The organism is Polynucleobacter sp. QLW-P1DATA-2 (assembly GCF_001870365.1).
Classification (GTDB): Bacteria; Pseudomonadota; Gammaproteobacteria; order Burkholderiales; family Burkholderiaceae; genus Polynucleobacter.
In genome coordinates this window covers 343,586-446,726 of the sequence record NZ_LZMQ01000001.1, presented here as the reverse complement: position 1 = coordinate 446,726, position 103,141 = coordinate 343,586, and the positions used below count along the sequence as shown (strand labels likewise).

The following is a 103,141-nucleotide window of genomic DNA, read 5'->3' as shown; positions in this document are numbered from 1 at the left end:
ACTAGATCAGATGCAAACCAATCTAGAAGCCATGCCTGATGCCATGAAGATCCGAAGATGCACCATTGAGCATACCTTTGGAACCTTAAAGAGTTGGATGGGGGCCCACTCACTTCCTCACCAAAACCAAAGAGCATGTGAGTACAGAAATGAGTCTGCATATCCTGGCTTACAACCTCAAACGGGTCATGAAGATCATGGGCAGTAGCAATCTGATGAAGGCGATGGCGACATAAGGCGAAAGCCTTACTCAATCCGTAATAAACAGGCCTGAGTAACGCCTCTACGAGGCGTTACTAAAAAATCACAAATTACCAAAACAGAATTGTTGGCTCAACCAGAAGCGTTTGATTTAAGGCCAAAACCCGTGTACACGCTTTAAATCTAAATCAATGGAAGTATTTTGGGTTTTTACACAGCCTCGGCCGTAAGCAGGCCTTAAATATTGAATACCACAATCTACAAGTAGTTCATTGCTCCAATGGCAGACCTATATATCTATAGGGGTTGCAGTGGAAGAAGTATGGAGATTGCTTACACACTCAGTGGCACAAATAGAAAAACGACTTAGGAATTTCTCCCTAAGTCGTTGATTTCATTGGTGGGCCCACCAGGACTTGAACCTGGGACCAAAGGATTATGAGAGCAGACATCCAAAGAAAACCACTAGGATTTCAAGAGGTTACAGCGCCTGTTTATCGGTGTGTGAGCTTTTGTGTGACTAGATTAATAAGATCACAGCAAACACTATCTCACTCTTTGGTTTTCGAAACCACAGGAATTTTGGAACAACCATTTCACACTTCGTTGCTCCAAACTGTTTTTACTTATGGTTGGTGAGCGTTATAGACCCAAAGCAGATATCTACGAATTATGGTTATTGAATATGCGATATTTAGCTAGAAGTAATTTTTTATGATTTGATATTTACAGCCCTTACGGCCGTCCCAACCACTATTCAACCAACCAGATTCTTGCTCGGAAAACAAAAGGCATTTACAACTAATTTATCTCTAACCTTGCCACCGCTTAGCATATTTCCTACAAGGCCTCTCACTCTTTCAATCCAATCTCATTAAGATATAGACTAAAAGTTGTATTGACATAGCGATTTCGATATTCCACGATGTCATTCCCATAGGTATAGGCATAGCGACTAATTTGTAAAACGGGCTCATTCTTCTTGAGCTCCAATTCTTGCATGACAAATCCCGGAGTTTTAATCGCTTCAACCTGCTCATGAATTCTGACAATGGTCATCATAAATTGTGATTGATAGAGTGAATAGATGGATCCACTTCTGGTTTCAAAACCCTTCTGTGTAAGTTTTGAAAATTTCTTTTGCGGGAGCCAAATGCGGTCATACATAGCGGGATGACCATTGATGATGCGCAAGTTATCAATCATGATCAGTGGATCGCCTTCGCGCACCTTAAGAATAGTTGCTAAAGCACTATCCGCCAATACTTTCTGAAAAGATAGGAGCTTTTGCTCAATGACCATCTCACTATTTTTACGAGCTAAAAAATTAAAGAAAGTGCTGAATTGATTTTGTTGCTCATGGGTGGCAACTGTGGTTCCGATGCGAGCTCGCCTAATGAGTACTTTTTCTGAGACGAGATCTTCCACTGCTTTTCTTACGGTCCCAACGCTTACATCGAACAGCTTAGCCAATTCAGGTTCCGTTGGAATTTTGGTCCCAGGTAACCACTCTCTGGCTCTGAGTTTGGTCAAGATTAGGCTTCTGACAGAGTTATAGAGAGGTTGATCTATGCCGCTACGCTTACTCATAAATGACGATCCTTTGCGCGTTTTAGCCTATTTTACTTGAATTTGGGTCTATCCTTGACATTCATATTAATCATATATATGATTAATATGAATGAATCCAACAACCCAATTATCTATAGCGTCTCGCAACAAGCTTCTAACTACTGCCCAAAGGAAAATGTCATGTCCAATTTAATTAAACACATTGCAATGCGCGTTCTGAATATCGATGAATCTAGAAAGTTTCATGAGACTGTATTTGGATATAAGCATGTCAATACCGTTCTTCGAAAAGGCAAGCATGGCGATCACATTTCTTGCCACATGACTGATGGATATATGGATTTAACTTTAATTCACTATGAAACACAAAATGCAGATGAAGCTGATTTTGCTGGTCCAGCCCCATGTATTCACCACATTGGAATGGAAGTGGAAGATTTGGATGCTTTCATTAAAGAAATCAAGGCAAATGGTGGCGAGATCTTGACTGAGCCAGGACATTTGCCAGTGAAATTTCGCTCACCAGGAGGCCCAGTTGCTGAGGTCGTTCCTATGGAGCGCTGGGAAGCAAAAACACTAAGTGCTGGTGTACATGGAAAGGTATTAGCCTAATCCTTTCATCGTCCGACAAGAGCTCAAAATGAGGCTTATTTCTAAGACTCGTAGATCCTTATTGCAAGTGGGATTTGGCGGTGTTGGTCTGATGCTGGTCGGGCAAAGCGGCGTGCGGGCTAAAGAAGTTTGGCCTACGGGAAAGCCGGTAAAAATTATTATTCCAGCGCAACCTGGGGGTGGCTTAGACCTGATTGCTCGAACAATAGCTGATAAGCTATCTCAAGCAATGGGCACCCCCTTCATTGCAGAAAATATTGGTGGCGGGGGAGGAACCATCGCAAGCCTAACTACTGCGCGCGCTGCTCCTGATGGTCAGACATTCATGATTGTCAATATTAGTACGCACGGCACTAATCCCGCTGTTCGAAATCTTCCGTATGACACGATGAAAGATTTCACGCACATAGGAATGGTAGGCGGCTCTCCCAATGTTTTGGTGGTTGGTCCAGAACTCAGCAAAGTAACATCTCTAGATGCTTTGTTAACTGAGTTAAAGAAGCGAAATAAACCGGCAACTTATGGCTCTGCAGGTCCTGGCACTTCATCTCATCTGCTGGTTGAGCAGTTAAGTGTCGCTACCGGCATTCCATTTTTGCATGTACCTTATCGCGGCATTGGTCCAGCGATGGTTGATGTTATGGCTGGACGAACAGATATCGCCTTTCCGGGGCTGATAGCAGCCTTGCAGTTTATTAAGGCCGACCGCCTAAAGGCTTTGGCTGTTAGCTCTCATGCTCGTATGCCTCAAATACCTACTGTGCCCACCTTTACTGAACTTGGTATGCCAGAGTTTTCTAGTCTACAGTGGTATGGGATTTCTGGGCCTGCAGGCATCCCTGCTTATATTGTCAATACGATGAATGCCCAAATCAATCGTGTTCTTAGAGATCCTCAAGTGGTTGCCAAATTTGAGTCCGAGACATTAACAGTGCTACCCATGACGCCACAGCAATTTACCGCATTCATTGATAAGGACGCGGCTAAATGGAAAAAATTAGTCAAAGATCGCGGTATAGAGGTAGATGGCATTTGATGTCATGGACATTTTGTAGAAATAGTTTCAATACCTGCTTGTTGCCAGCAATGCATATCCCCAAACTTACCCAGACAGGCCCATTAAATTAATTGTGGGTTAGGCCCGGGCGTTGGCACAGAATATGACTATATTGTGAACTTGACGCATGTATGAACCCAGGCACTTTAGAAATAGGTTTTGGAGAAATTTAACCTGCCCAGCATGATTCGAACGTGCGAACTAGATCTTGGGGAAAATAATGTTCGAATTATGCAATAACTTTGGGTACTATCTGGCCCTCTCTTTTGCAGCCTTTAAGGCAGCTTGCTTTCTTTTTATACAAGCAAAGCAACACCATGAGTTAGTGCTCTTGCCACTGCTTCGAGACACTATCTTTTTCATTTGATTCATTGGAGTAAGCGCACGACAGCTTGGATAATCTCAGTCATAAGTCATTTTAATCTACTGAATACCTCCAGAGACAAGCGTTACTTAAAGTAACGCTACAAAAAAATACCAACCCGAAGGTTGGTATTTTCATTTCTGGTGGGCCCACCAGGACTTGAACCTGGGACCAAAGGATTATGAGGACAGAAGGCTAGGATAGAACTCCACAGAATGCGGCCTACGTATAGTCAGTAAGGTTGGCAATTAATAGTGCAGGGAGCAACCACCTCAATTTCCCTTGCACAATCCCACTCTAGCTGAATTAGCTTGCCACTCCTTAAAGCAATCGCCTTGCATATCTAAAGTTAAAGGGGTAGCAAGATCATAGCGCCTTCCAACCACTAAACTCTGCTGATTAATCCAGAATGTATTATTAGCATGCGTAGTAAACATGACCTGATGAGCAGTTTCTTTATTGGGCGCAATGTTTGGAGGATAGTAACCCTCCTCTGGTACTAATGAGTAGACAGCACTTCGTACAAACTCTTTATCCGAATCCTGTCGATAATTAGCCACCAAGGTATAGGCTTGAGAATACTTGGCCATATCAAACCAAATGTTCATGCCGCGATTACTGGCATCAGGCACCAAACCTTTAGGAATATTCACCGGACTGCCATACTGTTTTCCATCATATGCTGTTGGCACCAGAATCAAGTCTGCCCGATTTAATGCATACACCTCGGTCAACTCAGGAATTCGTACTTCATCGTCTAACACAACGGCAACCCTTCCTAACTCATTGGTAGCAAATACTGGAAGATTATTGCCGGCAGTTGCCCAAGACTGCTCTGCATCATTTAAATGGGTCTTACGATAGACGCCAGCCTGTTTTCCATTGAAATCAAACAGAATGGCGGTCTCGTAATATTTTCCATCGCTCACTTCAGGCATGGAGAACAAGAGATAAGTCTTATATTTTTTTGCCATGTCAGAAGCCAGGGCATAGCTTTTGCCATTCAACGGTTCTGCATATTGTTGAATATTAGTTTTATTCAACTTTACATTTCCCAAGAAGGAATTAAAAGGCAATACAGCTAGATTAAATACGTTTTGGTTCTTCTCAATTAATGAATCTACTTTCTTGGCATTTGCTTCAACATTACCATTACTAGGGTCATACTGAACTAAGAGTGCTGAAATCTGATTTTGAGTATTGTTAGCAGCTGGATCGACAGGCGCTTTATAGAGGTTATAGACTTGATATAACTCAGGACGACGATGTTTTAGCCAAAATGCTTTTTGTTCACTCTTTTTATCTGCATCAATCGTTGCATAAATCGTTTCGGGTGGCAGGGGCTTGGTCCATGTGGATACCTTTGATTGGCTAAGTTGCTTGCCATTGTTGTCCCAAATCGTAGAACCCCCAGTGAACTGATCCACTAAACCCATGGCAGGAAAGCTAATCAAACCTGTTTGATTGCTAGCAACCACATTCATTCCTGTCCAACCTGCCAAAACAGCAATATTGGAAATAGTCGAATGATTGCCATTACTCATTTTTTCGAATTTAGGCATCATGTCTGACCCAATCGGCATAGCCAATATGTCAGCTCCGCGCAGACTAGGAATGAGTAATGATTGCAGTCGGCTATCATCAAAACAGATGAGGATGGCTATCTTGCCAATATCAGTATTGAATACTGGAAAGCCGAGATTTCCTGGTGCAGCAGTGTCATAGTCACCTTCGGGTAGCTGATTTTTTCGATACTTTCCAACAAGTCCTTTGGGTCCCACCAAAGCAGCTGAGTTATGAATAACTCCGGTTATCGTATCGCGCTCATACATTCCAACCACCACATAGTTGTTGTATTTGCGTGTCACCCTCTCAAGTGCTGCAGTAGCTCTTCCAGGAATCGTATCTAAATCATTTGGGTTAGTAGGCGAAAATCCAAATCCCGTGACTGAGAATTCCGGCAACACCATTAGTTTTGCGCCATTGACCGAAGCATCAGTAACCGCCTTTACTATCCTCTGAACATTGCCATCCACATCTTTTGGAGTTGGGTTAAATTCAACAGCAGCAACCTTAATTTCTGCTGCATAAATCACGCTTGAAGAAACGACTAAAAATGCGATGAGAAATGCTGTGGTTTTTTTCATGAGCTCTATGTGTTTGATTGGCTTCAAAAACTATAGCAGATGCCAATGAAATTAATTTGGAAATATCACAAAGGCTAAAAAAATACCAACCCGAAGGCTGGTATTTTCATTTCTGGTGGGCCCACCAGGACTTGAACCTGGGACCAAAGGATTCCGGTTTGTGTAATTTTCATTACTCCCTGGACTATGCCTTCATCATATTGATTGCTCAACTTAGATGGGTGCCGTCTAGTCTCTACACCTTCAACAGCACTTTCATACTGAAGCTTGGCTCGGCGTTAGCTTGGATATTTCTACCTTTAGCTTTCTCCGAATTTGACACCATCCCTTATGCAGTTTCCCGACATAAGGCACAACTTTCGCTATGAGTCCTCTGCTCTAACCAACTGAGCTATGGGCCCTAAAACTTTACATTTACTACACACCTTACTGCTGGTGTTTACCACTTCAAAACCACACTAAAACCGCATTTACTACACACCTCGGTTTTTGCTTTGGTGTGTAAGCGGTGTGTAGTGAATTTATACCCTCTAATTCACTACTAACCTCTTGAATCTATTGAGGTCTTTGTTACAAGACCCCTAGGGCTTCTTTCTTATGAGAGCAGATATCCAAAGAAAACCATTAGGATTTCAAGAGCTTACGTCGCTTGGTTATCGGTGTGCGAGTATTTGTGTGACTAGATTAACTAGACTACAAGAAATGCTAGCGCACTCTTTGGTTTTCAAAACCAAAGGATTTTGGAAAAACCATCTAACACTTCGTTGCTCCAAAGTAGTTTTTGGATGAATTTAGTAGGTGTTACTTTAGATAAGGCTTAAGAGGTTCGCCCCACCATAGGCAAACTTTGTGCGCAGAACTTTCCTGGGTGTCTGTATGGGGTTGATTTGGTTGAGTTATTTTGACCCACCCAAGGAGTACATTTGAGTTTGGCGGCCTAGCGAGGATTTGACTGACACAAGGATGACGACTCCTTATGGTGATTGGGGCACCCTATGCATGAAACGTCCTTTTAAAGGACGTTTCATTCCTCCAACACTAAGCGCATCCCCTGCAATATATATCTTGAGTCTGGTGTATTCACATTTCTAAAAGAGGACCTGCAGTACAAAGGCCATGTGTGCCATGATCCGCCACGCCTGACTTTTGCTTCGCCGTCTTTGGGCCCTTGTGGATCAATCGTTGGTGATTCTTGATAATAATTTTCTGCATACCAATCAGAGCACCACTCCCATACGTTACCAATCATGTCATATAGGCCAAATGGGTTAGGAAGAAATCTACCAACAGGCGCCGCAAATTCATAATGACTGTAATGGTCAAGAGCATATTGTTGCCATTGCGACCAAATCCTTGCGGTATCCAAATCAAATACTTTTGCATGTGAGAAAAGTGAACTTGGATTGTCACCAGTAAAGTATCTACTACTCGTTCTAGCTCTACAGGCATATTCCCACTCAGCTTCTGTTGGCAATCGATACCTCTTGTCCTCTTTTTCACTTAACCACCCAGCCATAGCATTAGCGTCATTCCAAGTAATGTTCACTACCGGAAAATCATCCTCTTGAGTAAATCCAGTTTTATCCCACGCATAACAGCTATTGCGGCCTTCAAAAACTTCGTCGTTTATGGTTTTTGTGTTGACATCAAGTGGATTAAATCCATAACCCCCAGTACCATCTCGGATCGATTCAGGCATATATCCTGAATTGACTAAAAATAACTCAAACTGACCAACGGTAACTGGATACTGGCCCATCCAAAATCGCTTGGAAATTATGACCTTATGTAAGGGGCTCTCATCATCAAATGCTGAGAGTCGCGCAGAATCATACTGAGGGAAATCTTTTCTCAGAGAATCCTCCGACTCGTTACTACCCATCAAAAAACTTCCAGCAGGAATACGAGCAAAGCTCATTCCAATATGATTATTTTTCAGTTCAACTGAGTCTATATTCATAATCGACCTCTACGCCCAAAACCAAAATCCTCGTCTGACTTTTTAGCATCGACATCAGCGCCTATGGCCCGCATCGGTTTTTGGCATTGCGGGCACGTAATTCCATCCCACTCATCTAAATACTCGCTAGAGTGACAGACCCTACAAGAGAGATCACCGAGATAGGAACTTGATAGACTCAAAGGATCGGTGACCTTATATTCCGCAACATCCTTACATTGGCGACAAATCATGGGTACGCTTAAATAGCTACCAGTTCTTTCTCTACCAATTGAGCAGATACAGTCAAACTTACAAGAGGGGCAAACAAATCTATATCTAGCGCCCATGAGTTAACCTCCCTGGTAAGTCTTCATGGCTTGAGCCCACTTGTCGTTGGTATAGTGCAATCGCATTTGCCTCTCTTGATTAGCAACACCAATCGTGATTCTTTTATTAACTAGATCGTTATAAACATCATCTACTTTAGAGTTGTAATACTCATAAACTGCCACCAATTCTGGCTTTGGCAGCTCTTTAGCAATTGGACGGCATTGCATAGTTGCTTCCTTGAATTTTTTCAGCTCAACAGCCTGCTCATCGCTGATGAAGTCGGCTGAATTGAATAACTTGTTCGCATTTGGGTTGTTAGTCGAAATAACAATAATGTTGGCATCAACATATTTCGTATCATCTGTTTTATTAACCCCCGCTACACAGGCAGACATTTTTTTCTGAACGGTCTTAACTTGCTCTTGAATCTCAGCCTTGTTCTCTGGTGTTAACTCAGTGCTGGTAGGCTTGTTATTTGCACAGCCTGCCAACACCAAAGTTGAAAGACAAACTACTCTAAAAAAGTTTTTCATAATGTTTTCCAAATAATGGATCGTGTGAATATTTAGTGATAAACGATGTCAGCTCGACGGTTTTCTTCATAAGCCGCTTCGGTTTGTGCTGGATTTTCAGGTTTCTCTTTGCCAAAGCTCACGGCCTCTAATTGAGATTCGCTAACGCCTTGACTCACTAAAGCCCTTTTAATGGCTTCAGATCGTCGTTGCCCAAGTGCCAAGTTATATTCAGCAGTTCCGCGGTCATCGGTATTCCCCTGAATAATTACCGAGGCTTTTTGCTTTTGAAATGCCTTCAAGTAAGAGGCATGCGCTGAAATTGTGGATGCATATTTTGGATCAATAGCATAGCTATCAAACACAAAATAGATTGAACGTTTGCCATAAACACTAGACTTTGGATCGCCAATTGGATCGTAGGTCATGGAGCCACCAGCATTTACAGTGGCGACGCTATTGACATCATCTAATTTGACGCTACTACAGGCAGAAATGAGCCCGATAAGGGAAATGGCGAATAATAATTTGTATAACTTTGACATTGCAGAAATTCCCAAAATATCTGAAAGCAGGTTCAGATAAAAACAATTTCGATGGGGAATAATCAAAGCCCCACCCCCTATAGAAATTAGAGGGTGTGTTTTGGGGGTTTAAATGCAGAGTCTGGGATATTGTCGAAATACAGTCTATCGCCTCGCATGCCGTAAGCAATAACTGACTCAGCTTGAGCTGGTATGAGAATTTGAGTATCACTCACGTTGGCGGTAACATGGTACATCACATACATGGCGCTTACAGGCTGCTTGTCGTCAGTAGAATCTTGTTGGGTCAAGGCATGCTCAGCACCCAAACTCGAACAACTATTAACCTGGAGGTGGGCTCTTTCCACCGCACTCTGAATAAAAATGTTCCCAGCTGCCGCCCTGAATGCGATCAGTAAAAGGCATAAGCCAATAATGAGGGTCTTTTTACTTAAAACCATGTACGCGATTCTATACCCGCAAGGAATATGGATAATGCTTCATATATTACCCTCTCACCTCAATTTTGGATGAAATGAAACCGATTTGGCAATTCTTCAATAAAAATCAAATACCTGTGCCATCTTCCGAACACTGGCGATCTGCAATTGGAGGAGTGATTGGCGGGGCATTTGTGGCCTTTCTCGGTAAATTTATTGGTGAATTTACCCAAGTTAATGATTGGGCTATGGCCTCGCTTGGGGCCAGCGCACTACTTATCTTTGTGCTCCCCTCAAGCCCTATGGCTCAGCCCAAAGCAGTAATAGGTGGCAATTTAGTTGCTGCGATTGTTGGTGTGACATGCGCCAGTTGGATTCCAGATCCTAGAATTGGTGTTCCCGTAGCGATTGGCGTCTCAATACTAGGAATGCTTTTTCTTAACTGCCTCCATGCCCCGGCTGCAGCAACTGCCTTAAGCGCTGTTCTCGGTCATATTATTAGCTACAGATTCGCATTATTTCCAGTTTTTATAGACTCCTTATTGCTAGTCTTAGCAGGTGTTGCCTACAACAGGGCCACTGGAAAGACATACCCACATCAGGTGCCAATCACCACAAAATTATCTGCGGGTGATGACGGAAATAGCAAAGAAATTAATGAAGTCTTAGCAAGGTACAAAGAATTCATCGACATCAATCCAGGGGACTTAGCAAATATTATTCGCGATGTTGAATTACATGCATACCAACGAAAATTAAGATCTATTCTTTGCCCTACTATTATGAGCTCTCCTGCTATCTATGTTGAATTGGCAACGCCTTTGGAAGAAGCCTGGACAAAGCTAAGAAAAAACCATATTAAATTACTACCAGTGGTTGATAAAAATCATCAAGTGGTTGGAATTATCACCTTAGAAGATTTTTTAAAGTATGCCGCAGTTAATTTTGACAAAACTTTTGGACAGCGCCTTATAGGATTAATGCGTCACAGCTTTAACAGGGCATCAGTTAAGCCATCCGGCGCCTACCCAAATGCAGTTCAGCAAATCATGCAAAAAAATATTCAGGTGATTAGCGCAAACTGTAATGCACTTGATTTAGTTGCGATTTTTGAAGGTGCTGGTCATCATCACCTTCCAGTTACTAACGAACATCACGAATTAGTGGGCGTGATAACCCAGGCAGATTTTGTCAGGGCAATTCATGGTTCTATCAAATAAATCATGAATAAATTTAAAGGCTGGTGCTCCAAAATTTATGAGGCGCTCAAGCCGCCGCCGTCTCAGCTCTCTATTGCGCAGCAATTAGTCATTACCTTGGGTAGCACGATTACGATCTGCCTTTTATACCTACTGAATCATTTGTTAGGTAAAGAAAATTTGCTATTGCTAGTACCGTTCGTCGTTAGCGCATTGATGATATTTACAATGCCTACTAAATCTATGACTTCAGCCGGTGTTATTCTTCAATCATATCTTTTATGCTCTCTTATAGGCTTTGCATTTGTATATGTATTTGATTACGCCCAATGGGTTATGATCGCTGCGTTTGCAACTTGCTTTTCCCTAATGCTTCTACTCGAATGCTTGCATCCTCCTGCAATAATCTTACCAATTCTGATTATTAGCGAGAGGCTTAGAGATTACACTTTAGCCTTCAATCCAATTGCTCTGGATGTTCTTGTATTGCTGATCACAACTTATTTATTCAATAAAGTTTTAATGAAATTCCTATTGGTGAAAAAATGATTTACGCTAGATTTCTAGTTACACTAAAGAAAGAATTTCTAAATTGGAAACTATGGGCTGGTCGCTCGATTGTTTTAAGCTATGCAGCTGTCGCAGGCCTCACTATCGTAGGATTTACCAAGTTAGCAGAATTTTCTTTTGATTGGTTTTTAGCACTTCAAGGTCGCAATAGATGGGCTCCATTATTTTGGACTCCAATAGTCACCATAGTCATTGTTTACCTTACCCGAAAATTTGCTCCAGGATCTGCAGGGTCAGGGATTCCTCAAGTGATCGCAGCATTAGACTCTAAATGCAAACCTGAAGATAGAGGCTTATTTGTCTCACTAAAGCTAAGTATCGTTAAAATTTTTCTTACCTCAGCAGGACTTCTAGCTGGCCTATCCCTTGGACGAGAAGGCCCCTCAGTACAGATTGCTGCAGGGATCATGAGAAATGCAAAACGCTGGTTACCCTCTGCAGCCAATATTTCTGAAGCATCTTTGATTATGGCTGGTGGTGCAGCAGGAATTGCTGCAGCCTTTAATACCCCGCTGGGTGGGGTTATGTTTGCCATTGAGGAGCTATCTAAATCTTTAGAACAGCGTAGTAATGGCTTAATGATTGCGTCAATAGTATTAGCTGGTTTAGTGGGCATCTCAATCGATGGAAATTACACATACTTTGGCGTGATACAGCCAGGTGGATTTAGTCTCAACATTATCGTACCCTGCATATTAGTGATTTTAGTAAGTGGCATCCTAGGTGGATTGTTTTCGAAAGTATTGATTATTTCCCTTAGAGTAAACAGAGGTTTACTAGGAAAATTTCGAACAAACTCCCCCTTGATATTTGCTGGAGCATGCGGACTCATTGTGGCGCTCATAGGAATAGCCAGCAATGGTGAGACCTATGGAACTGGCTATTCCCACACACAGTCAATCATTGCGGGATCAGAGAGCACCTCTTATCTATTTGTACCCCTTAAATTCATAGCTACCTGGCTTAGCACCTGGTCTGGAGTGCCTGCTGGAATTTTTGCGCCATCTCTTGCTATTGGTGCGGGAATTGGCAACACCATCTCTACCGCTCTAACTCTGCCTAGCGCTCAAATTCTTATCGCAATTGGAATGGCGGGATTTTTAGCTGCTGTCACGCAAGCACCTATGACTTCTTTCATTATCGTAATGGAGATGGTTGATGGGCATGGATTGGTACTCAGTCTAATGGCAAGTGCACTTGTTGCTGGCGGTATATCAAAAATGATTAGCAGGCCACTCTACCCAAGCCTAGCAAAGATTCAGCTGTTTCGATTGACCAAAGCCTTTCAACCATACCCAGTCACCACAATCCACAAGTAGTTTATTGCTCCAACTGCAGATCTATATGTTTATTGGGGTTACCATGAAAGATATGTGGAGATTGCTTACACACCTAGTGGCGCAGAAAGAAAAACGACTTAGGAATTTCTCCCTAAGTCGTTGATTTCATTGGTGGGCCCACCAGGACTTGAACCTGGGACCAAAGGATTCCGGTTTGTGTAATTTTCATTACTCCCTGGACTATGCCTTCATCATATTGATTGCTCAACTTAGATGGGTGCCGTCTAGTCTCTACACCTTCAACAGCACTTTCATACTGAAGCTTGGCTCGGCGTTAGCTTGGATATTTCTACCTTTAGCTTTCTCCGAATTTGACACCATCCCTTATGCAGTTTCCACGCATAAGGCACAACTTTCGCTATGAGTCCTCTGCTCTAACCAACTGAGCTATGGGCCCTAAAACTTTACATTTACTACACACCTTACTGCTGGTGTTTTTTTACTGCAAAACCACATAAAAACCGCATTTACTACACGCCTCGGTTTTTGCTTCGGTGTGTAAGCGGTGTGTAGTGAATTTATACCCTCTAATTCACTACTAACCTCTTGAATCTATTGAGGTCTTAACTACAAGACCCCTAGGGCTTCTTTCTTATGAGAAGAATAACTCTTATTATGGCTATATAGAATATAGCTTAGACGTTAATTTAGCAAAGTGTAGAAGAGAATGTAGAAGCAGTTTGTGAAATTATTAGATTAATATTTAATAGTTTTAAAGCTGCACTTAAACAGCATCTCTTTCATTGTGTTGCTTTAAATTTTCAGCAATTCATTTAAACGATTTGCACCCATCACATATTTGAATTCGCGTTCGTTAGAGTTGTCTGCGCTTGAATTCCAAAATACATAGCAATACGTTTAAAACGATTTACCGCCTGCTATGAGCTGCTTCTTGCTGGCTTTAGACATACTGCTCTAATAAAGAGCTTTGACTGCTGCCGACCCAAAGCAGCCATAAAAAGAAAAACCACCCGAAGGTGGTTTGAACTTTTGAATGATGGACTTATTATTTTTAACTTGAAAACAGTGGTTGCACAAAAGCAAACCAACCCCCGGTTAAATAAAGCAATAAGCTCAGGCTATAAACGATTAATGAAGCCTTAAGAGTTCTCATACAGGCATCTCTTAATACGGGATCGGTTGGACATGGAGCAAATCTACCGCGCCATTGCATATAACCACTAATAGAGAGCATCACTCCCGCAAAAATAAACACTTCTACCTTGTGCTCACTAATCCATACGATCTTTGGAAAGATAGAGATAAATGTGGATAAAGTAGCACCCGCTCCTAAAGCGACCAATAAGGCTGGTATTGCACAACAGATTAAAGTGCTTGAACTGGCAAAGAGCGTAGCAACGCTGGTAAGGAGATTGCTTTTGGGTGCAATCATTTTTTCAGGAATCATTTGTTGGCCACCAGTTCTGCTTTGAGTTCTGCAACACTTTTAGGTACTGACTCTACTTTGACGATGTCATACCCTGCGTCCTTGACTTCCTCAATTATGGCTTTTTGATCTAAAGCCATACCCTCTTTTGGCTCCACAACAACGGTCTTTTGTTTGAGATCCACATAGACGGCCTTGGTTGATGGCATTTTAGAAATCCGTTTTTCAATGCCTTGAGCACAAAAAGCGCAGACCATGCCATTAACTGTTGCTTTCATGCTAGTCACAGCAAATGCTGGGGATAAAGTGAGGGCTAAGAGCGTTGCTATAAAAATCTTTTTCATTTTGTAATCCTTGTTAGTTCATTTAGTAGACATACATAAAGCTCAGGCGGGGTTGGCCATGAAGGTTCGCCCCTGCCTCTACAAAAATACGGTTATGGATCAGCCGAAGCATAGGCGTGACTTCATACTGGGTTGATACCATCGACATTCTTCTAGCTTCCACGATCAACCATGGTTGGGTCTCATCGTAGTTCGCTTCATAGAAAGAAAAGCCAGCTCTTGCCGAAACTACATTATTGGTAATGCCATCAGCCACATAGATGCGAGCATTAGCTGAAGCATACAAACGAGTAGTCTCATAATCAGCCTGAATGCCAGGGGATACCGTAGCTTTAGTGCCGCTAAAGTAGTTACCTGTAGTCTCACCAACGCCGCCGATAAACCAAATATTGGCTTGTGCTTCTGGCATATTCCAACGCTTAACTAATCGAGTGTAGGTGAGCTCATTATTAAGCTGAGTTTGCGAATAGTTATTCGTTTGCATATAGGTCGAAGTCACACCAATAGCATCTCTAGGAGTCAAGGCGTAGTTGGCTGTTTGCTCTCGAAAGGTTTTACTAAAATCACCCATCGTCATCCAGCTATCCTTAAATCCCATTGGCGCGGCTTGAGCGCTAAGGCTGAGCAAAAGACTGCCTATGAATACAAGCCATACCCTCATGGCGCCTTCTCCAGGGCAACTACTTCTAGCGCCCCATCACTGATTTTGACCTGAAAGCGTACCTGATCACCTGCTTTATAGCCCTTAAGATTTAACTTGGGCGCAGTATCAAAAAGCATAGTCATAGCATCCATATCAATGCTTTGAATCCGCTCATGCTTAAGCACAATACGATGACGCTCAGGCTCTACTTTGACTATTTGCGCTTTGGTCCAATCAGGCGCCGCCCAAGACAGTGAAGTGATGAGAAATAAAATACCAAATACAAATTTTTTCATGTTTCCCCCAAAGGAAAGTTAATTAGATAAACAACTCCATCCAAATTTTGGACGGACTACTGCTAGGGGGATTACAAAATGGGTGGCTTGATGGGTAGAGCTAAGAGTGCGCCATATACGAATAATGGCTCTTGCTGTGCAAATTGATACGAGAGTTGCTTAAAATTCATTGCTATGGATGGCAACGCAAATGCAAATGCCATACACAAGGAGCAGGCATTACAAGTGGGTTTGTCATGTTGCTCAGATTGAGGGTCTTGCTTGCTAGAGCTTTGCATCATCTCGCAATGACTGGCATCGCTATCAGCCATCATTTCCATGGAATGCGTTGGCTGAGCCATACTAAATCCCATACTCTCAGACGCAAAAGAGCGAATGGGTAATAGGACAACTAACAGGATAAGTAGGCAAACGCGAAGCATGTTGTGATTCTAGCTACATTTGGGATATTCTGCTTTTCCCACCAAAAAACCACGAAATACGGTTGGAAATCTTTTAACAGCTGCCATGTCGCTTTAAACGACATGGCATTAGCCTTTGCTAATGGGCTACAAAGCGATAACTGCCACCCCCCATTCTCGAGCCAGTTGCTACCTTGACCGATCCATCCACATATAGTTCTGCTGCATCATTTGGTTCATCATGTTCTGCTGCATACCCATGTATTGATCCATCATGTATTGGCGTTGCTTTAACTGCTCAGGTGTTAATTTAGAGTAATAAGGGCCCATACCATTCCAGCCCATCATTGGACCCATCATGTGTCCACCCATCATGCCGCCGTTACCACCACAACAACCCATCATTCCCGAACCCCACATGCCTTGCATCATATTCATGTTGCCCTGCATTGTGCTCCAGTGAGCCTGCATCAGCTTTTGCCTTTCTTGCGGATCTTGAGTTGCACGGATCTGATCCATCTGCTGTTGCATCTTTTTAAAGTTCTCTTGAATTTGAGCGGCTTGCTTATCAAACTCCGCTACATCAACATTTTTTTGTTGTGTCTGTGAGGCTTTAGTGCCCGCCCCTGCTGTTTGCGCCAAAACGGGCGCACTTAGTAAAACACCTAAACTTAAAATCGCAACCCATCCTAGCTTTTTCATTTTAGTGCTCCTTGAGTTAACTGCTTGATATGAACTAACACCTAGCTTCTTAATAACCGCAATCCATTTGCCACCACTAGCAAGCTCGCACCCATATCCGCAAATACCGCCATCCACATCGTGGCTTGCCCTGTAAAGGTAAGCACAAGGAAGATAGCCTTAATGCCTAGAGCAAGAACAATGTTTTGAGTCAGAATTAGAGCGGTTGATTTGGATAGCCGAATAAAGGTAGCAATCTTGCGTAAATCATCATCCATTAGCGCAACATCAGCAGTCTCTATCGCAGTATCGGTTCCAGCCGCCCCCATCGCAAATCCAATACTTGCTCTTGCTAAAGCAGGGGCATCATTAATGCCATCTCCAACCATGCCTACCTTTACATTGGGATCCTTTTTTAGGCGACTGTCAATTATTTTAAGCTTATCTTCAGGCAATAAATTACCCATAATCTCATCGACACCCACCTGTTTACCTATTGCCTTAGCGGTGTGCTGATTGTCACCAGTGAGCATGATGGTAGTCACGCCTAATTGGTGAAGCTCATCAATAGCCTGCTTGCTTGTTTCTCTAACAGTATCGGCTACCGCAATAATGGCTAAAACCTCTGTTTGGTTGGTAAGCAATACGGCCGTTTTGCCTTGCTGCTCTAATGGTAATAAACGATTCTCAATATCATCAGAGCACAAACCCAATTCTTCAATCAGTCGATGATTGCCAAGGTAATACAAATTACCTTCAATAACGCCTTTGACTCCGCGACCCAGAATCGCCTCAAAGCTATCCACAGTCTTTAAATCATTCTTTTGCTCTTGATTAGCATGGGCAATTGCTAGAGATACGGGATGATCAGATCGTGCCGCAAGACTGATAGCAATTTCGTGAATATACTTGTCATTGCCACTTAATACAAAAAAGTCCGTTTGTGCAGGCTTCCCGTAGGTGAGCGTCCCCGTCTTATCGAGCGCTAAGACCTTCATGCTCCGTCCTGCTTCTAAAAAAGCACCTCCTTTAATTAAGATGCCTTTTCTTGCAGCGGCTGCTAAGCCACTCACAATCGTTACAGGTGTTGAGATCACCAAAGCACAAGGGCAGGCAATCACTAACATGACTAATGCTTTATAGATCCATTCCTGCCATGACTGCGCCATTAACAATGGAGGCAAAACAGCGACTAACACCGCAAGCAAAAAAATAGCTGGCGCATAGATCTTGGCGAATTGATCAACAAAACGCTGGGTGGGCGCACGACTTCCTTGCGCTGCTTCAACTGCATGAATAATTCGAGCTAGCGTTGAATGAGTCGCTTCTGCAGTAACTTTGTATTCGAATGATCCCGTCTGATTGATCGTTCCTGCAAATACCTCATCGCCAACTATCTTATCGACGGGTAGGCTCTCACCCGTGATTGGCGCTTGATTTACTGCCGAGTTACCACTTATTAATATGCCGTCTAAAGCTATTCGCTCTCCAGGACGCACTCGAACTAAAGCACCTAAAGCGATAGCCTTTACATCCGTTAGCACCCAAGAGCCATCGGCTTGCTGAACGGTTGCGGTTTCAGGGGTGAGGTCTAATAAGCCACGAATCGCATTACGAGCACGATCTAATGACTTGGCTTCAATTACTTCAGCTAGAGTAAATAAGAACATCACCATGGCGGCTTCTGGCCAACTTCCAATCGCCATCGCGCCTGTGACTGCAATTGACATTAAGGCATTGATATTGAGATTGCTATTCTTTAATGCAATCCAGCCCTTTTTATAAGTGGTCAGGCCCCCCGAAGCAATTGAGGCGATTACTAGAGTGATGACAATCCACTGATTACCAAGTTGCAGCAATTCCATGATTTCAGCCAAGGTTGCAGTGATACCTGCAACAGCTAATGGCCACCAATTGGTTTTAGGCATAGGCTCAATCGAGCCGCCCTTTGTAGAAGTCTCACCACTTTGTAGCACCGCCTGCATTCCAATTGAACCCAAAGCGGACTCGATAGCGTCAAGTGAGTTGAGATTGTGACCAACCGTGAGCATCCTTTGCATTAAGTTAAAGTCCAGCGACTCAATGCCGCTTACACTCGCTAGCTTTTTGCGAATAAGCGCCTCTTCAGTTGGACAGTCCATATTTTCAATGCGATAGATGGCCTTATTCTTGCTCGGCATCTCAGAAGCCTTTGTCACAGGAGTTGATGCAGAACAACTACAGGAGGTATTGCATTCGCTCATAGCGGAAACCTAAATGATGAAGACATAGAACATTTAACACCCTATAGTAACTATAGAGTCAAGGGATTAGAATAAAAATGTAAAAACTTGGAGGTCAAATGAGAATTGGTGAACTAGCAACAGCCACAGGCATTCAAGTGGAAACTATTCGATTTTATGAGCAAGAGGGTTTGTTAGCAAAACCGGCTCGATCTGAGGGTAACTTCCGAATCTACGGGGATCAGCACCTGCAACGCCTTACATTTATTCGCCACTGCCGCTCGCTAGATATGACCTTAAGTGAAGTTCGTCAATTACTTCGCTTAAAAGATTTACCAGATGAAAACTGTGGTGCAGTAAATGAATTGCTTGATGCTCATATTGAAGGTGTAAGCAATCGAATTAATGAGCTACGCCAACTTGAACGACAATTAAAGCTGCTCAGAAAACAATGTCATGCGAATCAGGACTCAGCACACTGCGGGATCTTAAATAAATTATCGCTACCCGTGAAGTAAAAAAGAGGTGACACTACCGCCTCTTATTGGCCGAGTTGAGACATCCGGGTCCGTTCATCCCATTGGACAGCTTCCGACCCACAGCAGACATCTAAAGATACCTCATTAATCATGAGTAACTCTAGGCTAGTCTCTAAAAGTATTGCCAAAAGAATATCAATCAAAGTCCCAAATCTCGTGCAAATCCAAACGCATACGATAGTAAGATTCCAGTGCATCTAGCCGCATAAGGTCAGCCGATAACTGATTCTCATTGGCGGCTTTTCTTGCAGCAATCAAATCTGAGATAGTGCCCTCGCCCAGCACATAGGCTTTTTCAGCCGCCTGCGCAGCATCATTCTGGCTTTTTGCGGAATTTAGCAATGTTTCAGCCGCCGTTTTTCTACTCATCATCTGCGACCATAAGCGTTCAAACTCAACGCTAATGCGTTGCTCAGTTTCTATAACTCTTTGGCGACTCATTTCTGCTTCAGATGCTGCCGCAGAAGCATTAGAAAAACGAGCGCTACCGGATATTGGGAACGATAAACTAACACCATTAATTCTCTCGGCGCCACCAAACTCATTGGCGGTATATAGGCCAACGGTTGGATCCGGAAACCTGTCCAAGCCACTGCGTTTAGCTTGCAAATCAAATCGATCAGCATCTGATTTAGCTAGCTTTAATTCATGACTTCGCTCAAGAAATTGTTGACGTAGTAATTCCTTCCTAGTTTGAAGATTAGGAATTACATCCCATTTAAAGTTCTTAATTAATGCGATGCCTTGGTATCTCTGCGTGACTGATTCACCGCTTACGCTTTCTTGTGCTTTAGCAAGCTCTAAGAAGGCCTTTAGCCTACCTTGCTCCGCTGTTGCTAATTGAGCATCCAATCTAGCTACATCCCCAACCTTGTAGCGCACTTGAGCAATCCGGCCAATTTGATCGCCTAGCTGGCTATTTTTCTCGGCAACAATTCTTGACTGAAGCGCTTTAAGATAAGTAAACCAGGTTGCTAATAGATCCTTGCTGGTTTCATGCATAGTATCGGCATACTCAATTCCGGCAAATGACTTGGTGGCATCGGAAATCTTCTCATCAACACCGCCTTTACCCCAAAAACGGATTGGACGCTCAATACCCGCCCAGTATTCTTGATAATTTGTGGCTCCCGGTATATTGGTTACTCTTCGATTTTGTCTAGAGCCCCTGACAACAAACTCTTGCGAACCCGAGGCGATGGCATCAGCCCTGTAATTTAAAGAGTCCTTTCTCGCATCCGCAGCTCCAATCTTAGGGTTGGAATACAGAGCATTTTTTACCTGTTCATCAGTTGGCAATAAATTATTAGCTAATGCTGAAGAACAAACTCCAATAAATGTAGCAAATAGAATCAATTTTTTCATTTTTTGATCCTCTTAATAGATTCAATTAAACGATCAAAGTGGATTTCTTCTTTAAGCTCACTCCAATTTTTTAATGCCCCAAAGCGCTGATAGAGCTTTGGTAAAAGTAGCAAGGTTAATAAAGTTGACGTGATCAAACCACCAATCACCACAATCGCTAAGGGACGCTGAATTTCAGAACCTGGCCCCGTAGCAAAAAGAAGTGGAATCATTCCAAGGGCGGTAATAACTGCCGTCATCAGTACGGGGCGTAAACGCCTTCCAGTACCAAAGTGAATGACATCAGACATAGAGTCGCCCTTAACCAGGCGCTCGTTAAAGTGAGTGACCATCACCACGCCATTTAGGACGGCAATACCAAGTAATGCAATAAATCCGACCGACGCTGGCACGGAAAGATATTGACCGGTGATGGTTAAAGCAACAACTCCACCAACTAGTGCAAAAGGGATATTGAGGAATATGATCCCAGCCTGTATTGCCGAGCCAAAGGTCACCATCAGTATTGCAAAGATTAACCCCAATGCAATCGGGATCACAATAGCTAGCCTTGCAGCAGCCCTTTGTTGATTTTCAAACTGCCCTCCCCAAACCACATTGATCGTTTTAGGCAAGCTCAACGCAATCACTGCCGCCTGAGCATCCTTCACAAATCCTGCTAGATCCCTGCCATCGACAGACACTTGAATGCTAGCAAAGCGACTTGATTGCTCATGGTCAATCCGAATGGGCCCATCTACTTGCTTAATTTCAGCTAGTGATGCTAGTGGCCATGATTTTCCATCAGGTGCGGATATCATTAAGTCGCCAAATGCTTCTGGGCTTGTACGTATATAGTCATTTCCACGTAGTACCAATGGTGTTCTAATGACCCCATCTAATACCACCCCAAGGTTCTCACCTTCAATTTGATTGCGTAATCGCTGCTGCAAGTCCTCAATCGAGAATCCAGCTTGCCCCGCTACGGTACGGTTAATCTTTAGGCTTAAGTACTGCATTCCTTCAGCACGAGGTGCAATTACCTCAGCTGCACCCTTAACATTCCGAACTGAGCCAGCTATAGCTTGTGCCGCCTTATTGATTTCAGCTAAATCACTGCCAAAGATTTTGATTGCCACATCACCGCGGGTTCCCGTAAGCATCTCGGAGACACGCATTTCAATCGGTTGAGTAAAACCATAAACTAATCCAGGAAAGTTATCTAAAGCAATCCTGAGCTTATTGGCAATATCATCCTTATTGCCAGACCATTCACTTTTAGGCTTGAGCACTAAAAACATATCCGTTTCATTTAAGCCCATGGGATCTAGACCTAAATCATCTGAACCTGCTCTGGCAACAATGGATTTAATCTCAGGAACTTCTTTTAAAAATAACTGCTCCACCTGAGAATCAATGATGAGTGACTCATTTAAGGATATTGATGGGAGCTTTTGCAGCTGAACCAAGATGTCTCCTTCATCTAGAGTAGGCATAAAGGTTTTTCCCACAATCATATAAAGAATTACCATCACACCCAACCCAATGCCAGAAGCCCTGTAAAGCCACTTGGTATTGCCCCATACCTGATTGCGCCACTCAACGTATTTCTCTGAAATCTTGCGCATAAACTTTGTTTCTTCATCAGCCTTGCGCTCTAAAACAAACGAAGCTAAGGCGGGAATGACAGTAAATGCAATTAATAAGGATGAGGCGAGCGCCATCACAATAGTTAGCGCTACCGGTGAAAATAGTTTGCCCTCCAAACCTTCAAGACTGAGCAACGGAAGAAAAACTACAGCAATAATAAATACACCAGCTACCATAGGCTTAACAACCTCATGAGTAGCAATAGAAATGATTTCCGTCTTGCTTAATGCTTTTGATGTATTGGGATCAGCAAAGGCTGTTTCCACATTTTCAACTACCACCACTGCGGCATCTACCAACATACCGATAGCAATTGCCAATCCACCCAAGCTCATCAAGTTAGCCGTTAGGCCAAATGCCTTCATTAATATGAACGTAGAGAGTATTGAGAGCGGAAGTACAGCCGCAACCACCAGAGCGGCACGATACCCACCTAAAAATAGATATAAGGTGATGCAAACCAACACGGTAGCTTCAAGTAAAGCCTTTGTAACGGTACCTGCTGCGCGGGATACTAATTCACCGCGGTTATAGAAAGTATTTACGGTCATGCCTTTTGGCAATCTTGGAGCAATCTCAACTAGTTTTTGCTCAACCGAATCAACCAGAAGGCGGGCATTAGCGCCGCGTAAACCCAAGACCAAACCTTCTACTGCCTCTCCTTTTCCATCTTTAGTCACGGCGCCATATCGAGTGGCCGACCCCAAGTGAACTGTAGCAACTTCGTCAAGCATGACTGAGCCACCGTTTGTTTTTGGGATCTGGATCTTTTTTACATCGTCCAGCTTTTTAACGGCCCCCTCAACACGAACTACTAGCGTCTCCTCACCTTGATCAATACGCCCAGCCCCATCATTACTATTGTTCGTCATTACCGCCTTACGAAGATCTGCCATCGTAATTCCACGAGCAGCCAATCGAGATGGGTCAGGAATTACTTCGTAAGTCAAAATCTCCCCACCCAAGACGTTGACTTCAGCCACACCAGGAATGGTTCGAAGCTCAGGTCGAATGGTCCAGTCCAACACGGTGCGTTTATCTCTTAAGCTAAAGCCCTCACCCTCAAGAGTGAACATATAAATTTCACTTAAAGGAGTGGTAATTGGTGCCAGCCCACCAGTTGCGCCGGGTGGGAGGTCTTTTGTAAATGCATTTAAACGTTCTGAGATTTGCTGACGTGCCCAATAAATATCAGTGCCATCATCAAAATCAATCGTGATATCGGCAATGCCATATTTAGATACCGATCTTACAATCCGCTTCTTGGGAATGCTAAGCATTTCAATTTCAATTGGGCGAACTACTCTCTGCTCAACCTCTTCAGGTGTCATCCCCGGAATCTTCAGAATAATTTTGACTTGGGTTGGCGAGATATCAGGAAAGGCATCAATTGGCAACGTCATCCACGCATGAATACCAAAGAGCACTAATGCAATAGCCATTGCCAATACGAGCTTGCGAAAATGCAAACTTGCATCAATTAATTTAGTAAACATTACTCGTCCTTCTGCGCAAGCGCTTTCAGAGAGGCAATGCCAGTTACCGCAACCTTAGCGCCACTAGATAGCGGCGCCTGAATTGAGGCTAAGTCATCATCGCTTGAGATGACTGATACGGGTTGAAGCACTACACCAGTGCCTGAAAGAATGAATATCGCGCTTTGCCCTTTCCAGCTCGTAAGCGCTCTTGAGGGTACCTGCCATAACGTTTTATCCTGAACTTTTGGTTTCAGCCTTGCCTGAATAGTTGCAGTAACCACTTCACCCATCTGCAGAGTGCCGCGTTCCTCAACAACAGCTCTTATTCTTGCTGACTGTGAGGCGCTAACTGCCTGTGATACTCCGGTTACCTTGGCTTTGGCGTTACGGGAGGCAATCACAATCTCATCTCCAGGCTGAATTCCGAGAGCTTTAAATCCAGATGTATTGATCTCGAGATTCAAAGTGGAGATGTCAGCAATTCTAAAAAGCAAGGTTCCAGTATCAACGCGCTGACCGATCAGGTTATGAGCCTCAACCACCGTTCCCTGGATTGGCGACTTCAATGCGCCTGTGGCATAAGATTTAAACGCCTCTTTATTTTTAGGATCATCAAAGTTAATCCCCGCGGCCTTTAGCTCCGACTGTCTTGCCATTAACATGGCATTGGCATTTTCAGCTTTTGCTTTAGTAATATTGAGGCGAGATTGAGGAATAATTCCTTCTTTAAACAATTCGTTATCACGAATCAAGGCTTCTTTAGCCAAACGAGCATCAGATGTGGCTTCTAATAATTTCTGCCTTGAATCGCCCATCTGGGGACTAGTGAAATAAGCCAACGGTGATCCTACTTTTACTGGATCACCAACACCCACAACCATTTGACTGAGCTGTCCAGGATAAGGCGCGGATAGAATCGCCTGCTTTTCCGGCGGGACTGTGACTGAAGCGCTAATTAATACAGAGCCCGAATCAACAGAAATTGCTTGGGCAAAATTCACGCCCATTGCTGCCTGTTGATTTGCAGTCAGTTTTAATGACTTAGGTGCAAATTCTTGTGCTTGAAGACTGCCGCTCAAAATCAGCGAGAAAAGGGAAAGTCTAACTATATGGGAACGAAACATAAAAACCTCTAGAAACACTGCTAACTAAATCCAAGAAACGTGAGCAAGTCACGCCAGAGAAATTTAGAGGGCTAGAGGTGGAGCCAAAGAAAGGGGTGGTGAACTTTGGGCGTACCTTTGATAGGCGAATCTATCTACACTAAAAAAATAAATCTGTCGCCCACTAGATGCCGAATAAACAAGGATAAAGAAGGCTAACGCATAAAAACATAAGGCGATGAGGTCAAATTTTTCATTTTGAAGTGAAGTAGGTACGCCTACCTCAGGAGATTCTTCCGTGGCGCTCGTGAGATAGACTTTGCCGACCTCAGGGGCATTAGCAGACTCAAATCCGGTGCTTGCAACATGCAGATGAAGGCCAAACTGACTTGATCGTCCTGTATGTGCATGTAGGAATGGTGTCAGTACCTGCAATATGATTGCCAGGAGCAAAGCAGCTAAAAGAAGAGGTTTTGATCTCAAAAATTGCATAGATTGATTCTACACCTGAGATATTTCATCTAATTGACCATTATTTGAGCAATCACAACCTAAAATGAGAATCCCTCTCGTTTGGGAGGCAACTGTCCCTAATTGGCCGATTTGAGACCTTCAAATTAATAAAAAACCCTACTTTGAGAGTCGCTTGTACACTTAAAAACAGCCACTTAACCACCATCCCAATTGATTTGGAATGTTTACAGCATTAATTTTTGACAAAAAAATGCCGGCAATCCCTGAGAATTACCGGCAAATCGTTTAAAACGAATTAGTGATCTCGTCGCAGTACTGGAATCCCACCGATCAGATCAGGTCCCCTCATCCACAATGGATCCAGAGAGTTACTTGCTATACCGTTCATATAGCTATCTGGATGCAGCAAGAAAATGGGCTTGCCAAAAAAGTACTGATCTAGCGTTGCTAACTCAATGCAATCGTCACAAAACTTATCCCACCGTTTATTGCCACTCACGGCCTGATCTAAATGCTGGTTGAAGTACGCATCTTCCTTTAATAACAGCGCCTTTACCCGCTCAAATACATATTGCTTGCGCAATTCAGGCCACTGATTCAATCCATCCTCCTCATAACCGCTGATATATAAGCCAAATTTTTCATGGCTTGTTAAAACCGCTGTTTTGATACCATAGTTGCCCATGTATAAGGCACTCATTGCTGTATTTTTCAATTTTTATTCCCTTTAGTCATATAAAAACGTCTGCAATGTTTAATTGCAGACGCAAATCGTTTGAAACGATTTAAAAGTGGGCCGTCTCAACCACGCTGCCATCAAGCGCATTAATAGATTTCCAAAAGCAATAGCCATAGTCTAGTTTTGAATATTGATATTCAGATTCGCACCTGCCCATCAATGCAGCCGCCTCTAACAAAGCAAGCCCGCTATCATCATGAACAGGAATCCCCATGCGAACTGTCTTGTGGTCTTTGTCATTCATAAACGCGACTTCCTCACAATCAGCCTCCCAAGCTGCTTCAGCAAGAAATTCTTGTAGCTTTTGCACAACCTCTTTATTTGCATGTTGCTGACGTAGTTGGATATTCCAAGTTACAAATTTTGTTGCCATGATATTTCTCCTTTTTTTGAATTAGATGGTTACTGCTATAGGCTGCGTTGGTATAAGCGTTGCTGGATTAGGGATATTTGCGTAGTAATGCTTAACAATTTGTTTACTGGCATTCAGTACGCCTCGACCACTCCCCTTGCAAGCTTTAGCTATATCAATTAGCACTTGATCTGGAATACCCAATACCCCGTAATAACTCAGCACCCTGCTCATAACAGGAAGCCAATTACTACTAGGTGCCGCCGTGAAATCCACCACATGACAGCGATCAATTACCGCCCGGTCAATTTTTGACAAATTATTAGTTGTCAAAATAAACACTGCATGTTGACCGCCCCCATTCATCGCGGTTTTAAGCGATGGCATATAAGCACCAGTTAAGTTATCCACCTCATCTAATACAAAATAGTGAAATGCATCGATGGGTGTGAAGTTACAGCGATTAGCAATACTTACCATCATTTGTGCGTGATTTGACGTAGCAGCAATGTCAAAATACTGCGGCAACTGTGCCTCTTGTCCACTATGCGCTTGCTCAATCAAATCGGGCAATATTTTTGCCAAAGCACTTTTGCCAGTCCCCACATCCCCATATAACAAAATGCCGTTTTTTCCCGATCCAGGAAAGCCGCCATTTTTAGCAATGCAGCCCTCAATCATCTGCTTCGCTTTTGCATCTTTAAAAACTACATCGCCCAATACTTTAGGCTGAAACTGCTCATCAAAATTACTAAAATCAGGTTGCATAAAACCTCCAGTGAATGATTACTGCAGGGCAACTAACCCCGCAGCAATCTGTTTAGTTAAAAATTACTCAGCCATTGCCGCTGCTTGCGCTGCCAACTGATCTACTTGGTCAACATCGCTTGCCTGCGCCTGCTCTTCTTGTTCGTTAGCAATAGCATCTTTGCTAACCTTGTAAAACGCTAACAACGCTGCGTTTACTACCGCTTTATCGCTAAGCCCAGCACGTACTGCGTACTTGCCGCCCGATAAAGGTGTAGCAATGAGCACGATTTGCCCTGCTGTAGCGTCCACTTTTTGCGCTAAGACTGCACTGTCAAACACGGCCAGCTCACGTGCATTTGCCCATTGCTGCGCTTGCACCAGTTTTTCGTCACGTGTTAGTAATGCAGAACCTGCGCCATTTGATTTTTTGCTTTCTGCATTAGCCAAGCGCATTGCAGTTAAGCCCCCTTCAAAATTTTGCACGTATTGTGCAAAATCAGCAGGTTCGCAGCCTTTCTTTTTTGCGTAAGCAATAGCTGAGTAGTAGCTATTAATTTTTCTAGCATCTGCACCAATAAATACGCACATTAAAAACTTGCTGAGCACATACGTTTTTGGTGTCACATTAATGTTGCGATCCAGCATGTATGCATCCAAGCGATTTAAAATACGCTTTTGCTCCTTCTCACTCTGCTGCAAGAACAAGTCATACTTTGCGTAGCACTTGCCCACAATGCTATTTAAAAATGCATTGCTACGGGCCTCTGCAACATTTAGCTCTCGCTGATATTTCCCGTACTCTGCCGCAAGATCATCTAACTCTGTTATCAGATCACCCATTGCAGCCGCCCCTATAAGCGTTTCAAAGTCAATAGACTTAGCAGCACCGCTGCCATCGCTCATAAATTGCGCTCGCACGTCGTACCATTCTTGCTTTTGTCCAATGCTTGCCTTCTCTAGCTCACGCAAAGCCTGCTGCGCTTGCTCTTCAGAAGTACCGCTAACCGTTACCTCCGCCCCTGTGTCTTGCATAAACTTTTCAATGTCTATTGCCTGTGCTGCTGTGTTTACTGCTTGTGTGTTTACTAAAGTTGCTTCCATTTTTACTTCTCCTTGTTTTTTTAATTAATGTGTTACTGCTACTGCGTCGTCTTGCAATGTTGCTAGTGCTGCATTAACTAGCGCATCCGTTAAGCTTGTACATTTGCGTGTTAAAAACAGTGCAACAATGCATTCGTCCGTTACTTCCCCATCACCATCTACCGCAAACTCCAACTCCCCATCTAACTCCGCCAACATCATCAGCAGCAACTCTTCTTTATCGCTGCGCTGTTTAATGCTGTCGTAATACTCTTTAACTTCTTGCATCTGTCTGCAAAACAATATTTCAGCTTCAGCTTCAAAACTTTGCTGCTTGCTTGCAACAATGTTTGCTAAAGCCAGTGCCGCCGCTGTATTGCCGCTTGTTGCTGCGTTTGTGTTTAATCGTGCTGTTTTCATTTGCTACCTTTCAATATGTGTTTAAAAAAATTACTGAGTGCTGCTTTACTGTTTGTTAATAAGTTTGTTGCGCTATTAGCAGTGCGCTGTGCTGCCAATCCCTGCATTCGCTTTGAATCGAGCAAATAACAGCTCTGTGTTGTTAATGCCTTTTGCATGTAGCACCCCCGCGCTAGTTAGCAACTGCGTTAATAAATGCTGCACAGCAACTACATACAAGTAGTGCTGTACTGCGTGAAATTGCGTGTTTAAAGCGACTGATTTGTTAAAGAGCGGCAGCAGTGCTGCGATATGTAGCTATTACAGCAAAATATTTTTAATGTTAAAATTAAAAGTTGATTATTAATATCAACGTTTAACATTTATGAGAAAAAACAGTCGCATTAAAGAGCCCTTAACGCAGCTTTCGGCTGAGTTCAATGCGGATGAAGTGGAAGTGGAGGCCGACTGGAGATACCACCTTGTTGTGCCCTATATAAGACACAGCAGCAGTTATTTGGCCGTTAGGGACAAATACAGGGGCATGAAGGTTAAAAAGGGTGATTTACCCAAAGACGAGGCGGCCGTATATAAGGTTGCCGACTGGTTTGATATCTTGAGTATCGAAGCGGACGACGATGGAGGGGATCAAACAGACTGGTGGGAACGAGCAGGAAAATCCTTATATGGTTTTGATATGCCAATTCCAGCAGTGTCGGGGATCTATATGGAGGCTGGTGAAGTAAGAACATTACACAAAGGCGGCCGATTGGTTCCAACCTTCCTCATTGAAGTGCCTTTAAATCTAACTATGACAGAAGCTCAAAAAGGTATTAAAAATTTAATTCAGTTCTATATGCAACATTGGAAGCCGCCCATTCAGTTTGGCGTACCACTTCCCGAAGCCTATAAGGCACATTACAAGCTAGAGAAAAGCAAGCTACAGGAAGATACCCTAGTTAATGGTCTTGAAGCCTTAACAATGTACAAGGCGGGAACCCCCCTTTGGAAGATCGCCAATCAATTGGATTTATCTCCTGCTCATAGGGTTGATGAAAAGACATCTAAGCCAGGGGAGAAAGACAGCGAATACAAGAGAGTGCTAAGCGTTAAAGCACGGCAACTGGTAAAAATAGCATCTTTAGTAGCCGAAAATGCTGCCCGCGGAAGATTTCCCAGTAAAAAGATGTTCCCAGAGGCGATGCTAGGTAGTTATGAGCGTGACGCTGGAAGACCCGTGGGATCCAAGAGCCCCAAAACAATGAACGTAACCAAGTACAAGACCAAGTTCAATTCGTTTTAGACGATTAGCTCAATAGCTTAGATCAGCTCTACTGCTTTACGCTTTTGATCGTCGTTGCAGTCTATATAGTGCTGCACACTAGATAGCTGTCTGTGTCCACTCAATCCCATGATTACCCTCACCCCAACACCCTTGGCCGCTAAGTTGGTAATGAAGCTCCTTCTACCCGAATGACTACTAGCCCCTGGAATAGCTGCTCGCTGATATAGATAGTGAAAGAACTGGGTAGCTGTATTGGCGTTGAAGCCATCACTGCTTTTCTTCTGGGAATAAAACAGTTTTTCTTGGGGATCATTGGGGGTATAGATCTTGATATAGGCAGACAGCTCCTTTTTAAGCTTCTCACTAATGAAGACTGTACGGGCGTCACCGCCTTTCGCTTGCTCTGGACGCAGCATGATCTCGTTTTTAATAGCACCTTCTGCATCAACAACGTCTGCAAAGCGCAGCGAAGCCATTTCCGCAACACGCAATCCTGCGTAATGCGTAATCAGTAGCATCGCCCTATTTCTAGCGCAATGCTTGCGTGTCGCTATGTGATCTAAAACTCTGCGTAATTCTTGCGCTGTTAGTGTTTTCGCTTGTTTCATCTTGTAATCTCCCTAAATCAAATAAAAGTCACACATTCAATGTAATTTCTTATGTGCGTGAAGTCGACCTAAAAAGGTCTGCTTGTATTTAGTGAGATTTCTTCAATGATCACAATGGTTTAGAGACGATCAGCTGAAAAATATAAGGTTTTGCTTATTTGCTTACATTTATACATCTCAAAGCCAGTTACGCCCAAATGAAGAAAACAGCCGAATTGCGTTTTATCTATGCAATCGGCTGCCTTACTACTAAATCCAAATATAAACGGCTCTAAGCAGCGATCCTTTGTTTAAGGTCTGCATCGTAGTTTGATGAAAAGTAATCTGGGCTGTTGCCAGTTTTTTCCCGGCATGGACGCATGGGGAACTTCTCACTTAACGCCAATCCATGTCTGTCATCCACAAGGGCCACAGTTAATTGGCAGGTGCGTAAATCCACCGTAACAAACCCCATGACCTTGGGCTTTGACATCGCACTATCAAATCGCTTGATCCAGCTGCATAGGATGTGTTCGCTGTGATTGGCGAACTGGACATCTATATTGATTTTTTGGTAATGGGAAATGACCATGCCCAGTGCCTCCATATCGATATCGGTAGTAGCTGTATGTTGCCATTGGGTAAATGGCACTAGATCGATTAAATACTTTAAGTGTTGCTGTGGAAGGTCTAAAGTTCCATTAAATACTGCGTTGTAATACATGCCCTTGCCAAAAGTTTTTCCGAACTTTGTGTTGTTATATAAACGCACTGCTATTTTTGTTTCTTGTTTTGTTACTTGTTTTGTCTCCATCTCTTTCTCCTGATATGGTCTAGTTGCGGGTTGCTTTGTTGCCTCTAGTCACAAACCCAGAAAAGAAGTCACTTGTCTGGGTTACTAGTCGCTTCATGCCTTAAGCAGTAACTGGTAACTAGTTACTTGTAACTTTGTTTCTTCTTGTTACCTAGTAACCCATAGCAACTCAAAGCAACTCGCATTTTTATTTATGCCTTCTAGATAAGATATGAAATTTATTCTTTGGTTTTCGCTGGGTTTCACAAGATTTCGATCCCATTGCTTATTGATCTAGCTATTGCTTCATTGATCTGTTGTTTTTCTATGCCAGATCAGGTCGACCCTTTTGTAGGCCGACACTATCGTTAAGACTCTACTAACAACAAGGAGTTTTTAATGTCCGTCCTAACAAGTCTTAAATTAATAACAGGTAAGCGCCCGGTATCAGCTAGCCCAATCGTACTGCGCAGAAACAAGATGGCTAACAAGATTGCTGAGCAATTGGCACTTTGTGAAGCCCAAAAATCTGGCGAACAATATCAACCCAAAGTCACCCGCACTTACACAAACAAGCAAACGGGCGAACGCATGACGGTGGACACAGTAAAGCGTGTACGTCAGTGGTTCTACATCAGCCCCGAGGGCAAGATTAACCTAACCCTTAAGTACGGCAGCAAAGTATTACCCCTGAATAAAAAAGGGGCTAATGCCATTGAACTAGCTTCAGGCGATGAACTCATAGCCACACTGAAGAATCTACAGACTGCCGTACTAAACGGTGATTTAGATGAAGCAATTAATGAAGTAAGCGAGATGACTCGCAATTCGTTTAAGAAATGATGATCCAGGGCTAGTTTGCAATCGTGCAGCTAGCCCATTTTTAACTTTAGGAGAATCACATGAACACTTATTCAGCTTACGTCCGTGCCAATGGATTTGTAGTCCAAACCAGAATCTGTGCAAACAGCGTTTCAGATGCAATCTTTTTACTTAAAGGCCAGTATGGTGCAGATAATTTGGTTCACTTGCCCGTGCAGGTTAACTAAGCATGTCAAATTCTGAATTTGACGCTGCAATGCTTGGCCAATTTACCGGTACTGAGCACTATTACCGCATTAGCCCCAGCACAGTCATTACAGATGGCTGCAAATATCTAGCTGATGAAGCTGGGGCATATTGGCTAATGGATGCAATAGCTAGTTATCTACCCCAATTTACAGGACGTGAGGAATTTATATCTGCCAAGCTCAACGTGACAAGAGGTAGTGCTGAGCTAGCGTTAGATAACGGCAATGGGAAAGTACTTGATCGCCAGCACATTCCATTTACTGACTTCCCTTTACCTGCCATTACCCTCTATGCCTGCTGGAGTGGTGACTTCTGGTTTCTGCTATTGCCTAGCGAATACTAAAACTCATTTAGCTCTCCTAACTAAATATAAGAAATGGAGAGTCCAAATGAGATTGAATGAATTTTTGAGTGATGATGAGTGGATTCGTTTGCAACAAATTATGTACGCCAGCACCTTGGAGGCGTTAAACACTTATCAAAAACAACGTGCAGCGCAGTATGCCCCTAAGCCCCTGGCTACAAAGCTAAAACCCGAGGTAGCTAAAAAGGCACGTACCCTAGCTCGTAAAGCAAAACAGCCCACCCAAGTTGCAGCACCCAAGCCATTACCAAAACCCAAGCCACTACCCCTGCCTGCCGCAAGTGGCACCCCAGCGTATCAACCTGTAAAAGCACCCACTCTACTACCCGCAGGCACTAAAGTTGTAGCTGCACGCGGCCAACCCAAGTCCCCTCCCCAAAGCGCCAAATTACCACCCAGTATGCGCGAATTACCAAGCGGTCAAGTAGCCATGATCCATGCCAAAACCGATCCGATAGTGCAGAAGAGTATGGACAAAGAACGAGGCTAGAGAGCCGGCAGAGCGGTGGTCCTGGGGATCTATATAACGCAAAAAAGTGCGCTACCGGCACGACAGAGACTATGCGAAATTAGATGCTCAAGATTTCTTCTTCTTGAGAGCTTCTTGCTGCTGCTTAAGTTTTTTAGATTGATATACCTCGGGCACTTCAATCTTATTAAACAGCGCCCCTCGTGCTTTAGGTGCCCGTACATTTTCAGCAATCGCCTCACCCGTAGCCCTGTCATAGTGCTTGGCAATAATCCCAGGTGAATTACCCAACTGCAAAGCAATGTCTCGTAGCGGCACCCCATCCATATTAAGTACTGTGGTGGTATGGGCACTACGGAAGCTATAGAAGACCCTCTTCTTACCGCTATTGGGATCACGCAGCAAATTATGTTCATCCAAAAAGCGATCAAACATATGGTGCGATGTACCCAGCTTGCCACCACTGCGGGTTCTAAAGACATAACCGGGATCATTGCTCTCAGTCAGCTTCTTCAAGGTGGTTTTACCATCTGGGTAATTACGAGCCACGATCTCTTTTAGCACCTTGAAGGTTTCATCAAAGCCATTGGCGTCCCGATCCTTGGTCTTGCCATATACCGATAAGGTCACCGTAGGCTGCCACTCAATTTGCTCAATGAGATTGCCCTCTTCGTCATATTCTTCAATGGGCTTTTGGGATGATTCATCTTCAGCCAAGAAACCTTCTGCATTGGTCTCTTGGGGCTGCATATCCACAATCTTGGTCTTGTACTTGATGTTTTTCCATTGCAAATTCAGCAGCTCTTTACCTGGCCTAGCCCCTGTATCAATCAAGATGCGGACATAGTCATAAAGGAGTTCACGCTGCTCACGCTTGGCTTCAGATCTACCTCGCAAAATCCACGCTGGGAAGTTGGCCAAAATGGCATTAACCTCTTTAATGCTAAAGGTTGCGTAGTTTTCACCCTTGCGCCCTGTGGTCTCTAGCTCGGGCTTCATGGCTCTGGTCATAAAGCCACGAATAATGGCCTCTTCAAAGATGTAGTTCAGGGTAACGTTATGTTTTCGTACTGTGCTGTAGGCAGGCTCTTTACCCATTAGCTCAGCACGATCAAGCTCATATTGCTTGAGTGCTGCGTAATCAATCTTGTCGATGTTCTTGTTGCCCAAGCAAGGGATTAAGAAATCATCAATGATGCGTTTGTATACATTGTAGGAAACGGGAGCCTCACCCTTTTTAGCTTTGTCATCCATGCGCTGCTTAGTTAAGCGAGCGATATCTCTAAATTTCTTGGTGACAACAGGAAGATTGGCTTCTTTTTTAAGCTCAGCGATGCGCTTGAGATCTTTTGCTTTTTCAATCGCTTTGGCTTGATCACGCAATTTAGTAGAGGCGATTAGCCACTTGCCATCTACCTTATAACGACACTGCCAAACAGTACTTGATGGGCGCTTGTATAGAATCAGTTCGCGCGGGTAGATTTCGTAAGTGCTGTCGAGCTTTTCAGGCATCACAACACTTTAAATTTTTATAACGTTTACGTCAACGGATTTTGTAGAAGCAAATCAATTGATATTTAAAACTAAATGGGCATTAGGGATTAATTTCTGAAACCATGCCAGGTTGTCGGCACAAACCATAAGCGATATGATCTCCGCCCCCATATACCTAGCCACCGTCAACCTATGCTTGCCGTCGCATACAAGGGCAAGGCCATTTTCATGGGGGCACAAAAAAATAGGTGACAACTTGATTTCTTGCACCCAGCATTCAATTACTTTTGCAATATTTGCGGGGTTATGTCCTTGCGCCCCAGACTTCCATAAAGTAGTAGCTTCGTAAACCTCGGGTCTATGTAAAGCACTCCAGACATCACTAAAGTTCGCACTCAAAATCACTAGTCCAGCACTCAAAACTTCCTTGGATAAATCGTTATAACTTATTGACTCATGAGAATGATCCCAAATAGGATTTACTTTTGGAGTAGATTTCTTATACCCTTTAACAAGCTTACGAATGCGAGAATTTTCTTGGGCAATGGCCGACTGTCTATCAATAAAATCTTTGATTTCGTCCTGATTCATTCGCTTGTCTATTTCAAGAAATTTTTGACTTAATAAAATCTACGACGTTTTTGTACTTTTCAGAAATATTTTTCAACTCACAATCATTAACGAGTTTTAATTTATATGAATCAATGAAAGGGTTGATGAGATCCCTTTCAATGCCCTGTTTGTGCAATATGCTCTTAAGAAAATTTAATTTACCGACCTCAGGAAAGGTTATATCCGCTAGATTCACCTTTATGCCAAGCTCAACGGCATTTTCAGAAATTTTTTGAAGAAAATATTCATCAGAATAAAAATCTTCAATAGTTTCAGGGATCTGATATTCAGGATTACCAAAAATATCGGCATAAGTTATCCACTCGCCATGCCCATGAAACTTATTATGTTCATCTCTGTATTGCAGGGCAGTCTTATCTGAGTCACTAAGGATCAGGAGCTCTCTATTTGCAACCTGGAACATAGGAGTCAAATTCTTTATCAACTTAACGCCCTGTGAAAAACAAGATCCAACACGACTAAATTTGTCTCGAATGGCTTTACTTTGGCCGCTTATGTATAGATCAAATATTCTTTTATCCTGCCAACCCTCAAATAGAATATTTTTTTCGGAAATTACTTCAAAAATAGAAGCTCCTAGTGCGCTATATAAAACTTCATCCTCATAAAGCCTAGACTCCTCACTCCCTTGATACACCTTTGTAATTTCCGATGCTTTCTTCACAACAAAATTTGCATCGTAATCTTTTTTATTAATCATATAAGGAGAATGCGTCGCTATAAAAACAGCATTTGTTTGAGCCATCCTAAGAAGCTCATCTCTTAGATTTTTAATACCACTTGGATGAAGGCTAATTTCTGGCTCATCAAATAGGAGAACCATGTCTTTCATTTCACCATTTTTTACTTTTGCAGAAATCAAAAGCAATAGTGAAACAAATCGCTTAAATCCATCGCTCCTATCCTGAAAACTGAAGTCGGTTACATCATCAACAACCGATATAGTCATTAAAGATCCATTCGGAGTAATTTCCAATCTCACATCTTTGTAATCACGCCATATATTCTTAAGATATTGAGTGGCCGCCGATGATACTTTTTTTAACACAGCTTTAAATTGATGTTGACCAAGAATTTTTTCTCCAAGAAGATCTTTCTCTAAATCAGAAATTCCTGCCAACATGAAAATACTCTTTAATGGCGCACAACTGTCAGGGTTTTTAGAAAATGCATCAATATCGATTTCACTTGGCAATATGTTAGTTGGGTCGAAGTTCCACAACAATGATTCTGGCAACAAATCTTTAGCCAAAGCAATGATTGCCCCACCAACAATTATGTTTAACTTCTCTGGAGTTAAAGGCTTAATCCAGGCATCGGATCTATTTTCTATCGAATTTAATTCAACAAGGTCAACGGTACTTGCCTGAACTTCAACGCCATCGTCTATTTTTTTGAGCTTGGACTCCCCATTAATTTCACTTTTTTCTATATACCCCCACTCCCCTATTATTTTTGCTGTTTTAGGGAGCTGAAAATACTGCAGAGTCTTCTCCTCGGAAATGATATTTGCCTTATATTGCAGTCTACCTTTTGCATTAAAAAAGTCTTGCAAAGACAATTCTTGCTTATCTCCCAGCGAAACTATCAACTTCCCCGAAGTCGGCTCAATAACATTTAATTTTAATTTTTTATATGCTTCATTAATTTCATCTTCATTCATTTGAAATATAAATTTGACGAATGATTCATCTATTATTTGGTCTGGATCTGCGCTCATTCGACAATCTTTTCTAGATATTTTCGAATTGCTTGCCAGCAAATTGATGGCCTTCAATATATTTGATTTTCCAGACTCATTCATGCCAACAAATACACTTGTCACGCCGTCCCTCACTGAGAGAGACAATGTATCAATACTTCTATAGTTTTTTATGTCAATATTAGTAAGTTTCATTTTTATATTTCCACTCTTTGTGACTTAAGTTTATTCTAATTTCCATAAAAAATATGCTCGACATCAAATCCGTACCAACTTCAAATGCACAGCCCATTAGATCAAGCAAATGGGCTGTCAACCCCTAAATTAAGTTCAATTTTTCAAAAATGGAAATGAAGTAGCAGCCCTAATATATAAACTCTCTGTAGACTCATGCATTTTGTAAATTACGCCAGCAAATTTATAGTATTGGATATTTTCTGGGGTTCTACAGATTAAAAAAGCGGGGCCTCCACTAATCCCGCCTAAACAGTTTGGTTCTAGCTCATAAGAGCTTGATATCCAGTGCTCTCTTTCAAACTCACAGCAAATGTAATCTGAATAGATATCAGACACGCGGCACGCCCCACTGCTATAAGACCCAAAATTAATTTCCGCATAAGAATCAAGTCTACGTAAATCACCAGGGAATCCACTGTATGCAACAAAATCATTATTTTTGACAATTGCTAAATCACCGTCATGGATGCGGAAAAATGCTTCACCAATACCAATACTCCCCTCTGAAACCATGGAGGCCTGCTCTTCGGTCAATTCAAAAGCAACCACATCCAAGGCCTCATCTTCATATATCAACTGCTTTTCAGGATCAAAATGGACATTTGATATTGAGAAAAATATTTCCCTCTCCTCTCTCAATCTCTTCCTATAGTGCTTAAAAACATGATGACACGTCAAAGCTAAAAATTTATTTTGATATTGCAATAAAGTAGACGTGCCATTATTAATCGATACTCCTGCATCTTTTCCGGGGGTCAACCCAAAATAAATTGGCTTACAAAATCTCAATGGAAATCTTTCCATTTGCTGAAGAAGGTCTGTCTGCATATTCATTTTTTTATTATCCAATTAAAAAACAAAACCCCCACCATTGCTGATGAGGGTTTGCTTTTCTGGTGGGCCCACCAGGACTTGAACCTGGGACCAAAGGATTCCGGTTTGTGTTGCTTTCACAACTCCCTGGACTATGCCTTCATCATATGCTCTCGCACTTAGATGGGTGCCGTCTAGTCTCTACACGTTCAACAATACTTTCGCATTGAAGCTTCGCTCGGCGTTGCCATATTCGTTTAAAACGATTTGTGTATTCGACTACAAATACAACAATTCGTTTAAACGTCTTTAGGTTTCTCCGAATTTGACACCATCCCTTATGCAGTTTCCACGCATAAGGCACAACTTTCGCTATGAGTCCTCTGCTCTAACCAACTGAGCTATAGGCCCTAAAACTTCACATTACTTGCCGCACTACTTCTGCACTCACTAGGCCAGTAATTAGGTCTAAAAAGTGTAGAAGCACTGTAGAAGCAATTTTTACTACTTTTACTACACTTAACTGCTTGATTTAATTAAGTAATTTTAATAAATCAAAAAACTTAATTAGATTATGAGTGCAGACACCCAAAGTAGACCCATATAAACAGAGGGTCTGCGGGCGGTCAGTGTCAGTGTGTATGCAAATGTGTAAGCAAATTCGTGGATTTAGAAGAACCGTTCTATCGGTCTTTGGTTACAAGATCTAAAGGATTTTTGGAGCAACCACCTAACACTTCGTTGCTTCAAACAGTATTTTCTTAGGTTTGATAAGCGTTACTTTAAGTAACGCTTATTTGTAAGGTAATTTTCTTTTAATATTTGAAGTAGTAGCAAAGCTAATCTTTGTCACCCCGTTGGTTTGGGCCAAAGCCATGATTTCAGCTACCCGCCCATAAGGCACTGCTTGATCCGCCTGAATCTGTACCTGAAAATTAGGGCCTGCCTTTGCCTTGAATATCTCTACTAGTTCAGAATCATTGATAGCTTTGTCATCAAACTGAATATGTCCATTTGAATCCACTGCCAATACAGAATTCTTTGTTGGCACTGCCTTATTGAGCTCTACTGTTTTGGGTAAATTAACTTTCATTGATTGCGGCACGAGTAATGGCGCAGTCACAATAAAGATCACCAGCAATACCAACATCACATCAACTAGTGGCGTGACATTGATTTCTGCCATTGTTTGCATGCTACCGCGATCTAATTTCATAGCCATTGCATTTCCCCAATCAATGATGTATTTTTTTCACCTGAGCAACAGCCAAGCGCAAAAAATCATTGATAAAGCCATCCATATTGGTACTAGTTAGCCTTAATTGACGTACAAAGTAATTGTAGAAAAACACTGCTGGCAAAGCCACTGCAATACCAATTGCTGTAGAAATGAGTGCCTCACCAATCGGCCCAGCCACCATATCAATACTAGCCTGCCCTGAATCACCAATGGCTTTGAGGGCATCCATAATCCCCCAAACCGTACCAAATAAACCAATAAATGGTGAGAGCGAACCAATCGACGCCAACTCGTTTAAACCCTTTTCACGCTGTCGCATGATTTCTTCCGCTTTTTGCTGTAGAGGGCGCTCTAACACTTCATTGACCTCACCGGCATGCCTTAATGAGTGTGGGTTACTTAAGTACTCGTCATAGACAATAAAGCCAGCATTAGCTATTTGTCCCAAATCAGTCTTGTTATCTACCACAGCAGATCTTGCTCCTTCCCAGCTAGTGCAATTCCAGAAAGACTTAGAAAATGCTCGGTCATTTTGACTTACTTTTCGACTTTGCAAGAGCTTATATAGCGCCAAAACCCAGGTAAAGATGGAGAGTAAGACGAGTAAGCCCAACACGATACTAATAACATTTGCATTCACATTCATAATGACTTTCTTCATCTGCTATTTAAACTAAAGGTGACCGGGATGCGCAGTCTTTGTACATAAGGCATACCATCTCTTTTAGCGGGTATAAAACGCCACTGCCTAACAGTCTCAAGCGCCGCTTCATCTAACAACTTAATGCCACTACTAGCGGCCATTCGCACATCTGTTGCGCTGCCATCGGTCAATACCTCTGCGGTAATGATGACTACACCCTCTTGGCGCATCTTACGAGAATAGATTGGGTAACGCGGCTGGGCATTTCGCAAACTTTCTGACTTGTAGTCTGCATCAGCTGTTCCGCTAGATGAGCCTGCTGATTGCGCTTTGCCACCGGATAACTGGGCTTGCATTTCATTACTGGAAGATGCAGCTTGAGTGCTGGGTTGATTGCTTGACTGATTGTTTGACTGAGCGCTCGATTGACCTCCTGATTGTGGCCCACCGGAGGCACTGCCTGAGGCGCTACTAGGGGCACTACTGGCAGCTGGTGTTCCGCCTGATTTTGCAACTTCATCAGAAGCGCTTGATGTACCAGCGCCTTTACTAGGTGGCGCAACTTCAGGCGCATCTTTATCTTTATTCTTTTTATCTACCATTGCAGGCAAAGTCGGGGCAATCACGTCCGCTGACTTTGGCTCAGCTTGTTTTAGATCGACTTTATTTACCACTACCTCTTGCTGAGCCTCGCTTTGAGGCTGAACCTTTTTTTCTTCTGGATTTTGTACTTCGATTGCTGGCAGTAGCTTTTCCGGTATCGGCTCAACCTTAATGGGTTTAATAGCCTGTATAGGCTTAATGATCCCCTCGTTAAACTTCACCACCGGTGTGTTGTCCGTATTTTGTGGAGCTTCGATTGGCAAGGATTGTGTAGCAGGCTTGATGCTATCTGCTCTAGAAGCAGCCGCTTGCTTTTGCTCTGATTGAGGCGAGATGGTCTTCTCAACAATACTTTTAGGAATAACTACTGGATTACTTAAATCGATTTGCAGCTCATCATTGAGCTCATTCTTGCCTGTTTGCTTGATAGACAACAGAGAAAAAATGACAGCATGAAGTGCTAATACCAACAGCAATATACGCCAGTATTTTTCTAAAAACTCCTTAGATGTTGGCTCTTGACGCGCATAGCTGGGGATATAAATACTGGCAAAACGCATCTAGTGATCTTGTGATGACTTATTGTAAAAGCGCAGCAAAGCCACTAAAAGTCTGCATTTTTTACTGCACACAACTTAAATAACTCGCCTCATAGCGCATGACGCACGCTTCACTAGGAGATCCAACGGTAACTGATCCACCAGATTGATCGTACATAATTTCAGAGGCTAGCTGAGTGAATTCATTATTAAATGAATTTTGTAATGCTCCACCACTACTATATTGAGCAAATGTTAAATTACTCATACTTGTCGTACTACTAGATGACGCACTAGCCGTTGTATCGGTCACGCTGTAATTCAGCCCTGATCCAGATAATCCAGACACTGTACCGCCACTATTAAAGATACTTACGATGAGGCCGCTACCTGCTGGAGTAAAGCCGCTACCACTAGAGATGCCAGCATTAAAAGCAATATTGCCTGTTTGAGTCGTCAAGCTTAAGGTTTGATTTGCAGTGCCATCACCCAAGGTAAAGCCTTTGGCGGTATAAGTTTGATCACCTGTAGTGGAGACATTTTCCTTAATGGTTACTGTGCCCACCAAATTGGCTGGAGTTGTATCAATGGCGCTATACAGCGCACCAGTCGCAGCATCTTGAGCGCCGGTAGAAGCAGTTAGACTCTTCAGAGCAGCAACTCCACCTACAACATCATTAAAGACGATGCTTGGAGCCTCATTGGCGATGGTCACCGCTTTGACAAATAAGTTGTGTGTACCAGCGACAGTATCATTAATCGTTCCATTGAAGATAATCGCTGGATCTTCTGATAATAAAACGCGGGTTGGGCCATTACTACCGTTATCCCCCACCAATAGACTGCCGTTATAGATTTGAGTTAAGCGAGTAGTAATATCCGCATTTAAATTAATCGTATTGGCACTGACTGTTAAGTTAGCCAAATTGTTACTTGATTGCGATTGATAGCTAGCATAGGTAGTTGGGCTATAGCTTTGTATGCCTGTGTTGTATGTCTGGGTAGCAACTCCCACTTGGCCATTGAACGTTACTTGACCAGCTGCAGCGCTGAGTACTAAGGATTGATTAGTGGCACCAGCATTTAGCGTGCTAGCAAATGTAATGTTGCCTGCGGAGGAGCTTAAGGTCGTACTGTTAACAGAGTTGTTAATTGTCACAGCGCCGTTATAGGCCTGGTTACCAGAGCTTGCAATATTGCTAGCTAAAACCACTGCACCATTTACCGTCAGGTTAGGGAGAGTTACACCTGAAGTGCTAAAGGTTCCTCCAGAAGAATTGAGCACGCCAGTGCCCAATGCGGAGCTACTCCCAGCAATTAAACTAGAACCCGCGGCTAAGGTAGTGCCGCCGCTATAGCTATTACTGCCAGTAAGCGTCAATGCACCAGCACCAGATTGGGCAATGGAACCCGTACCAGAGACGTTATTAGCAAAAGTGGTTGGTAAGCCACTGGTAAAGCTCAGGGTTCCGTTATCGGTGATTGCAGAGGTTGGAGTTAGAGCGCTCAGGTTGGCAGCGTCATACACAACTGTTGTTGCTGTTGGAATCACTACCGTGGCCACATTACCCAGTGTAGGAATGGCCCCGCCTGCCCAGTTGCTCGCATTTGACCAATTGCCGCCCGAAGTGCCCGTATAGGTTACCGATGCTAATTGGGTGATCGTGCCGATATTGGCAGTTATCTGATTGCTTGAAAGGACATAGTTACCAGCATCATTACCAGTCAAGCCGACCGATACAGTCACTGATTTGCTAGTGCCTACATTGGCATCAGCATAGGTACCTGTTCCTGCGATAACGACTGCATCACCAGTCTTAATAGATGAACTCGCTGCAGTAGTGTTTAAGCTTAATCCAGAAATCGCAGTGCTGCCGTTATATACCTTGCTGATACCAGATACGCCCAATTGATTTGCAGCCAGCGTTAAAGGCGTTACGGTTAAAGCGCCTGTGAGCACAAGGGTATTACTAAAGTTAGTACTCGAACCCGTCATAGCACCGTTTGATAACTGATAAGAACCCACATTGGTATTACCAGAACCACTGCTAGTTGCCCCTGTTGGTGAAATCGTAAAGCCTGCTGTTCCACCAGCGCCATCATTCACGCTAAACGCATTACCGATAATGACAGGGCTCAGCGTATGGATGGTATTAACTGAACCACTCGACGGGCAACCAGAGACTGAACAGCTGAGATATTGCGCAGTAGCGGTATACGTTGGCGCGGTACCGTATGTGGTGGTTACTGGCGTAACCTGAACTAAAAGTTGATTGGCAGCAACGATGGTGAAATTACCAGCAACCGGAGTAATAGTGTAGTTGCCATTATTAGCAGCGACACCACCTGGAGTTAAAACACCTGTGTAAGAGCCAGCGCCATTAGTAGAGGCATTACTGCGAGTAACCGTCAGGGTGCCACTAAGCGCAGAGCTAGCAGTTTCACCGTTCACAAAGCCTGAGTACGCCACACCGTTAAATCCTACTGTATCGGACTGCGTCACAAACTTAGACGCATTATTCGCAGTAATCGTTAAGGCTGCGGGCGTAACCTGACTTGTACTGGAATTAGCTAAAGTGACCGCATAATTTGAGCCGCCATTGCCATCGCTAATGGTGGCACTGTTTAAGCTGACTGATTTATTGGTTCCAACGTTTGGATTATTACCAGTAAAGACAACAGATGCAGCACTCACCGTATCCCCACCAGCTAACTGAGAAGACATTGTTGCTAAATTAGCAGCCGTCATATTGTAGGTATATCCACCGTCATACACTTTGGTGATAGATGGTGCACTTAAGGTGATAGCAAGCGGTGTAATCGACACGCTCGTGTTGGCTACGTTAATCGTGTTGTAGTTAGATACCAAGAAACTACCGTTTGGCGTTAATACCAAACCATTAACGCTAGCTAATTGCTGATTGCTTTGGACATTCTTGGTAGTTAAGTCAGCCGTACCGCTGCCCGTAAAAGTTTGGCCAGCGACACCTGAAATTGTCAAACTAGATCCAGCAATTGTCGCAGTACCGTTATAGACCTGTGTACCGGTAACGCTTAAGTTAGCCTTGCCTATCGTCAAACTACCATTGGTATAGCTAATGCTGTAGTTACTTGAAATCGCACCACTTGCAGCATTGGGGGTGATGCTCAAGTTATCAGCAATAGCCGTGGTGCTTGCATTTAATCCACTAGCCAATCCACTTAAAGTGAATGTCTGAGCACCGATACCAGTAGAAACGGTTGTTCCACTAATAGCGCTTGCAGCCCCCCCATTCAGGCTCACAGTTACGCCTGTATTGGTTTGGGTAGAACCGTTATAAGTCGGGGTGTTATTTGCCCCAGTGATCGCTAAAGTTGCCGGACTAATCACCAAGTTTCCAATCCCATTGCCTGTAGAAGCGATTTGATAATTTCCATTGGTAATTGCTACTTGCTGGGCATACGTTCCTGCATTGGTCGTGGTCGATAGGGATACAGGTGTGGTGCCGCTGTAGAGACTTACGCTCGCACCGGGATTATCGCTGCCAACTAAACCAACAAAAACTGGCGTGCTTAAAGTTGCCAAGGTTCCGTAAACACTTGTTGCGTCTGATGTTGTGTAAGTAATTGTCTTGGGGCTAATGGTGGCAGACACAGTGCCACCCGTTAAGGTGTAATTCGCATTACTCAGCGTCAAACCATTGCTAGCAAAACCAGTATAGGTTGTTGCATTAGGGCTTGAAACCGATGCAGCCCCACTAGCAATCGATGGCAAACTATCGCCGTTATAAGTAGTGCCACTCAAGCTATAGGTGTTGGCACTCGTAAATCCTGTGCTACCGTTGTAGGCTTTTGAAATAGCAATGCTTAAAGGAGCTTGATTGACTGTATAAGGAACGGAACTAGCCGCAGGATTAAATGCATAGTTCGTTGAACTGAGGCCACTGGCATAAGTCAGGTTATAAGTACCGGCATTCGATGAAGACGTCGGTGCATTGGTAATGCTCGCTGTACCAGATAGCCCAGTAGGTGACGCAGAGATGACTGATCCTGTACCAGCGCTATTGGTATTAAAGGTGTAATTGATGGTCGGCGTTGACCCATAAATACTTGTCTGACTTGGGGTGACGATGACGTAGGCTTGAGCCTGATTGACTGTATATGGAACAGAACTAGCCGCTGCATTAAAAGCATAGTTCGTTGAACTGAGGCCACCGGCATAAGTCAGGTTATAAGTACCGGCATTCGATGAAGACGTCGGTGCATTGGTAATGCTCGCTGTACCAGATAGCCCAGTAGGTGACGCAGAGATGACTGATCCTGTACCAGCACTATTGCTATTAAAGGTGTAGTTAACGGTTGGTGTTGCACCATAAATACTGGACTGACTTGGAGTAATGATTACATAAGCCTGGATTTGGTTAATCGTCAACGTACCTGCGGTAGTTCCTGCTGAAATTGCATAAACAGGCGAACTGAGACCACTTAAATAAAAGACATTAGAATAGGTACCAGCATTTGCAGATGAATTTAACGAAACATTCATTGCACTTGTTGTTGTGTTGTTTCCTTTAAATAAGGCTGCACCACTTACATTGATGGTCGAGTAATCAGATGACAGGTATGAGGTACCAGTTCCATTGGCTAGCGTATTCAACGTGTAGGTAATTGTTGGCGCAGAACCATAAGTTGGAGTATCAGATGACCCAAAAATTACATAAAGGTTGGGTTGCGTGCCACGATACATCGCATAATATCCAGCGCCCGAAGATGGCAAATTACTGGTAGTGACGCCGTAGTTTAGATAATCAGAAGTTTGTGCAGCAACAAATGCACTTAAATTACTACTCGAGACAGGTGATCCAGAGTACAAGGCAATAATGGCACCACTTCCAGCAGTAATTAAGCTTGAAGAACTGCTACCTAAAATAATATTGTTGGTAGTGCTAGAAGTCGCATCGTTAAAGCCCGCTGCCAATTTAATCGCTGGGGTTGATGTATTTGAAGACGTGCTAGTTGTTGTAATTGCATTGTTAACTGCTAAGTTACCGGTAATCGCCTTTACTAAAATCGTTCCAGTTGATGAGAGCCCTGAGTAAGTTGTACCGCCAATAGTCATCGATCCAATAGTTAGAGCTTGATTATTGCTGATAGATAAAGCGCCAAGGCTTGAAGCAGAGGCAATCGTTGAAAGCGTATTAGTTGCGCTGCTAAGTGTGATTGCTTGATTGCCAACGAGTGCTAGGTTATAGGCACTTCCACCGGAGGCTATGGCACCAGTGACTGTAATGGCGCCAGACGTACTACCAATTAATGAATCTGAACCCAAAGTAATGGCACCAGCATAAGTACCACCTGTAATAGAACTATTAGTTAGCGCACCACCATTAGAAATACCGGTACCGTTTAAGTTGAGGGTATTAGCGTTGGCTAATGTTTTGCCATTCAGATCAAGCGCTGTCCCGCTATTAACGGTAATAACACTAGCAGCTCCACCAAAGGCAGTAACACTTCCTGCTTGTAGGGTACCGCCAGATACTGTAGTACCACCAGTGTACGTATTGATACCAGCTAAATTGAGAATACCTGCCGCACCATTGGACCCCGTATATCCAGTAGCTGTGTTGTAAGCCACTGCAGTAGATCCGCTAATTGCACCACTTACTACACTATTAGCGGCAGTAGAGTTAACGGTTAGCGTCGTGACATTAGAGACGGAACCACCAATAGAGGCTTTACCTGAGCCAGAGTTGATGGTGAGGGTTGGCGCAGTAATAGTTAAAACTCCACCGTAGCCGAATACAGCTATACCTGCGGCACCATTTCCTGCGCCATAATGAGCTGTATTAGGCGGCGAAGAACCACCGTTACCAGAATTTGCGAGCAATGTTTGACCGGCAACACCCCCACCCACCCCATAAATTGCAGTACTTCCAGTAATTACCGAGGTGTAACCTGCACCACCAGAAGTGCTCACATTTCCAGACTGACCGGCTGAGCTTGCACCACCACCAGTTCCAGGGGCAGTATTATTGTTACTAACCGCGAGTGATCCGGCATTACCCATGTAAGTTAAAGTACCAAGGCCTTTAGTAGCAGATCCCGCAGAGTAGCTTCCACCAGAATTAGTTCCCTGGCCACCACCCGAACCACCATTTGAGCCAGAAATCGAGCCACAACATTGCGAACTAGCTACGCCGCCACCGCCACCGCCATATGCAGTTTCACTGACCAACCCACCGGCAATAGACGAACTTGATCCATTTGAACCGGCGGTGGAACTAGATCCAACATTATCTCCACCGACACCACCAGCACCAACTGCAATTGAAAAGTTGGTTGACGCTACAAGTTGAAGTGATCCAATACCAACAGCACCAGCTCCACCGCCTCCGCCAGTTCCCCCACCCAAAGTCTCACCACTACCGCCACCACCAGCAACCAATAGAACTTGATAATTTTGAGTTGATGCCGGGATCCAATGGAAAGTGGACGAAGAATACGAAAGAGAGCCGCCAGCAATTGAAATAGCTGAAGATACAGAACCAACGGTGTATGAGGCCGCTGCATTTGTACTTAAAGCGTAACAGCCGAGACTAGCTGTGCCGGAACAAGAGCCCGAATAAATACCTGATCCAGTGTATGAGCCATTAAACAGAATCAAAACATCTTGATAATTACTCGATGTTGCAGGTGCAGTTATGTTTCCTGCAATCGTTACATTTCCATTATTGGTTGAAGTTAGAGCAGTATCAGCACCTAATGTGAGATTGCCCCCATAGGTCTGATTACCACTAGTTGTCACATTGCCTGCAAGCGCAGTGGTACCATTACCTGTAGAGGTGCCTACAGCAGATGCAGAACATCCACTAGAGTTAATACATAAGTAACCCAGTGCACTGGTAGCACTATTTGCGCCGACGATTCCACCAAAAGCTGTCGTACCAGTACCGTTACTAGTAAAGAGACCATAGTAGCTGCCGGCAGCGCTGTCTACTGAAGAACCAAAGGTAATCGTGCCATTGGTATTGGCACTGCTGGTATTAAGAGTAGTCAGTGTGGTGTTAGCTCCCAAGGTGACTGCACCGGTATAGGTTTGGTTGCCAGCAGTATTGATATTGCCACTTAAGGTGCTGGTACCTGCAACAGATAAGCTAGAGGTATTGGCGCTATTGGTAATCGCTGCGCCTGTGCTCATCGATAAGGTAGAGCCTAATGCAACAGTGCCTGCATAAGTAAGATCCAGTGTTCCAGAGGAACCAATTGATACAGCACCAGCTCCTAGTGCAGTAGCGCTTGCAGCTTTAAGAGTGCCTGCAGAAATCGTTGTACCGCCGGTGAATGTGTTAGCTCCAGAAAGCGTCCAAGTGCCCGCAGCTAATTTAGTAAGTGCGCCTGATGAAGTACCGATGATTGAGGCAATGCTGCTGGCTGTGTTTGTACCAGTCAGTGTTAATCCATAGGCAGCACCAGTAATTGTGCCTACATTACTAATAACGATATTGCCACTAGAGGCATTAATCGATGAAGCGCTACCTAAGGTGATGAGACCAGCATAAGTACCAGCAGTACCTGAGCTATTTGTTAATGCACCAGCACTAAAGATACCTGTGCCATTTAAAGTAAGCGCATTTGTATTGGTGAGTGTTTGACCATTTAAATCAAGAGCAGCACCTGCAGCAACAGTGACAGCACCAGCTGATCCACCTAAGGCAGTTGCACTACCAGCTTTTAATGTTCCCCCAGAAACAGTTGTGCCGCCGGTGTAAGTGTTAGCGCCGGATAAAGTAACCGCACCGGCAAATCCGCTAGCCGTATTTACAGAGCCAGCCCCGGAAATTAAACTTGATATAGCGGAAGAGTTTGAGGATGCGCCACTATTAATAAATGAAAGTGATGCTCCACTCGAAATAGAAATCGGGAGTGCATACGAGCTAATACTATCAATATCAAATGAAACTGCCCCCGAGCCTATAGCTGCAGAAGTAATTGCATAAGCGCTAATATTTTCAGCTGTTGGAGCAAACCCAAGAGACCAGCCTGAGTTACTTGAAAATGCTCCCGTTACACCGTTAAAGGTATCGGTAACGATAGATGTTGTGTAACTGGTGCAACTTTGAATTGAGCAGAGAATTGGGGTTGACCGAATACTGCCGTTGTATCCCCATACAGAAGAGCTAAACGTAAATCCGGTGACGTTGCTTGCTGTACCCAAATTGGTCGTTGAAATAGCGGAAACACCATTTCCATTACCACCTGTGCCAAAGGTCGTATTACCGCTACTTTTTGTGATGGCCCCAACACCAGCAGTTATTGTGTTTTTACTTGAATCCCAATATAAATTCGTATACGTTTGACCATTCGTTGGGGTGGTGGTGTTAGGGCCATTTCCTGACCAACCGATTATTCCCCCCGTTGCGAAGCTGCTTCCCAATACTGCTGGTCCAGTAACAGTATTGGAGGCATATGAATTAGATACTGTACCTCCAAAGACGTTAGTGTAGTAAGCAATCAACCCTCCCACATAGCCACCATTGGTTGCAGCTTGAACATTGCCCGTAGCGTATGCATTTGAAATCGTTGACCAATTAGAAGAATCTCCTACCAAGCCACCCGTATTGCCACTAGTTGCATTTGTTACATTACCAGTCGCGTATGCATAAGTTAAACTTCCCCCACCACTACCATCTAGTTTTCCAATTAGCCCGCCAACGGAACTACCCCCAGCGCCATTTGCATTCACTGCCCCTGTTGCATAGGAATAGGAAATAGTGGTCTGATTTACATATCCGACTAGTCCACCAGTAGAAGAGTTGCCTACGGCAGTACCAGTTGACGTTACCGCGCCTGAAGCACCTGCATAGGATAATGTGCCATAATTATCTGCACCTATTAACCCACCAACGCCATTTATGGCCGTTACTGCCCCAGTAGCATAAGCATTGGTAATAGTAGCGTTTTTAACATACCCAATTAAACCCCCGACATAATAATTATTTGCGTTACTGGCATTGATATCAACTGTTGAATAAATATTGGCAAAGGTTCCGCCGTTACCGCCATTTGTACCAAACAAGCCGCCAGTGTGCGAGTTTGTGTTTGCGCTGGTTGTTGTAATATTTCCATTAACGCCAAGATTACTAATTGAGCCGTATGTATTTCCAAACAATCCAGTATTTGAAGATGCTGTTGAGTTGGTAATAGCTAGATTGCTAATTTGATGGCCAAAGCCATTCAAAGTACCCGAAAAATAAGCGCTATTACCAGCCGCAACTACTGCCTGGGTGTAGCTTGTTGCAAAGCTTAAGTTGCTTCCTAAGATATAGAGCGCAGTAGTACTACCAGTTGTTATTTGCGTAAATGCCGCCTCAGTATTGATCACAGTATAGGCATTCCCAGAGATGGCTATCACACCCGAGGTAGAGGCATTAATTTGACCGTTAAACCCTGTCGCTGCACCCGAATTTAAGATTGCTCCAGATGAAAATAAAGAGCCGCCAACTAAATAGCCGGTCGTTAAGCCTCCAGTTGGAGTGCTTGCTAGCCCCATCAAAATTTTACCGCCTGAGGTGTATCCAGAAATTGTGCTATCGCTTGGAGTTAGCGTGAGCGAGCCGCTACCAGTAACGGTTAATGAGCCTTGGGTTGACGAGGTTCCTATATAAATATCGAAACCCGACTTCAATGCAAGGGTATTAACAGACCACATTACATTGTCATTCACGTAAATACTTCCCTTTGTGCCGGATGAAGTTGCCGTGCAAGTTGCGTTGGCGCAAGTATTAGGGGCGGTAATGGTGACGCTGTTTGATGCCAATGCAGTTGTTAAGGCTGCGCCAGTAATATTGCCACCGGATGGAGCAATATAAAAATCATAGGGATCTAGTAACCAAGTACCGGCAGATCCACCGATGCTTGCTGATGAAATATTTGCAGTATTAGCAACATTCAAGATCTCGCCCGATGTCTCAATAAAGCCGCCATTACCAGTAGCGCCCATTGCTTTTGCAGACAAAGTGCCTGCTATCGAATTGCTATCACCCCACACCAATACATTGCCGCCATTGCCACTAGAGATCGCATTTGCTGAGAGGATGCTATTAGCATCCACTGTAGTTAACTGGGAAGTTGGAACAGTGATTACTGAAGAGAGGCTTGGTAGAAGCGCATCTTGCGCCGCGCTACCTGGAAGAGGACTTGCTTGGAAGTCGCGACCAGTGACGATGTTACCGCCACCTTGCTGGCCATTAGATTCTAATGTGGCGCCAATGAGGCTGGTGCTAATAAGGCCTGACTGAGCAATCGTGCCGCCTAGCCCTGCTCCACCGTTTGTCTGAATGTAACCAGAATTTTGGTAAGTACCCGCTGGGGAGCTCAGAATGATCAAACCGCCGTTATCGGCATTAGATTGGATGGTTGCTGCGGTGTTTAGAGAATTATTGCCAGCGATATAAATCTGGCCTGCTTGAGAATTGAGAACTACTTGAGGGGTGGAACTTGAATTACTACTTACTGCATTTGCTGTGATAACAGTAGCGTTATTTAAAGAAGTATTATTTGAGAGGATATTGCTTGATGGTGTGAAATTAACTGCTGCCAACAATGTAGCAACTTGGGAGTTAATAGAAGGGGGAGCTAAGGTAGAACCTGAACCAATGCTATTAGCCACACCAATCTGAATAATGCCACCCTGGGTATATCCATCAGCAGCAATGAGTGCACCATTAAAGGTATTGGCATTTTGAGCTGCTAATGTAATAGCGCCGCCAAGATTATTTTTACCAACTGCATCTACGATACCGTAGTTATTAATATTGCCGTTTACGGAAATAATATTGATCGAGCCACCGTTTTGACCATTAGCAGAAATATAACTAGTCGAATTTGTGTTGCTGCCAATATTAATATCACCGCTGGCAATGATATTAATAGAACCGCCATTTGAAGCATAAATTGTGCTATCAGAAGTTAAGCCATTTTGACCATTTTGACCATTCATACTATTGCGTCGATTATTCGCTGTGGCAGTATTTGCAGAATTCAAATTACCTGAATTTGTATTGTTATTACTGTTACCGTTCGAATTAATATTGCCCAGAATATTAATCATCGCTCCCGCTAAATAGATGCTCGAATTAGATCCGCCATTGGTATTGAGTGAACCAATGATGTTGATCGTTTGCGCTACTGCATAGACAGATCCTGCAGTGACATTGCTGTCCAAATTGATAGACCCACCTTGGGCATTGAGGTACAGACTAGTCAATGGATTAGCAGAATATACATCGGCCAAGAAAGTAATCACAGGGGTGCCACTCTGTGTGCATGCACCTACGCCGCAAGTTGCTGCAGTGGCATCTAAAGTAACGTTCGTTGTGCTTAATGCATTAGACAATACCGTTGCCGCATTGCTATCAATGATGATGGCCAAAGGATCAGTAATCCAATTGCCTGTTTTGCCATGTGGCGCAGTGGTATCAACCATTAATGAACTGCCGTAAGTGACTGTTTTTGCTGAGCTGGTATCAATGTTGCCACCATTACCGCTGATCGCTCCGCCCATTGCCTTAAGTGTGCCGGCAACTGTAGTTTGAACTTGTGACCAAATGGAGATGGAGCCGCCATTACCATTTTGGGTCGCTGAAGCATCAACGATTGCGCCTTTCGCAACGGTTACAACATCAGCATTTACTTGGCTTTGCGCAGTATTTGCGCTTGTTTTACCGATGAGAATTTGACCACCTGATGTAGCGCCAGTTGCAGTCGTTTTAGAGCTCTCATTGAGCTTAATTTGATTACCAGAAATAACGACTTGGCCGGCATTTTGAGTCTCTGAATTTGCACTTACTGTACCATTTTGATTTACCGTACCAGCGGTTAAAAATACTTTACCGCCTGATGTAGTAATCGAATCGGAGTTAATCGTACCGGTGTTATTAATGACGGATGCTTTTAAATTCGATGCAGCATTAGCAGCAATAATAATTTGACCACCGTTAGCAATAATCGCATGCTTGTTACTAATTAAACTATTAATCGCAGAAGCGTCAACGCTAATGTCGGTTAACTGACTGCCATTAAAAGATAATGTAACTTTAGTGCCAGAAACTAATGCAATGGTATTTGAATTGGAAATATTGGCAATTAATACACCTTGATTTTTTACTTCTGGTGCCATTAATGCAATATAGCCATTAATACCATTAGCAGTAATTGTGCCTTTATTAATCACTTTGCCAGATTCACCACCGGAAAAATGCATTTTTCCAGACATGTAATCCGAGTCTTTAATATCCATCGTAGTGGCAACTAAACCACCGGTGTTCACTTCAGCACCTTTACCAAACACGACGCCATTGGGATTAACAAAAATCACTTGGCCATTAGAGCGAACAGCTCCGTCGATCATCGATTTGCTTGCGCCATTGACACGATTGAGTGTTGAGCTGTTGGCATTGGGTTGATTAAAGTTCACCGTAGCATTTTTGCCAACGTTAAAGCTATCCCAATTAATCACAGCACGTTGTGTGCTCTGATTAATATTCATGACATTGCCAGCTTGGCTAATGCTTGCTTGCCCTGCGGCGACTTGGCCATTGGTAGGCAAGGCATTAGCGGCGGGGCCGGCAAAAGCACTGGGTATCACAAAGAGTGTTGCGCTTAGCGCAACACTAGCCATCATTGTTTTGCGCACACGAACACCATGCCCATCATGATGATGTGCATGCTTCTTACTTAACCAGAAAGAAATCCCCAAATTGCGGGAGGTGTTAGACAAAAGCAATAGCCCCAAATAAATTTGATAGAACTGAATTATTAATAACTTAGTGGTAAGCCTCAACCCTTCGTTCGGAGGGGTTTGATAAATATTTTTACTTCGATATCTTCAAATACAGCTCACACCGCCCTTATCAGAAAGGGATCGACGCCCTCACCCAAGCTTGTACAGTCTTGTAGGCGTTATCGACGTTGAGCTGTTGGCCACTTGAGTTATGCAAGGGGTTGTTACCGATGCGCGCTGCGAGCGAGGCACTGACCAGTAATTTTTCATAAGCAAACTTCGCTGTCATCCCAGCATCTCCGAGTTGATACTGGTTATTAGCATTGGTTAAACCTTGCCACCCAGAATAGAGATTGACATACTGCTGCACTAAACCGAGATCGCCAAAGGCGCCTACTTGCCAGCTCTCATTAATGCGGTGCATCAACTCAGTAGACAAAATAGCGCCTTGAGATCCGCCGCCCTGTGATGTTGGGTAGGCTCGCACACCATATGCGCCACCCAGATAAATCTGCTCAGATGAGTTCAAGTTCTTGTTGGCAAACTGCCCATAAATCGAATTGGTCCAAGTGGTATCCCCCAGAAAAGAGAGGTCCTGGGCGTAGGTCAAACTAAAGGTCCATTTGGAATACGCTCCAGCTGTTCCCACCCCATTTTGGTCGGCTTGCGCCTCACTCAAATCACGAATCCCCAAATGGCCAAAGACATAACCGGCCGAGTAATTAAAGATTGAGCCATTGGCAGTTGCCCAGTCACCACTAATACTCAAATTTGATGCAGTAATTTGGTAGCTACTCAAAGTAGTGATTGAAGGCGCTGTTTGTACGTTGTTATACGAGCGGTTCTCAATACTCAGTTTTGCTGTGGAGTTTGCACTTTGACTCCGTTGCACAGCGTAAGTAGTATTTGCTTGAAAAGTTGCCGCAGAGCCTGCTGATGGGGTTGAGGTCCAATTAGGAACGGTCATATATTGAAGGTAAGAGCTTTGGACTCCAGCTTTCCAGCCATCATATCCAACTGGAGCGATGTAGTTGCCCACCACATATCCTGACCCTTCGGATTGAATCGCGTTCAAATTGACTTGATCGCCAATTCCTGAAAGATTATTCAAACTCAAGTTAGCAATTGCCTGCGCAGCCCCGGTACTGGCAGATCCGTAGTTACTCAGTGCAGCTTGGCCACTAAACCGAGGGGTATCTGATAACTTCACCTTAAAGTTACTCAGACCCGCACCGTCTCCTGGCTCAAATGCACCGGTTGCAGATATTCCGGGCACCTCATTGAGCAACAACATGGAACGCTCGGTGGTTTGGGTATTGATATACACCTCACCATGAGCGCCATTGGTGATGTAAGCCTGAGCACGCTCTAATGAAAAACGAGTCTTTGCTTCGGGTGAGATATCGGCAGGCTCGACAATGACTGAACCCATCTTGCCTTCCAATATCTTGATGAGTACAACACCATCTTTAATTTCTTGAGGGGGGAGCGTTGCTTGAGCAATGCGCTGATGGGCAGAGTAAAAATCCTGAATTGCTACTGCTGCATCCTGCAATTCACTAATTTGCAGTGTTTTATTGACCCATGGTGCCACGACTTGGTCTAACTCTTTACCACTAAAAAGTGTATTCCCCTCAAAGGTGAAGTGTGAGACGGTGATCTTGGCACCCCGATTCTCGTTAGGAGCCTTTTTTTCTGATTTAGGCGGTTGAACTAAAGGCGCCTGTGATTCACGTTGGAGCTGCAGATCTAAGTTGCGCTGTAACGCACCAGCATCAGGTGCTGACTGAGACCATGCGCCCGCCGACACTCCTGCCAATATCACCGCAATGTGTGAATATAGTAGTGAACGCATTTTCGGGCGAGCTGGCTTCATGTATCTTGATTGCTTCATATAGTAATAGTCATATTGAATGCCTTGTGCACCAATAGATTGGATTGTTACAGCGTGGAAGTAGTCTGATAACCCTACGAAAGTAGGGTTCAAAGTTAAATCAAGCGATAGTGAGCGTTGTATTTAATGAAATTAGTTCAGCGAGAGAGCGTAAACGCAATTTGTACATTACTTCTGACTTATATTCCTTAACCGTTGGCAGTGAAATGCCCAAGGCATTGACCAACTCTTTATTGCCATAGCCCTTCGCTAAAAGTTCAAATACTTGTCGCTCGCGAGGGGACAAGGTTTTAAGAGCTTCAGATAGTTGAGCTTTGCGTATCAGGTCTTGCATAGCGATAGCATCTTGCTCTATCGCTTTAGCTACTGCACCTAAGAGAGCCTCACGGCTAAACGGCTTTAGCAAAAAATCGACTGCGCCACTCTTTAGCGCCGCAATAATTTGCTCATCCGAGCTTTCACCACTAATGAAGATGATGGGAATTTTGTGGCCTTTGGAAATTAACTCCGATTGCAACTCAACACCGGATTGCTTTGGCATTCGCATATCGGTAATGAGGACTGCTGGCGCTAGAGGCTTGAATTCTTGTAAAAATTGCTCAGGATTGGCAAAGGAGAAAATGGTATAGCCGCAAAACTGCAAAGCCCGCTCTAGGTCAGAGCGCAACTCATCATCGTCCTCCACCAAAAAAATGTATTTTTTTGAATTCATTGTTTACTTAAATAATTCATATTCACCTATTGAAATACATTATGACCAATGAACAAAATTGAACATACCCTGCGAACGAAGGGAATGTATAGCGTTAGACCGCCATCACACTTCCATCACCCCCAACTGATTTTTTACCAGGAGGGATATCCAGAGAAAAAGTGACGCCCCCATGATTTGGCAGATTTTGAAATGTCAAAGAGCCTTGATGACGCTCGGCAATGTAGTGAGACAACCAAAGTCCAATTCCCGTTCCAGAAGATTTAGAACTAGCAAATAAACTAAATAACTTGTTTGCTTGTGCTGGCCTGATTCCCGCTCCATTATCCGTAACGGAAAGTTGATACCACCCCTTCTCGTTATATCTACTCTTAATACGAATTATTTTATTGTTTCGATCTAGCGAATCGAGCGCTTCAATTGCGTTCGAGATTAGGTTGGCCACTACTTGGCGCACCAAGGAATCCCAGACAATGATCGGCTCTTTAGCCTGCAAATCTAATTCGATCAGAATGGTCGATTTTCGAGCTCGATCGGCATAAAGAGATGCTACTTCTTCAATCAGCTTGTCTAGATTGATGGATACAGCAGCATCTTTTCCAGACTGAAATAACTTTTTTAAGCTGATAATGAGCTTAGCTGCGGAGTGATTGGCTTTTAAAATGTTGCCCATAGAAGACTTAAGATCTTCCAGATTCACCTCGGGGCGATTGATTTTATCGAGTACCTCATCGCTATTGAGTTCGATCCTAGCTAAAAATTGATTGAATTCATGGGCCAAGCCTGCAGATAATGCGCCCGTCTCTACTAAAGCGTTCTTATTTGATAAATTTTCAATCAAGATATCCTTTTCTAGCAGTAGGCCTTGAATCTGCTCATCCCTCATCTTGACCTTGATAGCATTGTGAGAAAAATACTCCGCCCAGTTCATCAGGATTAATAGTTGGAGAAATACAAAAAGAGCCGCTCTTAAAAAGCGAAAAGAAAAATCAAACTGTGCAATATCAGAATACGTGAATCCTAAAATATAGATTTGATGATTGGCAAGAAATACAACCGTCATCCAGATCACAATAACTCCAATGAATATCAAACAAGTAGAACGAATCAAATTGAACCAGACTGTTGGGAGCTGCTTGTTACTAGTAATAGCTTCGGCAAGCAGCCAACCCAAAAGACATATAGAGAAAATATGAACAGCAAATGATCGATCTAGATAATTTCCTCTTTTACCAATCTCTAAAAAAATTAGGCAAAAAAGGGATACGCACCCCAAGCTAGAAAGAATAAAATTTGTTGTCAATCTTTTTCGCAAAGCTCTAAAGTAAAGAGGCTGACCCAATAGTGATAGGGTAAAAATAAGATAGCCCAAAAATAGTAATTTCTTGAATAGGGAAGGGGGAAGCTCTTCAAAAAAACGATACTGCTCTAAATTATTACCAAAGAATAAATAGGCTACAACCACTAAACTGGCTCCTGCAAAAGCAGCCAAACCAGCATAAGACATGAGATAAAAACTTTGGTTTCGCTCAATGCCCTTGGAAAGCTGGATACCTGATATGAGCATTGATAGCACGATCAATGCAATTGAAGCGTAATAGAAGGCTAGGTACCGAGACATTGCGTAGTATTTTAAGACTTATCTTTATTAAACATCACAGTAAGAATCAAAATTGATAGCCTAACCCCAAGAGTACTCTAGTGGTTTGTGGCGATGTAATAACAGAGGCGTTGATTGTGCGCCCAGATGAAACGATAGTTCTTGACGTAGTCTGAGATTCATAGAGCGAGTAGTTGGCTTCACCAAATAAATAAATTGAGCCGTAAACGAACTGCTTATAACCAAGACCCAATAGGTAACCATTAAAGTTAGGACCTGAATTTGAGTCATTTACTTGCGTCTGCTTGCCTACCTTTAAATAGACTAAGCCATCCTCCGTTTTAAAGCCAGGGGAAAGAAAAAATCCATAGTTGTAAAGAGACTTAATGCCACTCACTGTTGTTGTTTTATTGAGAGCCTGGATTTGGAGTTGTTGCGTTAGTCCATTAGCAGGAGAAATATTGGCGCCAATCGCTAGCAAATAATTCTGCGTGACATGAAAGTTATATCCTGCAGTCAGCACCGCCAAACTATGACTAGATCCGCTTGAGTTCACACTCGAGGGAATCACTGACCCATTGAGTGTCAAAACAGAATTAGTGGATGTATTGATATCGCGATATCCAAGACCCAAGTCGGTATAGAAACCCTCAAATTTAGGGTGTGTTTGATCGATTCCTTGGGCGTCAGCCGATAGGCAAGTTACTGCCATTGATAAAAAGAGTAGAACAAACCAAATTCTGAGCATTCTCGAATATAAACAATAAATGAATGATTCCCAGTGTGGTGAAGATAGCCTCTATTTCATACCCTATGATCGTAGGGTATGAAATAGAAGCTTTTGATTGGTCTTGGGGCCAATTAATGAACCATAGTCCACCAAGAAGCCACCAAAAAAATATGATTAAGTGCCCCACTTAAATCCCTGCACTCTTTAGCTCTAAAGATGCAACCATCACAAACCCTTTCACCAGAAATACAAAACCCCCACCATTACTGATGAGGGTTTGCATTTCTGGTGGGCCCACCAGGACTTGAACCTGGGACCAAAGGATTCCGGTTTGTGTAGCTTTCACTACTCCCTGGACTATGCCTTCATCATATTCAAACTTAACATCTGAACTTAGATGGGTGCCGTCTAGTCTCTACACGTTCAACAATACTTTCGCATTGAAGCTTCGCTCGGCGTTGCCATATTCGTTTAAAACGATTTGTGTATTCGACTACAAATACAACAATTCGTTTAAACGTCTTTAGGTTTCTCCGAATTTGACACCATCCCTTATGCAGTTTCCACGCATAAGGCACAACTTTCGCTATGAGTCCTCTGCTCTAACCAACTGAGCTATAGGCCCTAAAACTTCACATTACTTGCCGCACTACTTCTGCACTCACTAGGCCAGTAATTAGGTCTAAAAAGTGTAGAAGCACTGTAGAAGCAATTTTTACTACTTTTACTACACTTAACTGCTTGATTTAATTAAGTAATTTTAATAAATCAAAAAACTTAATTAGATTATGAGTCCTCTGCTCTAACCAACTGAGCTATAGGCCCGTTAGTCTTTGGTTCAATCTTCTTCGAGGAAGGTCTTGAGTTTATCGCTGCGGCTTGGATGACGCATTTTTCTTAGAGCCTTCGCTTCAATTTGACGAATACGCTCACGAGTCACATCAAACTGCTTGCCTACTTCTTCAAGAGTGTGGTCAGTGCTCATCTCAACACCAAAACGCATACGCAATACTTTTGCTTCACGTGGTGTCAATGAATCTAGAACATCTTTCACTACATCACGCATAGAGTCATGCAATGCAGCTTCAGCTGGAGCCAGGGTGTTTCCGTCTTCAATGAAATCACCCAAATGAGAATCTTCGTCGTCACCAATTGGTGTTTCCATAGAGATTGGCTCTTTAGCAATCTTCATGATCTTACGAATCTTGTCTTCAGGAATCTCCATCTTCAGCGCCAAGGTTGCAGCATCTGGCTCATGACCAGTTTCTTGCAAGATCTGACGACTGATACGGTTCATCTTGTTGATCGTCTCAATCATGTGAACAGGGATACGGATCGTACGTGCCTGGTCAGCAATAGAGCGAGTGATCGCCTGACGAATCCACCAAGTTGCATAGGTGGAGAACTTATAGCCACGACGGTATTCAAACTTATCTACCGCCTTCATCAAGCCGATATTGCCTTCTTGGATCAAATCCAAGAACTGTAAGCCACGGTTGGTGTATTTCTTCGCAATCGAGATTACCAAACGGAGGTTGGCTACTGTCATCTCACGCTTTGCCTCACGTGCACGCTTCTCACCCGCGATCATTTGCTTGTTAACTTCTTTCAACTCAGGAAGTGGAATAACTACGTTCTTCTGAATATCGATCAACTTCTGTTGAAGTTCTTGAATAGCGGGAACGTTACGTTGCAAAAGTGCGGTGTAGGGCTTGTTCTCTTTAAGCAACTTCTCTGTCCAAGTGAGGTTCATGGACATCTTAGGGAAATCTTTGAGAACTTCGCCGCGGTTAACACCAACTTTATCTACCAACAAGCTCACGATGCCACGCTCAAGCTTCCAGACCTGGTCCACTTGTGAGCGCATGGTGTCACATAACTTCTCAACACTCTTTGCTGTTAAACGGAAACCGAGTAACTCTGCACGAATACCTTCTTGTGCCTTGAGGTACGCAAGGCAGTTGTAACCATCTTTATCAAATGCACGGCGCATCTTATCGGCCTGTGTGCGAACAATTGCAAACTTCTCCAAGGAAATCTGCTTTAACTCTTCTAATTGCTTGGCATTAGCTGTTGCAGCACCACCGCCACCACCGCCGCCTTCATCTTCGCCGCCGTCTTCTTCACCTTCTTCAGCATCTGGGTCTACTTCAGGCTCTTCAGGTCCAAGCTTAATATCTTCTGCATTTGGATCTACCAAGCCATCAACGAATTGATCGATTTCCATTTCACCGGAGGCGATCTTATCAACGTTGCTCAAGATTTCACCAATCGTTACTGGGCATGCAGCCAATGCCATCACCATGTCTTTGAGGCCAGCCTCAATCTTCTTGGCAATCACAATCTCGCCTTCGCGAGTCAACAAATCTACTGTGCCCATCTCACGCATGTACATACGGACTGGGTCAGTTGTACGACCAAACTCTGAATCCACTGTAGAGAGTGCTGCTTCAGCCTTTTCTTCAGCCTCCTCTTCGGAAGATGCAGCTTCCGTGTTGTCAGACAGAATTAAAGTTTCAGCATCAGGCGCTTGCTCATAAACAGTGATGCCAATGTCGTTCAACAGACTAATCAAAGTTTCTAATGCATCGGCATCGGATAACTCGTCAGACATCACATCATTCATCTCACCATGGGTTAAGTAACCCTTGGACATACCCATCTTGATCAAAGTTTTCAAGCGGGCACGACGTAACTCTTGTTGCTCTTCGCTACCTAGCTGTTGTGCTGCGAATTCTTTTAGGAGCGCTTTTTCTTTTGCCTTACGCTCGCGTGCTTTTTGACGATCTGTCAAAACTGGCTCTGCAGCTTCTGCAGGAGCATCCGCCTTCGCTTTGCGGCCGCGCTTTTTCTCTTCCTCAACTACCTCTACCGCTACTTCAGCAGTCTTGGCTTTTTTACCTTTAGTTTCTTTAGTCCCCGTTACTTCCTCAACCTTAGCGAGAACAGCCTTCTCTTTTTTAGCTGGCTCTACTTTGACTTCTGTTTTAGCGGCTTTTGCAGGTGCCTTTACAGGAGCCACAGCTTTTACTGGTTTAGCAGGCGCTTTCACTGGCGCTTTAGGTGCTGGCTTAGCAGCAGCCTTCACTGGTTTGACTGGCGCCTTAGCAACAACTTTTGCTTTCGGTGCTGGTTTAGCGGCGGCCTTGACTGGCTTAGCGGGCGCTTTTGCTACAGGCTTAGATTTAGGCGCTGGTTTGGCTGGCGCTTTAGCAACAACTTTTGCTTTCGGTGCTGGTTTAGCAGCGGCCTTGACTGGCTTAGCGGGCGCTTTTGCTACAGGCTTAGATTTAGGCGCTGGTTTAGCGGCTGCTTTTACTGGTTTAGCTGGTTTTTTTGTCTTGGTATTAGGCATTTATTAGCACTTACTCACATTACTGTTATAGGTCACGACTGATTAAGTACAGCCCCGTTGTCCACTTACCCCAAATTTCATGAAAATAAAGCGCAAGTGGCTGAATTAATTCGTTTTTTTCTTGGGAACAGAGGATTATAGTCGATTACGACTTTTTTACCCCCTGCCTACCCAAAAATATGGGGCATTTTTCGAGTATTTCTAGGGGTAGTTCAGTAAATTCTTAGACAGACTTCAGCTTTTCGCCTAATTCGCGATAACGCGCCCGATCTAGGTCGTTGGCAGTGCCTCCGGCGATCTTTTGGGCAATATCCGTCATCTCTTGTTTGAGACTCGTGAGTTCTAGCTTTTTAAAACTTCCATCGAGATCTGCTGTGGCTCCATCTAACTCCAAATCAGACCCCATCACACGCTTTCTGAGCACTTCATACATTGGCGCAAGCTCGCTACGAGAGAGCTGATCTTGAAACATGGCAAATGCTCCGGCACCCACAGACCCAGGTTTGCCATTCTCACCAGGAATCAATTCCACTTGGTCACATTGCGTCAATAAATCCTTCATCAAGGCCAATGCATTCGCCGATCTTTGTTCGGCAGCTTTGAGTGCGAGTGCACGCTTATTGCCATCAAGCGCTTTTCCTAAATGCGGAAACTGAATCAAGACACGCAACATTTGCTCGGCTAGATCCATTGGTGCTTTTGGTGGCTCAATATTCTGAATAGCCACTCTCTTGGCAGAACCCTTGGAAGCCTGCCAAGGCGCGCCCTGTCGATTGCCATTATTGGCATAGTTGCTTTGATTATTTGGATAGTTTTGCTGTCTTGGCTGAGCTGGCTGATACGAAGTTTGTTGCACAGGCGCTGGCACCACAGTTAGTCCACAGAACGCTTCTAACTCTGCTGGAGTCGTATTTGTACGAATCGCCAGCTCACGCAAAATCTGAGTGCGCAAAGCAATCGGCGGCATGGAAAGGAGTAGGGGCTTGGCCGCATGATGCGTATGGGCTCTACCTTCCGGGGTAGTAAGCTCATGGCCTTCACTAGCAAGCTTGAAGAAGAAGCTGGAGATGGACATGGCTTCTTTAATGACTTTCTCAAACGCAGCAGCGCCATAAGCACGCACATAACTATCGGGGTCATGCTCGGTTGGCAAAAATAAGAAACGAATTTCTTTATCGTCAGACATGAGTGGTAAGCATGCCTCTAACGCACGTTGCGCGGCACGTTGGCCCGCGGAGTCACCATCAAATGAGAAAACCACTTTGTCAGTTTGGCGCAATAGCATGCGGACATGGTTTGCGGTACAAGCGGTACCCAATGTAGCTACTGCATTTGGGAAGCCCAATTGCGCGAGCGCCACCACATCCATATAGCCTTCACACACCAAGACATATTCTTGGGAGCGAATCGCTTGCCTTGCTTCAAACAAACCGTAGAGTGTGTTGCCTTTAGAAAAGAGTGGTGTCTCGGGTGAATTTAAATACTTAGGTTCACCTTGATCCAGAATGCGGCCACCAAAACCAATTGTTTGCCCCTTGGGATTACGAATCGGGAACATCACGCGATCCCGAAAGCGGTCGTAACGCTTAACAGGAGCCCCCTCAGACTGCTCACCTTGAATGATTAAACCGCCCTCAACCAAGGTCTTTGCAATTTCGTCATTGGAATAGGGTCCAAATACTGCTTCCAGACCTTGCCAACCATCAGGGGCATAACCCAGGCCATAGCGTTTCGCAATCTCACCCGTCAGGCCGCGACCCTTGAGGTATTCCACCGCGCGAGTGCTGCCTTTGAGTTGTTGGCGATACCAATCCGCTGCAGAACTCATCACTTCACTCAGCGCCATTGCTTGTTGCTGTCTTGCTACGTCGTTTGCAGTCCGCTCTTCACGCGGCACATCTAAACCAGCGGAACGAGCGAGCTCCTCAATCGCATCAACATAACCTAGCCCGGAATATTCCATCATGAAGCTGATAGCGGAACCATGCGCACCACAACCAAAGCAGTGGTAGAACTGCTTGGTTGGTGAGACTGAAAATGAGGGGGATTTCTCTGAATGAAAGGGGCACAAACCTTGATAATTTGCGCCAGCCTTTTTTAATTTCACGTGCTGCCCAACCACATCAACGATGTCGACCCGATTTAAAAGATCGGCAATGAAGGATTGAGGAATAAGCGCCATAAGGCTCAGAGTATGGGGTGAGTTCTCTTATTTTGCGAGTGCGGCTTTTACTAAGCCAGAGACCTTACCCATATCAGCCTTACCAGCTAACTGACCTTTGAGAACGCCAATGACTTTACCCATATCTTGTGGGCCGGCAGCGTCTGTAGAGGCGACGGCTGCAGCAACAGCCGCTTCTACTTCAGCATCCGACATTTGTGCAGGCAAGTAGGCTTGCAAGATGACCATCTCAGCTGCCTCAATAGCAACCAAATCATGACGCTGTGCTTTTTCAAACTGAGAGATCGAGTCTTTGCGTTGCTTAATCATTTTTTCGATAGTCGAAATGATCGCTGCATCATCGAGCACAATGCGATCGTCAACTTCGCGCTGCTTGATAGCAGCCAACAAAAGACGGATCGTACCAAGACGTGCAGTCTCTTTGGCACGCATAGCGTTTTTCATATCTTCGGTAATTTGATCTTTCAAACTCATTTGATTCTTTCTGATGTTGAATATATCTAGATGTAATGAACAATTCAAAAAGCAAAAACCCGCTGCGTTTCACCGTCAGCGGGTTTCAAAGCTTCTCGGTGAAGAGAGCTTTTAAATTCTATTAGTAAAGCTTCTTAGGCAACATTTGGCTGCGAATACGCTTGTAATGGCGTTTAGCAGCAGCAGCCTTTTTACGCTTACGTTCAGCTGTTGGCTTCTCGTAAAACTCGCGAGCACGCAAGTCGGTTAAAAGACCATTTTTTTCAATGGTGCGCTTGAAACGGCGCAATGCCACTTCAAATGGTTCGTTTTCACGGAGGCGGACTGTAGTCATACTTATTTAACTCGTATATGCTCGATAAATATCGAAAAATTAACTGAATTGCGATTCTAGCACGGCCAAGCAAAAAAATGATTGTTTTAGGAATAGAAACTTCTTGTGATGAAACTGGGGTGGCTTTATACAACACAGCCCCCTGGGAAAGCGGCAATCCTGCGTTCCAGGGCATTTTGGGGCAGGGTTTGCACTCCCAGATCGCCATGCACCGGGATTATGGGGGAGTAGTCCCCGAGCTGGCCTCAAGAGACCATATTCGTCGTGTTTTACCCCTTTTAGACCAATCTTTAGCCCAGTCTGGCCTCACTTTAGCTGATATTGATGCTGTGGCATTTACCCAAGGCCCCGGTCTAGCCGGCGCCCTCCTGGTTGGCAGCGCTTTTGCCAAATCCTTAGCCCAAGGCCTGAATTTGCCTTCCATTGGGGTTCATCACCTTGAGGGACACCTGCTTTCCCCGCTTTTGGGACAAACCGCCCCTCAATTTCCCTTTATTGCCCTTTTGGTCTCCGGGGGCCATACCCAGCTCATGAAAGTCTCTGGCATTGGCCAATATGAACTGCTGGGAGAATCTTTGGATGATGCTGCTGGCGAAGCCTTCGACAAAACAGCCAAATTATTAGGTCTCGACTACCCGGGTGGAGCCGCAATTTCTAAATTGGCAGAACAAGGTCGCGTTGGAATATTTGCTCTCCCCAAGCCCATGCTGCACTCTGGTGATTTGGATTTCTCTTTCTCGGGATTGAAGACTGCCGTTCTTAATCAAGTCAAAAAGTTTGCAGAGAAAAATATGGTTGACCCTTCTGAAGTGGCCCAGTTTCATGCAGACCTAGCCAGAAGTTTTGTCGATGCGATTGTTGCGGTCTTGGTCAGCAAATCTGAAAAAGCCCTGAAGCAAACGGGCTGTAAACATTTGGTGCTTGCTGGTGGAGTTGGGGCCAATTTGCAATTGCGTAATGCTCTTAATGACAAGGCGCAGAAGCATGGCTTTGAAGTGCATTACCCACCGCTCGAGTTATGCACAGATAACGGTGTGATGATTGCATTTGCTGGAGCACTCAGAATGCTTGCCAAAAATAATGGCTCCACAACCTCTGGAGCCTTTGATATCAAACCCCGCTGGGATTTGCAAAGCAATAATCTGAAATAGCTTTATTTCTGGTGGCTGATGCGCGCAAATGCGCTATGGTTATGGATAGACTCAAAGTTCTCAGCCTCGACCACAAATGACTGGATACGCTGATCTGCTTTAAGGTTGCCAGCGACATCGCGCACCAAGTCTTCAACAAACTTCGGATTGCTGTAAGAATGCTCTGTGACCCATTTCTCATCTGGGCGCTTGAGTAAACCCCACAACTCACAAGAAGCTTCACTCTCAGCAGCAGTTACCAAGTCTTCAACCGTCATTTGTGTTTTGTCATCAAGAGTCGCTGTCATCGTGACATGTGAACGCTGATTGTGCGCACCAAACTCAGAGATCTCTTTTGAGCAAGGGCATAAACTCATCACCGGAACTTGCGCACGCAAATGAAGTTCAATATCAGTAGCACCATGTGCGTTTTGCTTGCCCGTTGCCATCCAAGTCACTTCGTAATCCATTAAGCTTTCTACACCAGATACTGGTGCTGCTTTTTTAACGAAGTGTGTATAAGTAAATTGCACATGACCTTCTTTAGCATCGAGCAAAGGCAACATTTCGCGCACTAAGGCAACGACAGTTGTGCTATCAACAGCCTCATCTTGCTTTTGCAAGAGTGCCATAAAACGAGACATGTGGGTACCCTTGATATGCGCAGGTAATGCCACATCCATCTCGAAAGTGCCAACGGATGGAAAGTTGCCCGTACGGCTGCGAATCGTCAGTGGATGACGTACGCCACGAATCCCCACTTGCTCAATTGGCAATGCGCGCTCATCCAAAGTGGACTGCACGTCAGGCATTGCGCTGGCTTTGAGAAAGGCGGGGTTCATGTCATTCATAACGCTATTTTCAAGCAAAACGGGCTTATTTGCCTGAAATCACCGAATTTGCCATCAATACTGCTGGAAAACGCTGCTGAATAGAGTTTGCAATGCCTTCTACATCAAGGCCACACTGGGTCATGAGCAGTTGGTAATCACCATGCTCGATAAATTGATCTGGAAGACCTAACTGCAATAGGGGTTTATTAATTCCTAGATTGGAGAGCGCCTCAAGACAGGCGCTACCAGCGCCACCCGCAATAGCGCCATCTTCAATCGTGACGAAATAATCGTGAGTCTCTGCCAATGATTTGATGAGATCAATATCGAGTGGTTTTACAAAGCGCATATTGGCAACAGTCGCATCCATTCCCTCGGCAACTTCTAGGGCGGGATACAACAACGTACCAAACGCCAAAATAGCTACACGCTGTCTAGTAGGTGCGTTAGATTTACGACGAATCTCACCTTTGCCCAATGGCACTGTACGCAACTCTGCCGATGGCGTGGAACCAACACCAGAACCCCGTGGGTAGCGTACTGCACTGGGATGTGGCTGATGAAATGCCGTTGTCAATAAATCACGTAACTCTGCCTCATCCGCTGGCGTCATCACCAACATATTTGGAATGCATCGTAAGAAGGGGATGTCATACGCACCCGCATGGGTTGCGCCATCAGCACCAACCAAACCGGCGCGATCCAGGGCAAACAAGACTGGTAAGTCTTGTAAGGCCACATCGTGAATGAGTTGATCGTAAGCACGTTGCAGGAAAGTAGAGTAAATCGCCACAACGGGCTTCATACCCTCACACGCCATACCCGCAGCAAATGTCACTGCATGTTGTTCAGCAATACCGACGTCGTAATACCGCTTCGGAAAATTCTTTTCAAACTCCACCAAGCCTGAGCCTTCGCGCATCGCTGGAGTAATGCCTACCAGCAAAGGGTCGGCGTGGGCCATATCGCATAGCCATTCACCAAACACTTGCGTGAAGGTTTTCTTGCTAGCGGTAACTTTCTTAACGCCCTCTTCTGGATTGAATTTACTAGGTCCGTGGTAGAGCACTGGATCTGCCTCAGCCAACTCATAGCCTTGACCTTTCTTTGTCACCACATGCAAGAACTGCGGGCCGCGCCCTTCTATAGCTAGGCGACGTACGTTCTGCAACATCGGAATCAAAGCATCTAAATCATGGCCGTCAATCGGACCGAAGTAATTAAAGCCAAACTCTTGAAAAATGGTGGATGGAGAAACCATCCCTTTGGCATGATCTTCCAAGCGTTTTGCAAATTCCCTTAAGGGGGGCGCAATCGATAGAACGCTATCAATACCCTTTTTTGTCGCAGAATAAATATTGCCACTGAGCAATCTTGCAAGGTGGCGATTGAGCGCGCCTACTGCTGGAGAGATAGACATATCGTTGTCGTTCAATATGACTACTAACGGTAGGTCGTCATAGACGCCGGCGTTATTCATTGCCTCAAATGCCATACCACCTGTCATCGCACTATCACCAATCACTGCAACCGCAACTTGACGTTCACCCTTAGTTTGAAATGCGCGCGCCATACCCATCGCCGCAGAAATACTCGTAGATGAATGTCCTGTACCAAAGGCATCAAACTCACTCTCACCCCGATGTGGAAATCCTGATAAACCCTTGAACTGGCGCAGTGTATGCATACGCTCACGGCGACCAGTCAGAATTTTGTGAGGATAGCTTTGGTGACCCACATCCCACACAATGCGATCACGCGGTGTATCAAAGACATAATGCAAAGCAATCGATAACTCAACAGTCCCCAGATTGGAAGATAAGTGCCCCCCGGTCTTCGATACCGAATCCAAAACAAATTGACGTAGCTCATCGGCAAGCGCGGGCAGCTCTTCGCGAGAAAGTTTTTTGAGGTCGTCTGGAGAGTTAACGGAATGTAAAGTCATTGCATCTAATTTTCTTTATTTACCCCTACTGACTACCAATAGAGCTAAATCTTTTAAGGCCTGTGCTTTGCTACCAAAACCATCCAAGCTACTAATGGCAGTTTCTTGCAACTCTTTAGCCTGCTTCTGTGCATAGTCTAAACCCATCAAGGTGACATAGGTTGGCTTATTGGCTGCAGCGTCTTTACCGGCGGTTTTTCCAAGGGTTTGGCTATCCGCAGTGACATCCAACACATCATCAACAATCTGAAAAGCGAGACCGATTGCTTGGGAATAATTTGCAAGCTGGGTCATTTGGGTGAGATCAAGTTGCGCGGCAATACCACCCATTGCTACCGCACAAGAAAGCAATGCACCCGTCTTCATGGCGTGCATTTGCTTTAAGCCATCAAGATCCAGTGTCTTGCCAACACTTTCCAAGTCAATGGCTTGACCGCCCGCCATGCCCCGCGAGCCAGAGGCTGCAGCTAAGGCACTAATCATACGTAAGCGTATTTCGGCATCACACGGTGAGTTCGCTAGAACTTCAAAAGCGCGGGTTTGTAATGCATCACCAACGAGCAAAGCGGTTGCTTCATCAAATGCTTTGTGAACCGTAGGTCTGCCACGGCGCAAGTCATCATCATCCATGCAAGGTAAATCATCGTGTACCAATGAATATGCATGAATAGATTCAATCGCTACTGCAGCAGCATCCAATGCCTCGTGATTGTCTTTGTTATTACCCAATTGACCTGCGGCATAAACTAATAGCGGACGAATACGTTTACCGCCACCCTGGGCTGCATAGCGCATCGCTTCATGCAGGCGATGGGGCGTTGTGTGTGCAGAATCGAGTAAGCGATCTAACGCGGATTCAGTTCGCTCAGAGTGAACGGTAAGCCACTCCTGAAATTGAAAAGCGGTGGTCAATTAAGCCTCGAACACCCGAACTTGTTGCTCTACTTGCGCAAGGACACCCTGGCAATGTTTGAGCAAAGCTGCCCCACGTTGATAGGCCAATAAGGTCTCTTCCAAGGAAAATTTGCCAGATTCCATGTCAGAAATGAGCTTTTCAAGCTCTTTGACTGCTTGCTCATAGCGAAGATCTGGGTCGATTTGGACCTCAAGGCCTGGTTTTGGACTCTCTGACTTCTTGGCTGGCATAGGGAATTTCCTTCGTATTTCTCGGACGGATAGCCCTATATATTAAAGCGAGAAGCCCTTTGGATGGGTATAATTCACCCCTTCCTTTCCAATATCGATCCGTCGATGGTTGGATTGGTTATTCCGCTTAGCTTCGGCTGACGTTTTCGGGGGTGGGGAGAATGACTAATCTGGCTACCGCGCAGAAGCTTGCGCCGTCCAATTTACAACTGCCGGTTTCGGCATATTTTGACGCTGACCTATATCAGCGAGAAATTGAACTGCTTTTTAAGCAGGGTCCTGGCTATGTTGGTCACGAACTCATGGTGCCTGAAATTGGCTCCTATCAAACTCTCAGCGCAGAAAATGAAGGTCGCATCCTAGTTCGCAATAACGAGGGTGTTGAACTACTCTCTAATGTATGCCGTCATCGCCAAGCGCTGATGCTCAATGGCAAAGGCAAGGCGGACAATATTGTTTGCCCTTTACATCGCTGGACTTATGACTTGGGTGGCAACTTATTAGGTGCACCCCACTTTGAAGACAAACCCTGTCTCAATCTCGGTAAATCGCCTTTACAAAATTGGCAAGGCCTCTTATTCGAAGGTCCACGCGATGTGCGTAGCGATCTCGCCAAACTCGGCGTAGCAGACGATCTCAAATTTGACGGCTACGTTCTGGATCATGTTGAAGTACATGATTGCAACTACAACTGGAAAACTTTCATTGAGGTTTATCTCGAGGACTACCACGTTGTGCCATTTCATCCAGGCTTAGGCAAGTTTGTTTCTTGTGAAGACTTGCATTGGGAATTTGGTGATTGGCATAGCGTTCAAACTGTTGGTATTCACAAAGATTTACGAACACCAGGCTCACCAACCTATCGCAATTGGCACGAAGCAGTTCTGCGTCAATTTGACGGCAAAGCCCCACGCCACGGTGCTATCTGGCTTACTTACTACCCCAATGTGATGGTGGAGTGGTATCCAGGCGTTCTCTGCGTATCGACTTTGCACCCCATGGGGGTAAACAAGACTCGTAATATTGTCGAGTTCTACTACCCGGAAGAAATTGCTCTATTCGAGCGTGAATTCGTAGAAGCAGAACGTGCTGCTTATATGGAAACCTGCATCGAAGATGATGAGATCGGTGAACGTATGGATCAAGGCAGAGCAGCTCTATATGCACGCGGTATTAATGAAGTTGGCCCCTACCAGAGTCCGATGGAAGATGGTATGCAACATTTCCACGAATGGTACCGTCGTGTTATGCACTTTCAGGGCGCATAATCTAGAAAGCAGTACGCCTCACCCAACTCTCCTCGCCACCAAAGATAGGAAGCATCATGACTCCTCTAATTTCCGCAAACCAGTTAGAAGAAATCATTAATAGTGGCGAGAATGTATTGCTCTGTGATTGCCGCTTTGATTTAGTTGATCCGCAGGCGGGCAAAAAAGCATACGAAGAGAATCATCTTCCAGGCGCTATTTATATCGACCTGGATCACGATATGTCAGGTGAAAAAACAGGTGCAAACGGCAGACACCCTTTACCTACTCCAGAAGCTTGGGCACAAACCAAAACTCGCCTAGGCATGAGCCCAAATACGTTGGTAGTTGCCTATGACAAGCAGGGCTCAGTCTATGCAAGTCGCCTCTGGTGGATGCTTAAAGCCACGGGTCATGCCAATGTGCAGGTCTTAGATGGCGGCCTTGATGCCTGGAACGGTCCGATGGGCAACGTAGCACGCAAACCAGCACCCGCATCTCAAGCTATTGAACCTAGGCCTTATGTTGGATTGGTTTTGGTAAATGAAATCGTTAGCAATTTGCAAACCCCTAAAAATACGGTCATCGATGCACGCGCTAATGATCGCTTTCATGGTCAGAATGAAACCTTAGACCCCGTTGGCGGACATATCCCCGGCGCAATCAACCGCTTCTTTAAAGCGAATTTATCTGCGACTGCTTTTAAACCAGCAGAACAACTCTTTAAAGACTTTGTTGAATTGCTTGGGCCTATTAAGCCTTCAGAAGTGATTCATCAGTGCGGCTCAGGCGTAACAGCCTGTCACAATCTTTTAGCAATGGAAGTTGCCGGACTCAAAGGATCCCGCTTGTATGCAGGCAGCTGGAGTGAGTGGTGTGCTGACTCCAGTAGACCAATCGAACTCTAATGCAGCAGCGATAACAGCAGTACAAATCCAACGCCACAAGCAATCAACACTGTTTGACGCAAAGACTCTGCCCAATGGGGACGGCGATGCATTTGCGGAATCAGATCACTCACTGCAATATAGATAAAACTACTTGAAGCAATCACGAGCAAGTAAGGCATTGCTGCATGCGCTCTCTCCAAGAAGAAGTACGCCAATACCCCGCCAACCACAGCAGATAAGCCGCAAATCAAGTTGTAGAGCAAGGCGCGGGTACGGGAAAAGCCAGCGTTGAGCAAAACAATAAAATCTCCAATCTCTTGTGGAATTTCATGTGCAATGATCGCAATCGCAGTAAAGATGCCCACCTGGTAGTCAGCCATAAAGGCGGCCGCAATCAAGATGCCATCCACAAAGTTATGTATGCCATCACCCACCAAAATCATCCAACCACTACGTCCTGCATTTTCGGCATCATGACCGTGATGGTGGTGATGACCATCCCCTTCGTGATGATGGTCGTGACGCAATAAAGCAATCTTCTCTAGCAAGAAGAATCCAAGTAAGCCAGCTAACAATGTCGCAAACAAGTACTGAGGATTAATGCCCTGAATATTGAACGCTTCTGGAAGTGAGTGCAACAACGCAGTGGCTAGCAAAATGCCAACGGATAGACTCACCATATTGTTAATCATGCGAGATAGCAGTGTCACAGAGCAACTGGCAGCAATTAAGACGCTAGTGACTCCTGCAGCTGCAGTAATTAATACGATGCTTTCTAAGGCAGTCACTATTTAGACCACTCCGTTTTTCTTAAACCAAGCAAGACACTTTTCCCAACCGTCTTTGGCGGGTCCCGCGCGATAGCTGGCGCGATAGTCTGCATGGAATGCATGGGGTGTATCTGGATAGACCTCAATCATTGAATCCCTGGCTGCAGGATCTTGAGGGGCCGCTTGTGCAAGCGCTGCACGCATTTGCTCAACGCTCTCTAAAGAAATACCCGTATCGGCACCACCATATAAACCCAAGACCGGGGCTTTTAAATCTGCCGCGATCTCAACCGGATGGCGCGGATTACCTTCAGTTTTTTCACCAATCAAGCGACCGTACCAAGCTACACCCGCTTTGACTTGAGGCAAGGTCGCAGCTAACCAGGTGATGCGACCACCCCAACAAAAACCAGTTACGCCTACCCGCTTCAAATCACCGCCATTCTTACCAGCCCACACCAACGCAGCCTGCAAATCATTGATCACTTGGGTGTCTGGGGTCTTGGCAATGATATTAGACTGAATTTCAGCGATAGTGCCATAGGCATTCGGATCGCCTGCGCGAGTAAAAAATTCTGGGGCTATCGCGAGATATCCCAGCTTTGCGAAACGTCGTGTGACATCAGCAATGTACTCATGTACACCAAAGATTTCACTCACCACAATAATGATGGGCAAATTACCTTTGGCATTTTCTGGACGAGAAACATACGCCGGCAATTGAAAACTGCCCACCGGAATCATTTGCTCGCCCGCCTTAAGACCCTTAAAGTCAGTCTCGATAGCAGCGGCCACGACTGGGTCGGAGGCGGCGACAAAGCCAACGCCTATCCCAGCAACTCCCATAACTGAAGTCTTCATAAAGCTTCTTCTGCCGTTCTGTGTCGTATCGTTCATATTGCATGTCTCCTAGCTAATTTCTAGTGTGCCTCTTCCCAATTATCGCCAATACCAATACTCACCACTAAAGGCACCTTGAGCTGGGCAACATTGCACATTAAATCGGGTAATCTTGCTTGTACTAGCTCAAGCTCATCAAGGGGCACATCCAATACCAATTCATCGTGTACTTGCAAGAGAAGCTTGGTCTTGAGCTGCTCCTTCTCAAGCCAATTTTCTACTGCGATCATCGCTAACTTAATGAGGTCGGCTGCAGTCCCTTGCATTGGTGCATTAATCGCCGCCCGCTCAGCACCCTGGCGACGCGGGCCATTAGAGCCCTTGATCTCCGGCAACCATAAGCGTCTACCAAAAACAGTTTCAACATAGCCATTCTCTCTCGCCTCTAAGCGAGTGTGTTCCATATATTGCGCAACACCAGGATAGCGATCAAAGTACTTGGCAATGTAGTTTTGCGCAGCTGCGCGCTCAATCCCTAAATTTCCCGCTAAGCCAAAAGCACTCATGCCGTAAATCAGACCAAAGTTAATGACCTTGGCATAACGACGTTGCTCTGAGCTGACTTCATCTAGCGCAATACCAAAAATCTCTGCAGCAGTCGCTTGGTGCACGTCCTTACCATCTCTAAAGGCCATCAGGAGATTCTCATCTTCAGCAATATGCGCCATGATGCGTAACTCAATTTGCGAGTAGTCAGCTGACAATAATTTACAACCATCTGCTGGCACAAATGCCTCACGAATACGACGACCCTCTTCAGTGCGTACGGGTATATTTTGCAAGTTCGGATCACTAGAGGCCAGGCGCCCCGTCACTGCAGTAGCTTGAGAGAAGTTCGTGTGGACCCGACCCGTCTTCGGATCGGCCATGCGTGGCAACTTCTCAATATAAGTTGACATCAACTTCGCGAGACTGCGATAGTCCAAAATACGAGCAGGCAATGGATAGTCTTCAGCTAACTTCTGCAGCACTTCTTCATCGGTAGATGGCGCGCCCGATGGAGTCTTCTTGATTACTGGCAACTCTTGCTGAACAAATAGGATTTCTGCAATTTGTTTAGGCGATTGGATATTGAATGGTTGACCTGCTAATTGATGAATCTCGCTCTCAAGTTCCAGGAGGCGCTTACCTACCTGCTGACCCTGCTTAGCCAAAAGCGCTAAATCAATCCGAATACCGTTGCGCTCCATGATTCCAAGCACTCGCATTGCCGGCATTTCGATCTTTTCATAGACATACAGTAGGCCAGGGCTTTCCTGAATCTGCGGCCAAAGGGCTAAATGCAGGCGCAAGGTAATGTCCGCATCTTCCGCTGCATAGTCAGTTGCAATTTGGAGGTCAACTTGATCAAAACCAATTTGATGAACGCCCTTGCCACAGACTTCTTCGTAACGAATGGTTTTCATTCCCAGATGGCGCTCAGCCAAGCTGTCCATATTGTGTGGCATGTGTGACTCTAGTACGTATGATTCCAGCAAAGTATCAAATGCAATGCCGCCTAGAGTGATGCCGTAGTTTGCAAAGATATGTGCATCGTACTTTAAGTTTTGTCCTACTTTTAAATGACTTGCACTTTCTAACCAGGGTTTTAATTTTGCAAGCACTGTATCACGATTTAGCTGCACTTCACCATTGCGATGCGCCACTGGAATGTAACAAGCCTCACCTGGTTTTACCGATAAAGAAATACCCACCAACTCTGCAGCCAATGCATCTAAGCTCGTTGTTTCAGTATCGACTGCAGTCAGATCTGCGGCTGCAATTTTTTTTAACCACTGTTCTAATTTTGCTTCATCAGTGACACATTCGTAATGGCGTTCAATCGCATCTTGCAAATCAGTGGTGTCTTGCGATAAAGCTTTCGTCGGAGCACCAGCAATCACGCGCGCTTTTTTAGGCTCATCTTCATCGCCAGCAGCCTGCATTGGTGTTCCTACCAGATCAAAAGAAACCTCCTCAGAGCCTTTATTTTCTGGGCTTATGAGCTGTTTCTCTACATCACGTAACCAAGTCTTAAATGCATAGCGCTCAAATAACTCTCGAAGCAAAGCGGCATCTTCAGGTTTAGCATGCAAATCATCTAAACCTGGTAAATGGGGCGATAAATCACAGTCAGTTTTTACGGTGATCAATTGTCGAGCTTGCGGCAACCAATCTAAAGTGGCGCGGAGATTCTCTCCAACTACGCCCTTCACTTGATCAGCGTTCGCCATTAAATTATCAAGATCACCAAACTCAGCTAACCACTTGTTGGCAGTTTTAGGTCCAGCCTTGGGAACACCTGGAACGTTATCAACCGCATCACCAATAATGGATAAATAATCAACGATACGTTCTGGTGGCACGCCAAACTTTTCTATCACACCATTAATATCTAATTTCTCATTAGTCATCGTATTGATGAGCGTCACCGATGGGTTGACTAACTGCGCTAAATCTTTATCGCCAGTTGAGATAATGGTTTCCCAACCTGCTTCAGTCGCCTGGCAAGCTAAGGTACCAATCACATCATCCGCCTCAACTCCCGAGACCATCAGTACTGGCCATCCTAGAGCCTTGACCATCGCATGAATTGGCTCAATCTGCTTCACCAAATCCTCAGGCATCGGGGAGCGATGAGCCTTGTACTCGGAATACATTTCATCTCGGAAAGTCTTGCCTTTGGCATCAAAGACGCAGGCTATATGGTCAGCCTTGAGCTCGGACCTAGCCCGTCGCATCATATTGACCATGCCGTATATGGCTCCCGTGGGGTCACCAACCCCATTTCTGAGGTCTGGCATAGCATGAAAGGCACGGTAGAGGTAGCTAGAGCCGTCTACCAACAAGAGTCTATGTTTAGTCATACCGCAATCGTACAATCTAGTTGTGAACTGCCTACAGGTCTGGTTAAGGAACCACCCGAGAGTAGGCCTAAAAAGGTGAAAAATGATGCATGCACTAACAAACTTAATTAGCCACACCCTAAGCCAAAGCCTCACTCTAATGAGCTTTTTGGTAGCTTTTGGCCTATTTGGAGTGGGCCCAGCACAGGCTCAGAATAACAGCCAAGCCTTGAGTCAATCAGAACTCAATCGCATTAATAACCAGCCGCTGGCACCCACAGTGAGTCCTGCCGGTGTTTTAGAAGGCCCACAAAAGCGTCAGCCGAGTTTTCAGCACAAGGAAGTCACTGGGACTGAAATCACTGAATACAAAGACGCCAATAGCCCCACTCAGGTCCAAGTGAAAACTAAGTACACCACTTATGAGATGTCTCCTCCGGACTCTGTCAAACCAGGTGTTCAGTCTGGCGAAGGTAGCCTCTTGAGCGTGCCTAGTATCAGCATTCCGATTCAATAAATCCCAAGACGAATCGTTACTGCTTTATGGCTGTATTTACCCCCATTGAACTAGGCGAGATCTCGTCATGGATCTCCCAAGATTTCAATATTGGAGAGGCTGCTGAAATTCGCGGCATCCATGGCGGAATTGAGAACTCCAATTTTTTCCTGGATACCATCAAGGATGGCAAGCAGCATGAATACGTGCTCACTATCTTTGAAAGATTGTCTGCGCAGCAGTTGCCTTACTACCTTGAGTTAATGCGCCACTTAGCGAACCAAGGTATCCCCGTTCCTAAGCCGATTGAAAATAAGCAAGGTGCCATTTTGTTCTCTCTCAAGGGCAAGCCAGCGGCCATTGTGAGTAAGCTACCCGGTCTCTCTCGAATGCAACCAGAGGCAAAACACTGTGCCTTGGTTGGCGAGATGCTGGCGAAGATGCACTTAGCCGGAAAAGACTTTCCAAAGTCACAAGAAAACCTTCGCAGCCTAGGCTGGTGGCAACAAACGATTCCTTTAGTGCTGCCACATTTAAATTCCTCGCAAAAAGATTTACTCACTCACGAGCTGGCTACCCAGGAAGCATTTTTCTCTTCAAGTAATTATGATGCCCTACCTCAGGGTGCAAGCCATTGCGATCTGTTTCGCGATAACGTCCTATTCGACCCTCAAGGGGCTTCCGATACTAGCAACGATCGATTGGGCGGCTTCTTTGATTTTTATTTCGCTGGAACCGATAAGTGGTTGTTTGATCTTGCGGTTACTGTCAATGATTGGTGCCTCACCGAGAACAAGCAAGACCTTGATCCAGAGCGCTTTGATGCTCTTATGAAGGCCTATCAATCTGTGCGCCCTCTGACAAAAGAAGAGCAAGCTAGCTGGCCCCTCATGGTGCGGGCAGCGGCACTCCGGTTCTGGGTATCTCGTCTTTGGGATTTCTATTTGCCGCGTGATGCGCAAATGCTGACGCCTCATGACCCCACTCATTTCGAACGCATTCTGCTGAGCCGTCGCACCCTATGAAACTCAACTCAGTCACTCCAAAAGAAGGCTTGACCTGGATTAGACAAGGTATTTGGTTATTTAAACAAAATCCCTTGGGCTTTTTGATGCTGGTCTTTATGTATGTTTTTGTAGCTCAGCTAGCTGTCATCATTCCAGTAGTCGGCGTATTTGCTGTCCTGCTTCTGACGCCAACCCTATCCGTCGGTTTTATGACTGCCTGTCGACAAGCTATACAAAAAGAACGTATTCGACCAATGGTCTACCTTGTGGCATTGCAATCAGGAGCGCTGATTCGCAAACGGATGATGCAATTGGGTTTGGTATATGCCGCCTTAATATTGCTGATGAGTTTTGCCTTAAGTCTCTTAGTAGACTTTGAAACACTACTGCCGATCATGACGAGTGATAAGCCCATTACTCCAGAGGCACTACGCCAAATCTATCTAATTCTGCTCTTTGGCGCCATCCTCTATATTCCAGTAGCCATGCTGATGTGGTTCTCACCAATCTTGGTAGCTTGGGCAAACATGCCCGTTCCACAAGCACTCTTTTCTAGCTGGCTGGCCTGCTGGACCAATAAAACTGCCTTCTTTTTCTATCTTACTATTTGGAGCGCAGTTCTGATTGCAGTTCCCTTAAGCATTGGCATGGTGTTTGACGCATTGGATTTTGGTCAGGCCGCCTCATATATTGTTGCGCCCCTCTCGATGGCAGGCTTAACTATCATGCATTGCTCTTTCTACGCAACTTGGAAAGCCTGCTTTACTGAAGACGAAGTCATTCTGTAAGAATCTGAAACTACGTTTGCTGCTTAATCAATCGCAGCAAGCTTTGCAATACTGAGCTGTAACCACTTCACACCATGGCGCTTGAAATTCACCTGCGCACGTGCGTCGGCATCCACACCCTCTAAGCCAGTAACGCGCCCTTCACCAAACTTGGTATGAAATACATTCTGACCAATCTTGAACGGGTAGTCGCCGCGCGGCGGTGAAGCCAATCGCTTCACTTCCATAGAAGCAGAGCCAACTCGTTTCACTGGTCTCTGACGATCACTTCCAGAGTCAAAGAAATCATTTGACTCATATTCACGTTGACGGGTATAGCCATCTTGCCAAGTAGAGCCCGATCTAGAGTTGCCACCCCAACGCGCATCTTTTGCTTTGGGTGTAAGCCACTTCAGGGAATCTGATGGTAATTCCTCCAAGAAACGTGAAGACATGTTGTAACGCACTTGACCATGCAGCATACGTGACTGAGTGTGCGACAAATACAAACGCTCCTTAGCGCGAGTAATCGCCACATACATTAAGCGACGCTCTTCCTCGAGACCATTTTGTTCATTAACGCTGTTCTCATGGGGAAATAATCCCTCTTCAAGACCCGTAATAAAGACTGAAGTGAACTCTAACCCTTTGGCCGAGTGAACCGTCATCAATTGCACCGCATCCTGACCAGCCTGAGCTTGGTTATCCCCCGCCTCCAAGGACGCATGAGACAAGAAGGCAGCTAGCGGAGAGACTTCCACTACGCCGGGCGCATTCTCACCAGGAAGCATGGCTGCCGCTGCATCTTGACCATAACCCTCTTCTGCAATAAATGCAGTGGCAGCATTAATCAATTCTTGTAAGTTTTCTACTCGATCTTGGCCTTCGCGCTCAGACAAATAGTGCTGAATCAAACCACTATGCTGAATCACAAACTCAACGGTTTCGGGCAAGGTATTGTGACGCGTTGCTTCACGCATGTGGTCGACTAAGCGAATAAACCCACCCAAGGTAGCGCCCGCTTTTCCTTCGAGCGAGGATGCTGCCGTATACAAAGAACATTGCTGGGCTCTAGCTGCATCTTGTAAGGACTCAATCGATCTTGCACCAATACCGCGAGTTGGAAAATTTACCACTCGCGAGAAAGAAGTGTCGTCATTTGGATTTTCCAGCAAACGCAAATAAGCGAGTGCATGCTTAATCTCGGCACGTTCGAAGAATCGCAAGCCACCATAAACACGATACGGAATAGCCGCAGAGAATAATGCGTGCTCAATGATTCGAGATTGCGCATTACTCCGATAGAGCAGCGCCACTTCCGTCCGCTTGATGCCGCTATTCACTAGGGCTTTAATTTCATCAACCAACCAGGCGGCTTCTGCGTGATCACTTGGGGCTTCATAAATACGGACTGGCTCGCCATGACCAGCATCAGTTCGTAGGTTTTTACCAAGGCGCTCAGAGTTATTGGCAATGAGCTGATTTGCGGTATCCAAAATATGGCCATGCGAGCGATAGTTCTGCTCTAGCTTAACCAACAGCGGATGAAATTGTTTTTCATAAAGGCGCATATTCTCCACATCCGCCCCACGGAAGGCATAAATACTTTGGTCGTCATCGCCTACTGCAAAAACAGAACTACTACCCATGCCACTCACATTTACCTTGCTAGCATCATGACCCGAAAGCAATTTGAGCCATGCGTATTGCAAGGCATTGGTATCTTGAAACTCATCAATCAAGATGTGACGAAAGCGTTCTTGATAGTGCGTCCGAATCGGTTCGCTGTACTTGAGTAACTCATAACTGCGCAACAGAAGTTCAGCAAAGTCAACCACCCCTTCGCGCTGACACTGCTCGTCATAGGCAGCATAAAGTTGCGCCATCTTGGCTTGGAAATCATCACTTGCCGATAAATCTTTAGCACGTTGACCACGCTCTTTAGCGTGAGCAATAAAGTATTGCAATTGCTTAGCTGGATACTTTTCATCATCCACCTTCAAGCCCTTTAAAAGACGCTTGATGGCAGACAGTTGATCCTGCGTATCCAAAATCTGAAAGGTGGAAGGTAAGCCGGCTTCTTTGTGATGAGCCCGTAATAAACGGTTACATAGACCATGGAAGGTGCCAATCCACATTCCACGAGTATTGATAGGCAACATGGCACTTAAGCGCACCATCATCTCTTTGGCGGCTTTATTAGTAAAGGTGACCGCTAGGACGCCAATAGGGGAGACTTGGCCTGTTTGGATCAACCAGGCTATACGGGTGGTGAGCACGCGCGTCTTACCGCTCCCTGCGCCAGCCAAAATCAGGGCTGATTGGGCATGGCCATCTGGGTTAACGGGCGGGAGGGTTACTGCCTCGCGCTGTTCTGGATTGAGGTTCGCGAGCAAGTCTGAGTACATCGCCCCAATTATAATTTGCCTCTTATGCTAAATGCCTCAAATACCCCTAATTCACCAGCGGCCGGTTCAGTAGATGAACTGGCTAAATCCTATGAACCCGCCCCGATAGAGGCTTATTGGGGTCCCGAGTGGGAGCGTAGAGGCATTGCCGATGCCAGCATGGATGAGGGCAAAGATAACTTTTCGATTCAGCTCCCGCCACCGAATGTGACCGGAACCCTGCATATGGGTCACGCTTTTAACCAAACCATCATGGATGGCTTGGTGCGTCATGCTCGTATGTGTGGCAAAAACACTTTATGGGTGCCTGGCACTGACCATGCTGGTATTGCTACTCAAATCGTTGTTGAGCGTCAACTCGATGCGCAAAAAGTATCTCGCCATGACTTGGGTCGTGAAAAGTTTCTCGACAAAGTATGGGAGTGGAAAGAAACTTCCGGCAATACGATTACTCGTCAAATTCGGCGCTTAGGCGCCTCGATTGATTGGGGTAAAGAATATTTCACGATGGACAGCAAGATGTCCAAGGCAGTGGTAGAAGTATTTGTTCGTCTACATGAACAGGGTCTTATCTATCGCGGCAAACGTTTAGTCAATTGGGATCCCGTTTTAGGAACTGCTGTTTCTGATTTAGAAGTGGTGAGCGAAGAAGAAGATGGCTCTATGTGGCATATCCGCTATCCACTCACTGATGGCTCGGGCCACTTGACCGTTGCCACTACACGCCCAGAGACTCTATTGGGTGACGTTGCGGTGATGATTAATCCAGAAGATGAGCGCTATAAACATCTGATTGGCAAGTCAGTGAACCTGCCTTTATGCGATCGCCAAATACCGATTATTGCAGATGACTATGTTGATTTGAACTTCGGTACTGGCGTTGTAAAGGTAACTCCTGCCCATGACTTTAATGACTATGCGGTGGGACAGCGCCATCAACTACCGCTCATTAACATCCTCACTTTAGATGCCAAGATTAATGAGAATGCACCTGCTGCCTATCAAGGTATGGAACGCTTTGCCGCTCGCAAACAAATCGTTGCCGATTTAGATGCAGCTGGTTTATTAGAAAAAGTGCAGCCACATAAATTGATGGTGCCACGCGGCGATCGCACGCAAACCATTATTGAGCCCATGCTCACGGACCAGTGGTTTGTAGCAATGTCTAAACCTAGTCCAGACAATCAATACCAACCCGGTTCATCCATTGCAGGAGCTGCTCTGGATGCAGTCACCAAAGGTGATATCAAGCTTGTTCCAGAAAACTGGATCAATACTTATACCCAGTGGTTGGCAAATATTCAAGACTGGTGCATCTCGCGCCAACTCTGGTGGGGCCATCAAATCCCAGCTTGGTATGGCGATGACGGACAGATCTTTGTGGCACGCTCTGAAGAAGAAGCCAAGACCAAAGCTGCGGCTGCAGGCTATACCGGCAAGCTCAATCGTGACCCAGACGTTCTGGATACCTGGTTTAGCTCTGCCCTAGTTCCCTTTAGCTCGCTAGGCTGGCCTGACCAAACTCCTGCTTTAAATCACTTCTTGCCTTCTTCAGTATTAGTAACGGGTTTTGACATCATCTTCTTCTGGGTGGCCCGCATGGTCATGATGACTTGCCACTTTACAGGCAAGGTACCATTTCATACGGTCTACGTTCACGGCTTAGTGCGCGATGCCGAAGGTCAAAAAATGAGCAAGTCCAAAGGCAATACCTTGGATCCAATCGACTTGATCGACGGCATCAAGATTGAAGAGTTGGTGGGCAAGCGCACTACTGGCTTGATGAATCCCAAACAAGCTGAGAGCATCAGCAAGAAAACCAAAAAAGAATTTCCGGAAGGTATTCCAGCATTTGGTACCGATGCCTTGCGTTTTACATTTGCATCTCTTGCTTCGCTTGGTCGAAATATTAACTTTGATCAGAAGCGTTGCGAAGGCTATCGTAACTTCTGTAACAAACTGTGGAATGCCACCCGCTTTGTTCTGATGAACTGCCCCGGTAGTGATGAAGACAACGGCTTAGCGCCTTGCGACAACCAATGTGGCCCCGATGGATATTTGGACTTTTCGCCAGCAGATAAGTGGATTGTGTCTCAACTTCAAAGAACAGAAGCCGAAGTAGCTAAGGGCTTCCAGAACTATCGTTTTGACAACATCGCAAGCAGCATCTATCAATTTGTATGGGATGAGTATTGCGATTGGTACTTAGAGCTAGCCAAGGTACAACTCCAAACCGGTACTCCTGCCCAGCAACGCGCTACTCGTCGTACTTTATTGCGCGTGCTCGAAACTATTCTGCGGATGGCGCACCCACTGATTCCGTTTATCACGGAAACTTTGTGGCAAACCGTTGGGCCTAAGTCTGGCAAAGAGTTGGCAAAACAAGCCAAACAAACGATTGCCTTACAACCGTATCCAGTCTCCCAGCCCGAGAAGATTGATGAGCAAAGCGAAGCTTGGGTGGACCAAGTAAAAGCGATTGTGGATGCGTGCAGAAACTTGCGTGGCGAAATGCAGGTGCCTCCAGGCCAAAAAGTACCACTCTGGATTTTCGGACCAGAAGCGTTCTTACAAAAAGCGACTCCTTATTTGCTCGCATTAGCCAAGCTGGCCGAAGTAAAAATCTATAGCGATGAATCTGCCCTCGAGAAAGATGCTCCTGGTGCGCCGATTGCATTGGTTGGCGATATTAAGCTCTTGCTCAAGATCGAGGTTGATGTGGCAGCAGAGCGTATTCGCCTTGGTAAGGAAATTGAGCGCTTAGCTAATGAAATCACTAAAGCCCGCAGCAAACTGGGCAATGAAAGCTTTGTAGCGAGGGCCCCAGCCGAGGTTGTAGCCCAAGAGAAACAACGGCTTGCTGGTTTTGAGCAAAATCATGAGAAGCTTGTTGCACAATTAGAGCGTCTTAAATAAAGATTGGACATCCAATGCCATTGAATACTAAAGCCGTAACCAAAGCAGTCTTTCCTGTTGCCGGCCTAGGCACTCGCTTTTTGCCTGCCACCAAGGCAAGCCCTAAAGAAATGCTCAATGTAGTCGATAAGCCATTGATTCAGTATGCGGTTGAGGAAGCTATTGCAGCTGGCATCACTGAGATGATTTTTGTAACAGGTCGTAGTAAGCGCGCAATTGAAGATCACTTTGATAAAGCCTACGAACTTGAAGCTGAACTTGAGGCAAAAAATAAACAAGCTCTTTTAGAAATTGTGCGCAGCGTTAAACCAAGCCACGTAGATTGTGTATATGTTCGCCAACCAGAAGCATTAGGCTTAGGTCATGCCGTACTCTGTGCAGAAAAATTAGTACGTGATGAGCCCTTTGCCATCATCTTGGCGGATGACTTATTGGATGGCCAGCCTCCAGTACTCAAGCAGATGCTAGAGGTGTTTCATGAGCAGAATGGCTCTGTTATTGCTGTCGAAAAAATTGATCCTGCCAAGAGTAGCTCCTACGGAATCGTAGCGGGAGCAGAAGTAGCCAAAGGCATCTATCGCCTCAATGGCATTGTAGAAAAACCGCAACCTAAAGATGCACCATCTAACTTGGCAGTGGTGGGGCGCTATGTACTGTCCTCGGATATTTTCAAACATATTCGTAATCTGAAGCCTGGTGCTGGTGGTGAAATTCAACTTACCGATGCAATTGCTACCTTACTCAAAGAAGAGCCTGTATTTGCATATGAATACGATGGTGTGCGTTATGACTGCGGTAGTAAGCTTGGCTACCTCAAGGCTTCTGTGGAATTTGCCCTGCGACATCCAGAAGTATCTGCGGACTTTGCCGCTTATCTGAAGAGTCGCTCACTCACCTAAGCTGCTGTTGTGCAGAAAGCAAAAAAGGCAGGGATTTCCTGCCTTTTCTTTGGATTAAAACTTCTTCAGCTTTGTCTTTGCTTATCTTCTCTTTAAGAAGAACACTAAGACATCGCCTTCAGTGGCGCTCCCTATGAGCTCATTACCGGTTTGCTTTGCAAATGCGGGAAAGTCTCTTGCAGCACCAGAATCTGTTGCTTTAATTTTGAGGACCTCACCAGATTGCATAGTCGCTAAGGCCTTTTTAGTACGCAAAATCGGCAATGGACAGTTCATGCCAATCGCATCTACCTCTGCATCAAAAGCAATATTCACTTCGCTCATTTGCTTGCGACCCAATCTTTAACAGCAGCCAAGGCTTCGCCCAACTTACTTGGGTCATTACCGCCAGCCATCGCCATCTCTGGCTTACCGCCACCCTTGCCGCCTACCTGCTGGGCAACAAAGTTCACCAGATCACCTGCCTTCACTTTGCCAATGGAGTCTGCAGTCACGCCAGCAATCAAGCTGACCTTATCGCCCTGCACAGATGCCAAGACAATCGCTGCCGTTTTAAGTTTTGCCTTGAGTGCATCCATGGTCTCACGCAATACACCAGCATCAGCGCCATCAAGACGGGCTGCCAATACTTTGATTCCATTGACATCCATTGCTTGACCTGCCAACTCATCGCCTTGACTTGCAGCCAACTTAGAATTTACTTTTTCTAACTCACGCTCAGCTTGGCGCAAGCTATCTTGAAGTTGTGCAACACGGTTCACTAAATCACCGGGATGAGTTTTGAGGATCGCTGCTGCTTCATTAATTTTGTCTTCGAGCCCTTGTAAGAACTGCAGTGCATTATTGCCGGTAACCGCCTCAACACGACGGATGCCAGCAGCTACCCCGCCCTCAGAAACAATCTTGAGGCTACCGATATCCCCAGTGCGAGAGACATGAGTGCCACCGCAAAGCTCCTTGGAGGTGCCGATTTCGAGAACACGTACCTCATCGCCGTACTTCTCACCAAATAGCATCATGGCGCCAGTCTTCTGAGCCTCATCTAAGGACATCACTTTTCCAGAGGTGGCGGTATTTGCCAAAATCTCTGCATTCACAATATCTTCGACGCGACGAATTTGTTCGGCAGTAATGGGCGCGTTATGAGTAAAGTCAAAACGAGTTTTAGTGGCATCCACCAAAGAACCCTTTTGCTGCACATGATCACCCAGAACTTCACGCAAGGCTTTATGCAAGATATGCGTAGCGCTGTGGTTACGCATTGTTTCCGTTCTTTGCTGAATATCTACCAGGGCATTGAGAGAGTCGCCGACCTTGAGTTCACCTTCATTCACCTCGCCTTGATGGCCAAATACATCAGCCTGAATCTTAAAGGTGTCATCCACTGAGAAACGCACAGTTTCATTGCGCAACTCACCTTTATCGCCGACTTGACCTCCAGATTCCGCATAAAACGGAGTGTTATCCAATACGATTACCGCTGCATCGCCAGCTTTCACTGAAGGGACTTCAGCGCCATCCACATAAAGAGCGGTGACTTTGGCGCCCTCATGCTTGAGCATATCGTAGCCATGGAACTGCGTAGGCTTACCCTTGTAATCCAAGCCTTGGGCTACCTTGAACTTGCCAGCCGCCCTTGCTTGATCTCGCTGCTTTTGCATCGCAACTTCAAAGCCTTCAGCATCTACTGTCACACCACGCTCACGACAAACGTCTGCAGTTAAATCTAGCGGGAAGCCAAATGTGTCGTGCAAGCGGAATGCTGTTTCACCATCCACTACTTTTGCACCACCAGCTAAAGCACCGTCCAAAATTTCCATGCCATTGGCAATCGTTTGGAAGAAGCGCTCTTCTTCTTGCTTGAGGACTTCGCTGACCTTATCTTGTGCTGCGCGTAACTCGGGATATGCCTCGCCCATCTCTTTGACAAGAGCGGGCACCAATTGATAGAAGAATGGTTTGCGGGCGCCTAATTTATAACCATGGCGAATCGCGCGACGAGCAATACGACGTAATACATAACCGCGCCCAGCATTACCTGGGATCACGCCATCGACAACAATGAAACTACAAGCACGAATATGGTCTGCGATTACCTTGAGCGAAGGGCTAGCTGCATCACAATTTTCGCCACCGGCAGCATCCACAGCATCCTTAGAAGCCCTTAAGAGATTGACAAAGAGGTCGATTTCATAATTGGAGTGCACATGTTGCAACACTGCAGCAATGCGCTCAAGACCCATACCAGTATCGACACTAGGCTTTGGCAATGGGTGCATTACACCAGCCTCATCGCGATTGAACTGCATGAAGACGTTGTTCCAAATTTCAATGAAACGATCGCCATCTTCATCTGGGCTACCAGGAGGACCGCCGGGAATGTGCTCGCCGTGATCGTAGAAAATTTCAGTGCACGGACCGCAAGGACCGGTATCACCCATCATCCAAAAGTTATCTGAAGCGTAACGTGCGCCTTTGTTATCACCAATGCGAATAATGCGCTCTACAGGCACTCCAATTTGGTCTTTCCAAATGCCATATGCCTCATCATCTTCCGCATAGACGGTTACCAATAGTTTTTCTTTAGGAAGCTTAAATACCTCGGTTAATAAATCCCAAGCAAATTGAATGGCATCCTTCTTAAAATAATCCCCAAAGGAGAAGTTCCCCAGCATCTCAAAGAAGGTGTGATGACGTGCGGTGTAACCAACGTTATCTAAGTCATTGTGCTTTCCACCGGCGCGGATGCATTTTTGGGCGGTGGTGGCTCGGCTGTAAGAACGCTTATCGAAGCCCAAAAACACGTCCTTGAACTGGTTCATGCCCGCATTGGTAAATAGCAAGGTTGGATCGTCTCCAGGCACCACTGGGCTTGAGGGGACGATTTGATGGCCCTTTTGGGCAAAGAAATCCAGGTAGGCCTGGCGAATTTGGGAGACTTTCATGGCAATAATTATCGCATTGGCACCTGTCTAGGGCAAACCCTAGACAAGACCCCCCTCCCTTGCCTTACAATCGCTGAACATCAATAAATCGGCATTAAGTCGATAAATAAGGAGCGCAACTTGGAAATCCGTAATCAAAAAGATTTTGGGGCTGGCCTAATGTATATGGGCATTGGCCTCTTTTTCACTTATATGGCTACTCAGTATCAGATGGGTACCGCCGCCAAAATGGGTCCTGGGTATTTCCCATTCTGGATTGGAGTTCTTCTCACTATTATTGGACTAATTGTCCTGGTCAGCTCCCTGCGAGCTAAAGCCATGATTGAAAAGATCCCTCCTTTTAACTGGAAGATCATTGGACTTATTACTGGCTCAGTAGTGGCATATGGTGTTCTGCTGCCAATTATGGGTTTTGCGGTTGCCATCATTGTTCTCGTGTTTATGTCAGCCAGCGCCAGTCATGAGTTCAACTGGAGAGGCACCTTGGTTAATGCGATTGCTCTAGCCGTATCTACTTATCTTGTATTTGTATTGGGATTGAAATTGCAATTCCCATTGCTACCTTTCTTCTTACAACAATAACGAACCGGGACACTAAAAATGGATTTATTTAGCAACTTAGCGCTCGGTTTCGAGACAGCGTTTACCCTTCAAAATCTCTTGTATTGCTTTATTGGCTGCATTCTTGGAACCCTGATTGGCGTTCTACCTGGACTTGGCCCAATTGCTACCATTGCGATGCTCTTGCCTGCAACCTATGCATTGCCACCTACAGCGGCATTGATCATGCTTGCTGGTATTTACTACGGCTCACAATACGGCGGCTCTACTACTGCCATTCTGCTTAACATACCAGGCGAAACATCCTCGGTGGTGACGGCGATTGACGGATATCAGATGGCCAGAAATGGCCGAGCGGGCGTTGCTTTGTTCACCGCTGGAATGGGATCGTTCTTTGCAGGCTGCGTAGCGACATTGGTACTGGCTGCTTTCGCGGCTCCACTTTCACAACTCGCATTTAAGTTCGGCCCTGCAGAATATTTCTCGCTTATGGTCTTAGGCCTTATTGGTGCAGTCGTATTGGCCTCTGGCTCATTGATCAAAGCGATTGGCATGATTGTTCTAGGATTGCTAATGGGCTTAGTGGGTACCGACGTGAACTCCGGTGTATCGCGCTATGCATTTGATATTCCTGAGTTGAGCGATGGTATTGGTTTCGTTTCTGTTGCGATGGGTGTATTCGGTTTCGCAGAGATCATGACCAATCTTGAGAAAAAAGGGGAGGATGAGGGCTTCTTGAACAAGATGACTACCATGATCCCAACCAAGCAGGATGTCAAACGCATGATCCCCGCAATCTTGCGAGGCACAACCATTGGCTCCATCTTAGGTATTCTTCCAGGTGGTGGTGCAGCGCTTGCCTCTTTTGGAGCCTATTCAGTTGAAAAGAAAGCCTCTAAGTACAGCCATGAATTTGGCAAAGGTGCTATCGAGGGTGTTGCTGGCCCTGAATCAGCCAACAATGCTGCTGCTCAAACCTCATTCATTCCCTTGCTCACTTTGGGCATTCCACCAAACGCCGTAATGGCTTTGATGGTTGGCGCAATGACGATTCACAACATTCAACCAGGTCCACAAGTAATGACCAGCAATCCAGCCCTGTTCTGGGGTCTGATCGCATCCATGTGGATTGGTAACATGATGTTGATTATCTTGAACCTACCTTTAATTAGCATGTGGGTTCAGTTACTCAAGATTCCATATCGCTTTATGTATCCAGCGATCTTGGTTTTCTGTTGTATTGGCGTGTACACCGTAAACAATACTGTTTTTGACGTATACGTTACCGCAGCTTTTGGCATTGTTGGATATCTCTTCACAAAACTGGGTTGCGAACCACCCCCATTGCTCCTTGGTTTCATCTTGGGACCAATGATGGAAGAGAACTTCCGCCGCGCTTTATTACTATCCCGCGGTGATTTCTCAACCTTTGTTACTCGTCCGCTTTCCCTTGGATTGCTGATTGCAGCTGCCCTCTTGGTAGTGATCGTAGCCTTACCAGCGGTGAAGAAGACTCGTGAAGAGGCATTCGTAGAAGACTGATATTTTCAGCCTTCCTGGAAACGAGCCCGCAGCAGTTTGCGGGCTTTTTCTTTATGGGTCGCGGGGTTTTCTCTACAATGTGGCTATGTCCCAAGATAGCAAACCCTCTAAAGTAGCCACTGGCGCAGTCGCTGAGCCCTCTAACTTTTTACGTCAGATCATTGATCATGACTTAGCAAGCGGAGCTTTTTCCCAGCGCACCAATTTAGCTGGTGAAGCTATCCCCTCGATCATTACTCGCTTTCCACCTGAGCCCAATGGCTATTTACACATTGGTCATGCAAAAAGTATTTGCCTCAATTTTGGTTTAGCAGCTGACTACAACAATCAAGCTGGTGGCGCCCGTTGCAATATGCGCCTGGATGACACCAACCCAGTGAAAGAAGATGTTGAATATGCGGACAGCATTTTGGATGCCGTTAAATGGCTAGGCTTTGACTGGGGTACGCACCTCTATCATGCAAGCGATTACTTTGATCGCCTCTATGAGTTCGCAGAAATTCTGATTCAGAATGGCAAAGCCTATGTTGATAGTCAAAGCGCTGATGACATTCATACGAACCGCGGTAACTTTGGTCAAGCTGGCAAAAACAGTCCTTACCGCGATCGCAGCCCCGCAGAAAATCTTGCCCTCTTCCGCGAAATGCGTGACGGCAAATTTAAAGATGGCGAACATGTACTGCGCTTGAAGATTGATATGGCGCATCCGAACATTGTGATGCGCGATCCTGTGGTTTACCGCATTCGTCATACCGATCACCACCGCACAGGAAGCAAATGGTGTATTTATCCGCTTTATGACTTTACCCACTGCATCTCTGATGCCCTAGAAAATGTCTCTCACTCTATTTGTACACTGGAGTTTGAGAACAACCGCCCACTCTATGATTGGATCGTTCATTCCTTAAAGGAACTGGGCGTCTTCAAGGATCCAGTTCCTCACCAATATGAGTTTGCGCGTCTTAATCTGACTTACACCATCACCAGCAAGCGCAAGTTATTGCAGCTAGTTGAAGAAAAACATGTCGATGGCTGGGATGATCCGCGTATGCCAACTATTGTAGGCATCCGTCGCCGTGGATACACACCTGAAAGTATTCGCTTATTTTGCGAGCGTATTGGTGTATCCAAGGCTGATAGCTGGATAGATATGAGTACCTTGGATCAAGCCTTACGCGATGATCTTGAAGCAAGGGCGCCCCGTGCGACTGCAGTATTAAAGCCACTTAAACTGGTAGTTGAAAATTTTGATGCCGGAATAAAAGAACCTTGCTCAGCACCACGTCATCCACAACATCCTGAATGGGGTAATCGTGAATTTAACTTCACGCGCGAACTGTGGATTGAGTCAGATGACTTTATGAAAGAGCCTATCAAAGGCTTCTTCAGACTTTACCCGCCAATTGGCGACCAACCGGGTAGCCGCGTACGTCTACGTCATGGCTTTGTCGTTGAGTGCACTGGCTTTGAGGCCGATGCAGCAGGCAATGTCACGCAGGTCAATGTCACCCATTTCCCTGATAGCAAGAGTGGCACCGCTGGATCTAATAACTATAAGGTGAAGGGCAATATTCACTGGATTAGTGCTGCTGAAGCCATTCCAACTGAAGTACGTTTATATGATCACCTCTTTAGTGATCCGCACCCAGATAGTGGCGATAAAAACTTCCTTGACGCAATTAATGTCAACTCCAAAGAGACAATCACTGCTTATCTAGAGCCTTGCATGAAAGACGTTAAAGCAGAGGATCGTTTTCAGTTTGAACGTCATGGCTACTTTGTTGCTGATCAGACTGACTCTAAGCCGGGCGCGCCTGTATTTAACCGTACAGTCGGCCTTAAGGATTCTTGGAAGTAGTCTTCAGAAAGGCCGCTACGCTGGGATAATGTAGCGGGGTTTTCAACTCATGTAGGCGAGCGTTTGTTACTCGCCTAGACTCACGCATAAATGACCAAAGCATTGGGCTAACTATTTTTTGCAGCTCACTGCCTGACATACGAGGCGGCCTATTCAATCCAAATGCATCCGCCACTTCATCAAAGTAATCACCCATTTTGGTTTCGCCACCATCACAAGTGTTGATAACTCGCTGTGGCTTTCCGTGATACACCGCCGCACACACCAGTCGCGCTAGATCATCACTGTGAATATGATTTGAATATGCGTCTTCCTCAGGAAGTAATGCCGGGGTTTGAGATTGCAAACGCTCGATTGGTAGACGGTCAGCCGCATAGATTCCAGGCACCCGCAAAATAGTGACAGCAACCCCATGAGCAGGCCCCCATAAACGCAAGATACGCTCGGCATCTACCCTTCTGTGAGCACGCTCACTTTGAGGACTTACAGGGGTTACCTCACTCACTTTAGCGCCCCGATGATCCCCATACACGCCCGTGGTGCTGATATAGATGAGGCGCCTGACGGCATTGGAGCCTTGGGCTAAAATTCTAAGCAGGTTGCGGGTTCGGCAATCACGATTTCCTTGGTTTTGGGGTGGTGCTAAATGAATCACGGTTTGAGCTAAGCCGGATAGGCGCCATAAAGTTTCTGGATGATCTAGATTACCCAAAATTGGAATCGCGCCAACCTCCCTCAGTTCCTGAAAACGATGTGGCGAAGAAGTGAGTGCAAAAACACGATGGCTACGAGATAGCTGTCTTGCCACTCGAAGACCAATGTCGCCGCAGCCAATAATCAGGATCGAAGGTTTACCAAAAGATTGCATAAGTAACATCGTAACGATTTATTGAAAGGAATGAGAGTGTCTTATCAGGTCACGCTCAAAACGAGCGGCAAACAATTTACTGTTACCCAGGATGAGACTGTCCTGGAGGCCGCCCTTCGCCAAGGCATCAATCTTCCCTATGGCTGCAAAAACGGCGCTTGCGGCTCATGCAAAGGCAAAGTCTTAGAGGGTCAAATCACCCACGGTCAGCACAGTGAAAACGCCCTCAGTAGGACCGATGAAACTGCAGGGGGCATCTTATTTTGCTGCTCACACCCTCAATCAGACCTGCTCATTGAGGCCCGTGAGGTTCAAGGCGCTGGTGATATTGCCATTCGTAAGGTGCCATGCCGTGTAAATACCATCAGCAAACCTAGCAATGATGTTGCCATTCTCAAGCTACAACTTCCCGCTGCCGAGCGCTTTCAATTTCTAGCTGGTCAGTATTTGGAGTTTCTTCTAAAGGATGGGCAACGTCGTGCTTACTCAATTGCTAATGCACCCGAGCAAGAAGGGCCATTAGAACTCCATATCCGCCACTTACCCGGCGGGCTATTTACAGACTTCGTGTTTGGCGCAGTAAGCCCAGCATTAAAAGAGAAAGACATCCTGCGCTTTGAAGGCCCCCTGGGCAGCTTCTTTTTAAGAGAGGACTCCAAGAAGCCGATTATCTTTTTGGCTGCGGGTACAGGCTTTGCACCCATTAAATCCATCATTGAACAAATGCAGACCAAGAAGATTGAGCGTCCAATTGAGTTGTATTGGGGTGGACGTCGTCCAAGCGATCTTTACCTGAGTGATTTATGTAAAACCTGGGAGCAAGAAATCTCAAATTTCAAGTACATTCCGGTGATTTCAGATGATCTACGAGAAGATGCATGGCGTGGCCGCACAGGTTTTGTGCATCAGGCCGTCATTGATGACCATCCCAGCCTCAAGGACTTTCAGGTCTACGCCTGCGGGGCTCCAGTCATGGTCAATGCCGCCCGCGAAGACTTTTCATCCAAATGTCATCTACCTGAAGAAGAATTCTTTGCAGACTCCTTTACCAGCGCAGCAGATTTAGCCACAAACTAAACTTCATAAAGTTAGATAATAGAAACCTCATTAGCCTTCATTCATTCCTTACCGCAAACCAGCATGAACAATCCAGCCCCTATCGATACCCATTCAGTGATGTTTATTACTCAACGCCCAGATGTGGTGATGGTTGAGGGCAACGGCTCATGGTTAACAGATAACAACGGCAAACGCTATTTAGATTTCTTGCAAGGCTGGGCGGTGAATTGTTTGGGTCATTGCAATCCAGGAATGATTGCGGCACTGAATACGCAAGCTAAGAAACTGATTAACCCAAGCCCTGCGTTTTACAACGAACCCATGATTGGTTTGTCTAATCTATTAACTTCTAATAGCTGCTTTAACAAAGTCTTTTTTGCTAATAGTGGTGCCGAAGCAAATGAAGGTGCAATTAAGTTGGCTCGTAAATGGGGTCAGCTCAATAAAAACGGCGCCTTTGAAATCATTACGTTTGATCACAGCTTTCATGGTCGCACATTAGCAACCATGAGTGCCTCTGGTAAGCCAAACTGGGACACAATGTTTGCCCCTCAAGTAGCTGGCTTTCCAAAAGCAGATCTGAATGATTTGGATTCTGTTAAAAAGCTGGTGACCGATAAAACGGTTGCCGTAATGCTTGAGCCAGTTCAAGGAGAAGGCGGCGTCATCCCGGCTACTCAAGAATTTATGCGCGAGCTGCGTCAGTTCACGAAAGATAACAACATTCTCCTGATTGCGGATGAAGTGCAAGCAGGATGTGGCCGTACCGGCACCCTCTTCGCTTACCAACAATCCGGCATCGAGCCTGACATCATGACCTTGGGTAAAGGTATTGGTGGTGGCGTTCCCTTGGCAGCCCTCATGGCAACTGATGCAGTTGCCTGCTTTGTGCCCGGCGATCAAGGCGGGACCTATAACGGCAACCCATTGATGACTGCAGTAGGGATTAGCGTGATCGAACAGTTATTAGCCCCAGGCTTTTTGGATAGCGTTAAAGCCAAAGGTGAACTACTCAAATCCGAATTGCTCAAACTTTGCGCTGAGTTCAATCTCGAGGGTGAGCGTGGCGAGGGTTTGCTGCGCGCTCTCATACTAGGGAAAGATATTGGACCTAAATTAGTAGAGCTTGCTCGTGATCGCGGCCCTGAAGGTCTATTGATTAATTCTCCAAGACCAAACCTCTTGCGCTTTATGCCAGCATTAAATGTCAGCGATGATGAAATTCGTCAGATGTGCAATATGCTGCGCGAGTTACTCAAAGAAACTGCTTAAGCTGTTTTGTGACAACTGGCTTACTCGCCTAAGTAGGCAGTGCGCACTCTCGGGTCTTGAAGTAGCTCTTGCCCCGCGCCAGTCAGCGTAATCAAACCACTTTCCATCACATAAGCCCGATCGGCCATCTGCAAGGCTAGTCGGGCATTTTGTTCAACCAAGAGAATCGTCATCCCATTTTTCGAGAGATTACGAATAACATCAAAAATGGTTTCCACCATGATGGGTGACAAGCCCATAGAAGGCTCATCTAACAACAAGAGCTTAGGCTCTGCCATCATTGCCCTACCCATCGCGACCATTTGTTGCTCACCACCAGACAAAGTGCCAGCAAGTTGCGAGAGACGCTCTTTCAGTCGTGGGAAATAAGAAAATACTTCCTCTAATTTCAAATTGATGGCTTTCGCATCTTTCTTCAAGAATGCACCCATCTGCAGGTTTTCTAAGATGGTCATGCGCTTAAATACGCCTCGACCCTCCGGCACAAGACCCAAACCTAAGCGGACTAATTCATAGGCAGGCAATTGGTCAGTATTTTGATCAATAAACGCAATCACGCCTGCAGCGGGCTTTAACAAGCCTGCTATGGCTTTGAGACTAGAGCTCTTACCTGCACCATTCGCACCAATCAGGGCAACCAACTCCCCCTGATTAACGTGCAGGTCAATTCCTTTGACAGCATTAATGCCACCATAAGCCACTTTGAGATCTTGTACATGAAGTAAGGCGCCCATTACACCGCCCCTTGACCTAGATACGCTTTAATTACCTCAGGATGAACGCGCACATCTGCAGGTTTACCGGCAGCGATCACCTTGCCGTAATCGAGCACGGTTAGGCTATCGCAAATACCCATCACCCAAACTCACATCGTGTTCAATCAAAAGTATCGTTTTACCATCTGCACGGATGCGGAGCAGTAACTCACGTAATTCCAATTTCTCGGTAGCGTTCATACCAGCAGCTGGCTCGTCTAAAGCGAGAAGCTTAGGCTCGGTCGCCAAGGCTCTCGCAATTTCTAGGCGACGTTGATGGCCATAAGATAAATTACGCGCTTGCAACTGCGCATAGTCACTCAAACCAACATAAGCGAGCAATGCAAGGGATTTCTCCCGAATGGCAAGCTCTTCACGCCTGGTCGATGGAAAGCGGAAGATAGCACCCAGCAACCCTGCTTTAGAGCGGCAATGACACCCTACCATCACATTCTCAAGCACAGTCATTTCACCAAAGAGGCGAATATTCTGAAAGGTTCTTGCCATTCCAGATTGAGTCACTTGTGAGACGGATTCTGGGAAGTAAGCATTGCTATCAAATAAGAAAATTCCCGAATCGGCTGGATATAGGCCGGTGATAACATTAAAGAACGTTGTCTTCCCGGCGCCGTTGGGACCAATCAAACCAACAATCGAGCCATGGGGAACTTCTAATCCAACTGAATCTAAGGCTTGTACACCGCCAAAGCGCTTTGATACATCGGCTACATCGAGCAATAAACGAGCGGCCATTATTTGCCCCCACCTTTTTGCCAAATACCGCCTGGGCGATATAGCATCACCAGAATCAAGGCTAGGCCGTAAATCAACTGACGAATCACTTCAACGTCTACGATCACGTGACCAAAGAGTGCTTTTTGAACGGGCTCTGCAACACCACGTAGCACCTCTGGAAATACGGCCAACACAATCGCACCCAAGATCACACCGGGGATGTGGCCGATACCACCAAGTACCACCATAGCTAAGACGACAATCGACTCCCAAAGAGTAAAGGACTCTGGGGATACAAATCCTTGGAATGCCGAAAAGAATACGCCCGCCACACCGGCAAAAGATGCGCCAATTGCAAAAGCAAGTAACTTCATATTGCGCGTATTGATACCCATGGCTTTAGCAGCAATCTCATCTTCGCGAATAGCAACCCAAGCGCGACCAATCCGAGAGTTCTGTAGATGGAGGCACACAATCATCACTGCAATCGCCAATATCAAGAATAGATAAAACACTAAATACAAACCAGGAATTTGCACAAAACCCAGATCTAAAGGCTTTGCAAAGGAGATACCAAACAGCTGCATAGGATCAATTGCAGTAATACCTTTAGGCCCATTGGTCAGGTTTAAAGGGCGATCGAGATTATTCATGAAGATGCGGATAATCTCACCAAAACCCAAGGTGACGATTGCCAAATAATCTCCACGTAACTGCAGAGTAGGAAGACCTAGAAGGATTCCAAAGAGCGCGGCCAAGATCATCGAGAAGATAGCTACCATCCATGGAGAAAAATGCATTCCCTGCGGAAGTGCGGCTGCGATCGTTTCGAAATGTTGGGGTAAATGTGGTGAAGCCAATAAAGCATAGCTGTATGCACCCAATGCATAAAAGGCGATATAGCCCAAATCCAAAAGACCAGCAAAGCCCACAACAACGTTAAGACCTAAAGCAAGAATGATGTAAAGCAGCGCAAAATCTACAACCCGCACCCAATAGTTGCCACCGCTTGCACCCACAATCCATGGCAACAGAAGCAGTGCGAGAGCACCCAAACAAAAATAGGTAGAACGATTAAGATGATTTGCGGCAAGCTTCTTAAGCACGATCAGAAACCTTCTCACCCAATAAGCCAGTAGGGCGTAACACGAGTACCAGAATTAATACTAAGAAGGCAAAGATATCTTGATAGTTCGAACCAAAGACGCCACCGGTAAGCTCGCCAATATAGCCAGCACCTAAGGCCTCTATTAAGCCCAGTAATAAGCCTCCCAACATAGCCCCTTGCAAATTACCAATACCACCCAACACGGCAGCAGTGAAGGCCTTCAAGCCAGGAATGAAGCCCATATAAAAATGCACATTGCCATAGTTACTAGCGATCATTACGCCAGCCAGACCCGCCAAAGCGCCGCCCAACATAAACGTGATGGAGATGACGCGATTGGGATTCACGCCCATCAATGCAGCAATTTGAGTTTGCTCAGCAGTAGCACGCATCGCTCTGCCAAGCTTTGTTTTTTCAACCAAAAACAATAGACCACACATCACCGCTAAAGCAACAATGATGATCACGATTTCTTTACCGGTAATTGTTGCACCAGTAGCACCAATTTCAATGGGGATTGAAGGCAATAGTTGTGGATAGGTCATCGGATTGCGAGACCAGATCAACATCGCAATCGTTTGTAGCAAGATCGACATACCAATTGCAGAGATGAGCGGGGCCAAACGGGGCGCATTACGCAAGGGCCGATATGCAATACGCTCAATCCAATAACTTAGACCTGCGCAAACCGCCATTGTCACTGGCAATACAATCAATAAAGTAAGCCAACCCGGTAAATCGCTAGTTAAACTCAGAATCAAGCGCAGCAAAGACAGCGACACCATTGCGCCAATCATGAGTACTTCACCATGTGCAAAGTTAATAATTCCCAGCACGCCATAAACCATGGTGTAACCCAAGGCGATCAAGGCGTAGATGCTACCGAGCACTAAGCCATTGATGATCTGCTGAAGAAAAATATCCATGAGTGATGTGAGTAAAAACTGAAGGGTACAAAAAAAGAGCACCGCATCTGCGGCGCCCTTTTAATGAATCCTACATATTGATGACGTCAAGAACTGTTTTCTTTTTGTCTTTGAAGTCATAGAGGGTAATGACCCCCTCCTTCATATCACCTTTGCTATCGAAGGCGATGTTACCGACTAAGCCATTCATCTTGGTGTCCGGCATGACTAATAAGATCTTAGCTGGATCAGTTGAGTTGGCGCGCTTCATTGCATCTACCAATACATATACAGCGTCGTAAGTAAACGGAGCGTAGATTTGTACATCAGAGTTAAAGCGCTCTTTATAACGCTTCTGGAATTCAGCGCCTTGAGGCATCTTAGAAAGTGCTTTACCAGCTTCAGAGCATGTGACATTCACTACTGCATCACCAGCTAACTCAGCGAGCTTCTCAGTACACATGCCATCGCCACCAACAATCTTGGCTTTAATACCCAGCTCAGCTGCTTGCTTCACTAAAGGGCCACCGGTAGCATCCATGCCACCATACATGATGACATCAGGCTTGCTACCTTTAATCTTGGTCAAAATTGCCTTAAAGTCAGTTGCCTTATTGTTACTTGCTTCACGAGTTACTACTTTCACACCGGAAGCTTTCACTGTTTTCTCAAACTCATCAGCCAAACCTTTGCCATACTGAGAAGAGTCGTCAACGATAGCTACCGTCTTGGCATTCAAGGTTTTAGCAACGTAATTGCCTAAAGCTGGGCCTTGCTGGGCATCAGTCGCAACGAGACGATACGTTGTTTTAAATCCTTGCTTGGTGTAATCGGGATTAGTGGAGGATGGAGAAATTTGAGTAATGCCTGCATCGCTATAGATTTTTGAAGCAGGAATGCTAGTTCCAGAATTTAAGTGACCCACAACACCGACCACTTTTGCATCTACTAATTTTTGTGCAACTTGCGTTGCTGTTTTTGGATCTTCTGCATCATCCTCTGGCACCAAGGTGAGTACTACTTTTTTGCCATCGATCGTCAAGCCTGCTTTATTAATTTCTTCAAGCGCCAAACGTGCACCGTTCTCATTATCTTTACCCAAGTGAGCAATAGGGCCAGTTAATGGGGCTACGTGGCCAATCTTGACCTCAACACCATCAGCGGGAACTGCAGCAGCTTTATCACCACTCTTGCCACAGCCAGCCAAAATCAGTGCTGCCGCCGATAAGGCGATAGCAGTTTTCATAAAAATCACTTTTGATGCTTTTGACTTAATCATCTACAGCTCCTCTGTTATGAATCAATACTTCAATCGACTAAATTTTTAGGCAATGAGAATGTGACATCCTCTACTACCCCTGGTAAGGCACGCACACTGCGTGGCCCAAACTCTTGAATGCGGGAGACGATCGACTGCGCCAAACTTTCAGGGGCGGAGGCTCCGGCAGTTAAGCCTACACGCTTTTTACCCACAAACCATTCTGGCTTCAGCTGCTCGGGAGCATCGACCATGTAAGACGGTACCCCCAACTTTTCTGATAATTCACGCAAACGATTGGAGTTTGAACTTGATGAACTTCCCACCACAATAACTACCTCTACTTGAGGCGCCATAAATTTCACAGCATCTTGGCGATTTTGAGTGGCGTAACAAATATCTTGTTTGCGAGGCTGAACAATACTAGGAAATTTTTTAGTGAGCGCTTCAACTATTTCTTTGGTCTCATCAACTGACAAAGTCGTTTGCGTCACAAAAGCCATTTTCTCTTCACTTGAAAATGGCAATGTTGCAACATCAGCCACTTTTTCAATTAAGAAAACACCCTCTTTTACCTGCCCCATCGTACCTTCAACTTCGGGGTGTCCAGCATGACCAATCATCAGCACCGTGTAGCCATCTTTACACATCTTGACAACTTCAAGGTGCACTTTGGTCACCAAAGGACAAGTCGCGTCATATACCTGCAAGCCACGCTGCTCAGCATCCTTGCGAACCTCTTGCGAAACGCCATGGGCACTAAAAACTACAATGCCGCCCTTGGGCACTTCATGCAACTCCTCTACGAAGACTGCACCTTTACCACGCAGTTCATCAACAACATAAGCGTTGTGAACAATTTCATGGCGTACATAAATAGGAGCCCCAAAACGAGTCAGGGCTTCGTTAACAATATTGATTGCACGATCAACACCCGCACAAAATCCGCGGGGCTGAGCCATCAAAATTTCAGGGTGATCGACTGTGCTCATGTTTTAGAGAATAGCCACGATCTGCGCTTCAAAAGTGACTGCTCTTCCAGCAAGAGGGTGATTGAAATCAAACCACGCACCCTCTTCGTTGATCGATTGCAAAACACCAGCGTATTGAGCGCCACCAGGCGCATTAAATTCAATGACATCACCAGGATTGAATTCCGCATCATCATCGCGACCTTCTTTCAGCGCCTTCAAAGAAACCCATTGCACTAAATCTTCTTTGCGTTCGCCAAAACTTTCATCAGGAACTAGCAAAGCACTTTTTTTATCTCCAACACCCAAACCCAACAACACTTTTTCAAAGCAAGGTGCAAATTGTCCAGAACCCATCAAAACCGTCGCAGGACGATCAACAAAAGTATTGATGTAATCCTCCCCATTCGGCAAAGTCAGCCGATAGTTGAGAGTCAAATAGGAGTTAGGCAAAACGGTAAGCTTAGTCATAAGGTGATTGTATCTAGCCCTGCGTCAGTAGTGGATTCTCCGATCCCTCATTGGCCCAAAAATGAGCAGCCTCGAGAAAAGCTCAGGCTCCATGGAGCCCGCTGTCTGACTGATGCAGAATTGTTAGCCATCTTTTTGCGGGTCGGCATTAAAGGGAAAAGCGCTGTAACCCTAGCCAAGGATTTACTGCACTACTTTGGCGGCCTGCCACGCCTACTAGCTAGTAGCCCAGAAGAATTTACCCGCATCCATGGCATGGGCATCTCCAAGTGGTCTCAAATCCAGGCGGCTCATGAACTAGTAAAGCGCAGCCTAGAGGATGGACTTTCTCAGAACGGCATTTTTTCCTCTTCCAGCCACGTTAAGGAATTTCTTCAAACCAAAATTGGGGCTCTTCCACATGAGGTCTTTTTATGCCTTTATTTAGACTCAAAGCTGCAACTCATTGAGTGCCAGGAGCTTTTTAGGGGCTCCATTACCCAAACCGCTGTCTATCCCCGTGAAATCCTCAAAGAAGCCTTGGCGAGGAACGCCAGCGCTCTGATCGTGGCGCACAATCACCCCAGCGGGAACCCACTCCCCAGTTCGGCAGATCAAGAGCTCACTAAAACCTTGTCCAAAGCACTTCAGCTGGTGGATATTGCGCTTTTAGATCATTGCATTGTGAGTAATAGCGGATTTTTCTCTTTTGCTGAGTCAGGCCTTATGAATATTGAACATAAATGATAGTAATTACTAACTTATAGTAATAATGAAGCACTTTAGCTTGCATGTAGGCCGATTTTTCAGGTCCAACCCCCTTACTAAAGCCAATAAGGACTAGCCCAAAATCAGCTTTGACTGATACAATCTTCTTTTTTCGCAATTAATGGAGTTATGTCATGGCAAAAGTTTGCCAAGTCACTGGGAAGAAGCCGATGGTTGGCAACAATGTATCCCATGCAAACAATAAAACGAAGCGTCGCTTTTTGCCGAATTTGCAAAATCGTCGTTTCTGGGTTGAATCTGAAAACCGTTGGATTAGCTTGCGCTTAACCAATGCTGGTTTGCGCGTTATCGACAAGAATGGCATCGATGCTGTTTTGTCTGATCTGCGTGCACGTGGCGAAATTTAAGGAGCGCACAAATGGCTAAAGGCGGTAGAGAAAAAATCAAGTTAGAGTCATCAGCAGGTACTGGTCACTTCTACACAACTTCAAAAAACAAGCGTACTAAGCCTGAGAAAATGGAGATCATGAAGTTTGATCCAACCATTCGCAAGCACGTTGCTTATAAAGAAACAAAGCTGAAGTAATCTACTTCACGACAAATAAAAAACCCGCTCATCAGCGGGTTTTTTATTGCCTCAATTTTTATTCCACTTAAGCGTATCGACGCAGTCTTAAAGAAAATTCGCGCAAGCTTGTGAGACCACTATCTTCTGCGCGCTGACACCACGAATGCAACTG

The 103,141-nt window shown here is 45.1% G+C and carries 85 protein-coding genes and 2 pseudogenes (1 of these 87 only partly in view); 28 read left to right on the top strand and 59 right to left on the bottom strand.

The annotated features are described in order from the left end of the window. Nucleotides 1–236, top strand: a pseudogene (locus A9236_RS11220) (transposase); the annotation flags it as partial. An 817-nt stretch (nucleotides 237–1,053) separates the two neighbouring features. Here A9236_RS11220 and A9236_RS02175 read toward each other — a convergent pair. Then, nucleotides 1,054–1,791: a GntR family transcriptional regulator gene (locus A9236_RS02175; RefSeq protein WP_071466008.1), complete on the bottom strand. Its 738-nt coding sequence runs from the start codon at nucleotides 1,789–1,791 to the stop codon at nucleotides 1,054–1,056. Between the two features lie 87 nt (nucleotides 1,792–1,878). Here A9236_RS02175 and A9236_RS02170 point away from each other — a divergent pair, with 87 nt between their 5' ends. After that, entirely contained in the window at nucleotides 1,879–2,385 is a 507-nt protein-coding gene (locus A9236_RS02170; protein ID WP_236638658.1) for a VOC family protein, read from the top strand. A 28-nt stretch (nucleotides 2,386–2,413) separates the two neighbouring features. After that, a complete protein-coding gene (locus A9236_RS02165; RefSeq protein ID WP_083393523.1) occupies nucleotides 2,414–3,421 on the top strand; it encodes a tripartite tricarboxylate transporter substrate binding protein in 1,008 nt (335 codons plus the stop codon). A 657-nt stretch (nucleotides 3,422–4,078) separates the two neighbouring features. Here A9236_RS02165 and A9236_RS02160 read toward each other — a convergent pair. From A9236_RS02160 to A9236_RS02130, 5 genes are all read right to left on the bottom strand, one after another. Continuing rightward, nucleotides 4,079–5,953 carry a carbon-nitrogen hydrolase family protein gene (locus A9236_RS02160; RefSeq protein WP_071466009.1) on the bottom strand — a complete coding sequence of 625 codons (1,875 nt, stop codon included), beginning with the start codon at nucleotides 5,951–5,953 and terminating at the stop codon, nucleotides 4,079–4,081. 1,024 nt (nucleotides 5,954–6,977) lie between these two features. Further along, the gene (locus A9236_RS02150; RefSeq protein ID WP_071467728.1) at nucleotides 6,978–7,913 is read right to left on the bottom strand and encodes a formylglycine-generating enzyme family protein; all 936 of its coding nucleotides are present in this window, start codon (nucleotides 7,911–7,913) and stop codon (nucleotides 6,978–6,980) included. A gap of 332 nt (nucleotides 7,914–8,245) precedes the next feature. Continuing rightward, a complete protein-coding gene (locus A9236_RS02140) occupies nucleotides 8,246–8,758 on the bottom strand; it encodes a hypothetical protein (RefSeq protein WP_071467726.1) in 513 nt (170 codons plus the stop codon). A gap of 32 nt (nucleotides 8,759–8,790) precedes the next feature. Continuing rightward, complete coding sequence (gene pal, locus A9236_RS02135) at nucleotides 8,791–9,282, bottom strand: peptidoglycan-associated lipoprotein Pal (protein WP_071467725.1); 492 nt, start codon at nucleotides 9,280–9,282, stop codon at nucleotides 8,791–8,793. Nucleotides 9,283–9,368: 86 nt separating this feature from the next. Then, nucleotides 9,369–9,722, bottom strand: a complete 354-nt coding sequence (locus A9236_RS02130; RefSeq protein WP_071467724.1) for a hypothetical protein — start codon at nucleotides 9,720–9,722, stop codon at nucleotides 9,369–9,371. A 116-nt stretch (nucleotides 9,723–9,838) separates the two neighbouring features. Between A9236_RS02130 and A9236_RS02125 the strand changes: the two genes are divergently transcribed. Genes A9236_RS02125 through A9236_RS02115 form a run of 3 tightly spaced genes read left to right on the top strand, consistent with a single transcriptional unit; the run spans nucleotide 9,839 to nucleotide 12,789 of the window. After that, the gene (locus tag A9236_RS02125; RefSeq protein ID WP_236638657.1) at nucleotides 9,839–10,921 is read left to right on the top strand and encodes an HPP family protein; all 1,083 of its coding nucleotides are present in this window, start codon (nucleotides 9,839–9,841) and stop codon (nucleotides 10,919–10,921) included. Between the two features lie 3 nt (nucleotides 10,922–10,924). Continuing rightward, nucleotides 10,925–11,449, top strand: coding sequence for an HPP family protein (locus A9236_RS02120; RefSeq protein ID WP_071467722.1), 525 nt, complete (start codon nucleotides 10,925–10,927; stop codon nucleotides 11,447–11,449). Continuing rightward, nucleotides 11,446–12,789 (top strand): chloride channel protein, encoded by a 1,344-nt coding sequence (locus tag A9236_RS02115; RefSeq protein ID WP_071467721.1) that lies wholly within the window; start codon nucleotides 11,446–11,448, stop codon nucleotides 12,787–12,789. Before A9236_RS02120 ends, A9236_RS02115 begins: the two co-directional genes overlap by 4 nt. A gap of 1,033 nt (nucleotides 12,790–13,822) precedes the next feature. Here A9236_RS02115 and A9236_RS02110 read toward each other — a convergent pair. From A9236_RS02110 to A9236_RS02080, 7 genes are all read right to left on the bottom strand, one after another. Continuing rightward, nucleotides 13,823–14,218, bottom strand: a complete 396-nt coding sequence (locus A9236_RS02110; protein WP_201721399.1) for a hypothetical protein — start codon at nucleotides 14,216–14,218, stop codon at nucleotides 13,823–13,825. Next, a complete protein-coding gene (locus A9236_RS02105; RefSeq protein ID WP_011903508.1) occupies nucleotides 14,215–14,541 on the bottom strand; it encodes a heavy-metal-associated domain-containing protein in 327 nt (108 codons plus the stop codon). The genes A9236_RS02110 and A9236_RS02105 overlap by 4 nt, the downstream gene beginning before the upstream one ends. A 22-nt stretch (nucleotides 14,542–14,563) precedes the next feature. Next, nucleotides 14,564–15,202 carry a hypothetical protein gene (locus tag A9236_RS02100; protein ID WP_011903509.1) on the bottom strand — a complete coding sequence of 213 codons (639 nt, stop codon included), beginning with the start codon at nucleotides 15,200–15,202 and terminating at the stop codon, nucleotides 14,564–14,566. Further along, nucleotides 15,199–15,480 (bottom strand): copper-binding protein, encoded by a 282-nt coding sequence (locus tag A9236_RS02095; protein ID WP_011903510.1) that lies wholly within the window; start codon nucleotides 15,478–15,480, stop codon nucleotides 15,199–15,201. The genes A9236_RS02100 and A9236_RS02095 overlap by 4 nt, the downstream gene beginning before the upstream one ends. Nucleotides 15,481–15,551: 71 nt before the next feature. Next, nucleotides 15,552–15,821 carry a hypothetical protein gene (locus A9236_RS02090; protein WP_048812151.1) on the bottom strand — a complete coding sequence of 90 codons (270 nt, stop codon included), beginning with the start codon at nucleotides 15,819–15,821 and terminating at the stop codon, nucleotides 15,552–15,554. Nucleotides 15,822–16,070: 249 nt separating this feature from the next. Then, nucleotides 16,071–16,583, bottom strand: a complete 513-nt coding sequence (locus A9236_RS02085; RefSeq protein WP_011903512.1) for a hypothetical protein — start codon at nucleotides 16,581–16,583, stop codon at nucleotides 16,071–16,073. A 41-nt stretch (nucleotides 16,584–16,624) separates the two neighbouring features. Then, nucleotides 16,625–18,805, bottom strand: coding sequence for a heavy metal translocating P-type ATPase (locus A9236_RS02080; RefSeq protein ID WP_011903513.1), 2,181 nt, complete (start codon nucleotides 18,803–18,805; stop codon nucleotides 16,625–16,627). Nucleotides 18,806–18,903: 98 nt separating this feature from the next. On the opposite strand from A9236_RS02080, the gene cadR reads away from it, so the two are divergent. Continuing rightward, nucleotides 18,904–19,302 (top strand): Cd(II)/Pb(II)-responsive transcriptional regulator, encoded by a 399-nt coding sequence (cadR, locus tag A9236_RS02075; protein ID WP_011903514.1) that lies wholly within the window; start codon nucleotides 18,904–18,906, stop codon nucleotides 19,300–19,302. A gap of 156 nt (nucleotides 19,303–19,458) precedes the next feature. Here the strand turns inward: cadR and A9236_RS02070 are convergent, their stop codons facing one another. The 9 genes from A9236_RS02070 to A9236_RS02030 all read right to left on the bottom strand — a co-directional run bounded on the left by A9236_RS02070 (nucleotide 19,459) and on the right by A9236_RS02030 (nucleotide 28,713). Further along, nucleotides 19,459–20,688 carry a TolC family protein gene (locus A9236_RS02070; RefSeq protein WP_011903515.1) on the bottom strand — a complete coding sequence of 410 codons (1,230 nt, stop codon included), beginning with the start codon at nucleotides 20,686–20,688 and terminating at the stop codon, nucleotides 19,459–19,461. After that, complete coding sequence (locus tag A9236_RS02065) at nucleotides 20,685–23,813, bottom strand: efflux RND transporter permease subunit (protein ID WP_011903516.1); 3,129 nt, start codon at nucleotides 23,811–23,813, stop codon at nucleotides 20,685–20,687. Before A9236_RS02065 ends, A9236_RS02070 begins: the two co-directional genes overlap by 4 nt. Then, nucleotides 23,813–24,919 (bottom strand): efflux RND transporter periplasmic adaptor subunit, encoded by a 1,107-nt coding sequence (locus tag A9236_RS02060; protein WP_011903517.1) that lies wholly within the window; start codon nucleotides 24,917–24,919, stop codon nucleotides 23,813–23,815. Before A9236_RS02060 ends, A9236_RS02065 begins: the two co-directional genes overlap by 1 nt. 63 nt (nucleotides 24,920–24,982) lie before the next feature. Beyond that, entirely contained in the window at nucleotides 24,983–25,390 is a 408-nt protein-coding gene (locus A9236_RS02055; RefSeq protein WP_011903518.1) for a hypothetical protein, read from the bottom strand. 277 nt (nucleotides 25,391–25,667) lie between these two features. Continuing rightward, nucleotides 25,668–26,072: a hypothetical protein gene (locus tag A9236_RS02050; protein WP_071467720.1), complete on the bottom strand. Its 405-nt coding sequence runs from the start codon at nucleotides 26,070–26,072 to the stop codon at nucleotides 25,668–25,670. 85 nt (nucleotides 26,073–26,157) lie between these two features. After that, the gene (locus tag A9236_RS02045; RefSeq protein WP_011903520.1) at nucleotides 26,158–26,484 is read right to left on the bottom strand and encodes a hypothetical protein; all 327 of its coding nucleotides are present in this window, start codon (nucleotides 26,482–26,484) and stop codon (nucleotides 26,158–26,160) included. A gap of 21 nt (nucleotides 26,485–26,505) precedes the next feature. Then, complete coding sequence (locus tag A9236_RS02040) at nucleotides 26,506–27,231, bottom strand: AAA family ATPase (protein ID WP_011903521.1); 726 nt, start codon at nucleotides 27,229–27,231, stop codon at nucleotides 26,506–26,508. A gap of 63 nt (nucleotides 27,232–27,294) precedes the next feature. Further along, nucleotides 27,295–28,314: a hypothetical protein gene (locus tag A9236_RS02035; protein WP_011903522.1), complete on the bottom strand. Its 1,020-nt coding sequence runs from the start codon at nucleotides 28,312–28,314 to the stop codon at nucleotides 27,295–27,297. 24 nt (nucleotides 28,315–28,338) lie between these two features. Beyond that, nucleotides 28,339–28,713 (bottom strand): hypothetical protein, encoded by a 375-nt coding sequence (locus A9236_RS02030; RefSeq protein ID WP_011903523.1) that lies wholly within the window; start codon nucleotides 28,711–28,713, stop codon nucleotides 28,339–28,341. 364 nt (nucleotides 28,714–29,077) lie between these two features. Here A9236_RS02030 and A9236_RS02025 point away from each other — a divergent pair, with 364 nt between their 5' ends. Beyond that, nucleotides 29,078–29,995 (top strand): hypothetical protein, encoded by a 918-nt coding sequence (locus tag A9236_RS02025; RefSeq protein WP_011903524.1) that lies wholly within the window; start codon nucleotides 29,078–29,080, stop codon nucleotides 29,993–29,995. A 17-nt stretch (nucleotides 29,996–30,012) separates the two neighbouring features. Here A9236_RS02025 and A9236_RS02020 read toward each other — a convergent pair whose 3' ends face one another. Both A9236_RS02020 and A9236_RS02015 read right to left on the bottom strand, forming a co-directional pair. After that, nucleotides 30,013–30,585, bottom strand: a complete 573-nt coding sequence (locus A9236_RS02020) for a site-specific integrase (protein WP_011903525.1) — start codon at nucleotides 30,583–30,585, stop codon at nucleotides 30,013–30,015. A 271-nt stretch (nucleotides 30,586–30,856) separates the two neighbouring features. Further along, on the bottom strand, nucleotides 30,857–31,378 hold the full coding sequence (locus tag A9236_RS02015; RefSeq protein ID WP_011903526.1) for a hypothetical protein: 522 nt from the start codon (nucleotides 31,376–31,378) through the stop codon (nucleotides 30,857–30,859). Between the two features lie 378 nt (nucleotides 31,379–31,756). On the opposite strand from A9236_RS02015, the gene A9236_RS02010 reads away from it, so the two are divergent. From A9236_RS02010 to A9236_RS02000, 4 genes are read left to right on the top strand one after another with little or no spacing between them, the layout of a single operon-like run. Further along, a complete protein-coding gene (locus tag A9236_RS02010) occupies nucleotides 31,757–32,200 on the top strand; it encodes a DUF6641 family protein (protein WP_011903527.1) in 444 nt (147 codons plus the stop codon). A gap of 59 nt (nucleotides 32,201–32,259) precedes the next feature. Further along, nucleotides 32,260–32,406 (top strand): hypothetical protein, encoded by a 147-nt coding sequence (locus A9236_RS11040; protein WP_161485406.1) that lies wholly within the window; start codon nucleotides 32,260–32,262, stop codon nucleotides 32,404–32,406. A 2-nt stretch (nucleotides 32,407–32,408) separates the two neighbouring features. After that, nucleotides 32,409–32,771 carry a DUF6876 family protein gene (locus A9236_RS02005; protein WP_011903528.1) on the top strand — a complete coding sequence of 121 codons (363 nt, stop codon included), beginning with the start codon at nucleotides 32,409–32,411 and terminating at the stop codon, nucleotides 32,769–32,771. A gap of 46 nt (nucleotides 32,772–32,817) precedes the next feature. Further along, on the top strand, nucleotides 32,818–33,282 hold the full coding sequence (locus A9236_RS02000) for a hypothetical protein (protein ID WP_011903529.1): 465 nt from the start codon (nucleotides 32,818–32,820) through the stop codon (nucleotides 33,280–33,282). 87 nt (nucleotides 33,283–33,369) lie between these two features. Here the strand turns inward: A9236_RS02000 and A9236_RS01995 are convergent, their stop codons facing one another. The 16 genes from A9236_RS01995 to rpsU form a co-directional block, all read right to left on the bottom strand. Then, nucleotides 33,370–34,773 carry a phage integrase family protein gene (locus A9236_RS01995; protein WP_011903530.1) on the bottom strand — a complete coding sequence of 468 codons (1,404 nt, stop codon included), beginning with the start codon at nucleotides 34,771–34,773 and terminating at the stop codon, nucleotides 33,370–33,372. Nucleotides 34,774–34,827: 54 nt separating this feature from the next. After that, nucleotides 34,828–35,346 (bottom strand): hypothetical protein, encoded by a 519-nt coding sequence (locus A9236_RS01990; protein ID WP_071467719.1) that lies wholly within the window; start codon nucleotides 35,344–35,346, stop codon nucleotides 34,828–34,830. A 13-nt stretch (nucleotides 35,347–35,359) separates the two neighbouring features. Continuing rightward, a complete protein-coding gene (locus tag A9236_RS01985) occupies nucleotides 35,360–37,285 on the bottom strand; it encodes an AAA family ATPase (protein ID WP_011903532.1) in 1,926 nt (641 codons plus the stop codon). A 135-nt stretch (nucleotides 37,286–37,420) separates the two neighbouring features. Further along, nucleotides 37,421–38,161: a hypothetical protein gene (locus A9236_RS01980; RefSeq protein ID WP_048812153.1), complete on the bottom strand. Its 741-nt coding sequence runs from the start codon at nucleotides 38,159–38,161 to the stop codon at nucleotides 37,421–37,423. Between the two features lie 772 nt (nucleotides 38,162–38,933). Next, nucleotides 38,934–39,362, bottom strand: coding sequence for a biopolymer transporter ExbD (locus A9236_RS01975; RefSeq protein WP_071467374.1), 429 nt, complete (start codon nucleotides 39,360–39,362; stop codon nucleotides 38,934–38,936). Nucleotides 39,363–39,375: 13 nt separating this feature from the next. Continuing rightward, a complete protein-coding gene (locus tag A9236_RS01970) occupies nucleotides 39,376–40,041 on the bottom strand; it encodes a MotA/TolQ/ExbB proton channel family protein (RefSeq protein ID WP_071467718.1) in 666 nt (221 codons plus the stop codon). Continuing rightward, nucleotides 40,038–41,186, bottom strand: a complete 1,149-nt coding sequence (locus A9236_RS01965; RefSeq protein WP_071467717.1) for an energy transducer TonB — start codon at nucleotides 41,184–41,186, stop codon at nucleotides 40,038–40,040. The genes A9236_RS01970 and A9236_RS01965 overlap by 4 nt, the downstream gene beginning before the upstream one ends. A gap of 61 nt (nucleotides 41,187–41,247) precedes the next feature. Then, on the bottom strand, nucleotides 41,248–53,922 hold the full coding sequence (locus A9236_RS01960) for a filamentous hemagglutinin N-terminal domain-containing protein (RefSeq protein WP_143070564.1): 12,675 nt from the start codon (nucleotides 53,920–53,922) through the stop codon (nucleotides 41,248–41,250). Nucleotides 53,923–54,055: 133 nt separating this feature from the next. After that, a complete protein-coding gene (locus A9236_RS01955) occupies nucleotides 54,056–55,780 on the bottom strand; it encodes a ShlB/FhaC/HecB family hemolysin secretion/activation protein (RefSeq protein WP_161485596.1) in 1,725 nt (574 codons plus the stop codon). Between the two features lie 139 nt (nucleotides 55,781–55,919). Continuing rightward, nucleotides 55,920–56,531 (bottom strand): response regulator transcription factor, encoded by a 612-nt coding sequence (locus A9236_RS01950; RefSeq protein WP_071467714.1) that lies wholly within the window; start codon nucleotides 56,529–56,531, stop codon nucleotides 55,920–55,922. Between the two features lie 94 nt (nucleotides 56,532–56,625). Further along, entirely contained in the window at nucleotides 56,626–58,152 is a 1,527-nt protein-coding gene (locus A9236_RS01945) for a sensor histidine kinase (protein WP_071467713.1), read from the bottom strand. Nucleotides 58,153–58,198: 46 nt separating this feature from the next. Further along, nucleotides 58,199–58,843 carry a hypothetical protein gene (locus tag A9236_RS01940; RefSeq protein WP_161485595.1) on the bottom strand — a complete coding sequence of 215 codons (645 nt, stop codon included), beginning with the start codon at nucleotides 58,841–58,843 and terminating at the stop codon, nucleotides 58,199–58,201. Between the two features lie 856 nt (nucleotides 58,844–59,699). After that, a complete protein-coding gene (gene rpoD / locus A9236_RS01935) occupies nucleotides 59,700–62,216 on the bottom strand; it encodes an RNA polymerase sigma factor RpoD (protein WP_071466011.1) in 2,517 nt (838 codons plus the stop codon). A gap of 223 nt (nucleotides 62,217–62,439) precedes the next feature. Next, nucleotides 62,440–64,398: a DNA primase gene (dnaG, locus tag A9236_RS01930; protein ID WP_071466012.1), complete on the bottom strand. Its 1,959-nt coding sequence runs from the start codon at nucleotides 64,396–64,398 to the stop codon at nucleotides 62,440–62,442. 27 nt (nucleotides 64,399–64,425) lie between these two features. Further along, nucleotides 64,426–64,872, bottom strand: a complete 447-nt coding sequence (locus A9236_RS01925) for a GatB/YqeY domain-containing protein (RefSeq protein WP_071466013.1) — start codon at nucleotides 64,870–64,872, stop codon at nucleotides 64,426–64,428. 121 nt (nucleotides 64,873–64,993) lie between these two features. Continuing rightward, the gene (gene rpsU, locus A9236_RS01920) at nucleotides 64,994–65,206 is read right to left on the bottom strand and encodes a 30S ribosomal protein S21 (protein ID WP_011903537.1); all 213 of its coding nucleotides are present in this window, start codon (nucleotides 65,204–65,206) and stop codon (nucleotides 64,994–64,996) included. Between the two features lie 77 nt (nucleotides 65,207–65,283). Between rpsU and tsaD the strand changes: the two genes are divergently transcribed. Continuing rightward, nucleotides 65,284–66,357 carry a tRNA (adenosine(37)-N6)-threonylcarbamoyltransferase complex transferase subunit TsaD gene (tsaD, locus tag A9236_RS01915; protein WP_071466014.1) on the top strand — a complete coding sequence of 358 codons (1,074 nt, stop codon included), beginning with the start codon at nucleotides 65,284–65,286 and terminating at the stop codon, nucleotides 66,355–66,357. A gap of 2 nt (nucleotides 66,358–66,359) precedes the next feature. Here the strand turns inward: tsaD and folE2 are convergent, their stop codons facing one another. Genes folE2 through xseB form a run of 4 tightly spaced genes read right to left on the bottom strand, consistent with a single transcriptional unit; the run spans nucleotide 66,360 to nucleotide 70,260 of the window. Continuing rightward, entirely contained in the window at nucleotides 66,360–67,187 is an 828-nt protein-coding gene (gene folE2, locus A9236_RS01910; RefSeq protein ID WP_071466015.1) for a GTP cyclohydrolase FolE2, read from the bottom strand. Between the two features lie 25 nt (nucleotides 67,188–67,212). Further along, complete coding sequence (gene dxs / locus A9236_RS01905) at nucleotides 67,213–69,114, bottom strand: 1-deoxy-D-xylulose-5-phosphate synthase (protein ID WP_071466016.1); 1,902 nt, start codon at nucleotides 69,112–69,114, stop codon at nucleotides 67,213–67,215. 15 nt (nucleotides 69,115–69,129) lie between these two features. Continuing rightward, a complete protein-coding gene (locus A9236_RS01900; RefSeq protein WP_071466017.1) occupies nucleotides 69,130–70,026 on the bottom strand; it encodes a polyprenyl synthetase family protein in 897 nt (298 codons plus the stop codon). Then, nucleotides 70,027–70,260: an exodeoxyribonuclease VII small subunit gene (gene xseB / locus A9236_RS01895; protein WP_071466018.1), complete on the bottom strand. Its 234-nt coding sequence runs from the start codon at nucleotides 70,258–70,260 to the stop codon at nucleotides 70,027–70,029. 161 nt (nucleotides 70,261–70,421) lie between these two features. Between xseB and A9236_RS01890 the strand changes: the two genes are divergently transcribed. Next, on the top strand, nucleotides 70,422–71,528 hold the full coding sequence (locus A9236_RS01890) for an SRPBCC family protein (RefSeq protein ID WP_071466019.1): 1,107 nt from the start codon (nucleotides 70,422–70,424) through the stop codon (nucleotides 71,526–71,528). 56 nt (nucleotides 71,529–71,584) lie between these two features. Further along, nucleotides 71,585–72,415, top strand: a complete 831-nt coding sequence (locus tag A9236_RS01885; protein ID WP_083393524.1) for a sulfurtransferase — start codon at nucleotides 71,585–71,587, stop codon at nucleotides 72,413–72,415. Here A9236_RS01885 and A9236_RS01880 read toward each other — a convergent pair. Genes A9236_RS01880 through polA form a run of 3 tightly spaced genes read right to left on the bottom strand, consistent with a single transcriptional unit; the run spans nucleotide 72,412 to nucleotide 76,913 of the window. Next, entirely contained in the window at nucleotides 72,412–73,185 is a 774-nt protein-coding gene (locus tag A9236_RS01880; protein WP_071466021.1) for a ZIP family metal transporter, read from the bottom strand. The two genes, A9236_RS01885 and A9236_RS01880, sit on opposite strands and share 4 nt — an antisense overlap. A 3-nt stretch (nucleotides 73,186–73,188) precedes the next feature. Beyond that, entirely contained in the window at nucleotides 73,189–74,064 is an 876-nt protein-coding gene (locus tag A9236_RS01875) for a dienelactone hydrolase family protein (protein ID WP_071466022.1), read from the bottom strand. A 23-nt stretch (nucleotides 74,065–74,087) separates the two neighbouring features. Beyond that, entirely contained in the window at nucleotides 74,088–76,913 is a 2,826-nt protein-coding gene (gene polA / locus A9236_RS01870; RefSeq protein WP_071466023.1) for a DNA polymerase I, read from the bottom strand. 139 nt (nucleotides 76,914–77,052) lie between these two features. Here polA and A9236_RS01865 point away from each other — a divergent pair, with 139 nt between their 5' ends. Genes A9236_RS01865 through A9236_RS01855 form a run of 3 tightly spaced genes read left to right on the top strand, consistent with a single transcriptional unit; the run spans nucleotide 77,053 to nucleotide 79,183 of the window. Beyond that, nucleotides 77,053–77,409 carry a hypothetical protein gene (locus A9236_RS01865; RefSeq protein WP_236638656.1) on the top strand — a complete coding sequence of 119 codons (357 nt, stop codon included), beginning with the start codon at nucleotides 77,053–77,055 and terminating at the stop codon, nucleotides 77,407–77,409. A gap of 26 nt (nucleotides 77,410–77,435) precedes the next feature. Continuing rightward, a complete protein-coding gene (locus A9236_RS01860) occupies nucleotides 77,436–78,413 on the top strand; it encodes a homoserine kinase (RefSeq protein ID WP_071466024.1) in 978 nt (325 codons plus the stop codon). Further along, entirely contained in the window at nucleotides 78,410–79,183 is a 774-nt protein-coding gene (locus A9236_RS01855) for a BPSS1780 family membrane protein (protein WP_071466025.1), read from the top strand. Before A9236_RS01860 ends, A9236_RS01855 begins: the two co-directional genes overlap by 4 nt. 23 nt (nucleotides 79,184–79,206) lie before the next feature. Here A9236_RS01855 and A9236_RS01850 read toward each other — a convergent pair whose 3' ends face one another. Then, a complete protein-coding gene (locus A9236_RS01850) occupies nucleotides 79,207–81,570 on the bottom strand; it encodes a UvrD-helicase domain-containing protein (RefSeq protein WP_071466026.1) in 2,364 nt (787 codons plus the stop codon). 24 nt (nucleotides 81,571–81,594) lie between these two features. Between A9236_RS01850 and A9236_RS01845 the strand changes: the two genes are divergently transcribed. Further along, entirely contained in the window at nucleotides 81,595–84,486 is a 2,892-nt protein-coding gene (locus A9236_RS01845; RefSeq protein ID WP_071466027.1) for a valine--tRNA ligase, read from the top strand. Between the two features lie 14 nt (nucleotides 84,487–84,500). Further along, nucleotides 84,501–85,385 (top strand): UTP--glucose-1-phosphate uridylyltransferase GalU, encoded by an 885-nt coding sequence (gene galU / locus A9236_RS01840; protein WP_071466028.1) that lies wholly within the window; start codon nucleotides 84,501–84,503, stop codon nucleotides 85,383–85,385. A gap of 81 nt (nucleotides 85,386–85,466) precedes the next feature. Here the strand turns inward: galU and A9236_RS01835 are convergent, their stop codons facing one another. Both A9236_RS01835 and alaS read right to left on the bottom strand, forming a co-directional pair. After that, the gene (locus A9236_RS01835; RefSeq protein ID WP_071466366.1) at nucleotides 85,467–85,694 is read right to left on the bottom strand and encodes a sulfurtransferase TusA family protein; all 228 of its coding nucleotides are present in this window, start codon (nucleotides 85,692–85,694) and stop codon (nucleotides 85,467–85,469) included. Between the two features lie 11 nt (nucleotides 85,695–85,705). After that, on the bottom strand, nucleotides 85,706–88,330 hold the full coding sequence (gene alaS, locus A9236_RS01830; RefSeq protein ID WP_071466029.1) for an alanine--tRNA ligase: 2,625 nt from the start codon (nucleotides 88,328–88,330) through the stop codon (nucleotides 85,706–85,708). A gap of 120 nt (nucleotides 88,331–88,450) precedes the next feature. Here alaS and A9236_RS01825 point away from each other — a divergent pair, with 120 nt between their 5' ends. The 3 genes from A9236_RS01825 to A9236_RS01815 all read left to right on the top strand — a co-directional run bounded on the left by A9236_RS01825 (nucleotide 88,451) and on the right by A9236_RS01815 (nucleotide 92,291). Continuing rightward, entirely contained in the window at nucleotides 88,451–88,912 is a 462-nt protein-coding gene (locus A9236_RS01825) for a tripartite tricarboxylate transporter TctB family protein (protein ID WP_071466030.1), read from the top strand. 18 nt (nucleotides 88,913–88,930) lie between these two features. Beyond that, on the top strand, nucleotides 88,931–90,433 hold the full coding sequence (locus A9236_RS01820) for a tripartite tricarboxylate transporter permease (RefSeq protein ID WP_071466031.1): 1,503 nt from the start codon (nucleotides 88,931–88,933) through the stop codon (nucleotides 90,431–90,433). Between the two features lie 85 nt (nucleotides 90,434–90,518). Beyond that, complete coding sequence (locus A9236_RS01815) at nucleotides 90,519–92,291, top strand: glutamine--tRNA ligase/YqeY domain fusion protein (RefSeq protein WP_071466032.1); 1,773 nt, start codon at nucleotides 90,519–90,521, stop codon at nucleotides 92,289–92,291. Here the strand turns inward: A9236_RS01815 and A9236_RS01810 are convergent. Further along, complete coding sequence (locus A9236_RS01810; protein ID WP_071466368.1) at nucleotides 92,272–93,159, bottom strand: SDR family oxidoreductase; 888 nt, start codon at nucleotides 93,157–93,159, stop codon at nucleotides 92,272–92,274. The genes A9236_RS01815 and A9236_RS01810 overlap by 20 nt on opposite strands. Before the next feature lie 36 nt (nucleotides 93,160–93,195). On the opposite strand from A9236_RS01810, the gene A9236_RS01805 reads away from it, so the two are divergent. Continuing rightward, the gene (locus A9236_RS01805; protein WP_071466367.1) at nucleotides 93,196–94,236 is read left to right on the top strand and encodes a CDP-6-deoxy-delta-3,4-glucoseen reductase; all 1,041 of its coding nucleotides are present in this window, start codon (nucleotides 93,196–93,198) and stop codon (nucleotides 94,234–94,236) included. Between the two features lie 63 nt (nucleotides 94,237–94,299). Next, complete coding sequence (locus tag A9236_RS01800) at nucleotides 94,300–95,490, top strand: acetylornithine transaminase (protein WP_071466033.1); 1,191 nt, start codon at nucleotides 94,300–94,302, stop codon at nucleotides 95,488–95,490. A 20-nt stretch (nucleotides 95,491–95,510) separates the two neighbouring features. Here A9236_RS01800 and A9236_RS01795 read toward each other — a convergent pair whose 3' ends face one another. From A9236_RS01795 to A9236_RS01765, 7 genes and pseudogenes are all read right to left on the bottom strand, one after another. Next, on the bottom strand, nucleotides 95,511–96,224 hold the full coding sequence (locus A9236_RS01795; protein WP_071466034.1) for an ABC transporter ATP-binding protein: 714 nt from the start codon (nucleotides 96,222–96,224) through the stop codon (nucleotides 95,511–95,513). Further along, nucleotides 96,224–96,998: pseudogene (locus tag A9236_RS01790) on the bottom strand (ABC transporter ATP-binding protein). Before A9236_RS01790 ends, A9236_RS01795 begins: the two are co-directional and overlap by 1 nt. Beyond that, entirely contained in the window at nucleotides 96,998–98,035 is a 1,038-nt protein-coding gene (locus A9236_RS01785) for an ABC transporter ATP-binding protein (RefSeq protein ID WP_236638662.1), read from the bottom strand. Before A9236_RS01785 ends, A9236_RS01790 begins: the two are co-directional and overlap by 1 nt. A 43-nt stretch (nucleotides 98,036–98,078) precedes the next feature. Continuing rightward, nucleotides 98,079–99,014 carry a branched-chain amino acid ABC transporter permease gene (locus A9236_RS01780; protein ID WP_071466369.1) on the bottom strand — a complete coding sequence of 312 codons (936 nt, stop codon included), beginning with the start codon at nucleotides 99,012–99,014 and terminating at the stop codon, nucleotides 98,079–98,081. Between the two features lie 70 nt (nucleotides 99,015–99,084). Then, nucleotides 99,085–100,239 (bottom strand): branched-chain amino acid ABC transporter substrate-binding protein, encoded by a 1,155-nt coding sequence (locus tag A9236_RS01775; RefSeq protein WP_369821185.1) that lies wholly within the window; start codon nucleotides 100,237–100,239, stop codon nucleotides 99,085–99,087. Nucleotides 100,240–100,301: 62 nt separating this feature from the next. Beyond that, nucleotides 100,302–101,243 carry a 4-hydroxy-3-methylbut-2-enyl diphosphate reductase gene (gene ispH, locus A9236_RS01770; RefSeq protein WP_071466038.1) on the bottom strand — a complete coding sequence of 314 codons (942 nt, stop codon included), beginning with the start codon at nucleotides 101,241–101,243 and terminating at the stop codon, nucleotides 100,302–100,304. Between the two features lie 3 nt (nucleotides 101,244–101,246). Beyond that, nucleotides 101,247–101,693, bottom strand: coding sequence for a peptidylprolyl isomerase (locus A9236_RS01765; RefSeq protein WP_071466039.1), 447 nt, complete (start codon nucleotides 101,691–101,693; stop codon nucleotides 101,247–101,249). 3 nt (nucleotides 101,694–101,696) lie between these two features. Between A9236_RS01765 and radC the strand changes: the two genes are divergently transcribed. The 3 genes from radC to rpmG all read left to right on the top strand — a co-directional run bounded on the left by radC (nucleotide 101,697) and on the right by rpmG (nucleotide 102,987). Further along, on the top strand, nucleotides 101,697–102,419 hold the full coding sequence (gene radC, locus A9236_RS01760; protein ID WP_083393526.1) for a DNA repair protein RadC: 723 nt from the start codon (nucleotides 101,697–101,699) through the stop codon (nucleotides 102,417–102,419). Between the two features lie 155 nt (nucleotides 102,420–102,574). Continuing rightward, entirely contained in the window at nucleotides 102,575–102,808 is a 234-nt protein-coding gene (rpmB, locus tag A9236_RS01755; RefSeq protein WP_011903570.1) for a 50S ribosomal protein L28, read from the top strand. Nucleotides 102,809–102,819: 11 nt separating this feature from the next. Continuing rightward, nucleotides 102,820–102,987 (top strand): 50S ribosomal protein L33, encoded by a 168-nt coding sequence (gene rpmG, locus A9236_RS01750; RefSeq protein WP_015421876.1) that lies wholly within the window; start codon nucleotides 102,820–102,822, stop codon nucleotides 102,985–102,987. Nucleotides 102,988–103,054: 67 nt separating this feature from the next. Here the strand turns inward: rpmG and A9236_RS01745 are convergent, their stop codons facing one another. Then, a protein-coding gene (locus tag A9236_RS01745) for an acyl-CoA desaturase (protein WP_071466040.1) crosses the window boundary here: on the bottom strand, nucleotides 103,055–103,141 show its 3' portion. 1,107 nt of this gene lie beyond the right edge of the window; 87 of the gene's 1,194 nt are visible here — the last part of the coding sequence; its start codon lies beyond the right edge, outside the window; the stop codon is at nucleotides 103,055–103,057.

What these genes read in the sequence shown, in the direction of transcription:
- A9236_RS02175 (WP_071466008.1), bottom strand. Translation starts at nt 1,791, where the DNA reads ATGAGTAAGCGTAGCGGCATAGATCAACCTCTCTATAACTCTGTCAGA.
- A9236_RS02170 (WP_236638658.1), top strand. Translation starts at nt 1,879, where the DNA reads ATGAATGAATCCAACAACCCAATTATCTATAGCGTCTCGCAACAAGCT.
- A9236_RS02165 (WP_083393523.1), top strand. Translation starts at nt 2,414, where the DNA reads ATGAGGCTTATTTCTAAGACTCGTAGATCCTTATTGCAAGTGGGATTT.
- A9236_RS02160 (WP_071466009.1), bottom strand. Translation starts at nt 5,953, where the DNA reads ATGAAAAAAACCACAGCATTTCTCATCGCATTTTTAGTCGTTTCTTCA.
- A9236_RS02150 (WP_071467728.1), bottom strand. Translation starts at nt 7,913, where the DNA reads ATGAATATAGACTCAGTTGAACTGAAAAATAATCATATTGGAATGAGC.
- A9236_RS02140 (WP_071467726.1), bottom strand. Translation starts at nt 8,758, where the DNA reads ATGAAAAACTTTTTTAGAGTAGTTTGTCTTTCAACTTTGGTGTTGGCA.
- pal (WP_071467725.1), bottom strand. Translation starts at nt 9,282, where the DNA reads ATGTCAAAGTTATACAAATTATTATTCGCCATTTCCCTTATCGGGCTC.
- A9236_RS02130 (WP_071467724.1), bottom strand. Translation starts at nt 9,722, where the DNA reads ATGGTTTTAAGTAAAAAGACCCTCATTATTGGCTTATGCCTTTTACTG.
- A9236_RS02120 (WP_071467722.1), top strand. Translation starts at nt 10,925, where the DNA reads ATGAATAAATTTAAAGGCTGGTGCTCCAAAATTTATGAGGCGCTCAAG.
- A9236_RS02115 (WP_071467721.1), top strand. Translation starts at nt 11,446, where the DNA reads ATGATTTACGCTAGATTTCTAGTTACACTAAAGAAAGAATTTCTAAAT.
- A9236_RS02110 (WP_201721399.1), bottom strand. Translation starts at nt 14,218, where the DNA reads ATGATTCCTGAAAAAATGATTGCACCCAAAAGCAATCTCCTTACCAGC.
- A9236_RS02105 (WP_011903508.1), bottom strand. Translation starts at nt 14,541, where the DNA reads ATGAAAAAGATTTTTATAGCAACGCTCTTAGCCCTCACTTTATCCCCA.
- A9236_RS02100 (WP_011903509.1), bottom strand. Translation starts at nt 15,202, where the DNA reads ATGAGGGTATGGCTTGTATTCATAGGCAGTCTTTTGCTCAGCCTTAGC.
- A9236_RS02095 (WP_011903510.1), bottom strand. Translation starts at nt 15,480, where the DNA reads ATGAAAAAATTTGTATTTGGTATTTTATTTCTCATCACTTCACTGTCT.
- A9236_RS02090 (WP_048812151.1), bottom strand. Translation starts at nt 15,821, where the DNA reads ATGGCTCAGCCAACGCATTCCATGGAAATGATGGCTGATAGCGATGCC.
- A9236_RS02085 (WP_011903512.1), bottom strand. Translation starts at nt 16,583, where the DNA reads ATGAAAAAGCTAGGATGGGTTGCGATTTTAAGTTTAGGTGTTTTACTA.
- A9236_RS02080 (WP_011903513.1), bottom strand. Translation starts at nt 18,805, where the DNA reads ATGAGCGAATGCAATACCTCCTGTAGTTGTTCTGCATCAACTCCTGTG.
- cadR (WP_011903514.1), top strand. Translation starts at nt 18,904, where the DNA reads ATGAGAATTGGTGAACTAGCAACAGCCACAGGCATTCAAGTGGAAACT.
- A9236_RS02070 (WP_011903515.1), bottom strand. Translation starts at nt 20,688, where the DNA reads ATGAAAAAATTGATTCTATTTGCTACATTTATTGGAGTTTGTTCTTCA.
- A9236_RS02065 (WP_011903516.1), bottom strand. Translation starts at nt 23,813, where the DNA reads ATGTTTACTAAATTAATTGATGCAAGTTTGCATTTTCGCAAGCTCGTA.
- A9236_RS02060 (WP_011903517.1), bottom strand. Translation starts at nt 24,919, where the DNA reads ATGTTTCGTTCCCATATAGTTAGACTTTCCCTTTTCTCGCTGATTTTG.
- A9236_RS02055 (WP_011903518.1), bottom strand. Translation starts at nt 25,390, where the DNA reads ATGCAATTTTTGAGATCAAAACCTCTTCTTTTAGCTGCTTTGCTCCTG.
- A9236_RS02050 (WP_071467720.1), bottom strand. Translation starts at nt 26,072, where the DNA reads ATGAGTGCCTTATACATGGGCAACTATGGTATCAAAACAGCGGTTTTA.
- A9236_RS02045 (WP_011903520.1), bottom strand. Translation starts at nt 26,484, where the DNA reads ATGGCAACAAAATTTGTAACTTGGAATATCCAACTACGTCAGCAACAT.
- A9236_RS02040 (WP_011903521.1), bottom strand. Translation starts at nt 27,231, where the DNA reads ATGCAACCTGATTTTAGTAATTTTGATGAGCAGTTTCAGCCTAAAGTA.
- A9236_RS02035 (WP_011903522.1), bottom strand. Translation starts at nt 28,314, where the DNA reads ATGGAAGCAACTTTAGTAAACACACAAGCAGTAAACACAGCAGCACAG.
- A9236_RS02030 (WP_011903523.1), bottom strand. Translation starts at nt 28,713, where the DNA reads ATGAAAACAGCACGATTAAACACAAACGCAGCAACAAGCGGCAATACA.
- A9236_RS02025 (WP_011903524.1), top strand. Translation starts at nt 29,078, where the DNA reads ATGAGAAAAAACAGTCGCATTAAAGAGCCCTTAACGCAGCTTTCGGCT.
- A9236_RS02020 (WP_011903525.1), bottom strand. Translation starts at nt 30,585, where the DNA reads ATGAAACAAGCGAAAACACTAACAGCGCAAGAATTACGCAGAGTTTTA.
- A9236_RS02015 (WP_011903526.1), bottom strand. Translation starts at nt 31,378, where the DNA reads ATGGAGACAAAACAAGTAACAAAACAAGAAACAAAAATAGCAGTGCGT.
- A9236_RS02010 (WP_011903527.1), top strand. Translation starts at nt 31,757, where the DNA reads ATGTCCGTCCTAACAAGTCTTAAATTAATAACAGGTAAGCGCCCGGTA.
- A9236_RS11040 (WP_161485406.1), top strand. Translation starts at nt 32,260, where the DNA reads ATGAACACTTATTCAGCTTACGTCCGTGCCAATGGATTTGTAGTCCAA.
- A9236_RS02005 (WP_011903528.1), top strand. Translation starts at nt 32,409, where the DNA reads ATGTCAAATTCTGAATTTGACGCTGCAATGCTTGGCCAATTTACCGGT.
- A9236_RS02000 (WP_011903529.1), top strand. Translation starts at nt 32,818, where the DNA reads ATGAGATTGAATGAATTTTTGAGTGATGATGAGTGGATTCGTTTGCAA.
- A9236_RS01995 (WP_011903530.1), bottom strand. Translation starts at nt 34,773, where the DNA reads ATGCCTGAAAAGCTCGACAGCACTTACGAAATCTACCCGCGCGAACTG.
- A9236_RS01990 (WP_071467719.1), bottom strand. Translation starts at nt 35,346, where the DNA reads ATGAATCAGGACGAAATCAAAGATTTTATTGATAGACAGTCGGCCATT.
- A9236_RS01985 (WP_011903532.1), bottom strand. Translation starts at nt 37,285, where the DNA reads ATGAAACTTACTAATATTGACATAAAAAACTATAGAAGTATTGATACA.
- A9236_RS01980 (WP_048812153.1), bottom strand. Translation starts at nt 38,161, where the DNA reads ATGAATATGCAGACAGACCTTCTTCAGCAAATGGAAAGATTTCCATTG.
- A9236_RS01975 (WP_071467374.1), bottom strand. Translation starts at nt 39,362, where the DNA reads ATGGCTATGAAATTAGATCGCGGTAGCATGCAAACAATGGCAGAAATC.
- A9236_RS01970 (WP_071467718.1), bottom strand. Translation starts at nt 40,041, where the DNA reads ATGAAGAAAGTCATTATGAATGTGAATGCAAATGTTATTAGTATCGTG.
- A9236_RS01965 (WP_071467717.1), bottom strand. Translation starts at nt 41,186, where the DNA reads ATGCGTTTTGCCAGTATTTATATCCCCAGCTATGCGCGTCAAGAGCCA.
- A9236_RS01955 (WP_161485596.1), bottom strand. Translation starts at nt 55,780, where the DNA reads ATGCGTTCACTACTATATTCACACATTGCGGTGATATTGGCAGGAGTG.
- A9236_RS01950 (WP_071467714.1), bottom strand. Translation starts at nt 56,531, where the DNA reads ATGAATTCAAAAAAATACATTTTTTTGGTGGAGGACGATGATGAGTTG.
- A9236_RS01945 (WP_071467713.1), bottom strand. Translation starts at nt 58,152, where the DNA reads ATGTCTCGGTACCTAGCCTTCTATTACGCTTCAATTGCATTGATCGTG.
- A9236_RS01940 (WP_161485595.1), bottom strand. Translation starts at nt 58,843, where the DNA reads ATGGCAGTAACTTGCCTATCGGCTGACGCCCAAGGAATCGATCAAACA.
- rpoD (WP_071466011.1), bottom strand. Translation starts at nt 62,216, where the DNA reads ATGCCTAATACCAAGACAAAAAAACCAGCTAAACCAGTAAAAGCAGCC.
- dnaG (WP_071466012.1), bottom strand. Translation starts at nt 64,398, where the DNA reads ATGGCGCTTATTCCTCAATCCTTCATTGCCGATCTTTTAAATCGGGTC.
- A9236_RS01925 (WP_071466013.1), bottom strand. Translation starts at nt 64,872, where the DNA reads ATGAGTTTGAAAGATCAAATTACCGAAGATATGAAAAACGCTATGCGT.
- rpsU (WP_011903537.1), bottom strand. Translation starts at nt 65,206, where the DNA reads ATGACTACAGTCCGCCTCCGTGAAAACGAACCATTTGAAGTGGCATTG.
- tsaD (WP_071466014.1), top strand. Translation starts at nt 65,284, where the DNA reads ATGATTGTTTTAGGAATAGAAACTTCTTGTGATGAAACTGGGGTGGCT.
- folE2 (WP_071466015.1), bottom strand. Translation starts at nt 67,187, where the DNA reads ATGAATGACATGAACCCCGCCTTTCTCAAAGCCAGCGCAATGCCTGAC.
- dxs (WP_071466016.1), bottom strand. Translation starts at nt 69,114, where the DNA reads ATGACTTTACATTCCGTTAACTCTCCAGACGACCTCAAAAAACTTTCT.
- xseB (WP_071466018.1), bottom strand. Translation starts at nt 70,260, where the DNA reads ATGCCAGCCAAGAAGTCAGAGAGTCCAAAACCAGGCCTTGAGGTCCAA.
- A9236_RS01890 (WP_071466019.1), top strand. Translation starts at nt 70,422, where the DNA reads ATGACTAATCTGGCTACCGCGCAGAAGCTTGCGCCGTCCAATTTACAA.
- A9236_RS01885 (WP_083393524.1), top strand. Translation starts at nt 71,585, where the DNA reads ATGACTCCTCTAATTTCCGCAAACCAGTTAGAAGAAATCATTAATAGT.
- A9236_RS01875 (WP_071466022.1), bottom strand. Translation starts at nt 74,064, where the DNA reads ATGAACGATACGACACAGAACGGCAGAAGAAGCTTTATGAAGACTTCA.
- polA (WP_071466023.1), bottom strand. Translation starts at nt 76,913, where the DNA reads ATGACTAAACATAGACTCTTGTTGGTAGACGGCTCTAGCTACCTCTAC.
- A9236_RS01865 (WP_236638656.1), top strand. Translation starts at nt 77,053, where the DNA reads ATGAGCTTTTTGGTAGCTTTTGGCCTATTTGGAGTGGGCCCAGCACAG.
- A9236_RS01860 (WP_071466024.1), top strand. Translation starts at nt 77,436, where the DNA reads ATGGCTGTATTTACCCCCATTGAACTAGGCGAGATCTCGTCATGGATC.
- A9236_RS01855 (WP_071466025.1), top strand. Translation starts at nt 78,410, where the DNA reads ATGAAACTCAACTCAGTCACTCCAAAAGAAGGCTTGACCTGGATTAGA.
- A9236_RS01850 (WP_071466026.1), bottom strand. Translation starts at nt 81,570, where the DNA reads ATGTACTCAGACTTGCTCGCGAACCTCAATCCAGAACAGCGCGAGGCA.
- A9236_RS01845 (WP_071466027.1), top strand. Translation starts at nt 81,595, where the DNA reads ATGCTAAATGCCTCAAATACCCCTAATTCACCAGCGGCCGGTTCAGTA.
- galU (WP_071466028.1), top strand. Translation starts at nt 84,501, where the DNA reads ATGCCATTGAATACTAAAGCCGTAACCAAAGCAGTCTTTCCTGTTGCC.
- alaS (WP_071466029.1), bottom strand. Translation starts at nt 88,330, where the DNA reads ATGAAAGTCTCCCAAATTCGCCAGGCCTACCTGGATTTCTTTGCCCAA.
- A9236_RS01820 (WP_071466031.1), top strand. Translation starts at nt 88,931, where the DNA reads ATGGATTTATTTAGCAACTTAGCGCTCGGTTTCGAGACAGCGTTTACC.
- A9236_RS01815 (WP_071466032.1), top strand. Translation starts at nt 90,519, where the DNA reads ATGTCCCAAGATAGCAAACCCTCTAAAGTAGCCACTGGCGCAGTCGCT.
- A9236_RS01810 (WP_071466368.1), bottom strand. Translation starts at nt 93,159, where the DNA reads ATGCAATCTTTTGGTAAACCTTCGATCCTGATTATTGGCTGCGGCGAC.
- A9236_RS01800 (WP_071466033.1), top strand. Translation starts at nt 94,300, where the DNA reads ATGAACAATCCAGCCCCTATCGATACCCATTCAGTGATGTTTATTACT.
- A9236_RS01795 (WP_071466034.1), bottom strand. Translation starts at nt 96,224, where the DNA reads ATGGGCGCCTTACTTCATGTACAAGATCTCAAAGTGGCTTATGGTGGC.
- A9236_RS01780 (WP_071466369.1), bottom strand. Translation starts at nt 99,014, where the DNA reads ATGGATATTTTTCTTCAGCAGATCATCAATGGCTTAGTGCTCGGTAGC.
- A9236_RS01775 (WP_369821185.1), bottom strand. Translation starts at nt 100,239, where the DNA reads ATGAAAACTGCTATCGCCTTATCGGCGGCAGCACTGATTTTGGCTGGC.
- ispH (WP_071466038.1), bottom strand. Translation starts at nt 101,243, where the DNA reads ATGAGCACAGTCGATCACCCTGAAATTTTGATGGCTCAGCCCCGCGGA.
- A9236_RS01765 (WP_071466039.1), bottom strand. Translation starts at nt 101,693, where the DNA reads ATGACTAAGCTTACCGTTTTGCCTAACTCCTATTTGACTCTCAACTAT.
- rpmB (WP_011903570.1), top strand. Translation starts at nt 102,575, where the DNA reads ATGGCAAAAGTTTGCCAAGTCACTGGGAAGAAGCCGATGGTTGGCAAC.
- rpmG (WP_015421876.1), top strand. Translation starts at nt 102,820, where the DNA reads ATGGCTAAAGGCGGTAGAGAAAAAATCAAGTTAGAGTCATCAGCAGGT.